The sequence below is a fragment of the Rosettibacter firmus genome, from assembly GCF_036860695.1.
GTDB classification, from domain to species: Bacteria; Bacteroidota; Ignavibacteria; order Ignavibacteriales; family Melioribacteraceae; genus Rosettibacter; species Rosettibacter firmus.
In genome coordinates this window covers 360687-476029 of sequence record NZ_JAYKGJ010000002.1, presented here as the reverse complement: position 1 = coordinate 476029, position 115343 = coordinate 360687, and the positions used below count along the sequence as shown (strand labels likewise).

91 protein-coding genes and 3 tRNA genes (2 of these 94 cut by a window edge) are annotated in these 115343 nt (G+C 29.3%); 24 read left to right on the top strand and 70 right to left on the bottom strand.

Annotated elements, in window-relative coordinates; genetic code table 11:
• The 12 genes from VJY38_RS08920 to VJY38_RS08865 form a co-directional block, all read right to left on the bottom strand.
• Positions 1-2037: the 5' portion of an OPT family oligopeptide transporter gene (locus tag VJY38_RS08920; protein WP_353680345.1), read on the bottom strand. The gene continues 9 nt to the left of window position 1, outside the view; 2037 of the gene's 2046 nt are visible here — the first part of the coding sequence; it begins with the start codon at positions 2035-2037; the stop codon falls past the left edge of the window.
• A gap of 77 nt (positions 2038-2114) precedes the next feature.
• Positions 2115-2888, bottom strand: a complete 774-nt coding sequence (locus tag VJY38_RS08915) for a TIGR02757 family protein (RefSeq protein WP_353680344.1) — start codon at positions 2886-2888, stop codon at positions 2115-2117.
• 17 nt (positions 2889-2905) lie between these two features.
• The gene (locus tag VJY38_RS08910; protein ID WP_353680343.1) at positions 2906-3625 is read right to left on the bottom strand and encodes a pyridoxine 5'-phosphate synthase; all 720 of its coding nucleotides are present in this window, start codon (positions 3623-3625) and stop codon (positions 2906-2908) included.
• A gap of 102 nt (positions 3626-3727) precedes the next feature.
• Complete coding sequence (locus tag VJY38_RS08905) at positions 3728-4612, bottom strand: DMT family transporter (protein ID WP_353680342.1); 885 nt, start codon at positions 4610-4612, stop codon at positions 3728-3730.
• Positions 4612-5652, bottom strand: coding sequence for a glycosyltransferase family 9 protein (locus tag VJY38_RS08900; RefSeq protein ID WP_353680341.1), 1041 nt, complete (start codon positions 5650-5652; stop codon positions 4612-4614). The genes VJY38_RS08905 and VJY38_RS08900 overlap by 1 nt, the downstream gene beginning before the upstream one ends.
• Positions 5646-6647, bottom strand: a complete 1002-nt coding sequence (locus VJY38_RS08895; protein WP_353680340.1) for a glycosyltransferase family 9 protein — start codon at positions 6645-6647, stop codon at positions 5646-5648. The genes VJY38_RS08900 and VJY38_RS08895 overlap by 7 nt, the downstream gene beginning before the upstream one ends.
• A gap of 120 nt (positions 6648-6767) precedes the next feature.
• Positions 6768-7985: an acetate/propionate family kinase gene (locus tag VJY38_RS08890; RefSeq protein ID WP_353680339.1), complete on the bottom strand. Its 1218-nt coding sequence runs from the start codon at positions 7983-7985 to the stop codon at positions 6768-6770.
• 14 nt (positions 7986-7999) lie between these two features.
• Entirely contained in the window at positions 8000-8935 is a 936-nt protein-coding gene (locus VJY38_RS08885; RefSeq protein WP_353680338.1) for a 3-hydroxyacyl-CoA dehydrogenase family protein, read from the bottom strand.
• Positions 8936-9203: 268 nt separating this feature from the next.
• Complete coding sequence (gene icd / locus VJY38_RS08880) at positions 9204-10457, bottom strand: isocitrate dehydrogenase (NADP(+)) (protein ID WP_353680337.1); 1254 nt, start codon at positions 10455-10457, stop codon at positions 9204-9206.
• Between the two features lie 96 nt (positions 10458-10553).
• Positions 10554-11132 carry a Maf family protein gene (locus VJY38_RS08875; RefSeq protein ID WP_353680336.1) on the bottom strand — a complete coding sequence of 193 codons (579 nt, stop codon included), beginning with the start codon at positions 11130-11132 and terminating at the stop codon, positions 10554-10556.
• A gap of 42 nt (positions 11133-11174) precedes the next feature.
• On the bottom strand, positions 11175-11576 hold the full coding sequence (locus tag VJY38_RS08870; RefSeq protein WP_353680335.1) for a hypothetical protein: 402 nt from the start codon (positions 11574-11576) through the stop codon (positions 11175-11177).
• Positions 11577-11626: 50 nt separating this feature from the next.
• Positions 11627-12979: an MATE family efflux transporter gene (locus VJY38_RS08865; protein WP_353680334.1), complete on the bottom strand. Its 1353-nt coding sequence runs from the start codon at positions 12977-12979 to the stop codon at positions 11627-11629.
• Positions 12980-13124: 145 nt separating this feature from the next.
• On the opposite strand from VJY38_RS08865, the gene VJY38_RS08860 reads away from it, so the two are divergent.
• Complete coding sequence (locus VJY38_RS08860; protein ID WP_353680333.1) at positions 13125-13658, top strand: helix-turn-helix domain-containing protein; 534 nt, start codon at positions 13125-13127, stop codon at positions 13656-13658.
• On the opposite strand, the gene VJY38_RS08855 is transcribed toward VJY38_RS08860, so the two are convergent.
• Both VJY38_RS08855 and VJY38_RS08850 read right to left on the bottom strand, forming a co-directional pair.
• Complete coding sequence (locus tag VJY38_RS08855; RefSeq protein WP_353680332.1) at positions 13655-16036, bottom strand: PAS domain S-box protein; 2382 nt, start codon at positions 16034-16036, stop codon at positions 13655-13657. The two genes, VJY38_RS08860 and VJY38_RS08855, sit on opposite strands and share 4 nt — an antisense overlap.
• Positions 16037-16182: 146 nt before the next feature.
• Positions 16183-16255, bottom strand: a tRNA-Ala gene (locus VJY38_RS08850).
• Between the two features lie 146 nt (positions 16256-16401).
• Here VJY38_RS08850 and VJY38_RS08845 point away from each other — a divergent pair.
• Positions 16402-16809 carry a c-type cytochrome domain-containing protein gene (locus VJY38_RS08845; protein WP_353680331.1) on the top strand — a complete coding sequence of 136 codons (408 nt, stop codon included), beginning with the start codon at positions 16402-16404 and terminating at the stop codon, positions 16807-16809.
• 38 nt (positions 16810-16847) lie between these two features.
• On the opposite strand, the gene VJY38_RS08840 is transcribed toward VJY38_RS08845, so the two are convergent.
• Positions 16848-17840, bottom strand: coding sequence for an NAD-dependent epimerase/dehydratase family protein (locus VJY38_RS08840; protein ID WP_353680330.1), 993 nt, complete (start codon positions 17838-17840; stop codon positions 16848-16850).
• 171 nt (positions 17841-18011) lie between these two features.
• Between VJY38_RS08840 and VJY38_RS08835 the strand changes: the two genes are divergently transcribed.
• Entirely contained in the window at positions 18012-19148 is a 1137-nt protein-coding gene (locus VJY38_RS08835; RefSeq protein WP_353680624.1) for an aminotransferase class I/II-fold pyridoxal phosphate-dependent enzyme, read from the top strand.
• 73 nt (positions 19149-19221) lie between these two features.
• Entirely contained in the window at positions 19222-20343 is a 1122-nt protein-coding gene (locus VJY38_RS08830) for a hypothetical protein (protein ID WP_353680329.1), read from the top strand.
• Between the two features lie 32 nt (positions 20344-20375).
• Here the strand turns inward: VJY38_RS08830 and porD are convergent, their stop codons facing one another.
• Positions 20376-21260, bottom strand: a complete 885-nt coding sequence (gene porD, locus VJY38_RS08825; RefSeq protein ID WP_353680328.1) for a type IX secretion system protein PorD — start codon at positions 21258-21260, stop codon at positions 20376-20378.
• Between porD and VJY38_RS08820 the strand changes: the two genes are divergently transcribed.
• Together VJY38_RS08820 and VJY38_RS08815 are read left to right on the top strand one after the other, a co-directional pair.
• Positions 21259-22140, top strand: coding sequence for a PorV/PorQ family protein (locus tag VJY38_RS08820; RefSeq protein ID WP_353680327.1), 882 nt, complete (start codon positions 21259-21261; stop codon positions 22138-22140). The genes porD and VJY38_RS08820 overlap by 2 nt on opposite strands.
• Before the next feature lie 8 nt (positions 22141-22148).
• On the top strand, positions 22149-24119 hold the full coding sequence (locus VJY38_RS08815; protein ID WP_353680326.1) for a ComEA family DNA-binding protein: 1971 nt from the start codon (positions 22149-22151) through the stop codon (positions 24117-24119).
• A gap of 18 nt (positions 24120-24137) precedes the next feature.
• On the opposite strand, the gene VJY38_RS08810 is transcribed toward VJY38_RS08815, so the two are convergent.
• The 4 genes from VJY38_RS08810 to VJY38_RS08795 form a co-directional block, all read right to left on the bottom strand.
• Positions 24138-26306 (bottom strand): ligand-binding sensor domain-containing protein, encoded by a 2169-nt coding sequence (locus VJY38_RS08810; protein ID WP_353680325.1) that lies wholly within the window; start codon positions 26304-26306, stop codon positions 24138-24140.
• Between the two features lie 91 nt (positions 26307-26397).
• The gene (locus tag VJY38_RS08805; protein ID WP_353680324.1) at positions 26398-28254 is read right to left on the bottom strand and encodes a T9SS type A sorting domain-containing protein; all 1857 of its coding nucleotides are present in this window, start codon (positions 28252-28254) and stop codon (positions 26398-26400) included.
• Positions 28255-28271: 17 nt separating this feature from the next.
• Positions 28272-29804, bottom strand: a complete 1533-nt coding sequence (gene amaB / locus VJY38_RS08800) for an L-piperidine-6-carboxylate dehydrogenase (RefSeq protein WP_353680323.1) — start codon at positions 29802-29804, stop codon at positions 28272-28274.
• Positions 29805-29818: 14 nt separating this feature from the next.
• Positions 29819-30418 (bottom strand): hypothetical protein, encoded by a 600-nt coding sequence (locus tag VJY38_RS08795; protein ID WP_353680322.1) that lies wholly within the window; start codon positions 30416-30418, stop codon positions 29819-29821.
• A 288-nt stretch (positions 30419-30706) separates the two neighbouring features.
• Here VJY38_RS08795 and lat point away from each other — a divergent pair, with 288 nt between their 5' ends.
• A complete protein-coding gene (gene lat / locus VJY38_RS08790) occupies positions 30707-32047 on the top strand; it encodes an L-lysine 6-transaminase (protein WP_353680321.1) in 1341 nt (446 codons plus the stop codon).
• A gap of 27 nt (positions 32048-32074) precedes the next feature.
• On the opposite strand, the gene VJY38_RS08785 is transcribed toward lat, so the two are convergent.
• On the bottom strand, positions 32075-32515 hold the full coding sequence (locus VJY38_RS08785; protein ID WP_353680320.1) for a hypothetical protein: 441 nt from the start codon (positions 32513-32515) through the stop codon (positions 32075-32077).
• A gap of 248 nt (positions 32516-32763) precedes the next feature.
• Here VJY38_RS08785 and rsmI point away from each other — a divergent pair, with 248 nt between their 5' ends.
• A complete protein-coding gene (gene rsmI, locus VJY38_RS08780) occupies positions 32764-33459 on the top strand; it encodes a 16S rRNA (cytidine(1402)-2'-O)-methyltransferase (protein ID WP_353680319.1) in 696 nt (231 codons plus the stop codon).
• 25 nt (positions 33460-33484) lie between these two features.
• On the opposite strand, the gene VJY38_RS08775 is transcribed toward rsmI, so the two are convergent.
• The 8 genes from VJY38_RS08775 to VJY38_RS08740 are packed head-to-tail and all read right to left on the bottom strand — an operon-like array spanning position 33485 to position 41038.
• Complete coding sequence (locus tag VJY38_RS08775; protein ID WP_353680318.1) at positions 33485-34003, bottom strand: adenine phosphoribosyltransferase; 519 nt, start codon at positions 34001-34003, stop codon at positions 33485-33487.
• An 11-nt stretch (positions 34004-34014) separates the two neighbouring features.
• Positions 34015-35010, bottom strand: coding sequence for a tRNA dihydrouridine synthase DusB (gene dusB / locus VJY38_RS08770; protein WP_353680317.1), 996 nt, complete (start codon positions 35008-35010; stop codon positions 34015-34017).
• A gap of 2 nt (positions 35011-35012) precedes the next feature.
• Positions 35013-36185: an MFS transporter gene (locus tag VJY38_RS08765; protein ID WP_353680316.1), complete on the bottom strand. Its 1173-nt coding sequence runs from the start codon at positions 36183-36185 to the stop codon at positions 35013-35015.
• Positions 36186-36229: 44 nt separating this feature from the next.
• Positions 36230-37357 (bottom strand): CapA family protein, encoded by a 1128-nt coding sequence (locus tag VJY38_RS08760; RefSeq protein ID WP_353680315.1) that lies wholly within the window; start codon positions 37355-37357, stop codon positions 36230-36232.
• A gap of 39 nt (positions 37358-37396) precedes the next feature.
• The gene (locus tag VJY38_RS08755) at positions 37397-37591 is read right to left on the bottom strand and encodes an Hc1-related histone H1-like protein (RefSeq protein WP_353680314.1); all 195 of its coding nucleotides are present in this window, start codon (positions 37589-37591) and stop codon (positions 37397-37399) included.
• 19 nt (positions 37592-37610) lie between these two features.
• Positions 37611-39611: a (Fe-S)-binding protein gene (locus VJY38_RS08750; protein WP_353680313.1), complete on the bottom strand. Its 2001-nt coding sequence runs from the start codon at positions 39609-39611 to the stop codon at positions 37611-37613.
• A 27-nt stretch (positions 39612-39638) separates the two neighbouring features.
• Positions 39639-40196, bottom strand: a complete 558-nt coding sequence (locus VJY38_RS08745) for a biotin transporter BioY (protein ID WP_353680312.1) — start codon at positions 40194-40196, stop codon at positions 39639-39641.
• Between the two features lie 11 nt (positions 40197-40207).
• Positions 40208-41038, bottom strand: a complete 831-nt coding sequence (locus VJY38_RS08740) for an alpha/beta hydrolase family protein (RefSeq protein WP_353680311.1) — start codon at positions 41036-41038, stop codon at positions 40208-40210.
• Between the two features lie 164 nt (positions 41039-41202).
• On the opposite strand from VJY38_RS08740, the gene VJY38_RS08735 reads away from it, so the two are divergent.
• The 6 genes from VJY38_RS08735 to VJY38_RS08710 all read left to right on the top strand — a co-directional run bounded on the left by VJY38_RS08735 (position 41203) and on the right by VJY38_RS08710 (position 45322).
• Positions 41203-41490 (top strand): hypothetical protein, encoded by a 288-nt coding sequence (locus VJY38_RS08735; RefSeq protein ID WP_353680310.1) that lies wholly within the window; start codon positions 41203-41205, stop codon positions 41488-41490.
• A 104-nt stretch (positions 41491-41594) separates the two neighbouring features.
• Positions 41595-42746, top strand: a complete 1152-nt coding sequence (locus tag VJY38_RS08730) for an acyl-CoA dehydrogenase family protein (RefSeq protein WP_353680309.1) — start codon at positions 41595-41597, stop codon at positions 42744-42746.
• Entirely contained in the window at positions 42739-43491 is a 753-nt protein-coding gene (locus VJY38_RS08725; RefSeq protein ID WP_353680308.1) for a 1-(5-phosphoribosyl)-5-[(5-phosphoribosylamino)methylideneamino]imidazole-4-carboxamide isomerase, read from the top strand. The genes VJY38_RS08730 and VJY38_RS08725 overlap by 8 nt, the downstream gene beginning before the upstream one ends.
• 9 nt (positions 43492-43500) lie before the next feature.
• A complete protein-coding gene (locus VJY38_RS08720; RefSeq protein ID WP_353680307.1) occupies positions 43501-44028 on the top strand; it encodes a cyclic nucleotide-binding domain-containing protein in 528 nt (175 codons plus the stop codon).
• A gap of 8 nt (positions 44029-44036) precedes the next feature.
• The gene (locus VJY38_RS08715) at positions 44037-44513 is read left to right on the top strand and encodes a universal stress protein (RefSeq protein WP_353680306.1); all 477 of its coding nucleotides are present in this window, start codon (positions 44037-44039) and stop codon (positions 44511-44513) included.
• Between the two features lie 23 nt (positions 44514-44536).
• On the top strand, positions 44537-45322 hold the full coding sequence (locus VJY38_RS08710) for an eIF2B alpha/beta/delta subunit family protein (RefSeq protein WP_353680305.1): 786 nt from the start codon (positions 44537-44539) through the stop codon (positions 45320-45322).
• On the opposite strand, the gene VJY38_RS08705 is transcribed toward VJY38_RS08710, so the two are convergent.
• Positions 45312-45929, bottom strand: a complete 618-nt coding sequence (locus VJY38_RS08705; protein WP_353680304.1) for a tetratricopeptide repeat protein — start codon at positions 45927-45929, stop codon at positions 45312-45314. The two genes, VJY38_RS08710 and VJY38_RS08705, sit on opposite strands and share 11 nt — an antisense overlap.
• Before the next feature lie 463 nt (positions 45930-46392).
• Between VJY38_RS08705 and VJY38_RS08700 the strand changes: the two genes are divergently transcribed.
• From VJY38_RS08700 to trpA, 9 genes are all read left to right on the top strand, one after another.
• Positions 46393-47253 (top strand): sigma-70 family RNA polymerase sigma factor, encoded by an 861-nt coding sequence (locus VJY38_RS08700; protein ID WP_353680303.1) that lies wholly within the window; start codon positions 46393-46395, stop codon positions 47251-47253.
• Between the two features lie 130 nt (positions 47254-47383).
• Complete coding sequence (locus tag VJY38_RS08695) at positions 47384-48853, top strand: aminotransferase class V-fold PLP-dependent enzyme (protein WP_353680302.1); 1470 nt, start codon at positions 47384-47386, stop codon at positions 48851-48853.
• Between the two features lie 239 nt (positions 48854-49092).
• Positions 49093-50571, top strand: a complete 1479-nt coding sequence (trpE, locus tag VJY38_RS08690; RefSeq protein ID WP_353680301.1) for an anthranilate synthase component I — start codon at positions 49093-49095, stop codon at positions 50569-50571.
• Entirely contained in the window at positions 50552-51118 is a 567-nt protein-coding gene (locus VJY38_RS08685) for an anthranilate synthase component II (RefSeq protein WP_353680300.1), read from the top strand. The genes trpE and VJY38_RS08685 overlap by 20 nt, the downstream gene beginning before the upstream one ends.
• On the top strand, positions 51115-52131 hold the full coding sequence (gene trpD / locus VJY38_RS08680) for an anthranilate phosphoribosyltransferase (protein ID WP_353680299.1): 1017 nt from the start codon (positions 51115-51117) through the stop codon (positions 52129-52131). Before VJY38_RS08685 ends, trpD begins: the two co-directional genes overlap by 4 nt.
• The gene (gene trpC, locus VJY38_RS08675) at positions 52128-52916 is read left to right on the top strand and encodes an indole-3-glycerol phosphate synthase TrpC (protein WP_353680298.1); all 789 of its coding nucleotides are present in this window, start codon (positions 52128-52130) and stop codon (positions 52914-52916) included. The genes trpD and trpC overlap by 4 nt, the downstream gene beginning before the upstream one ends.
• 13 nt (positions 52917-52929) lie before the next feature.
• Complete coding sequence (locus VJY38_RS08670; RefSeq protein WP_353680297.1) at positions 52930-53544, top strand: phosphoribosylanthranilate isomerase; 615 nt, start codon at positions 52930-52932, stop codon at positions 53542-53544.
• 184 nt (positions 53545-53728) lie between these two features.
• Positions 53729-54931, top strand: coding sequence for a tryptophan synthase subunit beta (gene trpB / locus VJY38_RS08665; protein ID WP_353680296.1), 1203 nt, complete (start codon positions 53729-53731; stop codon positions 54929-54931).
• Complete coding sequence (gene trpA / locus VJY38_RS08660) at positions 54928-55713, top strand: tryptophan synthase subunit alpha (RefSeq protein ID WP_353680295.1); 786 nt, start codon at positions 54928-54930, stop codon at positions 55711-55713. Before trpB ends, trpA begins: the two co-directional genes overlap by 4 nt.
• Before the next feature lie 110 nt (positions 55714-55823).
• On the opposite strand, the gene VJY38_RS08655 is transcribed toward trpA, so the two are convergent.
• The 31 genes from VJY38_RS08655 to VJY38_RS08505 form a co-directional block, all read right to left on the bottom strand.
• Positions 55824-56858, bottom strand: coding sequence for a PfkB family carbohydrate kinase (locus VJY38_RS08655; protein ID WP_353680294.1), 1035 nt, complete (start codon positions 56856-56858; stop codon positions 55824-55826).
• A 35-nt stretch (positions 56859-56893) separates the two neighbouring features.
• On the bottom strand, positions 56894-57316 hold the full coding sequence (locus tag VJY38_RS08650; RefSeq protein WP_353680293.1) for a cupin domain-containing protein: 423 nt from the start codon (positions 57314-57316) through the stop codon (positions 56894-56896).
• A 16-nt stretch (positions 57317-57332) separates the two neighbouring features.
• Positions 57333-58217: a VOC family protein gene (locus VJY38_RS08645; RefSeq protein WP_353680292.1), complete on the bottom strand. Its 885-nt coding sequence runs from the start codon at positions 58215-58217 to the stop codon at positions 57333-57335.
• 41 nt (positions 58218-58258) lie between these two features.
• Positions 58259-60088 carry a TonB-dependent receptor plug domain-containing protein gene (locus VJY38_RS08640; RefSeq protein ID WP_353680291.1) on the bottom strand — a complete coding sequence of 610 codons (1830 nt, stop codon included), beginning with the start codon at positions 60086-60088 and terminating at the stop codon, positions 58259-58261.
• A gap of 115 nt (positions 60089-60203) precedes the next feature.
• Entirely contained in the window at positions 60204-61595 is a 1392-nt protein-coding gene (locus VJY38_RS08635) for a glycoside hydrolase family 28 protein (protein ID WP_353680290.1), read from the bottom strand.
• A gap of 43 nt (positions 61596-61638) precedes the next feature.
• Positions 61639-62664, bottom strand: a complete 1026-nt coding sequence (locus tag VJY38_RS08630; RefSeq protein ID WP_353680289.1) for a LacI family DNA-binding transcriptional regulator — start codon at positions 62662-62664, stop codon at positions 61639-61641.
• 167 nt (positions 62665-62831) lie between these two features.
• Entirely contained in the window at positions 62832-64535 is a 1704-nt protein-coding gene (locus VJY38_RS08625; protein ID WP_353680288.1) for a T9SS type A sorting domain-containing protein, read from the bottom strand.
• 52 nt (positions 64536-64587) lie between these two features.
• Positions 64588-67602, bottom strand: coding sequence for a TonB-dependent receptor (locus tag VJY38_RS08620; protein WP_353680287.1), 3015 nt, complete (start codon positions 67600-67602; stop codon positions 64588-64590).
• A gap of 186 nt (positions 67603-67788) precedes the next feature.
• Positions 67789-68715 (bottom strand): DUF1848 domain-containing protein, encoded by a 927-nt coding sequence (locus tag VJY38_RS08615; protein WP_353680286.1) that lies wholly within the window; start codon positions 68713-68715, stop codon positions 67789-67791.
• A gap of 229 nt (positions 68716-68944) precedes the next feature.
• On the bottom strand, positions 68945-70333 hold the full coding sequence (locus VJY38_RS08610) for a DUF5723 family protein (protein ID WP_353680285.1): 1389 nt from the start codon (positions 70331-70333) through the stop codon (positions 68945-68947).
• 8 nt (positions 70334-70341) lie between these two features.
• Positions 70342-72414: a hypothetical protein gene (locus VJY38_RS08605; RefSeq protein WP_353680284.1), complete on the bottom strand. Its 2073-nt coding sequence runs from the start codon at positions 72412-72414 to the stop codon at positions 70342-70344.
• Positions 72415-72658: 244 nt separating this feature from the next.
• The gene (locus VJY38_RS08600) at positions 72659-73444 is read right to left on the bottom strand and encodes a hypothetical protein (RefSeq protein ID WP_353680283.1); all 786 of its coding nucleotides are present in this window, start codon (positions 73442-73444) and stop codon (positions 72659-72661) included.
• Between the two features lie 416 nt (positions 73445-73860).
• Positions 73861-74952: an ABC transporter ATP-binding protein gene (locus tag VJY38_RS08595; RefSeq protein WP_353680282.1), complete on the bottom strand. Its 1092-nt coding sequence runs from the start codon at positions 74950-74952 to the stop codon at positions 73861-73863.
• A gap of 15 nt (positions 74953-74967) precedes the next feature.
• Complete coding sequence (locus VJY38_RS08590) at positions 74968-78111, bottom strand: LamG-like jellyroll fold domain-containing protein (protein ID WP_353680281.1); 3144 nt, start codon at positions 78109-78111, stop codon at positions 74968-74970.
• Positions 78112-78114: 3 nt separating this feature from the next.
• The gene (locus tag VJY38_RS08585) at positions 78115-80556 is read right to left on the bottom strand and encodes a glycoside hydrolase family 2 protein (protein WP_353680280.1); all 2442 of its coding nucleotides are present in this window, start codon (positions 80554-80556) and stop codon (positions 78115-78117) included.
• A 21-nt stretch (positions 80557-80577) separates the two neighbouring features.
• Positions 80578-83076 (bottom strand): amylo-alpha-1,6-glucosidase, encoded by a 2499-nt coding sequence (locus VJY38_RS08580; RefSeq protein WP_353680279.1) that lies wholly within the window; start codon positions 83074-83076, stop codon positions 80578-80580.
• Entirely contained in the window at positions 83073-84326 is a 1254-nt protein-coding gene (locus VJY38_RS08575; RefSeq protein WP_353680278.1) for a glycoside hydrolase family 130 protein, read from the bottom strand. The genes VJY38_RS08580 and VJY38_RS08575 overlap by 4 nt, the downstream gene beginning before the upstream one ends.
• A 2-nt stretch (positions 84327-84328) precedes the next feature.
• Positions 84329-85597 carry a hypothetical protein gene (locus VJY38_RS08570; RefSeq protein ID WP_353680277.1) on the bottom strand — a complete coding sequence of 423 codons (1269 nt, stop codon included), beginning with the start codon at positions 85595-85597 and terminating at the stop codon, positions 84329-84331.
• Positions 85598-85610: 13 nt separating this feature from the next.
• Complete coding sequence (locus VJY38_RS08565; protein WP_353680276.1) at positions 85611-86513, bottom strand: glycoside hydrolase family 130 protein; 903 nt, start codon at positions 86511-86513, stop codon at positions 85611-85613.
• 36 nt (positions 86514-86549) lie between these two features.
• Complete coding sequence (locus VJY38_RS08560; RefSeq protein WP_353680275.1) at positions 86550-87359, bottom strand: carbohydrate ABC transporter permease; 810 nt, start codon at positions 87357-87359, stop codon at positions 86550-86552.
• A gap of 2 nt (positions 87360-87361) precedes the next feature.
• Entirely contained in the window at positions 87362-88216 is an 855-nt protein-coding gene (locus VJY38_RS08555) for a carbohydrate ABC transporter permease (protein WP_353680274.1), read from the bottom strand.
• A 2-nt stretch (positions 88217-88218) separates the two neighbouring features.
• Entirely contained in the window at positions 88219-89499 is a 1281-nt protein-coding gene (locus tag VJY38_RS08550) for an extracellular solute-binding protein (RefSeq protein ID WP_353680273.1), read from the bottom strand.
• A complete protein-coding gene (locus VJY38_RS08545; protein ID WP_353680272.1) occupies positions 89496-90965 on the bottom strand; it encodes a peptidylprolyl isomerase in 1470 nt (489 codons plus the stop codon). The genes VJY38_RS08550 and VJY38_RS08545 overlap by 4 nt, the downstream gene beginning before the upstream one ends.
• 81 nt (positions 90966-91046) lie before the next feature.
• Positions 91047-92072 carry a PorV/PorQ family protein gene (locus VJY38_RS08540; protein WP_353680271.1) on the bottom strand — a complete coding sequence of 342 codons (1026 nt, stop codon included), beginning with the start codon at positions 92070-92072 and terminating at the stop codon, positions 91047-91049.
• A gap of 15 nt (positions 92073-92087) precedes the next feature.
• Positions 92088-95327: a hypothetical protein gene (locus VJY38_RS08535; RefSeq protein WP_353680270.1), complete on the bottom strand. Its 3240-nt coding sequence runs from the start codon at positions 95325-95327 to the stop codon at positions 92088-92090.
• 12 nt (positions 95328-95339) lie between these two features.
• Entirely contained in the window at positions 95340-98036 is a 2697-nt protein-coding gene (locus tag VJY38_RS08530) for a TonB-dependent receptor (RefSeq protein WP_353680269.1), read from the bottom strand.
• Positions 98037-98114: 78 nt separating this feature from the next.
• On the bottom strand, positions 98115-101771 hold the full coding sequence (locus VJY38_RS08525; RefSeq protein WP_353680268.1) for a T9SS type A sorting domain-containing protein: 3657 nt from the start codon (positions 101769-101771) through the stop codon (positions 98115-98117).
• Positions 101772-101785: 14 nt separating this feature from the next.
• Positions 101786-102793, bottom strand: coding sequence for a zinc-dependent alcohol dehydrogenase family protein (locus VJY38_RS08520; protein WP_353680267.1), 1008 nt, complete (start codon positions 102791-102793; stop codon positions 101786-101788).
• Positions 102790-103812: a LacI family DNA-binding transcriptional regulator gene (locus VJY38_RS08515; protein ID WP_353680266.1), complete on the bottom strand. Its 1023-nt coding sequence runs from the start codon at positions 103810-103812 to the stop codon at positions 102790-102792. Before VJY38_RS08515 ends, VJY38_RS08520 begins: the two co-directional genes overlap by 4 nt.
• Before the next feature lie 1034 nt (positions 103813-104846).
• A tRNA-Val gene (locus VJY38_RS08510) sits at positions 104847-104921 on the bottom strand.
• Between the two features lie 71 nt (positions 104922-104992).
• A tRNA-Gly gene (locus VJY38_RS08505) sits at positions 104993-105065 on the bottom strand.
• A gap of 77 nt (positions 105066-105142) precedes the next feature.
• Between VJY38_RS08505 and VJY38_RS08500 the strand changes: the two genes are divergently transcribed.
• Positions 105143-105817 (top strand): M50 family metallopeptidase, encoded by a 675-nt coding sequence (locus VJY38_RS08500; protein ID WP_353680265.1) that lies wholly within the window; start codon positions 105143-105145, stop codon positions 105815-105817.
• On the opposite strand, the gene VJY38_RS08495 is transcribed toward VJY38_RS08500, so the two are convergent.
• The 9 genes from VJY38_RS08495 to VJY38_RS08455 all read right to left on the bottom strand — a co-directional run.
• Positions 105810-107123: an MFS transporter gene (locus tag VJY38_RS08495; protein ID WP_353680264.1), complete on the bottom strand. Its 1314-nt coding sequence runs from the start codon at positions 107121-107123 to the stop codon at positions 105810-105812. The two genes, VJY38_RS08500 and VJY38_RS08495, sit on opposite strands and share 8 nt — an antisense overlap.
• A complete protein-coding gene (nusB, locus tag VJY38_RS08490) occupies positions 107086-107568 on the bottom strand; it encodes a transcription antitermination factor NusB (RefSeq protein WP_353680263.1) in 483 nt (160 codons plus the stop codon). The genes VJY38_RS08495 and nusB overlap by 38 nt, the downstream gene beginning before the upstream one ends.
• A 54-nt stretch (positions 107569-107622) precedes the next feature.
• Positions 107623-108501, bottom strand: a complete 879-nt coding sequence (locus VJY38_RS08485) for a YdcF family protein (RefSeq protein WP_353680262.1) — start codon at positions 108499-108501, stop codon at positions 107623-107625.
• 140 nt (positions 108502-108641) lie between these two features.
• Positions 108642-109439 carry an ABC transporter ATP-binding protein gene (locus VJY38_RS08480; RefSeq protein WP_353680261.1) on the bottom strand — a complete coding sequence of 266 codons (798 nt, stop codon included), beginning with the start codon at positions 109437-109439 and terminating at the stop codon, positions 108642-108644.
• Between the two features lie 122 nt (positions 109440-109561).
• The gene (locus VJY38_RS08475) at positions 109562-110221 is read right to left on the bottom strand and encodes an energy transducer TonB (protein WP_353680260.1); all 660 of its coding nucleotides are present in this window, start codon (positions 110219-110221) and stop codon (positions 109562-109564) included.
• A 105-nt stretch (positions 110222-110326) separates the two neighbouring features.
• Complete coding sequence (locus tag VJY38_RS08470; RefSeq protein WP_353680259.1) at positions 110327-110764, bottom strand: VanZ family protein; 438 nt, start codon at positions 110762-110764, stop codon at positions 110327-110329.
• The gene (locus VJY38_RS08465; RefSeq protein WP_353680258.1) at positions 110730-112292 is read right to left on the bottom strand and encodes an NAD(P)H-hydrate dehydratase; all 1563 of its coding nucleotides are present in this window, start codon (positions 112290-112292) and stop codon (positions 110730-110732) included. The genes VJY38_RS08470 and VJY38_RS08465 overlap by 35 nt, the downstream gene beginning before the upstream one ends.
• A gap of 94 nt (positions 112293-112386) precedes the next feature.
• Positions 112387-113817, bottom strand: a complete 1431-nt coding sequence (locus VJY38_RS08460) for an NADH-quinone oxidoreductase subunit N (RefSeq protein WP_353680257.1) — start codon at positions 113815-113817, stop codon at positions 112387-112389.
• A gap of 18 nt (positions 113818-113835) precedes the next feature.
• On the bottom strand, positions 113836-115343 hold the 3' portion of the coding sequence (locus VJY38_RS08455) for an NADH-quinone oxidoreductase subunit M (RefSeq protein WP_353680256.1). 19 nt of this gene lie beyond the right edge of the window; only the last 1508 of its 1527 coding nucleotides appear in the window; the start codon falls outside the window, past its right edge; it ends in the stop codon at positions 113836-113838.

The following is a 115343-nucleotide window of genomic DNA, read 5'->3' as shown; positions in this document are numbered from 1 at the left end:
AACTGGAGGAGGAGCTGGTTCGTCTGCTTTGCCAGCATTTTTAACAGGTACTTGAATTAGATACCATGCAATAAATACAAATACTAACAAGCTAATCAGGAAAGAAGGATAAGTAAAAATGGAGATTAATTGTACTTCAAAAAATGCAAAGGCAGCAAATACCAGTCCTATCAATGCTTCGCCTGCAATTAAACCAACAGCAACAAGGACACCTGTATTTTCAACTCTTGATTTTTGAGCATCATTAAATTTCTTCTTTAAGCTTATTCTTTCTACGATACCTTTAATAATTCCACCAATAAAAATAGCGAAAGTAGTTTCGAGTGGTAGATACATTCCTACTGATACGAGCATAGGGCTACGTACTTGCATTAAAATAAAACCAAATCCCATAACCATACCAACAATAATTAATGGCCAAGCCATATCACCTTTAACAATACCTTGAGAGAGAAGAGCCATAAGACCAGCTTGAGGTGCAGCAAGTTTAGCACTACCAAATCCACCTTCGTAAGGAGGAACAGCCATTTTACCAGCATTAACATCACCCTGGTGTAAAATCATTAAAGGTATAAACATAACTGCAGATGCAAGTGCAACACCGATAATATCGCCAACTTGCATTTTCCATGGAGTACCACCTAATATATGTCCAACTTTTAAATCCTGTAACATTTCACCTGCTACGGCAGCCGAAACACAAACCACTGCAGCTACGCCCAAAACCGCTGCAACGCCCTGTTTACCTGTCATTCCCAATGCAACCATTAGAAGTGCAGCAACTATTAATGTTGAAAGTGTTAATCCGCTAATAGGATTATTACTTGAACCAATAATTCCGACAAGATAACCAGATACTGCTGCAAAGAAAAATCCAGCGATTATCATTACAAGTGTAGCTACAAGAGCCGCAAATAAATCCTGAGCAAAATAGTTATAGATTAAAAATGTCATAACTGCTGCAAAACCAACACCAATCATAATCCATTTGAAACTTAAATCCTGATCAACTCTTTCGGTTGTATGTTCACCAGCAGCAGCTTTCTTAACATCACTTATCGAGCGTTGAAGTCCAGCAGCAAGACTTTTTCTCATTCTAAAGAGTGTGTATCCAGCACTTACAAGCATACCACCAATAGCAATTGGACGCACAATATATCTCCAGATCATTTGAGACCATGTAATCCAGTCATGTTCTGTTGGATTCATGCCCTGATTATTTGTTTGATATTGTTGAATTAATTCAGGTGATAAGAAATAAAGTATTATTGGAACAAATAATCCCCATGCTAATAATCCACCACTAAAATTTAGTGATGCAAGTTTTGGTCCAATAATATATCCTACTCCAATATAAGCTGGACTAACACCTGGTGAGCTCAATAAAACTCCACCCTGTGCAGTAGCTGATCCAGCAGATTTCAAATTTATAATTGATTTTGAAAAGCTAACAAATTTTTCCCATGTAGTAGCAAAAAATTTTAATTGTCCAAGAGTTTGAATTATAGCACCAACTCCCATTGCAGTAAACAAAAACTTTGCACCTGTTCCACCAGCTCTTCCTGCTTTATGAATTTCTGAAGCAGCAACGGATTCAGGAAAAGGCAGTTCTACATCTTCGACCATAACTCTACGTAATAACGCAACGAACATAATACCAAGTACACCACCAACAAACATTATTGCTGTTGAAATCAGATAGTTACTTATGGTATCGAATTTCAACCATATTCCTGCAATATAAAATGCAGGTATTGTAAAAATTGCTCCAGCAGCTATTGATTCACCTATTGAACCAACTGTACGAGCAAAATTTTCTTCGAGTATTGTTCCTTTCATTAATTTTAGGAGAGCCATACCTATAACTGCAGCAGGATAAGTGGCAGCTATTGTCATACCTGCTTTTAATCCCAGATATGCATTTGCTGCACCCAGAATGACAGACATTATTAATCCGATTACTAAAGCTCGGACTGTAAATTCTGCCATATTTGTTTCAGATGAAACAAAGGGAACAAATTTTTTTTGTTCGGACATTTAATACTCCTGACTATATTATGAAAAAAATTTTAATAGCAAGATAATGATGTAGTTTTCTATGAGCAATAATTATTTTAAAAACTCATTTTTCTCATACCAATATGACAGATTGCAAAATCATATTTTACTGGATCACTTGAATCATACTTTTTCAAATTCTCAGTAATTTCTTCTGCCATATTCCATGAAATATTTTTCCTTTTTGTTAATCCTAAGTTCTTACAAATTTTTGCAACATGAGTATCTACAGGTATAACTAATTTAGATGCTGGAATTTCGTACCATAAACCAAAATCGATTTCATCTTTTCTTACCATCCATCTTAAAAATAAATTCATTCTTTTACAGGCACTCCCTTTTTGAGGATCTGGAAACATAAATTTTATGCTTGTGTTTTTTATTCCTGCGGATTCAATTATTGCTAATATATTTCTGGAAAAAAATGAAATGGCATTTTTAAGATTTTTATCTTCATCAAAGTAGTATAATAAGAAAAAGTACTTCAGTGAATTATACGATAAATAAATTTTATTAAGTGCAAAAAATAATTTTGCAATATCATCAGGTTTATAAAATCGATGTACTATTTTGTCAAAAAATATTTTGTCGGTTCTATAATTAAAATTCATTACAAATTCATAAGGTTTATGATTCATTATGGAATGTAAATGAGTGAGTGTTTTATTAATTTGCTTAACATTTCCATAAGCAAAAACAGAGGAGATTAAACCAGAGATTTCAATATCAAAATAATTATTATAATGATGTAGAAATTCGACTGGATCTGGAGTGATTTTATTTCTATCAAAATACTTATAATGATATTCTAACTTTTTTTTCAGGTTCAAATTAAATCCAGAATATATTATTTAGCACTTCGTATTATTTCAATCATTTCTTTTACTGCTCTTTCAACACCTACAAAAACTGAACGCGCTATGATGGCATGTCCAATACTTACTTCATCAATTTCTTTTATAGCAATAAGTTCTTTCATATTAATGTAGTTTAATCCATGACCTGCATTAACACCAAGTCCCAATTTTTTTGCATGCTTTGCTGCTATTCTAATTTTTTCAAGTTCATCAAAAATATCTTCTTCACTTATAGCATTGGCATAGTGCCCTGTGTGTATTTCAATAAAGTCAGCATTAATCTCAGCTGCAGCATCAATTTGATTTATATCTGGTTCTATGAACAATGAAACAGCAATATCGGCATTGTGCAATCTTTCAATTGTTTCTCGAAGATGATCGATATTATCAATTACATTAATACCACCTTCAGTTGTAAGTTCCTGTCTTTTTTCTGGAACAATGGTTGCTAATTCTGGTTGTACATCACAAGCTATTTGAATTATTTCTTCAACAGCAGCCATTTCGAGATCAAGTTTTGTAGTTATTAATTCTCTCAATAGTCTTACATCTCGTTCGTTTATGTGTCTTCTATCTTCACGTAAATGGACTACAATACCATCTACACCATATTGTTCTGCCATTAATGCATAAGTTACTGGATCAGGTTGAACTTCTGCACGAGCATTTCTTAAAGTTGCTATATGATCTATGTTTAAACTGAATCTCATGTTAATCCTCATTAATTGTTATATCAAAATTAAAAATTCTCAATAGTAGAAAAAAATTTATAATTATAAAATCAGTTATAGAATATTCAAAAATATTTTGGATTATTTCATAAACAAAAGCACTATGCCACCAACAGCAAGAAATGCCCCAAGTATAGCTATCCAAGATAAATTTTCTTTATAATAAAATTTAACCATAGGAAGCATTATAATTGGTACGGTTGACATTAATGTAGATGCAATTCCTACTTTTGTATGAGCTACTGCAATCAAACTAAATGTAATTCCAAAAAAAGGTCCAATAATTGAACCAATTAATGTATAAGTAAAAGCTTTTTTATTATTCTTAAAAACAGAAAATGGATTTTTTATTCTGGTAATTAAAATAAATAATGGATATATAAATAGAACAGATGAACTAATTCTAATGAAAGCAGCAACAAATCCATTTATATCAGATTCATTAAAAGCAATTTTTGCAAATATTAATCCTATTGCCTGTCCCAAAGCCCCCATAACAGCATAAAAAATTCCTGAGTAACCAATTTTATAACTCGATGATGGTTTCTCACTACGATTTAAAACAACCATACTAATACCAGAAATTGTAATCAACATACCTACAATACCAATTGCAGAAATTTTTTCTCCTAAAAAAATATAAGCCAGTAAAGCCGACATACCAGGTACAAGTGACATTATAAGCATGCTCAATCGTGCACCAATATACTGAAATGCTTTAAATAAAAATGTATCACCAATTACCAATCCAATAAATCCACTTAAAATTAGATTAAATAATTGTGAAGTTGAAATATTTATTTCAACCTGAAAAATTAATATTGTTAATGCAAGACATATATTAGCAATAATCAATCTTGTTACATTAACATAAAAAGAACCAGCTCTAATTGATGCTTCGGTAAAAACTATTGAAGTACCAGACCAGAGTAATGCAGTAATTAGTGCAGCAATTTCGCCTATCATTAATTCCCTTTATTGATAATTTCGAGATATTTTTTTTCTACAAAGTTCCAGACATAATCTACTGATAAAGATTCCATTGCTTTTCGTTCATCTTCATCTGAGTAATGTTCTAATACTAAAGGTGATTTTATATTTATATGTAAATCACCATAAGCACCCCAATCCACTGGATGTGACGAGCCAAGTAATGCTACAGTTGGAGTTTTAACAGCAACTGCAACATTCATTGGTCCAGTGCAATTTGAAAAAAATAATCCTGAATTTTTTATAATTGCAGCAAGTTGACCAATAGTATTTGTGCGTGGAGATATTATAGCTCCTTCACCAATTTGAGAAGAAACATATTTAACTAAATCTTCTTCTCCACTTCCCCATGTTAACAAAATTTTCGCATTATAATTTTTTATTAATCTTTTTGCTATTTCTGCAAAACGATCTGGTAACCAGGCTCTATTTGGTTTACTCGCACCTGGATGAATACAAATTGTTTTTAATTTTTCCAGATTATTTTTATTAAAAAAATCATCCGCATATTTCTGGTCGTTTTCGGAAATAAAAACTACAGGATTTTCATCATAAACTTTACAACCAAGTGCTTTAACTATATCAAGATTTCTATGAATTTCATGATATCTTCCTCTGGGATGCTCAAGTTTGATTGTATAAAAATTCATCAACTTTTCTGGTCCACTGCTCACTCTTATTTTTGCACCACTAAGGTAGGTAAACAATGCAGCTCTTTCCGATGTCCATCTTAAGTTTATACATAAATCAATTTTTCTTTTTCTTAATTTGAAAATTGTAATAATTTGTTTGAAGAAAGAATCTGTTACTTTATTTCGATTTGTGTTAATTACAATATGTTCATCAACTATAAATCCAGAAGGAATTATTTGACCCATTAATTTATTTGTAAGAAGTATTATATGTGCATCAGGAAAATTATCTCTCACAGCTTTAATTGCAGAAGTGCTTGCTATCAAATCTCCCAGTGCGCCCCATTTTATTATTAAAATATTTTTGATATTCTCCTTTACCACAGCTTAAGTATTTCTCCAATTTTTTTATAAACATCATTAACATTGATGTAATTTAGGTAAGCTTCGTTTTCATTTTTTATTCTTTTTCCGAATAAAGAAAAATGACCATCATCTTCTGAATAAAAATTCCAGCAAAGAGAATTATCTTCTGGCAAAAGAGCAAGTACTGGAATTTTTAATGCTACTGCTAAATGACGAGTGCCTGTATCGTGTGTAACCAAGAGTAATGATTTTTTTATCAATGCTGCAGTTTTTAATATGCTATCCGAATAAAAATACTTTACAGAATTATTAATTAATTTAGCATTGATGCTATCCACAATCTTTTTATCATTTGGACCAGAAAGGACAAGTATTTTTAATTTGCTTTTATTGATTAATAAGTTAATTAGTTCAATGAAATTTTCAGTCTTCCAGATTTTAGAAGGCTCACTTGCTCCTGGATGAATACAAATAAATTTATCATTCAATAAATTATTTTCTGATAGAAAATTATTAGCCCAATTAATTTCATTTTCAGAAATAAAAAATTCTGTTTCGTTTGATTCTATTTCAACATTAAATTCAGAAACAATTTTGTTGTAATATTCTATGTAACTTATTGTATCTTCATAAACATCTACTTTCTTATTAAACAAAAAAGAGAATGTTTGCTTATGTGGTCCTATCCTTATTTTAGCCTTTGATAACCAGGCTAAAAGTGCCACTCTATCACCAGGATGCAATGCAATAAATACATCGAAATTTTCTTTTCTAATTTTTGAAATAAGTTTTATACCTTCTACTAAACTTCTTAAGCTTCTATTCCCTTTTATTTCTGGATCAAAAGTAAGAATGCTATTCACATAAGGATTATTTTTGAAAACATCTTCAAAACCTTTTCTTACTAAAACTACAATTTCTGAGTCAGGATATTTTTTATGAAGTGATCTTATGGCAGGAGTAGAAATAATTAAATCCCCGAAGTATTTAATATTTACTACAAGTATCTTCAATCGATTTCCAGGATTTTTGAATACAAATTTAAGGAAGATTTAATAATAAATAATTTTTAAAACAAAAAAGGTCACCATAATTTTAGTGACCTTAATAAATTACACAAACAAATTTCAAGATTATCCTTTAAAAAAATTGAATTGTTCACTTACTATTTTTTCTGTGTCAAGTGCAATAACCAATTCTTCGTTAGTAGGAATTCTAAATACTTTTACTTTTGAATCATCAGTTGAGATTAAACATTCACCATCAACATTTTCATTTCTTGATTCATCTAATTTAATTCCAAGATATTCCATATTTGAACAAACTTCTTTACGAACCAAAAAAGAGTTTTCACCAATTCCACCAGTAAATACTAAAACATCGAGACCATTCATAGCAGCAGCATATGCACCAATATATTTTTTAATTCTATAAGTAAAAACATCGAAAGCATTTTTAGCTTTTTTATTTCCTTCTTGAATTGCTCTCTCAATTTCTCGCATATCACTGCTTTCACCACTTATTCCGATTAAACCACTATGTTTATTTAGAAGAGTATTAGCTTCTGAAAGAGATAAACCTTCTTTAGCCATGATATAAAGGATAACAGAAGGATCCATATCTCCACTTCTTGTCCCCATAATTAAACCTTCGAGTGGAGTAAAACCCATTGTAGTATCAATTGATTTTCCACCCTCAACAGCAGCCATTGAACAACCATTTCCAAGATGAGCAGTTATAATTTTTAATTCTTCAATTGGTTTACCAACTAATTTTGCAGCACGTTCAGATACATAGCGATGAGATGTACCATGAAATCCATATTTACGAATTTTATATTTTCTATAAAGTTCATATGGGATACCATATAAATAAGCACGTGGAGGCATTTTAATATGGAAAGCAGTATCAAAGACTCCTACCTGTGGTGTATTTGGTAAATGTTCTTTTGCTGCTAAAATTCCTTTAATATTTGGTGGATTATGAAGTGGTGCCAGTTCAATATTTTCTTTAATTGCATTCATAACTTCGTCGGTTATCAGTACAGAACCAGAGAAAGTTTCTCCTCCATGAACAACACGATGTCCTACAGCATCAATTTCCTTTTTATCTTTAATTACGCCATGATTTGGACTCAGTAAAACTGCAATAACATATTCAATAGCAATAGAGTGGTCTAATATTTCACCAACAATTCTAATTTTTTCTTTACCATATGGTGTGTGAGTTAAGACTGCACTCGACATACCAATTCTTTCGACCATTCCTTTTGCAAGTGCAATTTGTGTAGTAGTATCTATGAATTGATATTTTATAGATGAGCTACCACAATTAAGAACTAAAACTTTCATAATATCCTCATAGTTTAAGAAATTATTTTACCTTCTGAATCATATTTAAAAAATCCTTCGCCTGTTTTTTTGCCCAATTTTCTTTCACGAACTAATTTACGAAGAATCGGACACGGTCTATAGCGAGGTTCACCGAGACTATGCCAGAGAGTTTCCATCCATGCAAGTACTTCATCCAGACCCATAGTATCAGCCATTTCAAGTGGTCCCATCGGGAAATTATAACCTAATTTCATTGCTGTATCGATATCTTTAGCAGATGCAATTCCTTCAAGCAAAATATGCATTGCTTCGTTTAAAAGAGGAACTATTGCTCTTGTAGTAACAAATCCAGGATATTCATAAACTTCAACTGGAGTTTTACCAATTCGAGCAGCAAATTTTTTAATAATTTCTACAGTCTTGTCAGAAGTTTCAAGAGCACGAACTAATTCAACAAGTGGAACTTTAGGAACAGGGTTTAAGAAGTGCATTCCAATTATTTTATCTCTTCGGTTTGTAACTTCTGCAATTTTTGTTAAGCTGAGTGTAGAAGTATTCGATATAAAAATTGTTTGAGGCTTGGCTATTTCATCCAGTTCTTTGAAAATCTTTCTTTTCAATTCATAATTTTCATCAACAGCTTCGATTACTAAATCACATTCAGGGATATCGTTTCTATCCAGAGTCCACTTAATTCTTGATAGAATAGATTTCATTTCACTTTGAGTCATAGCCCATCTGGCTATTTCTCTTTCCATAGAAGCTTTCAAATTTTCTTTTGACTTTTCAATTCTATCTTCATCTTTTTCGATTATCACAACATCAATCCCGGCTGCAGAAATTGTTTGTGCAATTCCCTGGCCCATTATTCCGCCACCTACAATGGCTACAAAATCAATTCTATCGTAATCTTCAGTTCTTTGAACGCTTCCAAGAAGGTCTTCTAATTTTAATTTTTCTTCTGCCATATGAAAAAAATCCTTTTTATTGATAACAAAATTAGAAAAAAGCCAGTTTCATAAACAAAATCTATACCATTATTTGAATAGAAAATTAAACTAAATTAATAATGATTTTATATGATTTTATTAAAACTAATAACAAATAATCATTTATGAGAATTAAAGTAACAAGAAATGTAACGAAGAATAGAAAAAAGCAGGAAAAGTATTTTTTATAATTTAGAGCAAGAGCAAAATTTTATTAAACTAAATTATTTGCTCTTGCTCTTAAATTTTATTCCATATTTTTTACAATTTCTCTTGCAAAATCAGAACAACTAAGCTCTTTTGCTCCTTTCATTAAACGAGCAAAATCGTATGTTACAGTTTTTGCTTTAATAGTTTTACTCAAAGCTTTTTCTATTAAACGAGCTGCTTTTTTCCAGCCTAAATAATTTAACATCATTACACCAGAGAGAATAACAGAACCTGGATTAACTTTATCGAGTCCAGCATATTTAGGAGCAGTACCATGTGTTGCTTCGAAAACTGCATGGTAGTAACTCATATTTGCACCTGGAGCAATTCCTAATCCACCAACCTGAGCTGCACATGCATCAGACAAATAATCGCCATTAAGATTTGGAGTAGCAATTACATCATATTCATTCGGTCTCAACAATACTTGTTGAAACATACTATCAGCAATTCTATCTTTTATTAAAACTTTTCCAGCTGGAAGTTGACCATTATATGATTTCATTAATTCTTCTTCTGTTATTATAATATCTCCAAAATATTTTTTTGCTGTTTCATATCCCCATTCTTTGAATGAACCTTCAGTATATTTCATTATATTTCCTTTATGAACAAGCGTTACACTTTTTCTTTTGTTTTCAATTGCATATTCAATAGCTTTTTTCACCAATCTTTCTGTGCCAAATTGACTCATAGGTTTAATTCCAATTCCAGATTCAGGTCGAATATTTTTATCAAATTTTTTATTGATGTAATTAATAAGTGCAACTGCTTCTTTTGATTTTGCTTTAAATTCAATGCCAGCATAAACATCTTCTGTATTTTCACGGAAGATTACAACATCTAAATCTTTTGGTCTTTTAACTGGACTTGGTGTACCAGAATAATATTTCACAGGTCTAACGCAAGCAAATAAATCAAGTTCCTGTCTAAGTGTAACATTAAGACTTCTTATACCACCGCCTACTGGAGTTGTTAATGGACCTTTAATAGCCACAATAAATTCTTTAATTGCTTCGAGTGTTTCTTTTGGTAGCCATTGATTTTTACCATAAGTTTTTACAGCCTTTTCGCCTGCATAAATTTCCATCCAGACAATTTTCTTTTTACCTTCATAAGCTTTTTCAACTGCTGCATCAAAAACCATTTTTGATGCAAACCATATATCTGGGCCTGTTCCATCACCTTCAATAAAAGGTATGATTGGATTATCTGGCACCGAAAGTTTTCCATCTTTAATTGTAATTTTTTCTCCTTCAGAAGGAACAATTATTTTTTTGTATTTAGCCATGAATGCTCCTGATTTTTTGCTAATGTTCTATAATAAATATGTTTATCAAAATTAACCAGAATAAATTCAAATGAAAACTTAATAATTAAATGGGGATTATAAAACATCTTTCAATGCTTTATAAATTTTAGCAACAGGTAATCCAACTACATTATAATAACAGCCATTAATTTTTTTTACGAATACTGCACCATAATCATCCTGTATCCCATAAGCACCAGCTTTATCCATCGGACTTCCACCTGATATGTATTCAAGTATTTCATCATCAGAAATTTTTCTAAACGTTACTTCAGTTTTTTCATAATCGATTATTTTTTTATTATTAGAAATATTTCCTACAACAAAACCTGTATAAACTAAATGTGTTTTGCCGCTTAGCATTTTAAGAATTTTGAATGCATCTTTTTCATCTACTGGTTTACCAATAATTTTTTTATTTAGAACTACAATTGTATCGGCAGTAATAATAATTCCTTTGTTAACTCTTTTTGAAGCTTCTTCAAATTTATGAGATGCAAGTCGTTTTACAGTTGCAACTGGATGTTCGCCATCTAATAATTCTTCTTCCAGGTCAATAGTAATTGTCTGGAAATCTAAACCAAGTTGTTGTAGTAATTTTTTTCTTCGAGGAGATTTCGAAGCTAAATAAATAGGTAATTCAGTTTTAATCATGATTTAGATGCTTGGGATGGTTATGGAATGTATTAAATTTTATTAGCGGAATAAAGCTTTTATACTTCCCCATGTCCTTTTCACACTCGAAACACTATGAGCAACAGAAACTTTAGAAGAGTAAGAAACAGAACCATCTTTATCAACAATCTTCAATTGATAAGTATAAACTGCATCTGCAGATTTAAATGCTGTTTGATCAATAAATTCATATGTTTTATCTGCACGAGGTTCAACTCTTGCCAATGGTATAAAATTACCAGATGAATTTGCTCTTTCAACTAAATAATAATCAAGATTTGTTTCGGATAGAGCTTTCCATTCTAAAATTACATTACCATCTTTGCTTGTTGCTGTAAAGTAGATAAGTTGTGCCCCACCAAAAGCAGCAAAAGAAGAAATTAATAAAATTATTAACAATATTTTTGATTTATACTTCATCATAATTTTTGTAATTGAAATATATCTTACATTAATAATTTTGTCAAGTAATTTTAAACTCTTTTATATCCATCCCAATTTCCAAACTGAAATTTAATAAAAATAATCAGTGCATAAAGGATAACATAAAATGGTAATGCAAGCCAGGCACCAATTAAGCCTAATTTAAAAACTACTCCTAATAAAAATGCAATAGGAACAAATACAAACCAGTTTGAAATTACTTCTGCAACCATAACAAAAAATGTCTTCCCGGCAGCCTGTAAACCATTTGCAAGTACAACTCCAAATGAATAGAATATCTGTCCAAATCCTGCAATTCTTAGTGCAGGAACAGCTGCATTAATAACTTTATAATCATTTGTAGTAAGAATTAATATTGCTTTAGGAGCCAAAATAAAAATTAAACCAATAAACAATGTATAGAAGGTAGCTAATCTACTTGTTTCAAAACCATAATGTTTGGCAAGTTTAATATCTCCAGTTCCAAGACTATTACCCACCAGAGTATGGACTGCAATTCCAAAACCAAAGCATGGTAATAAAGTAATTAATAAAGAAGAAAAAACAATATTACTTGCAGCTTGCTCAAGTGTACCAATGTAACCCGTTATTGCTATAAAACTAAGAAATCCTACCAAGATAAAAATATTTTGAAATGAAACAGGAAGAGAAATTTTTAGTATTGATGAAGCAATATCTTTAAAAAAGCCAATATTTTTGAAATACTTATACCTGAGTCTATAAGAAGGAAGAAGAGATACACTAAAATAAAATAAAGCATCGCAAACCGTAGCTAAAGTAGAACCTAATCCAGCACCTGCCAATCCCATTCCTTTAATTCCAAAAGCACCATATATAAATATGTAATTGAAAATGATATTTAAAAAATTTGCCAATACTCCTGAATACATAAAAACTCTTGTCCTACCAATTCCAAAGTAAAATCCCCTGTAAGAGACTGTTATAAGAAAAAATGGTATACCCATGAATCTATAGTGTAAATATTCACCAGCATAAACTCCAACTTTATTATCTACAGCAAAAAAATCTGCAATATAATCTGAGAACAGAACAACAAGTAAACTTATAAATATCCCGATTAATAAAGAGAGTAATATTGAGGTATTTAATACTTTTCCACAGTCTTCATATTTTTTTGCACCAAATCTTCTTGCAATTAATACATGAGTTCCGGTTGCTAAACTTGAAAAAAAACTAACAATAGCCCAGGTAGCAAGAACTCCAATTCCCATTGCTGCAAGATAATATTTAGCATCTGGCAGGCGTCCAATCATAGCAGTATCAACCAATGATACCATCATTTGAGTTGATAACCCGGCAATAGCTGGTAATGCGAGTTTTAATATGTATTTATGATCGTCGTTTAGATAAAATAATTTCATAAAACTAAAATATTGAAATAAATTCTACTATAAAACTTTTTTATTCTTCAAATATTATTAATTAATTTTCAAAAAAGATTAATTGAAAGATTAACATTTAATCTGAATTTTACTATTTTGCATTAAAAGAGTGTGACATATTAATATGACCAAGCAAGAGGAAATAAAATATTTAATTCACACTTATGGAATAAAGTTAAGTTACATTGCAGAGAAAATTGGTATAAAGACACAAACATTAAATTATTTATTAAACGAGCATTCACCATTTGATGATGAGCTTTATAAAAAAATAAAAGAAATAATTGACGATTATCAATTCGAACTAAACTTATTTGATAATAGCTACGAAGAAGATTTAGATTTATTTAATAAAGAAGATCAATACAACATTGGCGAACGACTGAGAATCTTTGCAAAAAAGAAATTTGGAAAACTTAAAAAACTTGCAGAAGCAATGAATATTTCTCCTCAACAATTACAACAATATGTAAGTGGAAAAAGAGAACCAGGAGCTAAAATATTAATTAAGCTTTTGAAATTAGGTTGCGATATTAACTGGTTACTTGGTGGGAAAGAATCAATTGAATCTTATCGAATTTATAAATTAGAAACTAAATTACGCCAGCTTCAAGAAGCAACAGAACAAATATCTCAGATAATTAAAAAATTAGATTAATTAGTTACTGCTTTACCATAATTAAGAATGAACTGTGTTCCTGCTCCTTTCTTTGTTTCTAAATTAATCTTTGCATTATTTAATTCTACAAATTTTTTAACGAGTGCAAGACCAAGTCCAACTCCATCATAAGCTCTTCCATAACCCATTTCTTCCTGAATATATGGTTCAAAAATATGTTTCTGATACTCTTTGCTTATTCCAATGCCAGTATCTTTTACACTTATTATTACTTCATCATTTTCATTTTTATCGAGAGTAACTTTTACATATCCTTGCTTTGTGTATTTTATTGCATTATCTATAAGATTCGAGATTGTTTGAGTAAAAGAATACTCGTCAACATATAAAAATACTTCGCCTGCTCTATTTTCAAAATATAGTGCAATATTTCTTATCTTAGCTGCTGAATGAAATTCCATAATCAAATTCTTAATAATTGATGTAATATTAATTACTTTTTTATCAATGGGAAATTCACCAATATGAAGTCTTGAATAATTTAATATCATATCAACTGTTCTAATAATTCTTCGGCTTGAGTTATCAATACTTTCAAAGTATTGTTCTTCTTCTTTACCAACATGATTTTCAAATGATTCTCTAATTAAACTTACCATGCCCAGAATACCATTTAGTGGTGTTCTAATTTCGTGTGAAATATTGGCAATAAAAGCATCTTTCAAACGATTAGCAGATTCAGCTTTTTCTTTGGCTTCCACAAGTTCATCATGAATCTTTTTTATTTCAGTTATATCTTCTACTGTACCATCGTAGTATAAAGTTTTACCGGTTGAATCTTTTATTGCACGTGCACTTTCTCTAACATAAATTATAGTTCCATCTTTTCTTAACCATGCAGATTCCAAACCTCTGATGATTCCTTCTTTTTCTATTAAATCAACAAATTTTTTTCTATCACTGTGACTTTCAAATCCTTCTTTTTGCAAATTTCTTTTTGCCAATTCTTCAAATGAATCATAACCGAGCATATTTATCAGAGTTTTGTTTGCTAATAAAATTTGACCATCTGGTGTAGTTCTATAAAGTCCAATAGTTGAATTTTCATATAATGAACGAAATCTTTCTTCACTCTCCTGTAATAATTCATATGTTTTTTTTCTTTCTGTTATATCTTCTGCTATCGATAAAATTGCGGTTCGACCATCAGGTAATTTTACTTTCCTTTCTACAAGATGAACCCAAATTGGTTTTTTATCTTTTCTTAAAGAAACAATTTCGTTATCAATGATTTCACCAGCCAATAATTTCTTAATGTTTTCTTCAACCTGAGCTACATTATTTTTTGGTTGAAATTCTCTTACATTCATCTTCAACAATTCATCTTTTGAGTAACCCATTATCTGGCTAAATGTTTTATTACAATCAATAATATTTCCGTTTGTATCTTCGAGTAAAATTCCCACCGGAGAAGTTTCGAATAAGTTCATATAAAGTTCAGCGTTTAAATGGAATAATTCTTCAGCTTTTTGTTTCTCTAATTCTTTTCTTTGATAATTCAAAGCAAATGAAATATCGAGCGACATTTCTTTTATCAATTTTCTTTCATCAGAATCAAAATAATTAATAATTGTTGAATGAAGAGCTACTATGCCTTCAAGTTTTTCTGAAACAAATATTGGTATAAATGCAATAGATTTTATATTTAATTTATTGTAAATATGTTGTTTGTTTGATTTATAATCTATATCATTAATTACAACTATGTTTTTAGTTCGTAAAAGTTTTTTCAATATTTTTTTATAACAATCTTCCTGAAATAAATCGATGATATTTTTAATCACACTTTTTGTAAAACCACCGTAAGCTACAATTTTAATTTTATCATCCTCTAATAAACCAATCCAGCTTAATAGATTAGCATTCTCAAATGAAATTTTACAAATCTTATTAAATAACTTTTGCCGATCTTTTATTCTAACTATCGCCTGGTTTACATCACTTAAAAAAGAATATAACTTATTTAACTTCTCTAATTTTTCTGTAAGTGAAACTTCGTTAGTTACATCTCTTGCAATCACAAGAGCTGCTTTTTTACCTTTATAACTAATGATATGAGAATTAATCTCAACATAAATAATTCTACCACTTTTTAATCTGTGTCTCCAGATACCTGAATATTGCTTAACCGGTCTTTTTTGTTTTAAATCATTAAGTAACTTAGGAATATCTTCTTCAGGTCTAATATCCTTAATAGTCATCGACAAAAATTGTTTTCTGGAATATCCATATTTTTTAATAGCAGCATTATTCACTTCTAAAAATTCATAAGTATTCAAATCATAAATCCACATGGGTAATGGGTGATGCTTGAATAGAAAATTGAAAGTTTCCTGTATATTTGAATCGAAAGGCATTATACCCTCTACTTTTTTAACTTAATTTTTAGAAAACTAATTAATTAATTATCAATACTCAACAAGTAAATATCATCTAATACAACTGAAATGTCTTTATTAAATAATATTTTAATTAGATGGGACATTCAGAAGAATTTTAGTTGTGGAGCTGGAGAGATTCGAACTCTCGACCCCTACAATGCCATTGTAGTGCTCTCCCAGCTGAGCTACAGCCCCAATTATCAATCACAAAAATAGAAAAATGATATAAACTAAGTCAACTTTTAGAACTGGTCACTTTTGCATAATCATTATTCATTTCAAATAATTGAAATCAATTTCAAATAAAGATATATTTTGTTCAGAATATTTTTAGATTAATTATGAACAAAAAAACAGTTTATAATTTTTTATTAATAATTACATTTAGTTTATTATTAATTTACAGCTGTGACGATACAATCACACAGGAAGATCTTGATAATAAAATTATTCCTTCTTCAAATGTAAGTTATTCGCAACATATACAACCAGTCTTTGATGCTAAATGCAACTATGCAGGATGTCACAATGATAGAGATTTAGCCGGAGGTTTAAGTCTAACAAATTATTATAATACTACTTCAGATTATTTAATTGTAGCACCTGGTTTACCGGATAATAGTAAGTTAGTCTGGGCAATAGAAGGAAGAGGAACCAATCCAATGCCACCTGTAGGAAGATGGCCATTAACAAAAAATCAAATTAATGGTATTAGAACCTGGATTAAAGAAGGAGCAAAGAATAATTAAACTTTTTATACTGCTTTCAAATTTTCTTTATTAAAATTTTATAACCAGTTCATTTTTTTATACCATTCAACAGTTCTACGAATTCCTTCTTCGAGCGAAACATTTTGTTTATAACCCAATTCTTTCTTAGCCTTTGAAACATCACAGGTCCATTCTTTTTGAACAAAGTCTTTTGCTTTTTCCAGATTAAAAGTTGCAGCTTTAGAACTAAACATAGCAAAAAATTCTGCAAAGGCAGCTACTGTATAAACTATCAAATGCGGGATACGTATAATTATTGCTTTTTTCCCAAAAGCTTTCTCAATTGCATCACTAATTTCCAGCCAGCTATAAATTTTTTCTGAAGCTATAAAATATGTTTGTCCTTTCGAATTTTCTGAAATAGCAGCCAGATAAATTCCATTTACTACATCATCAACATGACTGAGGTTAAGTTTTTTTTCATCAAAGCCTACAAGTGTCATTATTCCCATTTTGTAAACTTTAAAGACCTGATAAATTTCTGTATCTCTTTCACCATAAACAGCCGGCAATCTAACAATTGTTATTGGCAGTTTATTCATAAAACTTTTAGCCAGTTGTTCTTCGGCAAGTTTGCTTCTACCATAAGTAGTAATTGGATGTTCAGGTGTTTCTTCAGTGCATGGTTTTCCATCTAAAGATGGACCACAGGCTGTTTGGCTACTAACAATAACTACCTTTTTAATTTTATTTTCAATTTCACTTAATGCTTCTAGCAAGGTTCTTGTTGTTTCAACATTTCCTTTGAAATATTCTTCTGGTTCTTTTGCTTTAACAATTCCAGCAATATGAAATAAATAATCTGCATCTTTCAATATCTCTTTTAGTTTTTCTTTCTCAAATAGTCCAGTATAAAATATTTCAACAGGTTTATCTTTAAGCCATCTTGTGGAACTTGTTTTTCTTAAAATACATTTAACAGTATGACCTTTTGATAATAAATAATCAACCATATGGCTTCCTACAAAACCAGAAGCACCTGTAACGACTGAAATAATTTTCGATTCCATAGTATTAAATAATTATTAATTTTCTTTATATTGTTTAAGTTATTTAAGAATTTTATATAAAAAACATATTCAAAATAAAAAATTAAAAATTTGTTTAACAAATAGGAGGTATTTTTGGGAGATTTATTCGAAAAATGTTACGAATTCAGGCGCGCAGACGAAATTAAAGCAATGGGTGTATATCCTTACTTTAGACCCATTGAAGAAAATGAGGGACCTGTAGTACAAATTGAAGGTAAAAAAATTGTCATGGCAGGTTCCAACAATTATTTAGGATTAACTGCGCATCCCAAAGTAAAAGAAGCTGCTATAAAAGCAGTAGAAAAATATGGAACTGGTTGTTCGGGTTCTCGTTATCTTACAGGTACTTTAGATCTTCATATTGAATTAGAAAATCGCCTTGCTAAATTTTTTGGGGTAGAAGCAGTACTTCTTTACAGTACTGGTTACCAAACAGCACAAGGCATAATAACAGCATTGGTTCAAAAAGGTGAATATGTTGTATCCGACAAAGACAATCATGCTTGTATTGTAGCCGGTCAAATAATGGCACGCGGTGCAACTGCAGAACTTGTAAGATATAAACACAATGATATGAATGATCTTGAGAGGGTACTTCAAAAAATTCCTTATGAAGCAGGAAAATTAATCGTTAGCGATGGTGTATTCAGTACTGGAGGTGAAATTGTAGATTTACCAACTCTTGTAAGTTTAGCAAAAAAATATAATGCTCGAGTATTAATTGATGATGCTCATGCGGTAGGCGTAATTGGAAAAGGTGGTAGAGGAACGGCAAGTGAATTCAATTTAGAAAAAGAAGTTGATTTAACAATGGGAACTTTCAGTAAAACTTTTGCCTCTTTAGGAGGTTTTGTTGCAGGTCCAGAAAGAGTAATTAATTACTTAAAACATCATTCATCTGCATTAATCTTTAGTGCATCCCCTACTCCTGCAGCAGTAGCCGCTGCACTGGCAGCTTTAGATATTCTTGAACAAGAACCCTGGCGTGTTCAAAAATTAATTAATAATGCTAATAAAGTTCGTCAGGGACTTAAAGAAGCTGGTTTTAATATAGTTGATGGAAGAACAGCAATAGTACCTGTTATTGTTGGAGATGATAATTTAGCTTTTCAAATGTGGCGTAAATTGTTTGATGCTGGTGTATTCGTTAATGTGTTTATCTCTCCTGGTGTCCCACCAGGTAGACAAATGATGAGAACAAGTTATATGTCTACTCACGAAGATGAACATCTTGAATTTATTATCGATACATTTAAAAAAGTAGGAAAAGAATTAGGTTTAATTTAATAAGAGTATACAAACAATTTCAGAGCCAGTCAAAATTTTAGTCTGGCTCTTTTTTTTCAACTTTGGAGGAAACATGTCAGAAATTAAAATCAAAAAAGTTGAAAGCAAAAAAGACTTAATGGAATTCATAAAACTTCCATGGAAAATTTATAAGAACGATCCTTACTGGGTCCCTCCATTAATTTATGACAAGAAAAAAATTTTAGATAAAAAAAAGAATCCATTCTTCGAACATGCTGATATGGATATGTTTCTTGCTGAAAAAAATGGAGAGTTAGTTGGAAGAATTGCAGCAATTAAAAATGATCTTCATAATCAATATCATAACGATAAAGTTGGTTTCTTTGGTTTCTTCGAATGTATAAATGATCAGCAAGTTGCAAATAAATTATTTGACACTGCAAAAGAATGGCTTAAATCGAAAGGCTTAAATGCTATGCGTGGACCAGCTAATCCATCTTCTAATGATGAATATGGAATGCTAATCGAAGGTTTTGATGACGAACCAAGACTGCTAATGCCATATAATCCCAGATATTATCTTGACTTATGTGAAAATTATGGTTTTAAAAAAGCAAAAGATCTCTATGCTTACAAAATTGAATACAATAAAATTATTACTTCTGAAAAACTTAAAAGAGTTGCTGAATTAGCTCGTGAACGTTCTAAAATCAAAATAACTCAGTTAGATATGAAAAACTTCAAAAATGAACTGGAAAAAGTTAAATATGTTTATAATAAAGCATGGGCACCAAATTGGGGATTTGTTCCAATGACCGAAAAAGAAATTGATGCACTTGCAAAAGATTTAAAACCTCTTGTTGAACCTTCTCTTGTTCTATTTGGTGAAATTGATAATAAACTGGTTGGTTTTTCATTAGTTATGCTTGATTATAATCAAATATTTAAATCAATGAATGGTAAGCTCTTTCCTTTTGGTTTTATAAAACTGTTTACTCAACGCAAAAAAATTACATGGGCAAGAATACTTACTCTGGGAATTATTCCTGAATATCAGAAACGAGGACTTGATGCTGTATTCTACTGGGAAATTGTAGAACGTGCTTCTAAACTTGGTATTCATTTAGGCGAAGCAAGCTGGATCTTAGAAGATAATGATATGATGAATCGTGGTGCACAGGTAATGAATGCTGAACTATACAAAAAGTATAGAATTTATGAAATCCCTATTTAATATTGTCTTACAAAAATACAATAAAAATAAAATTATTTTAATGCTTCTTCATATTTTGCTATATGAGGTGGGTCAATTTTTTTAAGTGTTTCAAAAATTGATTTATCAGGATAATTTTTTAAATACTCTACAATCTCACCTGCTTTAGCATCAAAAAAAACTTTTAAGAGTACACTACGTGTATCTATTTGATCTCTAACCTTCTCAAGATTTTTTATGAGCTTTACAATATTTTTCATGGCAGTTTCTGGTTCACTTTCAAAAAGATCTAAACCATTATAGTGATAATCAAAAAAATCCATCCTAAACTGCTGATATTTTGCATTAACTAAATTTTCTGCTAATCCTCTTCTATTATATAATGTTCCTTTAGATTGCCATCCTTCACCAAAAGGACTATTTGCACCTCTAATTGTTATCTCCAATGCTTTAGAAAAATATTCCGAACCTCCCAATTTGTAATATGAATCCAGATCAAAGCCAATAATAATATATGCATAAAAATCCAATAAACTTACAAGTGGATCAAAATCAGTTTGATTAAAATACATTGCTTGATTTTTCTCGTACTTAAAATTCCATGCATTATCTAAAATATTAAGCATAAGAGAATTTTTTTCTGTTCCTTCTATTGGTCGTTGACTTGTAACAACAAGTTGAGCCATGTAGGTTGTTTCGTCACTCGCAGTTAAGAAAAAAATGTTAAAGTTACATTTTATCTTATCACCTTCCCAGTTCCCTTTTGTAAATTTTGTATTATTTAAATAGTTACTTACTTGATTGGCAAAGTTTTCGAGTCTTTCTTTAGCAGCCACAGGAAGTTGTTCAAAATTTACTGTTACAGTAGCATCGAGCTCCTGTGCTTTTAAATTATAAACAGCAATTATAAAACTTAATATAAAGAGTACCTTCTTCATGTTTTTCTCTAAATTCTTTTTATCAAAATATGTAATTGAAAATAATTTTACAATCTATTATGTTGTACATAGTATGTCGAAGGGTTTTCAAATTTTATTTTCATTTTTGATTTTCATAAACATTAACTTCGCACAACTTAAACCTGGTGCGCGTCAAGCTGCTTTGTCTTTTTCTGATTATGCTTCATCAAATAATATTTTTGCTATCTTTTATAATCCAGCAGGACTTTCATATTTTTCAAATAATTATGCTGGATTTTCTTACATTCCTTCTCCTTTCGGTTTGAAAGAACTCTCAACAGCTTATTTATCTCTGGTCTATCCTTTTAAATCAGGAACATTTGGTGCAGGTGTTATGATTTATGGATTCGAACTTTACAAAGAAACTCAATTTGCTTTTTGCTATAGTAAATCTTTATCGAATAATTTTTCTATTGGAATTACATCTATATATAAAAATTTATCAATAAAAAATTATGGAACAAAAGGATACTTTATTTTTAATGCTGGTAGCACTGTTAGATTAACTGATAACTTTAATTTAGGTTTTTCAATTGAAAATTTTCTTAGAACTTCCATTAGAAAAGAAGATAATCAATTCCCTGTTATTTTAAGTTCAGGAATTTATTATAAGCCAGTAGAAGCATTAAATATTTTTGCATCTATTATAAAAGAACTCAATTATAATTTTTCTTTCCGCTCTGGAATTGAATATGAACTATTAAATTTTCTAACACTAAGAATTGGAACAATGAACCAACCAGAAGAATTTTCAGGTGGTTTTGGATTTGTGTATAAATTTATTTCACTTGATTATGCTGCGTTATCGCATCCTGATTTAGGAATTACACATACATTTGGTCTTGCAATTCAATTTTAAAGATTCAAATGAGATTTATAAAATTTACTTTAATGTTACTCTTACCATTCTCACCTTTATACTCGCAAAATGATACTATCGAGAATAATATCAATTTACAATCGTTAATAGAAGAATCATCAAATGAAGAAGTAGAATCTCAAATATTTGAATCAATAGAAGATTTAATCAATAATCCAATTGATATTAATACAGCAACTATTGATCAACTAATACAAATTCCCTTTTTAGATTTTAATACAGCCAGAGCAATAATTGATTATAAAAATACAAATGGAAATTTTAATTCTCTTAACGAACTTTATCGCATAAATAAACTAAACGATCAAATAATTGAAAAAATTATTCCTTTCTTAAAAATTGAGAATAAAAACAAGGAAATATTATCTTCGATTAAAAATGTTTTAATAAATGGGAAATTAAATTTTCGCACAAGAATTATTAACAACTTTCAAACTCCAGAAGGATTTCTGGAAAATAAATACTCTGGTAGTAAACAAAAATTATATAGTAGACTCCTATTCATTTCGGATAATTACTTTCGTGCAGGATTTATATCTGAAAAAGATGCAGGAGAAAAATCATATCTGGATTATTATTCTTTCCACTTACAATTTAAAAAAGTATCGTTTATATCTAATTTAACTTTTGGAGATTATAATATTGAATTCGGTCAAGGTTTAGCATTATGGAGTCCATACTCATATTCAAAAGGAATTGATGCTGTAAATTTCGTTAACAAAAATCCACATGATATTAAACTTAATACAGGAACAAATGAAAATAAATTTTTACGTGGTATTGCATTTAATATTAATCTAAAATCTTTGAGACTTACTCCTTTCTTCTCTAAAAATTATTTAGATGCTTCTCTCGATAGCACAACCAATAAAATTAATTCATTAATTACAGATGGATATCATAGAACTAAAACAGAAGAAACAAGAAAAAATAATGTAGAAGAAAATATTGTTGGAATTTCTTCTGAATATTCTATCAATAATAATAAATTTGGGATTTTATATTACAACTCAAAATTAAACCATGAATTTGATGAACATAAATTTTTTATTTCGTCCAGATCAAATGATTACTATTCATTTAGCTATTCTACATTCATAAAGCAATTGAATATAAGTGGTGAATTAACTTATCATAATTCTTTAATTGCAACAATTAATAACATATTAATCAGCATTGGCAAAAATCTATCTCTGATATTTTCATTTAGAAATTATCCAGAAAAATTTTTTAGCATGCATGGATATTCATTTGGAGAAAAATCATATGTACAAAACGAAGCAGGATTTTATTCTGGAATAAACTTTTCGACTGCACTTGGAAACTTTAATATATATTATGATCAATTTAGATATTTCAGATCAAGCAATTCATTTGCCTATCCTCTTAAAGGATATGAGTTTCTTCTATTTTATGATTACAAACCATTCAAACAAATTGAAATAAGATTTAAATATAAAATCAAGAAAAAAGAAGAAGAAGTTATAATTGATAATTTTACTTCTCTTCAACCATTTAAAAATGAAAATATCCGAATAGAAGTTTTATTTAATCAATCAAACAAATTGAAATTAAGAACCAGAATCGAATCAATTATGCTTAAAAGATACAACTTTGCAAATGAAAAAGGTTTATTACTTTTTGAAGATATTCAGTATAAACTAAAAAATAATTTTTATCTTAATGGAAGAATTGTCTTTTTCAAAACAGATTCATATGATTCAAGAATTTATGAATATGAAAATGACTTAACTGGTCTTGTAACAATACCTGCACTTTATGGCGAAGGGATGCGGTGGTATGTATTATTAAAATATAAGACTAATTTTGGATTAAACATTTCAGTAAAATATTCCGAACTGTTTAAACCAAATGAAAAGAATTTAGGCAGTGGATACAATTTAATTAATAAAAATCTAGATAATGGAATATCTCTACAACTCGATTTAATGTTTTAAAATTTTATCTCCCAAAAATTATTTAATCAACATCATCTTTTTTGATTCAATAAATTTATTAGTTGATAAAACATAAAAGTAAATTCCACTTGGTAAATCAGCAGCATCAAATCTAAACTGGTGTCTTCCAGCTTGAAGTTCATTTGAAATAATTGTTCTTAACTTTCTCCCCAATACATCATATAACTCAAGTTTAACATTAGAAATATCTGCGAGTTCAAACTCAATTATTGTACTTGAATTAAATGGATTAGGATAATTTTGATATAGTGAAAATTTCTTTGGTACAGTATTTTCTTCCTTCGCATCAACATTAAGAATTACTCCACCCTCGCGATACACCGTAAGACCTCCATCAAAAGTCCCAATCCATTTGTTCCCCTCTGAATCTATGGATATTGCCTTAACCCAATTACCTAGCAAACTTGAATTTGATGTGTTATAAACAGTCCAGTTTACTCCATCAAACTTTGCTAAGCCTCCACCATCTGTCCCAATCCATTTGTCCCCCTGCGAATCTATGACTATTGCATTAACATCATTATCTGGCAGACCTGAATTTAATGTGTAATAAACAGTCCAGTTTACTCCATCAAACTTTGCTAAGCCTCCACCCCAAGTCCCAATCCATTTGTCCCCCTGCGAATCTATGGCTATTTCATTAACATAATTATCTGGCAGACCTGAATTTAATGTGTTATAAACAGTCCAGTTTACTCCATCAAACTTTGCTAAGCCTTCCCATGTCCCAATCCATTTGTTCCCCTGTGAATCTATGGCTATTGCATTAACCAAATCACTTGGTAGACCTGAATTTGATTTGTTATAAACAGTCCAGCTTACTCCATCAAACTTTGCTATACCTCCAACATCTACCCCAATCCATTTGTTCCCCTCTGAATCTATAGATATTGCCTTAACCCAATTACTTAGCAAACTTGAATTTGATTTGTTATAAACAGTCCAGCTTACTCCATCAAACTTTGCCAAGCCTCCATTTGTCCCTATCCATTTGTTGCCCTGGGTATCTATGGCTATTTCAGTTACATCATCATTTGGGAGACCTGAATTTGATGTGTTATAAACAACCCAGCTAACTCCATCAAATTTTGCTAAGCCTCCTCTATATGTTCCAATCCATTCGTTTCCCTGGGTATCTATGGCTATTTCAATTACATCATCATTTGGGAGACCTGAATTTGATGAATTATAAACAGTCCAGTTTACTCCATCAAACTTTGCTAAGCCTCCACCATCTGTCCCAATCCATTTGTTCCCCTGTGAATCTATGGTTATTGCACTAACTCTATTACCTGGGAGGCCTGAATTTGAAGTGTTATAAACAGTCCAGTTTATTCCATCAAACTTTGCTAAGCCTCCACCCAAAGTCCCAATCCATTTGTTCCCCTGTGAATCTATGGTTATTGCAATAACCCAATTACCTAGCAGACCTGAATTTGATGTTTTATAAACAGTCCAGTTTATTCCATCAAACTTTGCCAAGCCTCCACCATCTGTCCCAATCCATTTATTCCCCTGTGAATCTATGGCTATTGCATTAACATCATCATCTGGCAGACCTGAATTTGATGGGTTATAAACAGTCCAGTTAACTCCATTAAACTTTGCTAAGCCTCCACCATCTGTCCCAATCCATTTGTTCCCCTGTGAATCTATGGCTATTGCCCTAACTCTATTATCTGGCAGACCTGAATTTAATCTGTTATAAACAGTCCAGTTAACTCCATCAAACTTTACTAAGCCACCATCTGTCCCAATCCATTTGTTCCCCTGTGAATCTATGACTATTGCATAAACACTACTAGATGGCAGATATAGATTTGATGTGTTATAAACAGTCCAGCTTACTCCATCAAACTTTACTAAGCCTCCATCTGTCCCAATCCATTTGTTCCCCTGTGAATCTATGGCTATTGCAAAAACATAATAACCTGGCAAAACTGAATTTGACCTGTTATAGTTAATATTTTCTCCCCTAAGTGCTGTAAACATATTTGCTTTAATTAAACCCAAATTTGTCCCAATCCAAATGTTATCTCCCTCAATAGCAATTACGTACACTTCATTTTTCCATGCAGTGAAATAAATCCACTCAGGATTTTGTGAAAATGTAAGATTAATTGCTAAAAGAATAAAAAAAATTGTTGATAATATTTTTCTTATCATTGTTCCCCTCAGGTAGTTCTATTATTAAAATAAAGATAAATTCCCTCTATTTCAATTAATCTTTGTTTTAATACTAAACAAGAGTTATATTTTATTTTAATAATATCATTTTTCTTGTATCAGAAAAATTTCCTGCTTTAATTTTATAGAAATAAATACCACTATAATAATTTTGTGCATTAAATTTAAATTCATGAAAACCTGCTTCTAATTCTTTATTAAAAAGAGTTGATATTTCTCTTCCGAGCACATCATAAATTTTTAATATCACATGTTCATGTTTCGGTATAGAAAATGTTATAATTGTTTCTGAATTAAAAGGATTGGGATAATTTTGATAAAGGATATAATCCTTAGGAATTTTTTCTTTTTCATCTTTTACATCAACTTTTGTAGTATCACCATATAAAACACCATCAATGATAAAGCCTTTTAAAACAGATATTGTATAACCAAAATCAAATGATCTTTCCTCTCTATATAAACCTATTCCATCTACATACTCTTGAAAAATAACATCTAATGAATTTATATAAAACTTTCTATCAAATCGATTTTTACCAAATATATATTTTACTGAATCAGCTATTTCTCTAACCATCCCTCTTGAAAAATCATCCCCTGGTAAAGCATTCAGGTTTCTTTCATTAAAATAATTTATGTTATCTCCATCAAAATAAGCAATATATATTTTCCCATTTGAACTATCAATTGTTTCATAATGAATAAACTCTCTTTCTTTAATTTTATAAAAACGAATATTGTTTATTATAGTATCACTTATTACTTCTATAGTTTTAAAATCATTTATAGGATGCAAGTAAATATCTGCCGCCCATCCAACTTCATGATAAATCCATTTATTCCCAGTTGCTAAAGGATAAAGTTTTAAAACTTCTCCTGGATAGAATACTTTCAGTACTTTTTGTGATAATACGCCATTATCGTCATACTTAATTTCATATATTTTATTTTTTGTAGAACAATACAAAATATTTGTTCCAGGTTTTTTATATAGCCCATTAATTTGTTCTGATAATTTTGTTAATAATTTGAAACTTAGTCCAAAATCTGTGGAAAAATAAATTTCATCATATGTTGAGTAATAAATTTGCCCAGCAATTGAATCATCGATAACCATTGTAGAATTTTCAGTTAAAAACTTTTTTACAGCTTTCCAGCTTCCCGCCTCACCATAATTATCAGAAATTAGCAGGTCTTTATGATCATAATTTGCAGTAATTGCATATATATGTTTTTTATCTTTTTCGTAATACATTTTCACATCATCATACCAGTAATCATCATCGTGAACTAATTCAACTACATTACCTCTATTAGAAGATTTATATAATCTTCCATCCTTACTATAAAATGTAATATTAGTATTAAATGGAGATATTGATAATAAATAATAACCAGAAGAAGCATTATTTATGGTATCCCAGTTTTTACCATAATCACTACTAAAATAAATTTTGTTGTTCAGGTTAATCCAGATTGTATCATTTATTAACTGCATAAAATAAGCTGAACCATTGTCAATGTGATATTCCTGTCCATCATAATTTAATAAAACCACAGATGTATCAGTGGAAGTATATAAATTATACAGAACAATATATTTTTGTAACTCATCATCAAGACAATAAAAATCAACAATAGACTTTTTAAATGAATTTTGTGAAATATTGTAATTAACTTCATAAGAATTAAAAAGCTTTTGTTCCAATTGATTCTTAGTATCATAAACATACAATGTCAAAAAAGTTGTATCAACTTCTTGATAAAAACTTTTCTGATTAATCTGGTAGTAAATATGAGAGTTACCATATTTGTCTTCAAATCCATTTATAAGAGTAATTAGAGTATCTGTTCTATAAATAGATTGAGCATAATATATAGAGCAAAAAGTAAGAAGAATTAAGAAATGATTTTTAAATGTCATAAAATTTCTACCTATAATTAGATTTCAAATTTAATTCCCTGAGCAAGTGGTAATTTAGTTCCAAAATTAATTGTATTTGTTTGGCGACGCATATAAAATTTCCAGGCATCTGAACCAGATTCACGACCACCGCCTGTATGTTTTTCGCCGCCAAAAGCTCCCCCTATTTCCGCCCCTGAAGTTCCAATGTTTACATTTGCAATACCACAATCACTCCCCCACGCAGAAAGAAATTCTTCTGCTTCTCTTAAATTATTTGTAAAAATTGCAGATGATAATCCCTGTACAACATCATTTTGTATATTTATTCCATTTTGAACTTCACCTGAATATTTAATTAAATATAAAATTGGAGCAAAAGTTTCTTCCTGAACAATTTTATAATGATTTTCTGCTTCTACAATTGCTGGAACAACATAACAACCAGATTCATAACCTTTTCCTGAAAGGACTTCGCCACCATATAAAATTTTTCCACCTTCTTTTTGAACAAGATTAAGTGCAGTCTTAAATTCTTCAACAGCAGATTTATCAATTAAAGGTCCAACATGATTTTTTTCATCAAGTGGATTACCTATCTTTAAGCTTTGATAAGCTTTTATTAATGATTCTTTTACCTTTTCATAAATATCTTCGTGAACGATTAAACGACGAGTTGTAGTACATCTTTGACCTGCTGTACCAACTGCACCAAAAACAATTGCTGGAATTGCTAATTGTAGATCTGCATTAGGAGTCACGATAATTGCATTATTACCACCAAGTTCAAGTATTGCTTTACCAAATCGTTTTGCAATAATTTCTGCAGCATGTCTACCAACTTCTATAGAACCAGTTAATGAAATAAGTGGTATTCTTTTATCATTTAATAATTTCTCTCCAATTGTAGAACCTTTTCCGATTATTAAAGAAAATAAACCTTCAGGCAAATTATTTTCTTTTATTACTTCTGATAAAATATTTTGTACAGCAATTGCAGACAAAGGAGTTTTTGATGAAGGTTTCCATAAATTTACATCGCCACATACTGTTGCAATCATTGCATTCCAAGACCATACTGCGACAGGGAAATTAAATGCTGTTATAATACCTACAACTCCCAACGGATGATATTGTTCATACATTCTATGTTTTTCTCTTTCAGATGCTATAGTAAAACCATATAACTGTCGTGATAGACCAACTGCAAAGTCGCAAATATCAATCATCTCCTGAACTTCACCAAGTCCTTCCTGTAAAGATTTTCCCATTTCATAGGATACCAATCGTCCAAGTTGCTCTTTATACTGTCTCAGTTTCAATCCAATTTGTCTAACTATTTCACCTCTTTTAGGAGCAGGAATTGTTCTCCAGTATTTGAAAGCTTCAACAGATTTTGCTACAACATCATTATAATCTTCTTCAGAAGCCTGATAAACTTTTGCAATTAATTTACCATCAACAGGAGAGACAACTTCAATTATTCCACTTGTCTTTGTATCATACCAATTTAATCCAGTTGAAGCACCAAAATTTTCTTCTTTAATTCCCAGAGATTTTAAGAATTCCATATGCCCTCCTGAAATTAATTTTTTAATAATTCAATTGATCCAATTGTTGTTTTAATAAATTTTATTTCACTGTTATAATAATCTTTCAGAACTGTAAAGTCGAATGAAATAATCATCTTATTAGCTATAAATAGAATTTTATTACTTATAAAATTTCCTCTTTCATAAGTGATTTGTGTGAAAGGAATATTTAAGTAATCAAACTCTTTCACTTTCAAATTATATGAATGATATTTATCATTTATTAACTTTTTATAAGAATCCATTTTTTTTGTTATTGATAATGTACTATCAGATGATTCAATATAACCAACACTTAAAAGACTTTTTGTAGAATCATCAAAGAAGAGATAAACTGGATTATAGAAGAATGTTTCGGAAGAATTTTGATTCTTTGAAAAGTTTTCTACCTTTTTAGAGAATTCTACTTCTTTTGCTTTCCATTTGATAGGTGGTTTGAATTTAATTCCTAATTTACTATCAACAATACTTGATGCAAGCTTTGTGTTGTCAACTTCAAGATTTGAAAGATCATCAATATTGTTTTTCTTATCATCTCCACATTGTAGAATTAGAATTAATAATAAAGAAATAACTATTAATTTAATTTTCATCGTCTCAGTAATTTATTTCTTTTTCAAATTTAGTAAAAATAAATCCAGAATAAACTTGTTAATAAATTTTTTATTAAATAAATGATTTGTTAAAATGAATAATGAATGATAAATTTAATACCGAATATTTAATATTATTATGAAATACATTGATTTTCAAAAAATAACTGGTAGAAAGCATCTTAAAAGCTATTTAAGTTCTCGCCTGGAACAGGTCTATTAAATTTCTCCTCTCTCTAAATCTACACATATCAAAATTCTAAATAAAAAAATTTTAGAGAGGTAGCTATGTTTAATACCAAATTAAATGAAAAAGTTAATGTTATTACTCCGCACAATGCTCTTGATGTTTTAAGAAAAGTAATGCTAATTGATGGTTTTGACATTGTACTTGACTTAAAAAACAGTCACGGATTAACAATTATAGATGCCAGAACAGGTGATGAATATTTAGATTTTTATTCATTTTTTGCTTCTGCACCGCTTGGAATGAATCATCCAAAACTAAATACACCAGAGTTTAAAGAAGAATTACTTTTAGCAGCAATGAATAAACCATCTAATTCTGATATTTATACTGTTGAGATGGCAAAATTTGTGGACACATTAAGACGTTTAGCAATGCCAGAATATTTCAAACATCTATTCTTAGTTGAAGGTGGTACATTAGCTGTTGAAAATGGACTTAAAGCAGCATTTGATTGGAAAGTGAAGAAAAATTTTAAGAAAGGATACAAAGAAGAAAAAGGTCAACAGGTAATTCATTTTAGAGAAGCATTTCATGGAAGATCAGGATATACATTATCATTAACAAACACCGATCCAGTTAAAACTGCACATTATACAAAATTCAACTGGCCAAGAATTACCAATCCAAAAATTATTTTCCCGATTGAAAAGAATTTAGATAAAATTATTGAACTCGAGAATCAAGCAATAAACGAAATTTACTCTGCTATAAAAAATAATAAAGATGATATTGCTGCAATCATAATTGAACCAATTCAAGGTGAAGGTGGTGATAATCATTTCAGAAAAGAATTCTTTCTTAAATTAAGAGAAATTGCTGACGAAGAAGAAATAATGCTAATATTCGACGAAGTTCAAACTGGAGTAGGATTAACAGGTAAAATGTGGGCTCATGAATATTTTGTTCAACCAGATATAATGTCGTTCGGGAAAAAAATTCAAGTATGTGGAATTATGGTTAGCAATAGAATTGATGAAATTGAAGATAATGTCTTAAGAGTATCTGGAAGAATAAATTCAACCTGGGGCGGAAATTTAACTGATATGGTAAGGGCAAGAAAATATCTTGAAGTGATTGTTGAAGATAATCTTATTGAAAATGCAAGAATAGTTGGTAAATATCTTCTCGAAAAATTATTAGAAGTTCAAAATGACTTTCCTCAATTTGTCAGTCAAGCCCGGGGACTCGGATTGATGTGTGCTTTTGATATGCCTGATCCCGAAACAAGAAAAAAATTCTTAAATAAGTTATTTGAAAATAAAATGTTAATGCTTGGTTGTGGAGTTTCAACAGTTAGATTCAGACCACCATTAATAATTACACATGAAGAAGTTGATAAAGGTATAGCAATAATCAGAAAAACTTTATCGAGTTTATAAAAAGGCTCTTCAATAAGAGCCTTTTAATTAATACCCCTGCCCCTGATCATGCCTTTTATCTAATTTTTGAACCAACTTTAGTCTAATTGGACCATTAAATAACTGGTATGAATTCCAGAGTTTATAACCACCAGCTATACTATTATCATTACCAACCCATCCATCAATATCACCATTGATATTACCAACATTAGTATCCTTCAATGTAAAAGTTAAAATAACATGCTTATTAATAACAGTACCTTCAAAATTAAATGTTATCGCATTCCAGCTGCCAGTTCCATAAACTTTATTACCTTCATGAGAAAGTAATAAAATTACTATAGGTTCAGCTTCTATAGATGTATATGGTACTGATTGATATTGTCCACTCAACTCATCAGACACAATTGGTTCAACTATTTTTTCTGTAATACATGAAGTAACTGAAAATATCAGGAGCGCACCCAAAAACAAAACTTTTTTCATGATAACCTCTTATAAAAATATTTTCTAATTTTATTTTTGATTCTGGGTTATTATCGAAATGAGTAATTATGAGTTTAGCTTTCTTCATTAAATGAAAAAATATTTTCTTATGAATTGGTTATTTTACAATGACTTATAGTTATACCTTTACTCGAAGAAAATTTTTTTATTAAAAATTTATTATTAACATTCGATTATAAATTTATTACTGATTTTGCTAACAATAGAATTAATCAATCTTTATTAATATGGACGAACCAATTAACAGTAGAAACATTATTTACATTGTTGCTACACCTATAGGTAATTTAGAAGATATTACATTAAGAGCTTTGAATATTTTAAGAAATGTTGATTTTATAATATGTGAGGATACAAGAGTAACAAAAATTCTTTTAGATCATTATAATATTCATAAGAAATTAATTGTAGCTAATGCTTTTAATGAAGCAAATCAAATCAATAAAATTATAACAGAGATAAAATCTGGGAAATCATGTGCACTTGTATCAGATGCAGGTACTCCATTAATATCAGATCCAGGTACAAAACTGATAAACGAAGCAATTAAAAATAACATATCAATAATCCCGGTGCCTGGACCAAGTGCACTAATTGCAGCGTTAAGCATAAGTGGTTTTCCATCAAGTTCTTTTGTATTCGAAGGATTTCTTCCACAAAAAAAAGGAAGACAAAAAAAGTTAATGGAACTTGCTGAAGAAGAAAGAACTATAGTTCTTTATGAGTCAACATACAGAATCGTAAAACTCCTTGAAGAAATAAAGCAGTATATGCCCTTAAGAAAAATTGCAGTTGCAAGAGAATTAACTAAAAAGTTTGAAGAGGTGTGGCGAGGAACAGCAGATGAAATTCTCGATTCAATTAAAACAAAAACAGTTAAAGGTGAATTTGTTGTTGTATTAGCACCAAAAGATTTTAAGTGATTATTACTTCTTTTAATTACTGCAGCTATTCATCATACTGAATTATTGAATGCACATCATAATCTTTTAGTTTTTCTCTTCCGTTCAAAAAACTTAATTCAATTAAAAATGATATTTGAGCTATCTTTGCTCCCATTTTTTCAACAAGTTTGCATGCTGCTTCCATAGTGCCCCCTGTAGCAAGTAAATCATCATGTAATAAAACTATATCTCCTGGTTGAATAGCATCTTTATGAATTTCAATAGAATCGGTACCATACTCCAGTGTGTAAGTTTCAGATAACTTTTCAGCAGGTAACTTTCCAGGTTTTCTTACTGGAACAAATCCAGCACCCAATTTATTGGCAAGTATAGCACCAAAAATAAATCCACGAGATTCTATTGCAACTACTTTTGTTATCCCCTTGTTTTTCGATAAGTTATACAATTCTTCTACGGCATATTGAAATGCATTTTTGTCTTTCAATAATGTTGTTATATCTTTAAACATAATCCCTGTTTTTGGGAAATCAGGTACTGTACGTATATAGTTTTTTAAGTCCATTTTATACCTATTTAGTTTGTAATACTTATATTTTCTATATTTTTTAATTCATTAAGATAATTCATCAAAATTTCTTCAATGGGAGCATATTCTGTAACTTTCATTAATTCCTGTTTGACTTTAGATGAATTTCTCAAACCCTTAAGATATCCTGACCAGAATTTTCTAAAAGGAATAATTGCTGCACGAGAATCTTTTATTTCGAGTGAATATTTAAGATGTCTCAGAGCAGTTTGAATTCTGAATTCTGGTGTATCGAGTAAATTTATTGTACCAGTAGTTAATAATTCTTTTGCTTCCTGAAAAATCCATGGTCGTTCAATTGCTCCACGTGCAATCATAATTCCATCTGCTCCAGTTAATTCAAAAGCCATTTTAACATCATTTGCACTATAAACACCACCATTTAATATAACAGGAATTTTAACCACTTCTTTTATCTTTGGTATCCAGGACCAATCTGCTTTACCATTATGTCCCTGACTTCTTGTTCTACAATGAATTGTTAAAGCTGAAGCACCTGCATCTTCTAATCTCTTTGCAATATCAAGTATCATAATTGAATTTTCATCCCAGCCCAATCTTGTCTTTACAGTTACAGGGACATTAACTACTTTCACAATTACTTCTACCATTTTTTGCATATAATCAGGATCTTTTAATAATCCAGCACCAGCACCACGATTAGCAATCTTTTTAACCCAGCAACCAGCATTTATATCTATTATATCAGGATTTTTTTGCTCAGCTATCTTCGCTGCTTCGATCATTGGTTCAATATTGCCGCCATATATTTGAATTCCTACAGGTCTTTCATATTCTGTTATTTCAAGTTTACGATATGTTTTTTGATTCGAACGAACCAATCCATCCGAATTTACAAATTCTGTGTAAACAATATCTGCTCCAAATTCTTTACAGAGTTTTCTAAATGCAATATCAGTTACATCTTCCATTGGAGCCAGCAATAATGCATTTTCTATTTTCAGTTTACCTATGGTTAACATTTTTATTCAAATTCTTTCATATAAAAAATCACAATTACTAATATAAAAAAAGTAAAGATAGCTCCGGTAAGAAAAGGAGCTTTATAACCCAAATAATTAAAAGAAAATCCACCCCAGAGTGGACCTAAGACTCTTGCCAAAGCAGAAAAAGATTGATTGATTCCAAGAACTATCCCCTGTTCATTTTGATTTGTAAATTTTGATATTAGACTTAATAGCAAAGGTTGTAATATTCCGGTTCCAATCGATAAAATAATTACAATAATAATTACTCCCAGAAAATTTATACCATACGGAATACCAGCCAAACCTGCAATCATAAAAGCCAGTCCAATTAATAAAAGCTTTCGTTCAGAAATTTTATCTTTAATTAATTTCATCAAACCACCTTGAACTGCTGCACCTATAATTCCCATAGTACCAAATAAAATCCCATTCTGTCGATCTGTGAAATGATAAAGTTTATATCCGATCAATGCAAATGTACCATACAAATTTGCTATTGAAAAAATTATTATGAAGAAAATAAAAATCAACAAATTCACTTTTGATGTTCTTATAACTTTTTTAATATTGTTTATATCGAATAACTTAATTTCCAATTTATTTTTTTTACCAGTTCTTATATTTGATTCAGGTAATATTATTAAAGCAAATAAAAATGCAGTAAACGAAAAAGTTGCACTAATTAATCCTGCAACTGAATATCCATATACTGAAATTAAGGCACCAATCAAAGGACCGAATACAAAACCAAGTCCAAATGCAATACCGATAATACTCATTCCTTTTAATCTTTCTTCAGGTTGTGTTATATCTGCAATATATGCCTGTGCTACTCCAATATTACTTCCACCTATTCCAGCTAACATTCTTGATAAAATTAAAACACCAAATGAATTTGCAAAGCTAAAAATAATATATGAAATAGACGTCAATAATAATGTTATTGCAATAATTGGCTTTCTTCCAATAGAATCAGACAGATTTCCAAGAAAAGGATTAAATATAAATTGCATTAACGAAAATGCAGCTACTATAATCCCAATTCCAAAATCTGAAATTCCTAATTCTTTACTTGCAAAAGTTGGTAATAATGGAATTAAAATTCCAAAACCCATTAAATCTATAAAGATTGTAACGAAAATTACTGTGAGTGATGCTTTATTTTTCATATTAAACCTATCCAACCTTTCAAAAATAATAAATCATTAAATAATTACTTTGTGCAGGAATACATTTCCATTACATCATTATATGCTCTTAAAATTTTCATCTTATCAACATTAGATAAAAAAGATAAGTTCTTAATTAGTGTAGAATCAGATGGGACAATCAAAAAATTATCTCGATTATTAAATTTACTTTTGTATACCCAGGTGGGAATGATTGAAATATTTTCAAAATTTATTTCTTTACTTTGATTATTCTTTTTAATAACAACATTAAGGATTACACCCGAATCAGAATAACGCCATCGCTGGTTCGAAAGAAAATTCCCTAATGAATAAGCCACAAAAACTTTTTTTATTTTGCTTTTGTTTGAAGATAAAAGCTTCATCGGTTGGACAACATGTGGATGGCTTCCAATAATTAAATCAGCCCCATACTCAATTGTTTTATTAACTATTTTCTTCTGATAATTTGATACCTTCCTTTTATATTCATCTCCAAAGTGAAAATAAACTATAACAATCTCAGCCCCTTTTTCTTTGAGTTTCCTTATTTCATCTTTAATTAAGAGAGTATCAAGAAATTTTATGCAGTATTTATGTTCTTTTTTCAATTTTAGATTTAAGTCGTAAGTATAAGCAAGTATACCAATCTTAATATTATTTTTAAAAATAATAAGAAGCGAGTCATAATCGTCTTTAGAAACATATGTTCCTGCAGCTTGCATCCCATTTTCTTTTATTGCATTTAATGTTCTTTTTAAACCATTATAGCCCTGGTCAAATGCGTGATTATTAGAAGTAAATAAAAAATCAAAACCAGCATACTTCAATGCTTCTAATAATTCTGGTGGTGAATTAAATAGTGGATAACCTTTATAATTATCTTTCTGTTTTCCAATTACTGTTTCAAGATTACCAAATGTAATATCAGAAGTATCGAGATATTTTTTAACATATTGAAAAACAGGTTTAAAATCGAAACTATCTTTCTCTATTTGTGCAGCTTTAATTTCAGGCAGGTGACACATAATATCACCTACAAAAGTGAGATTGACAGTCGAGATAGAATCAGGAAAGGATGTATTTGTTTTATAATTTGGATGTTCGAATAGATAAGAGTAAAATGCTATTAATATAACAGTTAGTATAAATTTTATGACCGTCAATTTCATAAAAGAAGGCTGGACAAATATCCAGCCTTTAATATATCATTATTCGCTTTTAGGAGCTTTTCGTTGTGCTTTAATTTCCTGTACTTCATTTCTAATTTCTTGAGCCATCCTTTTCAACTCACTTAAACCTTTTCTCAGGCGTGTACCAGCAGCAGCCTGACCTTTTTCATAAAACTTAACAACATCAGCTTCTAAACTTTTTACAAATTCTACTAGATTTTGATACTTTTGCATGTATACCTCCATATTTTAATTAATTATTTAAGTGTTCAAGAATAATTTCAGAAACATCTTTTACTGCAATTTCTTCTGATTTATTAAATGATTTTAATCCATCAGTTAACATAGTCATACAGAATGGACAAGCAGAAGCAATAACATTTGCATTTGTTTCAATTGCTTCTAATGTACGATGTTCATTTATTCGTTTACCTTCTGTTTCTTCGAGAAACATTCTACCACCCCCAGCACCACAACAAAATCCTTTATCTTTACTTCTTTTCATTTCAACTAATTCAATATTGTTAACCATTTTCAAAGATTCTCTTGGTGAATCATAAATATTATTATAACGTCCAAGGTAGCATGAATCGTGATAAGTAATCTTTTGCATTAATGATTCATTCTTCAGTTTTAATCTCCCTGATTTTAATAATTCTTTGATTAAATCAGTATGATGAATTACTTCATAGTTTCCACCAAATTGTGGATATTCATTTTTTAATATATTAAAACAATGTGGACAGCCTGTAACAATTTTTTTGACATTATACTTATTCAATGTTTCTACATTTTCTTGAATTAACATTTGAGCTAAATATTCATTTCCCAATCTTCGTGGTAAATCACCCGTGCATTTTTCTTCAATTCCAAGAATTCTAAAATCAATATTTGCATTTTGCATCAATTTTGCAATTGATTTTGTCACTTTTTGATATCGAGCATCAAACGAGCCAGCACATCCAACCCAGAATAAAATTTCACAATTTGAATCTTCTGCCATCGTTTTAATATTCATTCCTTCTGACCAATTCGCTCTATCCTGAGCATTAAATGCCCATGGATTAAAATTTGTCTCTAAATTTTTGAACAGTGAATTTAATTCAGGTGGAAAGTTTGATTCCATTAAAACAAGATTTCTTCTAAAATCAACTATCGAGTCTACATGTTCAATCATTACTGGACATTCATTAACACAAGCACCACATGTTGTACAAGCCCATATTTCTTCGTCCAATATATAATTATGAATTAAAGTTTTAGAAAAAGTTTCATCATCATTTAATCCTTTAAATAATAGAGGAGCTTTTTCTTCTGTTCGATATCTAATATTTTTAATTATTTCTCGAGGAGATAACTTTTTGCCTGTAATAGATGCAGGACAACTTGCTGTACATCTTCCGCACTCTGTACAGGCAAATCCATCAAGAATTTGTTTCCAGCTCAAGTGTTCAAAGTCTGCTGCTCCATACTGTTCTACATTTTCATCTTCAAGATTTATTTTTTTTAAAACATATTTCTCATTCTTGAGTTTTGAAAAATAAACATTTGGTATTGATGAAATTACATGAAAATGTTTTGAATATGGTAGAAAGTTCAAGAAACTAAAAATCAGTAAAATATGAACCCACCAGCAAACTTCGTAACATAATGGAGAAATTTGATTTGAGTTTGCAAATAAATATTTACTTAGATAAAATGAAATAGGTCTTAATTCGTTAGATGATAGCACAAAATTGTTTTTTGCAATAAAAGCAGAATTTTGTCCATACATCGATAAAACAACACCAAAAATCAATAACAAAATTATTGCAGCATCTAAATTGCCTTCCTTCCCAACATTCAATCGAGGAACTTTCTTGATAAACCTTCGATAAAGTGCTACCAATACAGAAATAATTATAAGTAATCCAAATAAATCCTGAATAAATGATATAATTCGATAAAACGAACCTAAAAATTCCCAGCTGAAAGGTGAATAAAATCCTTGAACTATTGATTCAACAACAGCAAATAGAAAGATTATGAATCCCCAGAAAATAAAAAAATGAATTGTCCCTGCAACAGGTTCTCTTAATAATTTAGATTGTGCGAAAGCAATGGTCAATACATTCTTAATTCGTTCTAAGGGCTTATGAAATCTATTATCTTTATTTCCTAATAAAATGTAAGAAATAATTTTTCTAACATTAAAAACAAATAGTGTTAATGCACTAATAAATACAATTATAAAAACAACATTTTTAGTGCTCATTTTTTAATCCAAAAAATTATTATGAGATTATTTTTTTATTTTAAGAGCTTTATAAATACTAAAGGCTGCAATAATTTTAATTATATCCCATAGAGAAAATATAAAGACCCCATGAAACAATGTTTGTTTAAGATTCCCATTAAAAAATAAATTTAAATATGAAGCACCTCCAAGAAGAATTATTAACTCTCCAAGGATAAAAGACATTAATAATATGAGATTAGAATTTTTCTTTTCAACCAAATAACCAACTAAAAATGCTGCAAATGGAAATGATAACAAATATCCTCCAGTTGGACCAAATAATTTAAAAATACCCGAACTAAATCCTGCAAAAACTGGTAATCCTAAAATTCCCATGAATAAATAAATTATCTGGCTTATAAATCCATTTCTTGAACCTAAAAAAGCACCCGATAAAAGTACAATCATAGTCTGAAGTGTAAAAGGTACAGGTTGAACAGGTATAATAATTTGTGCACTAATAGACATTAATAATGAAAATGAGATTATTCCTAAAATTTCTCTGGATTTAATTTTATCAATTATGTTAACTGAGATTTTAACTGTTTCTTTTGAATTCATAATTCACCTGTTTATTTAAGATTATTGATAAAAAATTTAGAAGTTATTTCTAAGACTTTTTTAAACTTTTCATTAATACCATTAAAAGGATGAACAATATCAAATGTGTGCCCCGTACCATAAATCTTGAAAAATTCTGTGTGAGCTTTGTCTGACCATTCATATAATTGTTGTGCTTCTTTTACAGGAACAACCATATCTTGATTGCCATGAACAATTAATAAAGGTTTTTTGAAATTTTCTATCGCCTTTTTAATATTTAATTCATCTGCATTTTTTTCAATATCGTTCAATAGAGCAATATCAAGTTTCATAATTTGTTTTGTACGAGTATTTAAGACTTCAAGATAACCTTTTTTTCGCCATTCTTCTATTTGATGTTGAGTATATCTATTAAAATGAGAAATCGAAGCCCATAAACTTACACAACTTATATCAGTCCTTTTTGATGCATTTAAAATCGCAATAGCTCCCCCTCTGCTATGTCCAATATAACCAACTTTTCCTTTGAAATTAAGATTAAAGAAATCATCATATAATGCATCTGTAATTTCATTTAATTCTCTAACTTCACGAGAAATTGTATTTTTTGAAAATTTATCTAACTCTGTAAACTCATTTAAATTTTTCCCAATGCCGTTATGAGAAAAATTAAAAGTAATAGTTAAAAAACCTTTATCTGCGAAATAATTTCCCAAGTATGGAACAAAGCCCCAATCTTTAAAACCTTTAAACCCATGTACAAAAATAATTGCATTACCATTAAATAAATTATCATTTATATAAGCAGTAATGGTAATGATTTCATTATCAGAAGCTGTATAAGTAAAATTTTTAATCATATTATGCGAAATATGAAGATAAGTGATTGGAAAGTCAAGAAATATATAAAATCAAATAAAGGAAATTTTCTATGATTGAACTCACTAAATTTAATTTTAATAGACACTAAAACTTTCCTTTTTTTATACGATTATAAATTAGAAAAATTAGCAAATATTAAAAAATGACTATTGAAGAAAAAGCAAAATGGTTTGATGTAGCAATGAGATTTGGATTAGAGGGCAAAATCCATTTGGTAATGAAATCCAACAAGAATGGTGTAGCTAAATGGGCAATTGTAAATACAGAAAATAATACAGTTTTAAATTCCAATTTAGAATGGGAACCAGAACCACCTCTTAAAAAACGAGATGAAAGTTTTCTCATAAGAACACGATTTAGTTTCGAAGATGCAGTTGCATTATATAAACAATACAAAATGTTTGCAGTAGAAACATCTCAAGCAGTTTAATCTCTTCTAATTATCCTTCCATTGAATAACTATTAAAAACATAATTAATTTTATTTTAGAATCCATTTATTTATTTTACAATTAACTAATCATAAAATTTTACTATGTTACTAAAATTTCGAGAAGAACATGAAATGCTGCGTAAACTGGTAAGAGATTTTACAAATGCAGAAATTAAACCTCTTGCCAGATTAATTGATGAACAAGAATATATACCAGATGAATTAATCAAAAAAATTGCAAATTTAGGATTATTAGGTACAGCATTCCCCGAAAAATATGGTGGTGGTGGTTTTGGAATGGTAGGTTATTGCGTTGCTCAAGAAGAGATTTCAAGAGGATGTGGTGCTACTGCTACTTTTATTGGAGCTCATCAATCAATAGGAACCAATGCAATATACGTTGGTGGTTCTGAAGAACTTAAACAAAAATATTTACCACAACTTACTTCTGGAGAAAAAATTGCTGCATTTTGTTTAACAGAAGCTCAGGCAGGTTCTGATTCTTTTAATCTTAAAACTACTGCTACTAAAAAAAATGGGAAATGGATAATAAATGGTGAAAAATTATGGATAACAAACGGAGCAATAGCAGATATATTTTCTGTTTTTGCAAGAACAGAGAAAGGAATTACAGGATTTGTAGTTGAAAAAAATTTTCAGGGAGTGGAAGTTGGTCATAATGAAAAAAAGCTTGGGATTAGAGGTAGTGTTACAAATGCAATAAGATTTAATGATGTAGAAGTTCCCGAAGAAAATATTATTGGTCAGGAAGGAAGAGGTTTTATTATTGCAATGAAAACTTTAGATGCAGGGAGATTAACAATAGGAGCTTGCAGTGTAGGTGCTGCTAAAGAATTACTTGAACTCTCTGTTCAATTTGCAAATCAAAGAGTTCAGTTTGACAAGCCAATTTCTCAATTTGAAGCTATTGAATTTATGATTGCTGAGATGACCACAAAAATTTATTTAATGGAAAGTATCTTATATCGTGCAGCTGAAAAATATGATCAGGGACTCGATATAAGTCAAGATGCTGCAATTGTAAAATTATATTGTTCGGAAGCAGTAAAAGAAATTGCTGATATGGCTGTTCAAATACATGGAGCAATGGGTTATTCAAGTGAATTACCAATAGAAAGATTTTATAGAGATGTAAGAATACTTAAAATATTCGAAGGAACAAGTGAAATACAAAAATTAATAATCAGCAGAAAAACAATTAAAAATCAAGGTAAATGGAAATTCGATGGCTAAATTATTAGTTATTCCTTCAATAGATATTCAAGATGGAAAAACTGTTAGAGTAGTTCAGGGAATACCAGAATTAAATTGTCCTTCTTATGGAAATGATCCTGTTGAAATGGCATTAATCTGGCGATCAGAAAATGCAAAATGCCTGCATGTTGTAGACTTTAATTCTGCATGGGAACATTCTCACGTTAACCACGAGATCATAAGAAAAATATGTGAAGCAGTAATTATTCCAGTAGAACTTGGTGGAGGTATCAGAAACTTAGAAGATGCCCGAATTGCATTTGATTTAGGTGTAGCAAGAATAGTGATAGGAACACTTGCTTTTGAAAATCCAAAAGAATTCACTAAAATTCTTGAAACATTTACACCAAATAGAGTTGTTGCCGCCATTGACGTAATAGAAGGAGAAGTTATTACAAGGGGCAGAAGAGTTTTTACTGGCGTCAATGCTTATGACTATGCTCGAATTTTAAAACAACTTGGTGCTAAAAGGTACATTGTTACTGATGTTAGAAGAAATGGAATGTTGCTTGGACCGAATATAGAACTTTCTAAAAGAATAGCTGAAATTACCGAATGTAAAGTAACACACTCTGGAGGTATAAGTGGTTATCAGGATTTAATTAAATTGCAAAGAGAAACAGAAGGATATGTTGATTCTGTTATTATTGGAAGAGCACTTTATGAAAATAAATTTCCATGTCAAAAAATATGGCGTGTTGCAGAAGCAGGTTTATTCAAATAAGAGGTAATTATGAATCAAGTAAAAATACAAAATAGTTTCTGGACAAATTTATTTAAAACACCTGCAGAAAAAAGCCAGTTAGAAGAAGTTCTTTTATCAATGCCTCCATTTAAAGATCTTACTAATAAAAATTTCAAAAACCTATTAAAACTATTTCATAATAGAGTTTATTCTGTAAACGAATATATATTTTATCAAAACGATCCTGGAATAGGTTTATATATTATAATAAATGGAGAAGTATTAATTACATTTGAAGTAGAAAACAACGAAAGATTTGATTTAGCTCATCTTACACGTGGCGATTTTTTTGGTGAACTTGCACTTCTTGATAATGAAAAAAGATCTGCTTCTGCTATTGCTCTTAAAGAATCACAAATTGCTGTAATCTTTAAACCTGACCTTGACGAATTTATTGAATCATATCCATTAGATGGTATAAAGATACTAAAAGGAATTAGTCAAATTATTTCGAGAAGACTTAGAAATTTAAATCTTGATTACATAGAACTATATAACAAAATAAGAAATAAATGAGGTTAATTATGAGTATGATAAATAAAATATTAATACCAATTGATTTCTCTGATTACTCAAAAAATGCATTAAAATATGCAGTTGAATTTGCTAAACATTTTAATTCACAATTGTATTTAATTTATGTTATTGAACCAGTTATCTATCCAGCTGATTTTAGTATGGGACAGGTTGCTATTCCATCAATAGATACTGATATTAAAACTCGAGCTGAAGAAGAATTAAAAAATCTTGCAAAAACTCTTATTGATCCTTCTTTAACTGTAGAAACAATAATTAAAACAGGTAAACCATTCGTAGAAATTAATGAAACAGCAAAAGAAAAAGATATCGACTTAATAATTATTGCAACTCATGGACATACTGGAGTTGAACATTTATTGTTTGGTAGTACTGCAGAAAAAGTTGTAAGGAAAGCACCTTGTCCAGTACTAACATTACGAGAACCTATTAAAGGATTCAAATTTGATAAAAATAGTTATTGATTTTTTTGTATTGTAATTTCAAAATGGATATAAAATTAAACAAAGCTCTTCAAAAGCTAATTAATGATAAAACTTCTGGTAGCAATGAATTACTGCTATCTCTTCATAAACATATTAAAAAGGAACTAAAAATTTTTCAGCTCTTTCCTGCTCTAATTTTAGAACTGAAACAAAAATTTTCTCCATTTAAAAACATCCAGAAATATCTCGGTGATTTTCAGGTTGCATTAAAAAAGAAAAATAAATTAGAAAAGTTCTTCAATTTATATGATGAAATGTTACTGAATATATATGATAATATTTATTCAAAGTGTAAAAACACTTTAATAAATTATTCGACTTTTATAACAATATCCAATAGCACAACTGTTTTTGAAATTTTTAAAAGACTAAAAAAAGATAAATCACACTTCAAGGTTTATGTATCGGAATCAAGACCAAAATATGAAGGAAGAATTTTAGCTCAAAAGCTTGCTATAGAAAAAATAAATGTTCAACTAATCACAGAAGCAATGCTAAGTGAATATGTTAAAAACTCAGATGCAGCTATAATTGGTGCAGATTCAATATTAAAAAATGGAAATGTTATAAATAAAGTTGGCAGTAATGTGCTTGCAATTTTATGTAAGCATTACAAAATTCCATTTTATGTTCTTGCAGATAAAAATAAACTTTCAAATAACAATTCTTACGATAAAAAGCTAATGCCTTCTGATGAAATCTGGAAACAAAACAACAATATAAAAATCATCAATTATTATTTTGAAGAAATTAATAAAAAATTAATTACAAAAGTTTTTACTGCTTAATCTTCTCTATGTTTTCTATCATTAATTTTGAATTTTTAGCCAATTTACTATCTGGTTCTTTTCGAATAACTTCTTTCCAGTAATACTTTGCTTTTTCAATATCTCCTTTTGCGTGATAAATAACTCCAAGATTATAAAGTGCAAGTGGAAAATTATTTTTTATACTTAAAATTCTTTTTGATATTTCTTCAGCTTTTTCCAATTCTCCCTTATTAAAATACAAATAAGTAAGATGCAATAATATATCTATCCTTTTTGAATCAAAGCTTAAAATTTTATTATATAATTCTATCGCTTTGTCAGGCTGGTGTGCAAGCATTAACATATCTGCATAATTTCTAATTTTAATAGTATCATCTGGATTTTTTTCATATTCTAATTTTAGCTGATTTAATTTTTCAATTGCTTCTTTGGAAACATTTTCTTTCGATGGCATTTTTGATGCATCTGTTTTAATCCCACGATGAATATCATCATCTGGCATTTCACGATTTATGTTAGTCTCATCTTCATTAACTGTTTTTTTTGCACCAGGTGTAAAAAGTAAAACAGATATTAAAAATGATAAGAATAGAACCAAATAAATATATACCGATTTAAATTTCATGAATTCCTCGCTTAATAAATTTTATTCTGTAAAATTAAACATTTTTATTCACAAACATATTGAAATCCAAAATTATAAGATAAATTATCATTTTTTTTGAACTATTAATTAACTATACTCGTTTAAGAAATTACTTTGACTAAAGTGGCTAAAAAATATTTCGATAATAGTTAGGATATTTAAGTTTTACTAAAGTAAAAAATTTTTAGAATATTTAATTTAAAATTACTATATTTGTAAAGTGAAATTAAAATTAACAAATCAAAGAGCTACAAAATATAGCCAAATTTATACATTCTTGTATCACTTCTTAATAAGAAGGAAGTAAAAAATCAATAATAGCTCAAATTGGTTAAAAATTTTACCTTATTACAGGTAAAATTATGGAACAATTTTATGTTACTTAAAGTTGAATCTCAGGAAAAATTAATTAATTATAAATAAATTAAGGAGAGAGTTAGATTTGAAGATTACGAAGCAATTTACAAACAGAGAAAGTAAATCTTTAGATCAATATTTGCAGGAAATCGGAAAAGTTGAACTCCTGACGCCGGAGGAAGAAATTGAATTAGCTAAACGAATTAAAAAAGGCGACAAAGCTGCTCTCGACAAATTAACTAAAGCCAATTTAAGATTCGTAGTAAGTGTTGCAAAACAATATCAAAATCAAGGTCTCCCTTTAGGTGACCTGATCAACGAAGGTAACCTTGGCTTAATAAAAGCTGGACAAAGGTTTGACGAAACCAGAGGATTTAAATTTATTTCCTATGCTGTATGGTGGATTCGCCAATCAATTATGCAGGCGATTGCAGAACAATCAAGAATGGTGCGCCTGCCATTAAACAGAGTTGGCGCTTTAAATAAAATGAGTAAAGCTCTAAGCCAGCTCGAACAAGAATATGAAAGACGTCCTAATCCAGAAGAAATTGCTGAACAGCTTGATATGGATGTACAGGATGTTACATATGCAATGCAAATTGCAGGGCGTCATATCTCGATGGATGCTCCATTTACTCATAGCGAAGATAACAATAATAGTTTACTCGACGTTATGCCTAATGAAGATCAACCACCACCAGATCATTCATTAATGAAAGAATCATTAAAAGCTGAAATAGAACGTTCACTCTCTATCCTTACGGAAAGAGAAGCTGAAGTAATTAGATTATACTTTGGAATAGGCAAAGAACATTCATTAACTCTTGAAGAAATTGGCGAAAAATTAAATCTTACAAGAGAAAGAGTACGTCAAATTAAAGAAAAAGCACTAATAAGATTAAGACATTCTTCAAGAAGTAAAAATTTGAAAGCTTATCTTGGTTAAAAATTATAATGCAGGATGAATTCCATTTCATCCTGCATTTTTTCCTTTCTTTATATCCTCCCTACCATAAAAAAACAATTATCTTCCCGGTAATTTCGTTTATATTTGTATAAAAGTTTATGAGGTTCTTATGGATTCACTTGAAGCATATTTCAATAAGTACCGAGAAAATATTATCGGGATTAATCAATATTTCGAAGGACCATATGGAAAGAAGAAAATTATTTATGCTGATTGGATTGCAAGTGGAAGATTATATGAGCCAATAGAAAAAATCTTAAAAGAAAAATTTGGTCCTTTTGTTGGAAATACTCATTCCGAATCATCAATAACAGGAACAACAATGACTAAATCTTACCAGGAAGCAAAAAAAATTATTAAACGTCACGTTAATGCAAATGATAAAGATGTGCTTATCTTTTCTGGTTACGGTATGACATCAGCAATAAACAAATTTCAGCGTATACTTGGTTTAAGATATCCTGAACAATTACAAAAATATTTTCATATACCAAAAGATGAAAAGCCTGTTGTATTTCTAACTCATATGGAACATCATTCTAATCAAACTTCATGGTTAGAAACAATATGTGATGTTGTTTTAATAGAACCTGATGAAAAAGGATTGGTCAATATAAATCACCTTGAAAATTTATTACAACTTTATGAACATAGAAAATTAAAAATTGGTTCTTTTACAGCAGCTTCAAATGTAACAGGAATACAACCCCCTATATATAAAATGGCAGAACTAATGCATAAGTATGGAGGCGTCTGTTTTATTGACTTTGCTGCTGCAGCTCCATATGTGGAAATTAATATGCATCCTGAAATCCCAGAACAACAATTAGATGCAATATTTTTTTCTCCTCATAAATTTCTTGGTGGTCCAGGGACTTCAGGTGTACTGATTTTTAATTCTGAATTATATAATAAAAAAGTACCTGATCATCCTGGCGGCGGAACGGTAGATTGGACAAATCCATGGGGTGAACATAAATACATTTCTGATATAGAAACACGTGAAGACGGAGGCACACCAGGCTTTTTACAAGCAATAAAATCTGCTCTTGTTATTATACTTAAAGAAGAAATGGGAATTGAAAATATTTTAAGGAGAGAATACGAGTTACTTTCAATTGCTTTTAATAAACTAAAAAAAATTAATAAAATTCATATTCTTGCTTCCGAGCACGAAGAGAGACTTGGTGTAATTTCATTTTATGTTGAAGATATTCATTATAATCTTATGGTTAAGTTATTAAATGATAAATTCGGTATTCAAGTAAGAGGCGGATGTTCGTGTGCTGGAACTTATGGTCATTATTTATTACACGTTGATCCTACACGTTCTAAATATATCACTGATAAAATTAACCAGGGAGATCTCTCCGAAAAACCAGGCTGGGTTAGATTATCCATACATCCCACTATGACAGATAATGAAATTGATTTTATTATAAATGCTATTGAAGAAACTATTAATTATGCTCATATATGGTCTAAAGATTATGTTTATTCTAAAAGAACAAATGAATACACTAATTCATATTACAACAATAATAGATGGCAACATATTGAAGATTGGTTCAAGCTATAGACTTATTTATTAACAAAGATTTTTAATAACTATTGACAAAGTATATTTTAATTTTCTATATTTGCACACGTTATGAAAACAAGAAAAGTTACATATTACTTCAATTCAGTCTGGGCTTGGTGGTGGTGGCAAGTTTATATCCGCACTATCTCAGTGACTTGAAGTAATATGTATATTTTATAATTGAAACCCTTCTTAGTAGTCACTGAGAAGGGTTTTTTGTTTTAAAGGGTTGTTTTATGGATTATAAAAAATTTTTAGAATTATCTAACAAATACAATATTGTTCCTGTATACGAACGTATTGCTGCAGATTTATTAACACCTGTTTCTGCTTATTTAAAAATCAGGAATAATAACTCATCTTCATTTTTACTTGAATCTGTTGAAGGGATTGGTAGATTAGCACGTTACTCTTTTATTGGTGTAAACCCATCAATGTTAGTTTCTAACAATTATAAATTAATCTCAATTAAAAATTCAACTGATACGGAAATCATCAATAAAAATATATTTGATTATCTAAAGGAATTAATTAAGAAATTTGAATATCCTAAAATAGATGAACTTCCCTATTTTACTGGTGGACTTGTCGGTTACATTGGTTTTGATAATATTTCATTAATCGAAGAAAGTATAAATTATAATACAGAATTAGAAAGCATAGCTCCAGATTCAATTCTTGGATTATATAATTCACTTATAATATTTGATCATTTTAAACATCAAATTATATTAATTCATAATGTTGATTGCACTGATAAAAATAATATTCAAAATAAATATGAAGCTGCTAAAGAAGAGATAAACAAATTAAAAGAATTATTAAATAAAAAGATTGATTACAAATCCAATTTTAAATCAAATCCCCTCCCACTCACTCATAATGAAGAAGAAGAATTTTGTGAACTTGTAAAAACATCAAAAAGAAATATTTACAATGGTGATGTATTTCAAATTGTTCTATCAAAAAGATTCGAAGCAAATTACGAAGGAGATCCCTTTAATGTCTACAGAGCATTACGAATGATAAATCCATCTCCTTATATGTACTTTATGGAATTTGATAACAATATTAAAATTATCGGTACTTCACCAGAAGATTTATTAAAAGTAAAAAATAGAAAAGCAGAAATCCTTCCAATTGCTGGCACAAGAAGACGAGGAAAAACAGAAGAAGAAGATTTAGAATTGGAAAATAATTTACTGAATGATCCAAAAGAAATTGCTGAACACGTAATGCTTGTTGATTTAGCAAGAAATGATCTTGGTAGATTTTGCAAACTTGGTACAGTTAAGATAAGTGAAAGAATGAAGATACACAGATTTTCGCATGTTATGCATATTGTCTCGAGAGTTGAAGGAATATTAAAAGATGATGTAGACTGTATTGATGCATTAAAAGCATCTTTCCCTGCTGGTACTGTAACAGGTGCACCAAAAATAAGAGCAATTCAATTGATTAATGATTACGAAAAAATTAAACGTGGAATTTATGCAGGTGCAGTTGGCTATATCGATTTTAGTGGGAATTTAGATATGTGTATTGCAATTAGAACTTTATTTGCTACAAAAAATAAAATTTACTGGCAAGCAGGTGCTGGAATTGTAGCTGATAGTAAACCAGAACTTGAACTAAAAGAAGTAAAAAATAAATCGGCAGTTTTAATTAACGCACTTAATTGTGCAGAGGTAATTGATGAAAATCTTAGTTATTGACAATTACGATTCATTCACATACAACCTTGTTCAATTAATCGGACAATTTACAGACGATATAATCGTAAAACGTAACGATAAAACTACTATTGATGAAATAAAAAAATTAAATCCAGATAAAATTGTTATATCGCCTGGACCAGGTACACCAAAAGATACTGGAATTACAATAGATGTTATAAAAAATTTTGGACCTAATACACCTATCCTTGGAGTTTGTCTGGGTCATCAAACTATTGGTTATTGTTATGGTGGAAATATTATCAATGCACCTTACTTAATGCATGGTAAAACATCTCAAATAATTCATGATGGCAAAACAATTTTCAAAAATATTGAACAAAATTTTAATGGTGGTAGATATCATTCATTAATTATTGAAAAAGATACATTACCAGATGTTCTGGAAATTTCCGCTTACACACAAGACGATATAATTATGGGTATAAGACATAAATATTTTCCAATCGAAGGGATTCAATTTCATCCAGAATCGATATTAACAAAAGTGGGTTATCAATTAATTAAAAATTGGGTTGAGCTATGATAAAAGAATACATTGAAAAAATTACATCTGGAAACAACTTAACTATTGAAGAAGCATACAATGCAATGACTGCCATTATGAATGGTGCATGTAATAATTCACAAATAGCTGGATTTTTACTTGCTCTTAAAACAAAAGGCGAAACTCCAGAAGAAGTAGCAGGTTTCGTAAAAGCAATGCGTAGTAAAAGCATTAAAATTAATTCTGATGAAAATACAATTGATGTTTGTGGAACAGGAGGCGATGGTTCCAATACTTTTAATATTTCTACAGCTACTGCATTTGTTGTTGCCGGGTGTGGAGTTAAAGTCGCTAAACATGGTAATAAATCGATATCAAGTAAATGTGGAAGTGCAGATATTCTAACTTATCTGGGATTAAATATAAATCTTACACCTCCTGTTGCCGAAGAAGCATTAAATAAAATTGGAATTACATTTTTATTTGCTCCTCTATATCATCCTGCAATGAAATATGCTGCAGAAGTACGCCGAGAATTAAATACGAGAACTGTATTTAATATTTTAGGACCTTTAACAAATCCAGCAAATACAAAAAAACAGTTGATTGGTACATTCAACAATAAAGCAGCTGAACTAATGGCTAAAGCTTCTCAACATTTAAATATGGAAAAAGTTTGCTTTGTTTGTACAGATAATAGTTTAGATGAAATTTCACTTACAGACGAAACCAATGTTTTCGAGTTACATAATTCAATCGTAAAAAATTATAAAATTACACACGAATTTTTTGGCTATAATAAAATTGATAAGAAAAATTTAGAGAGCAATTCAATAGATAAAAATGCAGAAATAATTTTATCTGTATTAAAAGATAAAATTAAAAATGATGCTTATTATGTTATTGCTGCAAATTCAGCTATGGCATTGTACGTAGCAAATTACTCAAACAATTTTAATGATTGTAAAACAGCAGCAGAAGAATCAATTTTATCTGGTAAAGCTTATGAAAAACTCCTTGCATTAAAAACTTTCGGAGAAAAATATTCATGAATTTTCTTGACAAAATTCTTCTTGAAAAAAAAGAAGAAGTAAGAAATTTAAAACAAAAATTCACAATCTCCTTATTTAAGAACGAAAAATATTTTGAAAATAAAACAATATCATTATTCAATGCATTAAAAAGGAATAATAAAATTTCATTAATTGCAGAAATTAAAAAAGCAAGTCCATCTAAAGGAATTTTAATCAATAACTTTAATCATATTGATATTGCAAAAAGTTATATGAGTTGTTCAGTAGAAGCTATTTCTATTTTAACAGATAGAAAATTCTTTAATGGTGATATAAATTATTTGAAGGACATTGCACAATTCAAAACAGTTCCATTATTAAGAAAAGATTTCATAATAGATGAAATACAAATTTATGAAGCAAAAGCATTCGGAGCAGATGCAATTTTACTTATTGCCGAAATACTTTCTAAAAATCAAATTCAAGAGCTTACATCTGTAGCACATGAATGTGGACTGGAAGTGTTACTCGAATTTCATTCCCCTTCTCAACTGGATAAAATTGATTTTAATAAAAATAAAATTATCGGAATAAATAATAGAAACCTCGAATCGTTTCACACAGATATAAAGACTACAATACAATTAACTAAATATCTACCTGATGATGTGATCAAAGTTTCAGAAAGCGGAATTAATACAGATGATGACATTACAAAACTAAAACAAGCAAATGTTGATGCAGTTTTAATTGGAGAACATTTCATGAAATCACATAATTTAGAGAAAAGCATAAACGATTTTCAAAAACAACTTTATATATAATAACAGTAAAACCATGAGAGTTAAAATTTGTGGAATAACAAATCTTGAAGATGCTTTACTATGTTGCAATTTAGGTGCTGATGCACTTGGATTTGTTTTTTATGAAAAAAGTAAAAGATATATTGATTTTTCAAGTGCAAAAGATATTATAAAAAAATTACCAGCTTTTGTATTAAAGGTTGGTGTTTTTGTGGATAATTCATTAAATGAAATAAATGAAATATCCAGATCACTTGGTTTAAATGCTGTACAATTACATGGCGAACAAAATTCTGAATTTGTAAACCAAATTAATTTACCTGTCATTAAAAGTTTTAGAATTAATGATGAATTTGATTTTTCAATACTGAATAAATTTCAAAACTGCAGTTTTCTTCTTGATACTTATTCAAATGATTCATTTGGTGGGACAGGCAAAAAATTTAAATGGGATTTAATTCCTGCACAAATAAGAAATAATATAATTTTAGCTGGTGGAATTTCTGTTGAAAATGTCGAATACATTTTTAATAACATTAAACCTCAAGGTGTTGATCTTTCTTCTTCTGTTGAGAAAGAGCCAGGTAAAAAAGACCCAGATAAATTAAAAGAATTTTTTAGAGTTATAAATAATTTAAGATATAGTTAATGAATAACTATACTCAAAAAAGAATATTTACAAACAAAATAAATAATAGCTTTATGCGCGGTGCATACACTCCTCTCGAGCCCTCTGAGCATTCACAAAATGAATGTCTTAAGGGCTCGAGCAATTATTTAAAACATAATGTTAATAAGCAAAAACTTTATTGCAACATAAAAATGAGTATAAGATGAAAAATTATAATCTACCGGATACAACAGGAAAATTTGGAATTTATGGTGGACGTTTCGTTCCAGAAACTTTAATACCTGCTTTATACGAACTTGAAACAACTTATAATGATTTAAAGAATGACCCTGATTTTATTAATGAATATAATCAACTTCAAAGAGAATACAATGGAAGACCTACTCCATTAACTTATGCAGATAGACTAACAAAATATTATGGCAAAGCAAAAATTTATTTAAAACGAGAAGATTTATGTCACACTGGAGCACATAAATTAAACAACGCAATTGGACAAATTTTAATTGCAAAAAGATTGGGAAAGCAAAGAATAATAGCAGAAACAGGAGCTGGACAACATGGAGTTGCTACTGCAACTATGTGTGCTAAATTTGGTATTAAATGTGTTGTTTATATGGGAGAGCTTGATATAGAGCGACAAAAGCCAAATGTATTTCGAATGAAATTACTCGGTGCAGAAGTCATTCCAGTTACATCTGGAAGTAAAACATTAAAGGATGCTACAAACGAAGCAATTAGAGATTGGGTAACTAATGTTCGAGATACACATTACATTATTGGTTCTGTAGTTGGACCACATCCATATCCAATGCTTGTAAGAGATTTTCAATCTATAATTGGAAAAGAAACAAAAGAACAAATTTTATCAATCGAAAAAAGATTACCCGATTATATTGTTGCCTGTGTTGGTGGGGGTTCAAATGCTATTGGTATTTTTTATCCTTTTATAAATGATGAGAATGTTAAACTTATTGGTGTCGAAGCTGCTGGTTATGGATTGAATACCAATAAACACTGCGCAACTTTAAGTCTGGGCTCACCTGGAATTTTTCAGGGTATGTTAACATATCTGTTGCAAGATGAAAATGGTCAGGTTTCAGAAGTTCATTCAATTTCAGCAGGATTAGATTATCCTGGAGTTGGGCCTGAACATTCATTTCTAAAAGATCAAAGTCGTGTTCAATATTTTTCTATTACTGATGAAGAAGCACTAAAAGCTGCCTATCTTACAACGAAGCTTGAAGGAATTTTACCTGCTCTTGAAAGTGCACATGCAATTGCTTATTTAGAAAAATTTATTCAACAAACTTCTAAGGATGAAATAATTGTAATTAACTTAAGTGGAAGAGGCGATAAAGATTTATCTACTTACATGGAAAATTTTAAGGAAGACTATAAATGAGTTTTATTCATAATTACATTGACACAATAAATAAAAAAAACCGAAAAGCATTATCAATATTTTTAACAGCTGGTTTTCCAGATAAAAATAATTTTATAGAATTAGCAAAATCTGTTTTAGATGCTGGTGCCGATATACTTGAATTAGGTATCCCTTTCAGTGATCCATTAGCTGATGGACCAATTATTCAAACTTCGTCTACTATTGCATTAAAAAATAATACAACTACAAAAGATGTATTAAAATATGCTGAACAATTAGCAAACTATTCTGAAAAACCAATTATATTAATGGGATATGCTAACCCAATCAATCACTACAATAAAAATAATTTTTTTAAAGATGCATCTTCTGCTGGTGTAAAAGGAATTATTGTACCTGATGTTCCACTCGAAGAATATGATTATTTCTTTGATTGCGATATTTATAACTTAGATGTTATACTTCTTGTAACTCCTACTTCAACAAATGATAGAATTAAGTTGATTGATCATAAAAGTAAAGGATTTGTTTATTGTGTTAGTGTAACTGGAACAACTGGTATAAAAGATTCATTTGGAGAGGATACATATAATAATTTAAAAAGAACATATTCGGTAATTGAAAAAAATAAAATGCTTATTGGCTTCGGTATATCCAAATCAGAAGATATAAAAAACTTTGCTCCTTATTGTGATGGTGTAATTGTCGGCAGCAAAATAATTAAAACAATTCTTGATAATAATAAGTTAGATAATACAGTCAGGATTATTAATGAATTTAGTGAAGCTTGTAATTTTTAATTAAACATTTAGAAACATTAATTAAATTTAAAACCGCAAAGAACGCAGAGAAATAAATTTTTATCATTCGTATTAAACATTCTTTGCGAACTTTGCGGTTTATTATTTTATTATCTTTCAACTCTTCCAGAACCACCACTTTTAACTAATTTTTCTACTTCATCAACTGATACTAAATTAAAATCTCCAGGTATTGTGTGTTTTAAGCAAGATGCAGCAACTGCAAATTCCAGAGCATCTTTAGTATTATTCTTGGTTAATAAACCATAAATTAATCCACTTGCAAAAGCATCTCCACCACCTACTCTATCAACGATTTCAATTTCATATCTTGTAGAACGATATGGAACTTTACAATCTTTATCATCGAGTAAAATTGCACTCCATCCATTTCTCGAAGCAGAATAACTTTCTCTCAGTGTTATCGATACAGCTTTAAAACCATAAATTTCTTTTAAATGTTTTGCAACATTAAAATATCCTTCTTCGTTAATTTTACCTGCTTCAATATTAGTTCCTTCGGCTTTTAAGCCAAGACTTTTTTCTGCATCTTCTTCGTTTGCAATGCAAACATCAACATATTTCATTAAAGGCTTCATTACTGCCTGAGCTTGTTCTGGTGTCCACATTTTAGCTCTAAAATTCAAATCACAACTTACAGTAACATTTTTCTCTTTAGCAATCTTGCATGCTTCTTCTAATAATTCCTGTGCATTTTTTCCTAAAGCAGGTGTAATACCTGTCCAATGAAACCATGCAGCACCTTCGAATACTTTATTCCAGTCAACTTCCCCTTTTTTCATTAAAGATACTGCTGAATTTGCTCTATCATAAATAACCTTTGATGCTCTTTGACTTGCACCAGTTTCAAGAAAATATATTCCAATTCTATCACCTCCACGAACTATAAAATCATCTTTAACACCAAATCTTCTCAAATGATTTACAGCAGCCTGACCAATTTCATGTTTGGGTAATTTTGTAACATAATAAGATTCTAAACCATAATTTGCTAATGATACAGCAACATTTGCTTCGCCACCTCCAAAAGTAACATCAAAGCTTTGAGCCTGTACAAATCTTGTAAAACCAGGTGTTGATAAACGAAGCATAATTTCTCCAAATGTTACTACTTTAGCTGGCATTTTACTCCTCTTTTTGTTTATGACTTTTTATTCATTCACTTTTTATATTTTTTAATTACCAGATATTTTAATTCTTTATCTCCAATGTTTCTAATTCCATGTGTACTGTTTGGCGGACAGTAAAAGCTTGAATATGCTTTACCTACTTTTGTTTCGCCATCAAGATAAAATTCGGCAGTACCTTCAAGCACAAAAAAGAATTCATCTTCTTCGTGTGAATGAGGTGGATGTGTTGCAGAATGCGGAGCTACTACACTAAGTTTCAATGTCCTTCCATCAAGAAAATCTTTATCAACAAACCAGTACTGATAACCAACTTCTGTTTTAATAATTTTATCAATTGAAAATTCATTAACACAATTATCGATTGTAAATTTTTTTGATTCGCTTTTATCTTTAATTTGAGCAAAAGATAAATTGCTCAAAATTGTTATTAAGATTAATATTTTATAATTCATAAAAATCCTTTCTCTTTTATTTTATCATTGGATTTACTCTATTTACAAATTGAATAGGTAATCCATTTATATCTTTCACATTTAATACAGAATCTCCTGAAGGAGTATTATAAATATCATTAACTACTTCAGCTTTTGCTTTTAATATTCTTTCTTTTGTTAATTTAATATCACTAACACTAAATGCAATGTGCAGACTTCCATGATTTAATTTTTTAAAATCAATTACTAGTGAATCTTTGTGCTGATAAAATTCGAACATCATATTCTTAACATTATCTGCTACAAACATTCCATATGATGGAGCTTTACCTTCACGCATAACAACCATATTCAAATTATCTACATACCACTTCGATATTGCTCTTGAATCTTCTACATTAAATGCTACATGTTCAAAATAAATACCTTTTTTATTCAACATTGGTTTAGCTCTTTGAACAAATTGAATTGACAATCCCCATGGATCTCTTAAAACCAATACCTGATCGCCAGATTCTGTCTTTCTTATATCACTTAAAATAGTTGCTCCAGCGTTTAATAATCTTTCCTTAATTAGATTAATATTGTCCACACAAAATGCAAGATGAAACGAATCATAATTAAAATTCAACTCAGAAATTGCAGGGAAGTCTTTATTGTAATTTAATTCAATCATCATACTAAGAGCAGAATCGGCAATAAATGCAGAATAATATGGAGTCATATTTTCTCTTATTATTTTCATATTTAGATTTTTAGTATACCACTCAGTTGCAGCTTTAGTGTCTTCTATATTAATTCCAATATGTTCAAAAGCAATTGTGGCTTTAGATGATGTATCTACTTCTTGAGCATGAGTTGAAATATGTGCTATGTAAAAAACCAATGCTAAAAAAATAATTTTTAGTTTGTAATTCATTACTTATCTCCTATTATTAAGCATTTTTATTTAATATAAAATTACAGAGCTCCACTAATCTTAATTCCTGCTATAATTGTTCTTCCTGGCATTGGATAACCATCAATAATTTCATATCCTTTATTTAAAAGATTATCTAATTTTATATAAAATTTCATTTCTTTTAATAAATCAAGCCATACAGCACAATTAAATAAAGCATAGCTTTGTTTTTTTTCATCAGATGTATTTGTTTTCAAAGAAGTATAAAGATTTTTGATACCATTAATATTCGCATTAAAAGTAAAAATCTTATAAGTATAATTCATCTCAACAAAAGCTTGCATCTCTGGAGAACCCAGTAATTTTGTAGAACTCTTTAAATAACTATAATTACCTTTCAGCGAAAAATCTTTTGCAATAAAGTACTCAGCTTCTATTTCTACACCACGATTTGTCAAGCTACTTATGTTTTGATTTTTTATGTCAGGATAAATTCCTATCATTCTTATAAAATCTTTTCCTTCCATCAAAAAGAAAGCTCCTTTCAACAATAATCGTTCTGCAAAAAAATAGCTTTTAAAACCAAGCTCATAGTTCCATAATTTTTCTGGCTTTAAATCTATATTAGCACCAAACAAAAAAAGCTCATTTAGAGTTGGACTTCTGAATCCTTCTGCTATTGTAAAATTAAAAGATGTTCGATTATTCAGATTATAATTCAAACTAAATTGTGGAATTAGTAGAGAACCATATACTGAGTGATTATTTAATCTCAATCCCCCATTAACAAAAAGATTCTTAAAAATATTATAGCTGAAAATAGCATAGATACTTTTCTCTGAGACTTTTTTATCAATCAATTGAATATTACTTCTTGCTTTTCCACCATAATTTTTAAATTCTGCACCAAAAGAAATGATATTATTTTCAAAAAATTCGAAGCTCTCTATTAAAGATATTCCTAAAATATTATCATTAGAATGAAATCCATCATAAACATCGTGAACTCCATTATTAAAATAAAATAAAAAAGTTCCTTCTGAATTATTGAATTTATTTTTTACTCTTAAAGAAGAATTAACACGTGTAACATTTGTCCAAACAGAATTATCAGGATATGGATTAAAAACTGGTCCGGGATTGTATACACTGGAAGAATTTACATAAGTATTAAAATTAATAGACCACGATGGATTGAATATATATTCTGCATTATAAACACCAGATATTGAACTGGAATTTGATGATGGACGATTATCGTTCGAAAAATCTCTACTTATAATAAATGTGTTATTAAAACTATTCTTTCTATAATCAACAGTTCCATTAATTTTATATGTATTGTAAGATCCATAATTAATATCCGCAAAGAGTTTTAATCCATCAACTTGACTTTTCTTTGTTGTAATATTAATTACACCACCCATTGCATTAGTGCCATATAAAACTGAAGCAGGACCACGAATAATATCCACAGCAGCTATTTCAGAAGAATGATAAACATCTGCTAAAGGATGACCAAAAATTCCAGCAAATTCTGGTCGTCCATCTACTACAATAAGATTTTGCTGTATGCCATTTATACCTCTTATTGATATTCTACCAGAAGCATTAGAACCAATACCAAAACCACTAAATCCATTTTCGGTTACAAATAATCCTGGTGCTTTTCCACTTATCGACGAAAATAAAGCTGATTTAATATTCTGGTTAATGCTGTTTTCTGAAATAATTGTATAAGATGGTGTAAGTGTTCTAATTAATTTTTCAAATTTAGTACCTGTTACAGTAACTTGTTGTAGTTCAAAAGTTTTTAAAGTGTCATATTGAGCTTTAATTTCAAATGACAGAATAAATAGAAATAATAGCAGTAAATATTTTTTAGGCATAAAGATTTATCCTTTCGAGCTAATTAATAATTGTGCAAAATAAATATTATAAAACTTCAATGAGAGTACAGGTTTGAAGTTTATCGAAAATAAATGTTCTTAATTATAAAAACTATTATTCTATTTTTTCTCCATTAATTATAACATTAATCAATTTTAATTCTTCAACATTTTTCAGATAATTTTCTTTTTTTACACCATCAAAATTGCAATCAATTATTTGAACATTTCTTATTGGAGATTCTTCAAGGCCAATGAACTCGAGAGCATATTCACTTTTTTTACTTGTCACTTTTTCCACTTTAATATTTCTAAAAGTTGGAGGATATTTACCATTATTCCCTTCTGATGGATCATAAAGCATATTTAATCTTATTACTGCATTACTGACTTCGCCAACTTCAACATTTCTCATATAGATATTCTCAACAATTCCACCTCTATAAGAATTTGATTTGATTCTTAAAGCACGATCCAGATTTGGACTATCCATTTTACAATTTTCAATAAATACATTTCTGCATCCACCAGATATTTCACTACCAATCGATACTCCACCATGTCCATCTCTCATAATAGAATTTCGAACAATAATATTTTCACTTGGAATATTAATTCTTCTGCCATCTAAATTTCTACCAGATTTAATAGCAATACAATCATCTCCATTATCAAAGTAGCATCCATCAATTAAAACATTTTTGCATGATTCTGGATCACATCCATCTGTATTTGGTCCATCACTAATTGTTTTAACATTTCTAATAGTTACATTTTCACATAAGACAGGATGAATAATCCACATAGGTGAATTTGTGATAGTTATATTTTCTAAAAGTATATTTTTACAATTAATAAATTGCACAAAATTTGGTCTCAAATAATATCCTTTTCCAAATATTCTTTTTTCAACCGGAACACCATCATTATTCATTTTCATTAATTTTGGACGCGAAGAACTATCTCTTTGACTTGGCATTCCTGGTTTCCATCCATATCTTTTATTCCCATTCCATTTCCACCAGTTTGTAGAATCTGCCTGTCCATCAAATATTCCATTTCCAGTAATAGCAATATTTGTTTGATTAATTGCATAAATTAATGGTGAATAATTATAACATTCTACACCTTCCCATCGAGTAAAGACTACAGGCAAATAGTCATCAGGATTTGTACTGAATTTAATTACAACACTATCATCGAGGTGAAGATTCACATTACTTTTAAGATGAATGGGACCACCGCAATAATATTCACCTTTTGGAATAAAAACTTTTCCACCACCATTTAAAGAACATTCATCAATTGCTTTGTGAAGAGCATTTCGTATATCTTTTTTTAATTCATCAGTACTTGCATAATTTGTAATATTATAAACTTTTTCAGGAAATATTGGTGGCTTAATGTACTGTAAAATTTCATCTGCTTTTTTCCATTCAGATTGAGAAAAACAGGTTGAATATACAAATAAAAACAAATATGAAAAGATTAATTTGAAATTTTTCATTTTAACTCCTGTTGAGAATCTTATGAAATGAAAAAAGAAAATATTAAGTATGCTTTCTAGTACAAGTGCCGCGCAGTACTAAATTTGTTTCTATGGTAATATTTCTTGGTTCAAATTCTTCCTGCTTTTGAATATTTTCAAAAAGGATTTCCATTGCATTTTGACTTAGTAAAGTAGTTGACTGATCTATGCAACTTAATGGAGGACACAAGAATTCCTGTATATTAGAATTTCCAAAGCATATTAAATCAATATCTTCAGGGATTCTTAAGCCTAATTCTTTTACTGCCTTATAGACCCCAAGTGCAACAGGAAAAGTTACAGTAAGAATAAATTCAGGTAAATTATTTTCTCTATATAATTTCATAAATGCATTATAACCATAATCCTCACCAAAGCCTCCTTCAATAACCCAGTCTGGATTAATTTCAAGACCATATTTTTCCATTGCATCTTTAAATCCCTGCAATCTTTCTTTACCAATATTAATATTTGTGTAGCCAGCGAAGTGTGCAATTTTTTTATAGCCCATTTTAATTGCATGTTCTACTGCTTTAAATGCCCCTCCACGATCATCGACAGTAACTGTACTTATATTAGATAAATAAGGAACTCTATCAATAAAAACAATCGGGATACCTCTTTTAATTACTGTTTCAAATATGTCATAATTAGTAGTTTGTTGTGTAATAGAAACAATAATCCCATCAACCTTCATTGCAAGTAAAGTATGAATATGTTTTCTTTCTAATTCAGCATCCTCCTGAGATACTGCAAGAATAATTTCATAATTATTTTCTAAACCAATTTTATAAATATTTTCAATAATTGAGCTAAAAAAGAAATGAGCAATTTTAGGAACAATAACACCAATCGTATTAGATCTTCTTGCAGATAAACTACGGGCAATTAAATTAGGCGTGTATTCAAGTTCCTCTGCTAACTTTTTTATTTTTTTTGTTGTTTCGGGAGAGATATCGGGATGATTTCTTAATGCCTTAGATACTGTTACAGTAGACACATTTAATATCTTGGCAATATCACTTAAAGTAACAGGTTTAGATTTCATTTTTGCAAATTTTTGTTTTTAACCTCTTGTTCAAATAATAAAAACTTATAATCAAATTAAACGATAATTTTTTATTAAATAAAAATAATAAAATTGATTCACTTAATCTTTTTAAAAATTTTATATATGGGAGGAGTTGATAAATAAACTCCCCCCGTAAAAAATTCTTATTTAATTAAAGTCATCTTTCTTGTTAATGTTACATCACCAGCTTTCAATTGATAGAAATAAATACCACTTGATAATGATTGTCCATATTTATTTTTTCCATCCCAATGAAGTGTGTATTTACCAGCTGATTGGATTTGATTATCAACAAGTTTTACAACTTCCTGACCAATTGCATTATAAATAATTAATGAAACATTAGTTGATTTTGGTAAACTATAAGAAATTGTTGTTGATGGATTAAATGGATTTGGATAATTCTGTTCAAGAACAAAATCTCTAGTTAATATAGTTTCATTTTCAACATTTACAACTTCGCCAGCTTCCCATCTAACTTTCATATCAGGAAACCAATTTAAATCTCCAACTGGAAATCCTCTATCAGAACTATAATAAGCTTCAACATTTTTATCATATGAACAATCAAGAGTGTCTTCAAAATATTTGTAATTTCTTCTATCCATATCATGTAATTGTTTTTTCCATTTATCAGATGGTGTATTTTTAGTTTTATTTCCACCTTCTGGACTCTCATACCATTCCATCATATTTATCATTAATCTTGGAATTTCTTTTAATTTCAGATTTATCTTTTTAAATGCTTTAGCTGCATCAGCTCCAAGTCTACTTTTAATATGTAATGAAAGAGGTGAACCTTCGCCAAATCCATATTTTGTCAAAAATCCCTGACCTTCTGGCGAAATTACATAATAATTATTTTTAACAGTCCATTGAGTTGTATCGTTTGGAGCTGTAAAGATCCACGAAATTCTATTGTTTCCATTAGCATAAGTTTCGCCTGTATTAGCCCATTCCGCAGTTCTTGTTGCATCCGTTGAATCTTCACCTAAAGCAAAAGCATCGTAGAATAAATTATTTTTAATTATTACTTCTTTACCAACATTTCCTAAAGAAAGTAGACCATGAAAGCCCAATCCATTTACAAATGAATTATGTTCAATCAAACAATATTGAATTCCACCTGTACCAGCAAGAGGATTACTAAAATTATAATGACGAACTACACGATCCTGATAATTCACAAATGTATTATTTACAAGTATCAACGAATCGCACGAAGCTTCTCTTAAATCAAGTCCTTTACCAGCACCTAAATTGGAACGTCCTAAAAATCCCATGTTTGCAAAAATTGTATTGGTAACTTTAACAACTTTTGTTGCACTACCAGTTCTAATATGTTGACCATTAATGTTATTAAATATACAATTATCAATAATTATTGATGATCCTTCTTGTGTTGTGTTAATAATTCCGCCTTGCAAATTATCAAGGTAATCATAAATTGGTTCGAAATAGCCAGCAACAGCAATATTTTTCATTTCTAAATTACCACCCTGTAATACAAAAAGATTTCCTGGAGGATTCTGTGGATTGCTTCCAGTTCCAGTTGGAAATTGATAAATTATTGGCTTTTTAGGACCATTACAAACAAGTCTAATTGTTACACCTTTAGCAACATTGAATACTTCTGTGTTTAAGTAAACTCCACCACTTTCAAGCTCATAAACACGATCGGGCAATACACCATGATTTGCTGCGGTGTCTGCTTTAATTTGTGCGATAAAATATGATTCTGGTGTACCATCATAAGGTCTTAGTTTTAGTACACTTTGTCCATATGTTAATGAAAAAAGGAATAAAACCATAAAAACAGCTGCTAAAATATTACTCATTTTATTCATGGTGCCTCCATGATTTATTTATGAATGAAATTAAGTTAAGTAAATAGGTAAATTATAAATCAATTTTTACTCCTAAATCTGCTGTCATTCCATATCTTTCACTTGTATTCAAAATTTTATAACCATTTACTCTATTATAAACTAAATTTTCTTCTTTAATATTTGTTAAGTTATTTATATTAAGAAGAATGGATATATTTTTATTAAATTGATATTTAAATGCAAAATCAAGTCTTGTAAATGGATTTATAACAATGTCTCCTCTTCCACTTGGAGTAAATGATAAGTTATATTCTGATTGATGGAATAATGAAATTCGAGCAGAAACAGGTCCAATATCATAACCTAAAGCAATATTCCCGAAAAATTCTGGTTGATTTTCAAGTTGTTGTTTAATTTCAATTGCTCGTTCTGAATACTGAGGAATTTTAACTTTAATACCTGGAGCTATTTCTTTTTCTACAATAGTTGTATCTGTTTTTGAACCAATCAGCCAGGTTTCTGAACGAACTAAAGAAGCATTATAACTCAATACAATATTTCTGAGTAATCCTGGTAAAAATGCAAAGTTAATTTGATGTTCAAATTCAAAACCCCAAACTTTTGTAGGTTTTGGTGAATTATATGGAACTGTTAATGCATATGTACCTGTATGTAAAGTCTTCCATTGTAAGCCTAAATAATGAAATAATGTGTCTCCAGTTGTATTAATTCTATTTAGCATGTGATACATATCTTTAATTTCTTTGTAAAATGCCGAAATAGAAATCAAACCGATCTCATTGCCAAAGAATGAAGTATTTATTTCATAGTTCCATGCTTGAGCTGTTTTAAGAATTGGATTACCTACAATTAGTTGTTTATCTATACCAACTTGAGCTGGACGCCATGCAAAATATTTTGTAAGTCTCATATTAAAATCTGGTCTGGCGAGTGCTTTATAAGCAGCAATTCTTATACTCATAAAATTTGTTGGTTTAATATTAAGATGGAAATTAGGTAGATAAATTGTTTGCGAAAAACTACCACTTGTATCTCTTGTAACACCAAGAGGAATTGGGAAACCTCCTATTTGATTTGGAGAGTACTTTGATTTATAATTATTATATTCTTTTTCTATTCTTAAACCTGCAATGAATGTAATATTCTGCCCAATTTTAAGTATATTCATTAAATAAGCTGCAGAAACACTTTCTGATATATCATAATATTTTGCTTCTTCTGAGGGATCGGAATTATATTCTCTTTTGTTACCAGTTTTGTCAATTCCATTTTTATTTAATTCATACCATTGACGCATTTTATCACGATTGATTAAAGGATACAATTTATAAGAACCATACAAATCTCTTGAAACTGGTGTATCATCCAGAAATTCTATGAAGGAAAGTGTATTGTAAAGTGGATTTTGAAGATATCTCTGATAAAAATCATTGAAAAGAGTACCACTTAAATCTTTTTGTTTGATAGTACCATCTTCTGCTACTTCATATGGTTGCCAATAACCCAGATAATAAGGTGCATATTGAGATGAATTCAAATTTGACCTGTTTATAATTTTATATTTAGCTCCAAATTTGAATTCACCTGTAATCATATTTCCAATTAAATATGTTCTCGAAGCATTTAAGAAAGCTGTTCTTTCTTTTTCAAAGTTTCTTTGAGTGTAATAATATGATTCGTAAAGTGTTGCTGTTCTAAAATTGTTATAAGCGAAAGGAATTAATTTTTCTGGATTTGATTTTAAACTTGGAGTATTTGCCATTCCAGATACACCAGCATTTGATGGTTCATGAAAGTCAACATAATAATCAAAAGGAAAATCAGCTTTTGATTGTGCGTAAGAAAAACCCCAGTTGAGTTTTAATCCAAGTAAATTATTATCTCCAGAAATTGAACTATTGAAAATATCAATTTCCTGTTCTCTATCTCTAAATGCATAAGTTACTGTACCACCAACTCCTCCACCAGAAGGATAATCTCTTGAATGGAGGATATAATCACGCTTTGTGCTATTGTATACATTATTAATTTTTATTGATCCTTCATCTGGTGTATTAATGTCAAAAGTGATGCTTCCACCATTACGAGTTCTTACTTCATCAGTAAACTCAAGTGTAAAATTATTAATTGCATAATCAGTTTGATTGTTAATTGATTGATCGTAATCGAGATCTATTCTTTCATTACTTCTAATTTTACTTTCTGCATTAGCATTAATTCGAACACCAAGAAAATCATTAAAGAATCTTTCACCATATTTTAATGAGAAATCATACTGTTTAATAGAATTCATTACATTATTATAACCACCTTTTAATGTTGCAGAAATTTCTCTTAATGAGGGAGCTTTTTTGGTGACTAAATTAATGCTTCCAGCTATAGCATCTGCATCTTTATCAGAAGTTAGAGCTTTATAAAGTTCGATTCCTGCAAGAGAACTTTGAGAAATTGTACTTAAATCAAGTCCACGACTTTCCGCATCAGTAGAGGCAATACGAATACCATCGATTGTAACTGTTGTATATTTATCACTGAGTCCTCTTAAAATAACTTTATTAGCTTCACCTCCAGAACGAAGTATTGACACACCAGGTAATCTTCCAATCGATTCGGCAGCATTTGCATCTGGTAGTTCTTTTATTTTTTCTTCTGATACAACATTAATAATTGTATTTGATGATAATTGCTGGTTAATTGCAGCAACCTGTCCAATTGCCTGTGCAGTTATAACTATTTCAGAACCTTCAATAACATCTGGAACTAATTTGAAGTTAAATACAAGTGTCTTATTCTTTTGAATAACAACATAATAAATTTTTGGTTTGTAACCTACATAAGAAACTTTTACTTTATACTCACCTTCTGGAATTCGATTGATAACATATTGTCCTTCCAAATCTGTTGCACTACCAAAAGAAGTTCCGAGCAAAAAAACATTTGCTCCAATTAAAGCTTCGTTTGATAGTGAATCAGTAACAATACCTTTTAAATTCCCCTGTGCATTAATTACACCAAAAAATAGTAATGATAATAAAATTACTTTTTTAATTATTTTTTCTGGCATAAACTTTCTCCTTAGTATGCTTGGTTATAACCCGAAAGATTATTTGAATTTAATGGAAAATAGAACAATAAAGTCATTGTTTACTTAAATGATAACTTAACTTGATAAAAAAATTTATGATTGTCAAGTAAAATCTAATTAAAACTCAAACTAACAGGTATTAAGCGGTAAGTTCTCTCATTAATATCATTCATAAATCCTATTAAAATCCTGAATTTTATCCATCGAAAATCCTTTTTTCATATACTCTATTGAATTCTTAAATGCTATTTCTGGATTTGAATTTGCATAACAATAAATGCACCCATAAGCACAGCTATCATAATAACCAATATCTTTACTTTCATAACAGTGACATCCTGGACGAGTTGGTGAAATTTTATATTCATTATTAGTTCCATCTTTACAAATTTTATTAACTAAATCAATATCAACGCAGTGACCAATTTGAAGTTCAGGAATATAATTTACAAGTGTGTCTTCTGTGCATGCATAAAGTTTAATATTTCTTTGATTTGCTATATCTATTAATGTTTTTATTAATTCAATTTGTTCATCAATCGTAGGATTATAAAACTTAATATTATATTTCTTTTCGATAGTCAATAAATTTCTTTTTGTTTTATTATATAAATCCACAAAACTGAAATAACATCTTTTGGTTATACCAGTTAATCTTTCTGAGATATAATTGAATTTATTAATTATAAATTTTTTATCGGCAATATCCGAAATAATTATTGGATCAAATCGCCATTGAACATATTCGTCACCATATCTTTTAGCTAAATTTTCTGCTAATGAGATTGCATAATCAATTGGGGGACTTTTTCTTTCCAGTATTTTAGGATATCCATTAATAGTAAAATGCATGTAATGATTTTTACCATATTTATCATCAATATAATCTAAATGCTTGAATAATGGTTTAGGATTTCGAGTCCAGAACACAAATACTTTTACATTATCTGGTTTCAAATCAACATAAACTGGTTTTTGAGAAAATGGATTTGGATACAAAACAAAACCTGTTTCTAATTTTTTTCTAAACCAATCTGCATAAAATGCGGGAATATCAGTTCTTCTACTTACAGTAATAATTTGTTTTTTCATAATAAATCGATTATTAGCAAGTAATTAAAACAGATTGTCATCTAACAATCTAAATTATAAGTTATAAAATCAACTGATTATTTTTACTATTATGTATATAAAAATAGAAAAAAGAATTTTCGATAAAGTTAAATTTAATTAAAGGAAGAAGCTAACGTTTCTTTCGTTTAATTTAATAACCATTTAGAAACTTAATTATTTATTTAACGAATATAATTATAAGTGAATATTAAATTTTCCAGATAGAATAACAAGCAAATGTTAAGCCTTTTGTTTTATCTGGGAATAATACATTTTGAAAATTATTTGTCGCAAAATTTATTTCCAAAATTTTAAAATTAAATCCTATACCAAAAGCCCAATTGAATTTATAAAATTCCCCGAATGATAATCCAGTTCTGAAATATAAAGTTTTAATCCAAAAATAATCTAAGCTAAAAACAATACTATAATTTGTTATGCCAGGCTGATAATTTAATACTTGATGATATTCAAAAACTGCATCAAATTTACTAGTAGTAATATCAACTGGTTTGTTTGTCCACATAATCCCCAAATGAATAGCAGTGTTCATATTTGTTTTAAGCGAATTAATATATTTCTTATTAGCTCTGCCAGTTAATATAGAAATTAATGTGTCGACTTGTTTTTTATTTGAAATATCATCTAAATAAATAGGTGCATTTGAAGAATATTCTATAATATTATTTTTCCAAGTAATGGTACCAATATCAGTCATTGAAAAAGCAAAAGCCAAATTTTCACTAATATTTGTTATTATCCCTAAATCAACACCTATTCCATTCCCTAAAGGTTTTGGGAAAACATTATCAAAACTATATTTCATATTAAAAAAACTCGAGAAAGCAGAATATGCCAAAAACTCTCCAAAACCTGTAATAATATTTAAACTATCTGTTTTTATAGTAGTATTGTTCTTTTCGATAGCAGTAAGAAAATAACCATTTACAAAATTCAATGAGACCCCGAGCTTAAAATTCTTCACAATATTAAACTCATTTGAATATGTTAAAGAGAATTTTCTTAGCCACCAGGCATTAAATTTTGCGTCACTAAAATTATAAATTTTATCAGGTTGATTACCATCAAATAATAATTCAACTAAGCTTTTAGGAAAAGTCAATGAAAATGATATCCTATCAGACATAGCAAAAGATAAAGCTCCTGACTTATTTGACGGCTGAATTTTAATCCCAAACAATTGTATAGAAATATCGGTATTAACATTATTATTACTTTTAAAAATACTTTTCAATTTATCTTTATCAGATCTTGTTAAGTTTTTCCCATACACTTCTCCATTTGAATCTATAATTTTTGTACCTAGGTAAAAGTTATAGTCTTTGAGAGTAAAAAAATTTGAAACTATACCTATTGATAAATTAGGAACTGGCAATGGGGAAATAAGTTCAATTGTTGAACCCGAATATTTAAATATATTTGCTGGATTTTTTCCCACAGCCATTAAACCAGAAGAGAATAAAAATGAACCAGTCATGCTCATTAATTGAGAATCTGTAAAATTAGTTAATCCAATCCCCTGCCCAAAAATATTTTCAGTTGTAAATAAAATTAATAGTAATATTATTTTTTTCATTGAGGTTATTAATGATTAACTTTATAATTTAACTTACCAAAAGCGTAAATATCTATATTATCTGTACTTTTAATTTTTACAGGAAAGTTATTTTTTGCTGAAGTATTAATGATTAATTTTATTTTCATATAAGATGCTTTAATAATCTTATCTATTTCAGACTTTTTAGCTTGGAATTTTATGAGCTGTTCTCTACTGGCTATAACATCTCCATTTGAATTTGTTGATGCACCAATTATTGTAATTGCAGTATCTTGGTTAGGGTAATATGGAGGGAAGTAAGTTAAAAAATTATTTTGTTCATCATAAAGTTTACCTACAAAAGTTAAATTAAATGGCAATCCATTTGTGAGCCTTAATCCAGTGTCTAATGAATTAACATTTCTCATATAATTCTTATCATCATCTGTTAATTCTACTTTAACGGAATCATAATACTCTGCATTTTGTATACTTATATATAAAGGTAATTCAACATTTATACTACCAGAAATAATATCGTTATTTTTTACAATAACTGTTTTATAGTTTGGATTAATTACTCCTCCTAAATAAATAATGATAGAATCTGGTATGTGAGTAAATTTTTTTAGAAATACATTTAGACTATCTGCATTAATTCGTAGAATAGAATCTCTTGGAGAAATAATTTCTTTGCCTAATGTATTTTTATTTAATCTCAAAATAGCTTTCTCACCAATATTGTTTTTCGCTTCAATATGACCAATTATTTTAAATTCACATTCAGCTGTTGATTTGAATACTAATTGTAAAATAGCATTATTAATAATAATATTTTGAAACTTAATTTTATCTTTTAATTGTTCTAACTTCAGTGCCAAAGAATATCTTTCTGGAGTAATATTATATGGTTTCAGTTGACCTATAAATTCTTTAATTTTTAAATTACTAATTGTAATTTTTCCAGAAATACCATCAGTATTTCTTATAATCCTCATATTATTTGAAGAATCTACCGCAACGATAATCTTATACTTAATCACATTAGAGGGAGCATCATTTAAACTAACAAAGGAATAATCTTTTAAAGAATAATTTTTAATATTTATAGTTTGTTTTCTTTCTAAAAATTTTGTGTCAGAAAAAACTTGTCCAAATGAATTTTTTAAGTTATATATAATCAATGACACCTTTATATTAACATCTAATGTATTTGTTATAGTTAGATTAATATTTCCATCATCTATTTTTAATGAATTGATCTTTGTTGGTTGTAAATTATCGTCTTCAAATAGAAAAGAATCTTCTATAGTTAAGAGTACTTGGAAAGGTATTTTTGCTTTTGCTTCACTTACTTTAAAATCAGCGATATTAACTTTAATAGTAAATGAGTTCTCTGGTAATGTAACTGCTTTACCATTAGTTCCACTTGTGGATACAACACATTCTATTAAAAATTTATTATATAATTTTATTCCTCTAGGCAGTTTTATAGATTTAATTTTTATACTGGAACCAAAAGGAATAAAAATATCATTATTTATATAAAGAATTTCTCCTGTAGCAATATTTTTTAATATAAAATTATTTATTGTTAATGATACAGGCGTTGGTAGGTGACTAATTATCTCTAAATCAATTTTCCCAGATTCTATAATTGCATATTCGAAAGATTCTATAGCATCAGTTGTGATAGATATCTTTTCATTATTTATAGGATAAATTACCACTGGATATTTGGGATGATCATTGTAGCCTAACCAGTCCAAATTTATATCAACTGTTAAAGAGTCGGGTATTAAAAAAAACGATTCGATTGTTTCTGATAATGTTTCAGAAAATTCATCTATATTTAATTTGTTACTTATACTTATACTATCAAAATTTATTACTCGTGAATAATATATAAGGTTTTTATTACTTCCTTCATTATAATATTTAATAAAATTACTCCTATCTAATAAATTTTCTAATGAATAAGTTCTTTTTAAAATTGGGATATTTATTTCTACATCCCAAGTAGGTAAATGTGGTTCATTTATTTGACAAGCATTAAAAAGAATAATGGATGTAAATAAAATTCTCAAGTAAATATTATGCAGAAGTAAATGTTTAACCATAAAGGTATACAATAATTAGAAGAATAAATGTTATGATTTTATTTTAAAATCATATTGGATATTTAAAATATTATTTCATAAGTATTATCGAAATCCCTATCGATATATTTAATATAAAATAAATTTAATATACTACAAAAAACTCTTTAACAACAAATTATAAAATATATATGTTAATATAAACTTGCTAATTTATTATATGTATGTAATGTTATATCTTAGGAAAAGTGTTATTAAAAATTAATCATCTTTCTAACAAGTATCTTTGTATCTCGAGTAAGAAATTTAAAATTTCATTAAAGGAATTATTAAAGAAATCTTTAACACTATCTTTTGTCCAACCAGTTCGATCTATAAGCCATTTAACAAATGGAATAATTAATGTTAATCCAGCTATTACTATTCCAAGAACAAGAGCATTGAATGCTACGAAAGCAATTGCAGCAATAACATATTTTAATACAGTAGCACCAAGCCATACCAGCAAACCAAAAGCAAATATCTTTACTCCAAGCTTTAACCAATCCATAGGTGTATAATCTCTGTCATCAGTTTTTTTCAGTGCGAATTCTAATTTCTCATTTTCTTTCTCGATAATCTTACCATTATCATCAACAAATTTTAATGATGGATAAATTCCTTCCATCCCCCAGAGAATATTAACACTCTCATTATTTTCCTGTTTTGTTAATCTTAAATAAGGATAACTTGCAAGATTTCCTTTAACTATAGAAATAGATAATTTCTTTAATAAACCATTATCATAATAAGCAATAACTTTTTCTTTGCCAGTATTTTTTGCTAAATATTCAATCAAGGAATATTGCATTTTAATATTCGATGCAATTTCTTGTTCAGAGCCAGATAAAACAAGATCTGTACTGGTAACAGAACTATTATTATCAGTATTATTATCATTAAAAAATGGTTCTGTTACACGAGAATTTTCACAAAAAGATAGAAAAGAAAGAGCGGCAAGCGAACCAAAAGATTTTAGAAATATTCTTCGATTAGTTTTTAATGGTTTCATTGTACCCTCTGATAATTCTATAGTAAAAAATATAAAATTTTCTTCTTTTTTGAATAAATACATCTTTTAGATATTAAATAAAAAATTACTCCTATCTTAAGTAAGAATCCAATTTTTTAGAAATAACACAATTAATTCCCTTGTAATGATTAAACTTCAGTAATTCTGTATATATAATAGAGATGGTTTTTAGCTAATAATCAATAATTTTAACCATTAATAAAATTAGTACTTAAGAAATGTATGGATTTGATATAAACAACGATTTTGTAAAATAAATAGAATGGATTAATATTTACAGGAATTGAACCACATATGAATAAAGTCATCATATCTTAAAACTATATCTTAAGATTTAGTCATAAGATAATAATTTTGAAAATTGATTAACTCTTTTTCAGTTTTCAAAAATAACATTAATATATCGCCAGCCCACTTTCATAATCAAAAAAGTATAATTTCTGAGGATCGAAAGATATTTTTATTTTTGTGCCTACCTGAGGTATTTCGGATGCAAATGATTTAGCAACAAAATTTGTGTCTTCAACTTTAAAGTAAATAAATAATTCATTGCCCATTGGTTCTACAAGATCAATACTACATTCATAATCATATCTTGTATTATCATTAATAATAATATGTTCTGGTCTTACTCCTAAAAATACTTTCTTATAAATATATTCACTTAACTTTGAGGCTTCTTTATTTTCTAAATTGATTGATATGGAATTATGTAGACTTCTGAATTTTATATTACTACCATTTACTATTTCACCTTCTAAAAAATTCATAGATGGACTTCCAATAAATCCAGCTACAAATTTATTTACTGGATATTTATATAAATTCAAAGGTGTATCAATTTGTTGAACTTCTCCATCTTTAAGAATTACTATTCTATCTCCCATTGTCATTGCTTCTACTTGATCATGAGTTACATAGATTGTTGTACCTTTAATTTCTCGATGTAATTTTGAGATTTCTGCACGCATCATAACTCTCATTTTTGCATCGAGATTACTTAATGGTTCATCAAATAAAAATACTTTTGGATTTCTTACAATTGCTCTTCCTACGGCTACTCTTTGTTTTTGTCCACCTGAAAGTTCTTTAGGTTTTTTATCGAGAAAATTTTCCAGACCCAAAATTTTTGCAGTAGTTAAAACTTTCTTTTTAATTTCATCTCTGGAATATTTTCTTAATTTTAATCCGAACGCAATGTTATCATAAACTGTCATGTGTGGATATAATGCATAATTTTGAAATACCATTGCTATATCACGTTTCGATGGTGGAACATTATTCATTAATTTACCATCAATATAAAGTTCGCCACTTGTTATTTCTTCCAGGCCTGCTATCATTCTCAATATCGTTGATTTTCCACAACCAGTTGGACCAACAAGTACTAAAAACTCTCCATCATTTACAATAATATTTACATTTTTTACTGCAACACTCCCAGAATTATAAACTTTTGTAACATTTAATAATTTTACTTCTGCCATTAATATCCTCTAACTTTATTTTATCAAAATTAATTTTCTCATTTTCATTTCTTGTTTTGTTTTTATAACACAAAAATAGATTCCTGATGGTACATCTATCCCATAATTATTTTTACCATTCCAAGTAATTTCATATAAGCCAGAAGATTGTTCTTTATCCACTAATGTATTTATTTTTTGACCAAGTACATTATAAACTTCAATAAGAACTTTCGCTGGATTCGATATTTTATAGACAATAGAAGTTGTAGAATTAAAAGGATTTGGAAAATTAGAAATATCTAAGCTCTGCAAATCAGAATAATTAAGTTCATCTTTCAAATAACTATTAATTGAATATAAATTTTTGATATCACCAGGCATTAAGGCATTATTATAAATTCTTATGTCATCAATAACACCTTTAAAATTATAATTAGAATTATCTGGAAGCATTTGAGCTATTGTTAAATCAATATTTGTTGTTTGTAATTTACCAGTCCACTGAGCAAATGAATCTAATTCACCATTAATCCACAGCTCAACATCCTGACCATTATAATTTACAACACAAAAAATAAATTCATTAGGTTTGATTTCAGATTCACTGTCAAGATCAAATATGTTATTACTTAATTTATCTGTTTTAATTGTCCATCTTAGTTTTTTATTTGCTATCGATATTTTATAACGTTTATCCCAGCTACCATGAGAAATTATATACATTTCTTTATTACTAATTCCATCCTGTTTAATCCAAAAACTTATACCAATAGCATCTTGAAAATTCAATAATGTATTATTCTTTATTAATACGTAATCATTAAAACCATCAAAATATAATGCAGATGATTTCACTCCATATTTATCTTCAACAAATGTTGCACCATAGTTTATTACACTATTAGCATTTCCACTTTCATCATTTACATTATTATTAAATGGTAAATACAATACAAGATTAGCTGAAGAATAATCAGAAAAATTTCTAACCATTATTTTCAAACTATCTTCTGTTATATTCCCTCTTATATCACTTACAATACATTTAATATAAAAATCTCCTTCATAATTTGGGGCAGTCCACAAAGCATAATTTAAATCTGGTTCAATACTACCTACATCACTACTCCAATAATAAATTAGACTATCATCATCTTCATCTTCTGCAAAGCAAAATAATCTGGTAGTTGTAGCAGGTTTAATTTTTCTTGGAGTTGCTTTTATAGAATTTATTTTTGGTGAACGATTTAAATAATCAACAACATTTAGAATTAATTTAGATGAATCTTTTTCACCTTTTGAATCTACTACTATTACTTTTATTGTATCTTGAGTAGCTTTGTCAGGAGCAAAATAATCAATTACAGATCCTTCTCCCTTGATACTTCCTTCGTTTACATACCAATAATAATTTAATACACTTTCATTTTTATCTACTGCTGTACAATAAATTTTAGTTGATGTATTCTTTAATATTTCTTCTGAAACTGCAGCAAGACTTTTTATTCGTGGTGGATAATTCTCAACACTTTGATTCACATTGTAATCAACTACAATGTCATTAATTAATAACTTATTGAGTTCATATTTTTTTTCACCATTATAAGGTGCAAGAACAATCACTAAAGCATTATTCGAAGGAATTAATATTTCAGCATAATTTGATACACCATAATTAATAAAAGTATTGCTTGTTGTTTCATATATATCAAAAACACCATCAGGGAGATCGATTTTCACAGTCTTTGCTTCATCATAAGGATTGAACAACAAAAAAGTTGGATATGCTTTCTTCTGAAAAAAATCTGTTTTATTCAAATCTAATTTTAAAATTTTTGGGATATCAGTAGTATCAACAATTGCAGCTAAATAACCAACTGAAGAAGAACTATAAAGCGATAAATTTGTTTTAGCCCATCCACCTTTAATCGCATCTCCTGTAGCCAGTGGCCAGCCTGAATCTAATTTTAATAATGATTCATAAGCAATATAAGAATCAGGATCATAGAGATGAGACCAATTTTCACTATCCTGTCTTATATCATCTAAAAATTTGCTATAAAATAATCTTAATGAATTGGCAGCATTTAATATCCATTTACCAATTGCTCGAGCAAATCTTTCATCATATCTTGCAACTGGAACAAGTGCTGCAATTTGTTGAAATGTATTCATTGAAAATGCGTATTGCCTTTCTGAATCTTCTCCAATTAAACCATTAATATCATATACTCCCCACTTTCCAGTTAATACATTCCATCTTCTTAAATTCGTATAACTAAAACACCATTTAAACATTTTTTCTAAATCATAATCTGTCCCAATTTCAGCATTCATTCTTGCAGCAGTATAAACTCCGTATGGCAATTGTATTTCATAAGCTGGATTAACAATTAATGAATTGAGATACTCTAAAGACAATTCAGCACCAATTAAATATTTTTTTTCTTGTGTAACCAGATATGCATTGTAAAGTATATAAGCAATAGCTCCTGCTGTTTCTGGTTCTGCAACACCAACTTGGTAAGGCTTTTTATTTATAAAATCCCAGCCTCTATAATTAAAATCAGGAATTTTCCATGGTGTAACATTTCCACCACTTAATTTTACAACTTCCAAGAATCGTTCTGCTATGGTTTTAAATTGATAGTCATAGTCTTCGATATCTGGATAGAGAGAATACAATTGATAAAAAAATAAATTAGGTATTGTTTCATACCACCAATCATCATAAGAATTATCATAAGGTGAATTTTTATACACATTCATTTCAGGTCGTTTATTGAAATACTCTCTGCTCATTTTAATCCAATCATAACCAAATTGATTTCTTTTATTAATTCCAACTAAAGTTGATCCAACCAATGAAGGTAAAACATTTATTGCTTCACTATTAGATGGATAATTAGTTCCAACATATGAATGCAAACCAAAACTTACATGGTCTGGATAATTCAGTGTATTATAATTCAAAAATACTAAAGGTAAATATTCTCCTTTTGCATTGATATTATAGATTAATGAATCATAGCCTCTTGCTACCTGTTTCCAGTTTCTCATGTGATATGGTGATGGAATATTTGGCATTTTTTCAATTCGTTCAATACTAATTTGTTGAGAATAGATATTGATTGTAAAAAAAATTAATAAGAGCCCGATATTATTTCTCTTTATCATAAATTACTTACATAAAAATTGATTTAAACAAAAAACAGAAACATTCTTTTTGTTAATTTTTGAATTCTGCAGATTATTCACTTTAATTAATTTTGTTTCACCAGGAACAATTATGAATCCTCTTTCTTCTAATATTGCACCTGAAATAACAATATCAACAAAAAAAGCAGGTTTATCTGTTGTTATGTCTAAATAATTTTCCTGATTTTGATTTTTTAGTTCAAAATTAATTTTAGTTTCAGGAAGTTTAATATACTTCCACTCATTGAATGTATAAAAGTTACGAAAAACCTGTTTGTTATTATCATCATAAAGTGTTGCAATTAAAATATCAGATTGTTTAAAACGATTATTCAATGAAAGTATATTATGAATGGAATTCTCTTTTATCACAATAGATTTATTCTTTTCAAATACTACATCCCCATTATTAGAATTTATTATCAGTAAGTTTAATTTACCTGAAAATTTATTTTTTCTCTGATTTAATCCAATTATAGATATTTCTTTATCATCTGCTATAAATTTCAAAGCTATTTCACTAAATGCTTCTTTTACAAAATAATATGATAATTTTGGTATAAGTTCACTATCGATTAAAGACCAGCTTACAACTGGCCAGGTATCATTAAGTTGCCAAATAATTGTTCCATTTGTTTTAGGTTGATTAAATCTCCAGTGTTCAATGCAGGTTTTAAGTGCCAAGCCCTGATTAAGCTGAGTCAAATAAATAAATTCATCCCACTTATTACTTAATGGTAAATGTGAGATTAAAAATTTTATTAACCTTTCATTCCCTTCTATTTGTTTATTATGAAATTCAAAAATTCTACTATTAATTCTTCGTTCTTCTTCTGGAATAACTTTTTCAAGAGTAGATTGATTTGCAGGTGCTTGAAATCCAAATTCTGTTACAAATAAACTATTATCATATTTCACATAATTATAATCAATCCACCTGCTCCATATCTCCCATTGATGGCGATTTCCACTATTAACAGAATTTGGATCTTCATCAAAGCCAAATGGAGAAGATTCCCAGTAAGGTCTAAAGGGATCAATTTTTTTTAGAATTTTAGGAATGATTTTACTAAATATTTTATAACCAGGCATTTTTTTATAACTACATTTCTGTTCTTGATACCAGATCCACTCGTTTTCATTATTACCACACCATATTGCAATAGAAGGATGATATTGCAGTCTACTAACATTATATAAAATTTCATTTTCAATATTATTCAAAAAATCATGATGTTCTGGATATGCAGCACAAGCAAACATAAAGTCCTGCCATACAAGAATCCCAAGTTCATCGCATAAGTTATAAAAGTAATCGTCTTCATAAATACCACCGCCCCATACTCTAATAAAATTTACATTTGCATCTTTAGCATAAGTGATGAGTTTATGATAGGTATCTTTTTTAACTCTTGTTAGAAATGAATCTGCAGGAATCCAATTTACACCTTTTGCAAAAATTTTTTCTCCATTTACAAGAAATCTAAAAGTATTTTTATCATCATCTTTCAATTGTAGTTCAATTTTTCTTATACCAACTTTTCTTGTAATAGAATTCAGTATTTCATTATGTTTATTGAATAATATAACTTCAATCTCATATAAATTCTGTTCACCATAGCCAGCAGGCATCCATAGTTTGGGATTTTCAACTTTAAATATTACTCTATTTATATTTCTGGCAGTTTGTATAACGTAATTTTTGTCAGCAAATTTTATTGATGCAGATATTTCTTCATCGGAATTTTTATTCACACTAAAAAGAATTTCTACAACAGCATAATTGTTTGTTATTTCCAGAGTATTAAAAAAGATATTTTCTACTTCTGCTTTACTTTCACATTTTAGATAGACATTTTTCCAGATTCCCATAGTAGGAAAAGATGGTCCCCAATCCCAGCCAAATGAATATTGAGCTTTTCGTATATAAACTCTATGTGATTCCAGTGCAACAGGAAGTTTACCATGAATATTCTCCTGCTCAATTGCATAATTTACTGGAGATGTAAAATGTAATGTTAATTCATTGTTCTCAGGTTTAATTAACTTAGTTATATCATATTCATATTTTAAAAACATATTTGAAGTTGAGCCCAGTAAAACATTATTAAAATAAATCCTGGCAATAGTATCGATACCTTCAAATACCAATTTTACTGGCAAAGAATTCTTTTTATTTTCTGATGGAAAATCAAAAGTCGTTTGATAAATCCAATCAGATTCTGATATCCATCGCATTTTTATTTCATTATCAGAATAAAATGGATCTTCAATTAAATTATTTTTCAAAAGTGTAGTGTGTACTGTTCCAGGTACTTCAGCTGGTATATCTTTAATTTTCTTAATGAAGTCTGGTGTTGACTTAGAATGATTATCACCTATTTTTAATTTCCAGTTATCATTGAGATAAATTATTTTGTACATAAATTTATACCTTTTTAGATATTAAAATTTTATGATTAGTTCTTCTTCTTTTTTATTATGCTTAAAATAGATCTCAATTTCCCATCCATCTTTAATTTTTTGAAAATTATATTTAAGTGTGTTATTCAATAAAGATTTTATTTCTACAGGAAGACTTTTACAAACAATAGTTGTTTTGTTTTTATGACCTTCAAAAGCTCCAAACTTTAATTTCATATTTCCATTATCATATTTTATATCTCTAAGAATTGAATTAGTAGATTTCAAGAAAGGTGTTTTTAATTCTCCCAATAAAATATTAACAACATCAGTATTATTTAAATTTTCTGGTAGAACAAACGAGTTTATTGTTTTGCCATCAATATTAACTTCCAGAGATTTATTTCTTTTTATAGAAACTGAAGAGAGATTGTCATTGATATTCAGATTCATTTTACATTCTTTTTGTTCTGGTAATAAATATGGATTTAATTCAATGTTCCATTCATTATCTTTCAATAAGAATAAATGATAAAGTGTGTATAAATACCATCCTGCAGCCCATAAAAAATGTGGTTTATCAACTTTACCATAAGTATTGAAATTATTATTATCGCTACATCTTACTTCGTACATTGCTGGTTGTCCATTAGGACTATTGATTATTCCATCGATAATCATAACATTTCTAATAAAATCAAATGCTTTGTTTTTCAAATCAGCAGAAATAAGAGCCAGAACATACCAAGCATTTGAGTGAAACCAGATTCCACCATTTAAATAATAAAATTTCTTTCCAGCTTCGTCACCTAAGAAATGCCAGATATTTTTTAATGTATCAAAATCCATTGGATATACAGTATGGACACCAATTTCGTTATCTACAATAAAATTTTCTGCTGTTTTAATCATTTGATAAATTTTTGAAGTATCAATTAAATTAAAGTGAGCTGCTAAAAGTGAACCACAGTAATAATGTTCATCAATTGCATTTGATTCTAAATAATTCATCAAATAATTATAATTATCAGACCATAACTTTTCATTCAAACTTTTTTCTATTCTATCAGCCAGGTCTTCATATTCACAAAGTTTATCCTGATTCGTTTCAATAACTACCGAGATATAAATAAAAGAACGAATAGACTTTATTGCTAAAATTGTCATATAACTTCGCTGACCATAATTCTTTCCTATATCCCACCAATCTGGACGATACGACCATATTAAATCATCATTCCCTTTTGTCATTAAAATTGTGGACAACGATTTTTCTAAATAAGGATATATTTTTTCTATAAACTTTTTATCTTTTGAGTACTTTAAGTATTCAGCAGCCACAATAATAAACCAGCAATTATTCCAGTTATCATAATTTGCATATTCAGTAACAAAAGTTGAGTCCTTCCAGTAGTATGCATGAGGAATAACAAATTGGCTATTAGCATGTTTAATAATAAACTCGAGATCATCTTTTACTCTTTGAAGATCAAATTTTACTGCAACATAATCTGTCATTAACACATCATGCGTAAAATAGAAATTATATTCTGCTGGACATGGCATAGGAACAATATTACCATCCAGATAATGTCTATTAACTTCAAGTATAGTTTTTGACCAATCTACTGTTCTATCAATTATATCATCACCACTTTTAATTACATCAATATCAGATATTTTTGAAAGTATATAATTATCATAATCATTTATTTCCTTCTTGTAATTATTGATCAAGTACGTAATATCATTTGATGACTCTACTGGTTTACACGTACCAATAATTTGTTCAACAACAAATTTTTCTTTTGGTTTGATAGTTTTTTTATAAACAAGATTAGTTGACGGTGGTTCTACTAATTTACTTGTAGCAAACTCTTTAAAATTCGGAACATTATTTGTGGAATCACTAAAAGAAATTTCATAAGGTTTTTCTCCTGGATTCAAAATGTATAAAAGTGTATTCTTAGTTTCTGATGATAAATGTTCAGCAAGAATTATTTTATCTGCATTTATTAAAGAAGTTTTTATTTCATTCCTGATTGCATAAGTATGACTTGTTCTAAAAGACAAAGCTAATATTGTAAAAAGTTCTACATTTTTTGAATCATTAGAATTATTAGTTATAGAATATGATATAACAACAGCAGATTTATTTTTTGCAAACTGATATGAAATCTCAATTAATTTTTCTTCATCTTCTTTGAAAAACTTGATTGTATATGGAGTAAGTTCATAACTGAATTGTTGATCGTTAAGCCACTCTAATTTCTCACCAAATTTTAATCCCAAGTTCATTACATACGAAGTATCACGATGCCAGTAATCTGTACTCAAGTCGATACTATTTGCAACTGGATAATAAAAACTGATTCTTTGAGGAACTGGTACACTATTATGGAATTCAACACCAGCATAAAAACTACCAACTTCAATTTCAGATTTTTTATTGAAAACAATTTTTTCAAAACTTTTTGATTTTGAAATCTGGAAAGAACCAATGAAAACAACAATGATAATTATTATTGATTTTCTATTCATTTTTCATTTAATAATTTATCAAGTAATTCATTAACATCAACGTAAGCAAAACTACTTATGTAATCAGACATCGCATAAGGGAAAACAAGATAATTACCATTTATTACTCCACCACATGAATAAACAACATTGGGAACGTATCCATTTCTTGTATGTTCTTTTGCTTCGAGTAAAGGAGTTTTTAATCTGCCTATCAATTTTGTAGGATCATTTTTATCAAGTAAAAATGCACCTATTGAGTATTGCCTTGCAGGTCCTACTCCATGACTTAAACATAACCAGCCTTTTTCTGTTTCTATTGGAGAACCACAATTACCAATCTGAAAAAATTCCCAGTGATATTTTGGCTCCATAATTAACTGTTTTGTATCCCATTGATATAGATTATCAGAAAACATTATGAAATTATTTTCATTATCCTGTCGTGAAAGCATTACATATTTACCATTAATTTTTCTTGGGAAAAGTGCCATTCCTTTATTTTGAATTTCTCTTCCTTTCAATCTTGCAATTGTAAAATTCATAAAATCTTTTGTTTTCAAAAGCTGCATGGAAATATTATGTCCATCATAAGCACAATAAGTAGCATAATAAATTTGTTCTCCGTTCTCTTCTGTGAATTGAACAAAACGTGCATCTTCCATACCATTCATTTCCAGATCTAATTGAGGGAACAATGTTCTTTCTGAAATATCTGAATCATTAAATTTAGCTTCATACATATCATCAGATATGATATTAATATCAGGCATTTCTGCAAAATCAGAAGGTGAGTCGAGTTCAATATTGTTATTCATATCTATCACACCACTTCTAAAAACTATTGATGATACATGTCCTTCTCCAGTAGCTCTTAGACTTATAATAAATCTCTTCTTATCATCTGGTAAACCAGATTGATCAGGATGCCACACCATTGAAGGATTAAATAATGCAGCACTTTCAAGTGAATATTCATTAGTAAAGTAAGAACCAATTAATAGTTTTTTTGTTTCTGAAATTTCATTGTGTTGAGAAATATATTTCTTTATTTCATTGTACCTTTTAAGAAAAAATTTTTCAATATCTTTATGACGATATGAAAATAAATTCTTGATGCGTTCATATTCATTTAATACATCTGATTCTGATAAAGAATAAATTCTATTAACTATATTTTTAATTCTATTTTTATTTAATGGTTCAAAAGGTCTAAGAATAACACGATTAATGTTTGGTTTAAGAAGAACTGAAGAGAAATGAACTTTCATTATTACTCCTTATATTTTTGTGAATTATCTATATGAGCATGAATTTTATATCTATGAATTTCTAATAAAGATAGTAGAGCTTCGATTGTGGATTCTGCACCTGAATTTTTATTAATCTTATCCTTATCAATAATACCATCATAACATAAGCCAGATTCAGGATTATACATTTTAAAATTTGCATCGTTATAACCTGTAAACCATTTTAAAACATTGCATGCTAATTCATAATATTTTTGTTGGTTTGTAATTTCTGCTGCTTTAATTGATGCATAAATCACTGGACGTATCATATAAGCTATTTGAGGAAATTTTTTTATATCATTAACAATTATCTCATCTCCATTCTTACTTATTCTGAATTCGGATATAAATTTTTCTTTTAGTAAAAAATTATAGAAGTAATCTATTTCGTTTAATGCAGCCAGTAATAAATTTTTATCATTAAGAATTGTATAAGCATTTAATAAAGCATAAGATTGCAAATTTCCCCAACCATGCCAGCTATTTTCCCAGCTAAGAAATGCATAATAAGGAAATTGATTTTTATTCCCTTCCTGCATTAGTAAAATACCATCACAGTAATCTTTAATTATGGGAATTACTGAAGTATCACAAAAAGATTTATAATAATTAACAAGAGATAAAATTATTAGAGCAGATTGATCTGCTGCATATTTGTATGGTAACCATGCTGGTCTTTTAAAGCCGTCTAAAAGAATTGTAGATTTATTTTTAATGGAAAAATTTTTAATAGCAAAAACTGTCTTCTTTATAGCTGAACTTATTCTCAAAGATAAATCAGCATCTTCTTTAAAGTAATCATAAGCAATTGTTAAAGACCACAGAGCACGCCATGACCACCAGTTAGGTTCTGCTCTGCTATTTTGATGAGTAGTATTAATAACTCCTTTATCAAATATAAAATTATAAAACCAGCCATTTTCATTTTGCATTGATAGAATAAATTCTATCAACTTTTTTGCTTTTTGTTTACTTTCGATATCATTAAATAATTTAGAATAATTTATATAAACTACTGATGCTCGTGCTACATCATCAACACAGGCTATTCCTTCGTCGTCATCGCCAATCCATTTATAATCTGGATATTCACTGTATATATGAATGATGCCAACATGTTTTCCATTCAGATTTATTTCTTCATACAAATCATTAAGATGAGAAAGATTTATTAAAAGAGAATCTGAATTTGCACGTGCAAAAATATAGGTGACAAAAAATATAATGTAAGTAAGCTTTCTTTTCATACTTGTTCATCAATTATTTGCAAAGAGATAGTAAGTCGTCAATTGTAGTTTCGGCAAGACAGATATTTGAATCTGCCCCTGAATAGTAAATTTTTATTTTACCATCAGGTTCATCAATCCATCCGCAAGAAAATACTACATTTGGTACATCACCAATTCTTTCATAATCTAAATCTGGAGATAAAATTGGTTCTTTAGTTTTACCAATTACAATCCATGGTTTTTCTAAATCTAACAACAATGCACCAAGTTTATAAAGGTTAGAAATACCAAAACCTCTTACACCATGATAGAGCAAAAGCCATCCATCCTTAGTTTTTATTGGAGGTGTTGATAATCCAATTTTATTATGTTCCCATGTTCCTTTCTCAGGTTCGAGTAAAAGTCTATAATCTCCCCAATGGATTAAATCTGGACTTTTACTTATCCACATATCTTTTCTTTCTTCAGCAGAAGGTCTATCAATTTTCCAGTAATAGCCACCAATTTTCTCTGGAAATATTGCACAATCTTTATTTGAAGGTTCACTTATTAATCCATGAATTTCAAATTTTTCAAAATCTTTTGTTTCTGCAAGCATTACCAGAGGCATATACTTAGAATAACCAGTATATGTTATAAAATATGAATCATTTATCTTAGTAATTCTTGGATCTTCAATTCCCCAATTAACATAGTTAATAAATTGATGATGGTCATCAGGTGTTAAGACAGGTTTTTCATCCAGTTTAAAATTATATCCATCATCACTAATTGCTTTTATAAAAGAAGATTTTCCATCGGGCATTTCAATTCTACAAAGTAATAAATATTTATCTTTGAATTTTGTAGCTCCAGGATTAAAAATACTGTTTACTTTAAATGGCACATCATTTTTTGTAATAATAGGATTCTTTATATACCTTGATATTTGCATAACAATACAACCTCGATTTATTTATTAATTGATTATTTATTCTTTCAAACCAGAAGAAGCCATACTTTGAATAAAATATTTTTGAAAGATTACATAGGCTATTACAATTGGTAAGGCAAGGAGAGTTGCAGCTGCAAGTTTTAAACCCAATTGAGATTCTGCTCTCCCCCCTACAGCAAATAAAGTAACCAATTGTGGCATTGTCATTTTTGATTCATCTCGTATAACAATAAGAGGCCAGAGCACTTCATTCCATGTATTCATAAATGTTATAATTCCAACAGTAATAATTGCTGGAATAGAATTTGGCCAGAGAATTCCAAAAATAATTCTTAATTCACTACAACCATCAATTCGAGCTGCATCTATTAGATCCTGTGGAATTGATTTAAAATATTGTCTGAACATAATTATTGCAAAGGCATTAATTAAATAAGGCACAATTAATCCAGCATAGGAATCTACCCATCCAAATTTTACGATGAGTATGTATTGTGGAATTAAAGTAATTTGAAATGGTAATGTCATAGTGAAAATAATTATATAAAAAATTAAATCTCTTCCTTTGAACTCGAGACGGGATAATGCATATCCAATCATCGAACTAAATATTAATACACCGAGAGTTGTTGAAACAGAAACAAATATACTATTGATGAATGCTTTATCAATAGGAATTTTATCGAATATCAATAAATAATTAGAAAAATTTACGTTTGATGGAAGAAATATCAGATTTCCAATTTCATTTTCTGGTGAAATCGAAGCTGATAGCATCCAGATAAATGGATATAAAAAAATGAATGAACCTAAAATTAAAACAGAATAATACAATACTTTTTTCATCGCTAATATTCTCTTTCAACAAATTTTTTTTGTATAAAAACAACAAGTAAAATTATAAATGCAAAGAAAAATCCAAGTGTGGCAGCATAACCCATATGATAATAAAAGAATCCCTGTTTATAAATATAAAGCACAGCAGAAAGTGTACTATTTAAAGGTCCACCACCTGTCATAACATAAGGTTCAATAAATAATGAAAATCCTCCAATCGTAGATAAAATCACAACCATAAATATTGTAGGATTGATCATTGGTAAAGTAATCTTAAAAAATTTTTGAAGATGAGTAGCTCCTTCAAGTTCAGCTGCTTCATAATATTGTTGTGGAATTGTTTGAAGTCCAACTAAAAACAGCACAATATATAATCCAACATTTTTCCATGTAGCCATAATCGCAATAGAAGGCATTGCCCAATTGGGATCTGTTAACCATCCAATTTTTTTTATTCCTATATATGTTAATAGTCTATTTAATAAACCACTTTCAAATCCATACAATTGTTGCCACAAAATTGTTATTACAACACCAGAAACTACAACAGGCATAAAGTAAGATGCTCGAAAGAAGTTTTTTAGTTTAATTTTTTGAGTCAATAATTCTGCTAAAAAAAGTGCTACTATTATCTGAAGTGGTATATGAATCAATAAAAATATTAATGTATTCTTAAGTGATTTCCAGAAAAGTGTATCGTTGAACAATCTCTCATAGTTTGCTAAACCAATAAATTCCATAGGTGAAATTATATTCCAATCGTGAAATGTAAGGTAAATGGAAAATCCTACAGGGAATCCAACAAATAAAAGAAAATGAATTATATAAGGTGCAACAAATAAATACGGTACAAATTTTTTCTTCATAATTATCTCAGAAATAAAAGATTAACAGATTTTTCTGCATCACTTATTGCTTGTTCAGGTGATTTAATTCCATAAATTACACATGCTTCGTATTCAGAAGAAATTATATCAAAAACTTCTTTAAGATAGAGTGACTGATCCGTTCCTTTTACAAACTTTGCTTGTTCTGCAAATATTTTCATTTTAGGATTTTTCAAAAAAAATTCTCTGAATAATGGATTACTATCAATATTCTTTCTGCGTGGAAGTTGATTTGTCATTTCAAGAAATTTTAAGTCATTCTCTTCACTAAGAAAATATTTTAAAAACTTCCAGGCAAAATTTGGATTGGGACAGGTTTTGAAAATTACAATATTTTTTGGATCTCCATACGTATAGACAGGACCATTATGATTATCTGGAACTGGCATTGTACTGAAATTATATTGAAAAGATTTTGGTTTATATTTTTCTGCGTGAGAAATTTCCCACGGTCCAGTAAATCGAGTAGCAATTATTCCATCTAAGAAAACATCCTGACGAGATGATAATCTTTCTTTAGGGAAATAATTATTTTTATAAAGTTTTTGTAAAAATTTAAAAACATTTATTGCAGCCTGGTTATTGAATGCTGCTTTATTGTTTTTTACTAACGAACCACCGTTTGTTGCGGCAAGATAAAGTGGATAAAAATCAAAAAGTCTCTGCCACCATGTAACAATTGTTTCAGTATAACCAAACCAGCGATCGATATAACCATCTCCATCTGTATCTTTCTTAAATTCTTCTGCTGCCTTAAAAAACTCCGAATAAGTTTTTGGTGGACTTTTTTGTGAAAGAGATTTAATAATATTTTCATTATAAATCATCATAATTGGATTTATTTTCCATGGTATCTGATAAATATGCCCATCAGAAGATCTAACTTCTTCTATAACCGAACTATCACATCGTTCATATAGAAATTCCATAAATCCTTTTAGAGTATCTAAAGCAACAAGAATTCCAGCTTTTGCATAATTTTCAACATCACCTTCCCACATGTTCGAATAAATATCTGGTGTAGTTTTTCCAACAATTGCTGCTAAAATAACTTCTTCACTTGATTGTCCTTCTGGTACTGGCTGAAATTTAACTTTAAATTCACTATTCTCTTTATTCCATTTATCTACAATATACCTTGCAAATTCTATTTCTTCAGTATTGTTCGATGACCAGTAAATAATTTCATTTTTGAATTCTCTATTATTTTTACTGCATGAAATAAATAACAGAATAAGAAATAGATAAATAACTTTTCTCATTGCCAGCTTTTCCAATAGTTATCAATAGCAGGATATGGTGTTCGTGGTATCAGGTTACCTCTTTTAACCACATAAAAATCAATTGCTTTAATATTGTTCTCTTCGCTTACGTTAATTGTTTTTAATACTTTTTCATTAATTGTTACTGAATACTTTTTCTTTAGTTCATTTAATTTGTAAAACATTTTTTTTGTTAATTCAGCTTCAATAAGTTCATTATAAGATTGTTTACTTGTATTTGTATTTGACAAATTCAGTTCCTTATCTTCAATATGAATAGAATTTATCAATTCATCTTTTACAGCACTATATAGTATCTTATCTTTCCACCATTTAATTTGCTTCTTGACATTTTCATATTCAAAATAACCTTTTGCTTTTGCCTGTTCAGTTAACAATTTATCACGAACCATAAGCCAGATAATATTTTCAAGCGAACGTGAATAATTTGCAAAACTGCGTTTATCTAATTTTATATATTGACTTCTTGCACGAAACCAATTAAGAAAATCTTCTAATGTTATATTCCCATTATTCATTTCAACAAGAGAAATATTATTAATATTATTCAAATCTGATAAGTTATATGAATGTAATGCATCTTTTAAGATTTGAGAGAATTGCCACTTTTCATAAACTTCTTTACTTAAATCATATTGTGCAAGATATGATCTTAAAATCTGGAATGCTTTCCTTTTAATTACTGGTTTAGCACTTAGCATTAAAGAATGAACATAAGCATCAGAAAGTTTATCCATTTTCTTTTTTATAATAGCAGTTTCAGCTTCTTTCATAATTCTATTTTGTTCGGTCTCACTTACAATCAAAGGATAATTAATGTTAATTAATTTTAATATGTACCAGCCATCGTATGCTTTAATTGGTTGTGAAAAGGTATTTACTTTTAAAGTATCGACAATTTTTGAGAGTTCATAATTTTTCAATCCTAAAACATATCTATTTGATTTCAGGTATCTATCTTCGTAATAGATTGTATCATTAAATTGCCTGTAAAATAAAGTATCAAAATCGATTCCTGCTTTAAGTGAATCATAAATTTTTCTAATCTCATTTTCATTTGGAGAGTAAATCCACTTTAATTCTAATTCAATTAATTTTTGTTTTGCAATGGTATCAATTTCTTCTTTTGTATAAGAAATGTTTTTCTGAATTTCCTGTTTGAACATTTCTTCGGTAGCTAAATCACTTTCAAATTCATGAATTATATTTTTTATCTCTGGTAATGTATCGAGCTTTCTATTATAACCATCTATAGCAAGTAGCTTTTCGTTTATAAGATAATCAAGAAAAACTTTTTTCGAATCTTTATTTCGTTTATAAAATGATGGTCCAAATTCATAACAATTTACGAACTCATCAATTGTGATATTAATATTACCTACTTTAGCTACAATAGAATCCTGTAAATATTCACTCTGAGAATAAGAATTTGAAGTGAATAGCATCGTGTAACAAAAAATAATCAGAAACATTTTAAACTGATTGACCAAAATGATATTTATTCTTGTTAATATTTTATTGAACATTTAAAACACTAAACTAATTGAAAAAGAATGGATATTCTCTAACCTGCCGAAATCTCTATATGCGTAATCAAATCTAAATAATGCATTTGATAATATTAATTTTGAATTTATCCCGAATCCCAAAGATAATCCACCTTCTGAATATTTATTAAAAGCTGATTGATAACCACCTCTTAAAAAAAGAAATTCTTTAAATGCCGTTTCAAAACCAAAGTTCATGCTTTCATAGTCGTTATTAGGATGAATAGCATCGGCAGCAACTGTCAATCTGTAATCTTCATTATGAATTAAATTAGTTGAAACACCAATTTGAATAGATAAAGGTAAATCCCATGAATTCATTTCGATATTAGTAGGTATTTGGTCGTTAGAGCCCTGTTTATTTGGATCAACTCTTATAAAGTAACGTGCATCTCTTCCTGCCATTTGCATTGAAGTACCAAAATTATAGATTGATGCACCAATAATCATTCCACCAAAAAGATCTGTTTTGAATTTTGTACCAACATCGACTGCAAAAGCATAAGCTGACATATGCCAAATTTTTTGTTGAATATATTTTGCAGTAAATCCAATTGAAAAACGATCAGTTAAATTTCGTGCATAAGATAATCCAACTGAAATATCACCTGCACTAAAATATTCACCTGTTCCTTCAGGTTGTTCAACGGTTCGTACTTTCATATCATCCATCGAGAGTGAAGTAAAACTAAAGCCTACATTTCCAATGACACCAAGTGGAATTACAATTCCAGCAAAATCAAAACTGGTATTAGCAATCCAGTTAGTATGATTCAATATTGCTTCATAATTTTCATGTGAGCTTATACCTGCAGGATTCCAGAATAAAGCTGAGGCATCTTTTGCTATACTTACATACGCTCCTCCCATTCCAATTGCATATGCTCCTACAGGGATTTCAAGAAATGAAGCTGAAGTTGTTCCACTTTTTGAAACTTTTTGTGAATAGATATAATTATTAATTGTAAGTAAAAAAATTATTGTTAATAATTTATTTAGATTCATATCAATCTCCATTCACTATTTAATCACTGCGAATTTGTCTATTTTTTCTCCAATCCCTGGTGCATCTACATGATAAACATAAACTCCATATGATATTTCCATTCCATCTTTAGAAATCAAATTCCATGCTTCTTGACCATTATCAATACTGCTATTATGTTCAATAGTTTTAACATGTTTTCCACTTATAGTATAAATTCTTATAGTGCATTGTCTTGGAAGATTTATAAAATAAATAAGTCGTTCTCCTCTTCCTACTTCAACAGTAGCTGGTTCCCAAGATGCAGCACCAACGTAAGGATTAGGAACAACAGCAATTTTATCTAAATCATTTTTAGCTTTAGCTTGATCAAATTGAGGAGCTTTTGTTGTGAACTCAAAATATTCTCCTTTTCTAAATGGTTTTTTAGTAACTAATTTATAAACATCACCAAACTCAGGTGGTCTCTGATTTTCTTGAGCAATTGTTGTATCTTTCATTAATGTTACTGACCAGGTTACTCTCAAATTAGAAAATGATGTAGCAGGTTTTCCTGCTGAATCACCAAGTACAATAAATATAGCATCTCCGTCATCAAATATTTCATTCTGATTTACATCTCTAAAAATGAATTGATATTTTTTATTTTCAGTAACATTTCGCACAATAATATTTGATTGAATAGGTTTACTAAATGTTGATTGTGGGAAAGAGAGATCCCCTTTACCAGGTTCAGTAAGTTCAATTTCAAAATCTGCTGGATAATCTACTCGTTTTGTATTATAAGCTGGTGCAAAACGAGGATCGAAACCAAGTTGAACAATGTAATTACTTTTTCCTTTTTTCCATCCGCTTTTTTCAAAATCAATTTGAACATTGTCATCATTATTAATAGTCAAAGAAAATCCATGAATAACTTTTGATGTAAAAACATTTTTATCCATTAACGTTGGTTTAATTAATGTATCCCCGGAAGTATAATCAACGATTTGAAATTTTGGTTTTGATTCATTATTAAAAATAGAATTTTCAATAAATTCAATTCGATAAGTATGATTGTCTTTAATTGAATCTGGATCCAGAATCTCAACCGATACTGTTCCTGTTCCAGGTCCACTTGCATAAAAGTTTTTTATGTCAGGAGGAATATAACCTGCTGCTGGTGCTCTTGGAGTTACGACAGCAGTGTTAACATCTGTAATTATATTTCCATTAATATCTTTCTTTAGAATTGTTGTTGTTTCCGATGGAGGAATACCTTCAAACTTACCTTCTACAGTTGTAGTAGTGAATCCCTGATCATAAGCAGCAACTGCATAATAATAAGTCTGACCATTTTGAACTGTTGTATCTATAAATGAATGACGTAAACCAGAATCATTTCCTAAATAAAACAAAGCTCCATTTACATCAATTGGATGTAATCCTTTAACACCATCAACTAAATCAAATTGTGCAATTGGTTTTCTAAAAGTTGGTTTTCCGTAAGCATCAGTTATAATTTTATTTTCCAGGAAATTTGGTTCAGTGGAACGATAGATACGATAACCTTCAAAGTTATATTTCTGATAAAAAGCATCAAAAGTTTTTTCGGCACGGTCGTCCCAGTATAAAGTTACTTTATTATTACCAGGAATTGCTTTTACAATTGGTTTTTCTGGTGGTTTAGCAAAGCGATAGTTTGCATTATAAATTTGTTGAACTGTTTTTTTCCTTCTAAACAAATCATCTTTATCAATACCAAAAATTAAAGACATAGAAAATCTTTCTGTCTCACCAGTTTCTTTTATTGTTCCTGATATTTGAGAATATTTATTTCTACCCCAGAGGTGGAAGAGATAACTCGAGAAATAATTTGCAAGATTAACACCAACCAAAGATTGACCATGTGGAGCAGGTAATGCAGAAAGAACCTGCCAGTTTTCTTCATCTCTATTTAATTCATAACGATGAACCGGGAAAATAGCAAATCCAGTTAAACCAAGTTGATCTGATTCATCTTTATCAAGAATTCCAAAATTAGGTTCACCCTGATCTGGTTTTCCATTTCCTTCTGTTCCATCTGGATCTGGACCTGTATAACCTTCGTCAAATGGACCGATACCATCGGTTCCTACATCATCATTCAAAGGTTCATCTTTATCCCATTTGCCATTAGAATTTATATCTGTAAAGGAACGCCAGTTTCCATTTTCATCAGCATCCCAGTGAGGTTTCCATGAGTGACCATAAAAGGTTTTGAAATTAACTGTATCTCTTGCAGGATTTAATAAATATGGATCTTCAAAGGGAGTATTAATAAATCTATGAGCTAAATTATTTCTATTTTCGTCAGTAAGTCCATCCTGGTCATTATCTTTTCGATCATCTGAAATTCCTGGACTTTCAAGAAATGCATAACCTGCTAAACCAACTGGACTCCAATTGCCAGGACTTCCAGTTGGAACAGTCGACCATGCATATGAGATATCAAGTAAATCATCATAATCTCCTGCATTGTTTGAAGAGTTATCGTGACCACCAATTCCCCAATCAATATATTGTGCAAATAATGTTTTTTCATAATCAGTTGTACTCATATTTGTAATTTCATAATACCAGAAAATAACATCTTCGGCTAAGACTTGAGACCATTGAAAGCCACGAGCTTTAACCTGCATACCAAGTCCACCACGTGTAGGATCGTCAGCATCAGGTTTGAAATTATTTTTAATCAAATATTCTCTATCTTCATTATCATCAAATACAAAATATGTTTCCACATCCGCATTTTTTACTCCCTTACCAAAGAAACCATTCCATAGACCATTCCAATCAGAAGTTCTATCTGGCCACTTAGTTGGCCAACTTGAAGGATCATCACTTCTTGCAGGAATTCTTGAATAAGGAGCTGCATAACCAGGTAAGGGCCACCATCCATATGTTATACCAGTAGCAGGATCATATCTTGTAAATTCATAATAATTAGTTTCAAGTGGATGAATAATATTACCTAATGGATCCTGTGTTTCTGCCTGAACAATTACAGCAACTCCATCTACATATGTATGATTTGTACCTTTGGGCCAAACTCCGCTTCTACTTGGTTCGTTAAGCCAATCTGCTATTTCACCAAAATTATAATAAACTGTAGCAGCTAAGTTACCATCCATATAACCTTTTCTTGTTTGATTATGATCCCCTTTGTTTTTATCAACAATAATCTGAGCATTGGCAATAACACTGAATAAATAAATTAATGAAATAATAGTTAACAATTTTTTATTTGAGAACATTATCTTACCTCACTAAAAACTTATTGATGCACCAATAATAATTTGTCTTGGTGGTGAATAAAAATCTGGTCTTGTAAAATATTCTTCTAAAGTATTAACACCTCTCGGAGCTTCCTGTGCTCTTGTTAATTCAAGAGTATATCCAGCTCTACCAGTATCTGTAAAAACTTCAACTTCGTTTGCAGTATCAAAAAGATTATAAATTTTTGCATAAACAGAAAATATTTTACCAAACATTTTTAGATATTTAGTTAAATATAAATCTACATTATAAAATGCTGGTTTGTTTTCGCTGTTTTCTAATCCAGTTCTTTGATTTTGAAAAGATGGTGTATATGGTAAACCAGAACCTAATCTTCCAATTAAACTTGCAATAAAATCATTTGGTTTACCAGCGGTTAAAGTTATATTAACTGAATGTCTTCTATCCCAGTTAAGAGGTACCATTTGTTTATTTGCTTCGATTGGTGGATTTGCTTGAGCTTTATTAAATGCATCATTTGGATCAGATGCATTTCCTTTAGCAATTTGATATGTATAATCCAGAGTTGCTCCAATTCCTTCACTAAATCTTTTTTCAAAAGAAATTGTAAAACCTTTTACAGAGCCATAATCACGATTAATTAATTTACTGAATTTTCTGAACTCATTTTTAATATGAATTTCTGTTCCAAGTAGATTTCTTATATCCTTATAATAACCTGTAAGAGTAATTCCAAAATTTGTAGCTAATTGTTGTTGAAGTCCTATTTCGTACATAACAGTTTGTTGAGCATCAAGATCTGCATTCCCAATTGTATTGCCAACATTCTCTGGAAAATCTCCTGTTAAAGGAATTCTGAAATTTGGATTACGATATAAATATTCAAATGGTGGAATCTGGAAAAAGTGTCCATAAGAAATATGAATAGCACCTTTATCTGTGATTGGATACGAAATACCAATTCTTGGACTAATTTGATATTTATATTTTGCTTTTTGTAAAAGTGAGTCTGGATATGGTGGACTTAGTTGATCAAGAATAGAAATTTTATTTGCATCTTTTAGATAATAACCATCAGGTTCAAAAAAGTCGAATCTTACACCAATATTTACAACTAAATATTCTAATTCAATTTTATCCTGCATGTAAGCAGCTAATTGATATGGATTAGTTTTATAAATATTATAATTAAATGAACCTGGTTGAGGAAGTGAAGGTTTATAATTCGTTGTTGCATCAATAACAATTTGAAAATCTTTATATTCAATGTTATGATATTTATATTCAAATCCGCTTTTAATTTGATGCAAGTTATTAATTTGCCAGGTAAAATCTATTTTGCCTGTGTAAGTAGAAGTTGTATGATAGAAATGCCAGTTTTCTGTTCCACCAGTTAAAAATGCATTGCCACTTACATCTTTCATTCTATCTGGTTTAACATAACGATTATCAAGAGGATCTTCATAAACGTATTGTTTGAATTTGGTTGTAAAACTGGAAGCTAAAAAATCAATAAAAGCTGAATTACTTAGTACATAAGTATAATTTAAGCTTGTCAAAAAACTTTCCTGAAACTTTTTATAATCACCATCGGGATTTAATTTAAATCGATGATTATAATCTCTCCATTGTTGATTTTGATATAATGTATTAACGATTAAACCTTTCCCACTATTACTAAAATTAATGGAAAGTTTTCCCTGCAAAGTATATCTTTTATTGTAATTCATTGGAACAAATTTATTATCACCAGTAGCACCTATATACCAATCTTTCGGATCGTTTGCAGAAAAATTTGATGAATCTGATGGATTGAACATTCTTCTTCCATATAGATATCCATCATCATAATAATATCTTCCACTTATAAAGAACTTTAGAAATTTTTTTAATCCTGGGACAGGTCCACTCAAATTACCTTGAATATTATAAACATCACTGGGAGAAATATGATTTATATTTTGATATAAATTTTTTCTTGCAGTAAAATAATCGCCTGAATAAAATGAAAAATCGGCTTCTAATTTATCGCCAGCAATTTTTGTTACCTGATTTACAACACCAGATAAAGCTTCTCCATATTCAGCATTAAAAGTACCTGTAAGAACCTGTAATTCCTGAATGCTATTAACTTCTGCCTCGAGTGCAGACATACCAGAATAAGCATCGTTTACAGAAATACCATCAATTAAATATTTTACTTCATTACTTCTTCCACCTCTAAAATGACCATCAACAACTCCAGCCTGAAGATTGATTACAGATTGAATATCTTCCAGAGGCAACATTGATATTTGTTCACCACTTATCTTTGCTTCTGTAGAAGTCAAATCTTTCTGAACAATTGGTTTTTGTGCAGTAACAACAATATCACTAATAGAAACTGCTTCTTCTCTCATTTGAATATCAACTCTGGTTGTTTGATCTATTGACACCCTAATATTTTTTATAACTACTGTTGAGTATCCAACCAGTGAAGCTTTAATTTCATAAATTCCAGGTGGAATATTTATAATAAAATAATTGCCATCCACATCTGTAGCAGCCCCCATGGATGTCCCTGTGATAACAACATTTACACCAATGAGAGGTTCTCCAGTATTTATATCAGTTACTCTTCCAGCAATTTTTCCTGTCGTACCAGCATTCAATTCAATCGAAATTATTCCAAATAATATCAAAAAGAATATAATATTATTTTTAAAACCATTACCGATTATAAACATATCTAACACCCAATTAATTATTTATAATCAAAGGGTCTGATTACTCAGACCCTTTTAGTTTATCAACATTAATTAATATTACCTGAGCAATATCATTTTCTTTGCTTGAATAAATTCTCCTGCTTCAATTCTATAAATATAAGTACCAGATGCTACTGGCATATTAAATTTATTTGTACCATCCCATTCAATTTTATAAACACCAGCTGGCTGTATTTGATTAATCAATGTTTTTACTTCTCTACCAAGTATGTCATAAATTCTGATTGTTACATTAGTTTGTTTAAGTACAGTATAACTAATTATGGTCGATGGATTAAATGGATTTGGATAATTCTGGAATAATTTAAATTGATTTGGAACAGCTTCTGCTGATTCTACTCCTACAAGATCTAATTTTCGTACTTCTAAAAGATCACAGTATACAGTTCCTTTAAATTTTCCAAGTGGATGTAATCTTACTGATAACGACTTTGCACCCTGCTGAACTGGAATGTCTACATAGAATTGCATCCAATCAAATTCTGTTGCGACAGGGAATTTTAATGGAATATCTCTTGACCAGAATTCTCCCCATCCTTCATTATTTCCATATGTGTTATGGAATATTGGTGTAATTGCAAATGAAGCTTGATCTCCTATCTGTGCCATTTCATCTGGATTTAAACCTTTTGCTTTTAGCCATACAGAGATTCTTATCATATCTCCAGGATTAACATCTTTAAGAGAAGTAATATCAAAAATTCTTGATGTAACTTTTCCATTCGGAACATTACTTCCTATTAAATATCTTCTTGTTCCTACAAATCCATCATGTGTTCCTGGTAGATTTTCAAACTTCAAACTATATCTTCCATGATATGCTTCTTCACTTGTTATCTTTGTATTCTCATATCCATCACTCAATCTTCCGTCATTTCCTCCTACTGGTGGTAACCAATAAAACCATCCTTCTGGTACTCCTACCTGTGTATTCCAATCCTGTCCTGCCCAGGCTCCATTCCTTCCATAAAACATAAAATCATCTGCCCATACTTTCCCTGTTGCATTCTTCCCTGCTACAAATTTTATTATCGTCGTGTATGAATCTTCTGGCAATATTACACTCCCTACTTCATTCGTATCGGCTATCCATCCACTACTGCTTGCTTTACTTTGATCGATTGGTAATTTTACTTCCCCTATTAAATTCCCACTCTTTCCATAAAAACTATAACTTATATACCATCTCTCATCTTCATTTGCTGGATTTACATTTACTCCTTCTGTCCTTACATATGCCCCAAGGAATATATCTACATCTTTATTATGTACTGGTGACCATAAATCGCACATGTTCTCACTTTCCCAGTATGCTTCTTCGCCTGTTGTTGTCTTCTCTATCTTTAAACTCCTTCCCATTGATCTATACTGGTCGGTTGCCCATTCTAATTTACTCCCTGCTGGCTCTTTTCCCTTCTTCCAGTATGATGGTAATTCTTGTTCAAAGCTCCCTATCTCACTTATTGTTGGTATATCTAATTTCTCTACTGTAAGATAATCACAATAGATTGTCCCCTTAAATCTCCCAAGTGGATGTAATCTTACTGACAATGATTTCGCTCCTGCCTGTACTGGTATATCTACATAAAATGGCATCCAGTCAAATGATGTTACTGCTGGAAACTTTATCGGTATATCTCTTGACCAGAACTCTCCCCATCCTTCATTATTCCCATATGTGTTATGGAATATTGGTGTAATTGCAAAACATGCTTGATCTCCTACCTGTGCTACATTCTGTGGATCTAAATCTTTTCCTTTTATCCAGACTGTTATTCTAAGTACATCTCCTGCTTTTATTTCATCTCCTATTAAATATCTTCTTGTTCCTACAAAGCCATCATGTGTTCCTGGTAGATTTTCAAACTTCAAACTATATCTTCCATGATATGCTTCTTCACTTGTTATCTTTGTATTCTCATATCCATCACTCAATCTTCCGTCATTTCCTCCTACTGGTGGTAACCAATAAAACCATCCTTCTGGTACTCCTACCTGTGTATTCCAATCCTGTCCTGCCCAGGCTCCATTCCTTCCATAAAACATAAAATCATCTGCCCATACTTTCCCTGTTGCATTCTTCCCTGCTACAAATTTTATTATCGTCGTGTATGAATCTTCTGGCAATATTACACTCCCTACTTCATTCGTATCGGCTATCCATCCACTACTGCTTGCTTTACTTTGATCGATTGGTAATTTTACTTCCCCTATTAAATTCCCACTCTTTCCATAAAAACTATAACTTATATACCATCTCTCATCTTCATTTGCTGGATTTACATTTACTCCTTCTGTCCTTACATATGCCCCAAGGAATATATCTACATCTTTATTATGTACTGGTGACCATAAATCGCACATGTTCTCACTTTCCCAGTATGCTTCTTCGCCTGTTGTTGTCTTCTCTATCTTTAAACTCCTTCCCATTGATCTATACTGGTCGGTTGCCCATTCTAATTTACTCCCTGCTGGCTCTTTTCCCTTCTTCCAGTATGATGGTAATTCTTGTTCAAAGCTCCCTATCTCACTTATTGTTGGTATATCTAATTTCTCTACTGTAAGATAATCACAATAGATTGTCCCCTTAAATCTCCCAAGTGGATGTAATCTTACTGACAATGATTTCGCTCCTGCCTGTACTGGTATATCTACATAAAATGGCATCCAGTCAAATGATGTTACTGCTGGAAACTTTATCGGTATATCTCTTGACCAGAACTCTCCCCATCCTTCATTATTCCCATATGTGTTATGGAATATTGGTGTAATTGCAAAACATGCTTGATCTCCTACCTGTGCTACATTCTGTGGATCTAAATCTTTTCCTTTTATCCAGACTGTTATTCTAAGTACATCTCCTGCTTTTATTTCATCTCCTATTAAATATCTTCTTGTTCCTACAAAGCCATCATGTGTTCCTGGTAGATTTTCAAACTTCAAACTATATCTTCCATGATATGCTTCTTCACTTGTTATCTTTGTATTCTCATATCCATCACTCAATCTTCCGTCATTTCCTCCTACTGGTGGTAACCAATAAAACCATCCTTCTGGTACTCCTACCTGTGTATTCCAATCCTGTCCTGCCCAGGCTCCATTCCTTCCATAAAACATAAAATCATCTGCCCATACTTTCCCTGTTGCATTCTTCCCTGCTACAAATTTTATTATCGTCGTGTATGAATCTTCTGGCAATATTACACTCCCTACTTCATTCGTATCGGCTATCCATCCACTACTGCTTGCTTTACTTTGATCGATTGGTAATTTTACTTCCCCTATTAAATTCCCACTCTTTCCATAAAAACTATAACTTATATACCATCTCTCATCTTCATTTGCTGGATTTACATTTACTCCTTCTGTCCTTACATATGCCCCAAGGAATATATCTACATCTTTATTATGTACTGGTGACCATAAATCGCACATGTTCTCACTTTCCCAGTATGCTTCTTCGCCTGTTGTTGTCTTCTCTATCTTTAAACTCCTTCCCATTGATCTATACTGGTCGGTTGCCCATTCTAATTTACTCCCTGCTGGCTCTTTTCCCTTCTTCCAGTATGATGGTAATTCTTGTTCAAAGCTCCCTATGAGATTGATCCCTGATTGAGCATTTATATTATTAAGCCCAATCAGAAAAGAAAAACCAATCAATAGAAGAGACAACTTTTTAAAATAACTTTTCATTGATGCCTCCATTTTTAATTATGAAATTGATATTTTATTATACTTTCATCAGCTCCAGATTCTAAAATGTTTTTCACCGATTCAATATCGACTTTTTTAACTGGTAATTGCTCTACATCGATTTTATGATTAACCAAGAGCTCGATTGCATAATTGAATGTATAAGGATTAAGGTATGAAGAAGTAATAGTTAGTTCATTAAGAAAAATTTTATGCAGTTCCAATGAAACATTTGAATGAATAGGAGGTACACCAAACAAGATAATTTTTCCACCACGATTTATTAATTCTATACTTAATGAGAGAATCTCAGGTTTACCAACACAATCTATAATAGTATCTGCTCCTCCATGAGTTATATCATAAATAATAGTTTTGAGGTTATTCTCATTTGGAGCAAAAACATAATCAGCCCCCAGTTTTTGTGCTAATTGTTGTCTTAGTTTAATTGGTTCAATAAGGATAACTTTCGATGCCCCTCTTAGTTTTACTAATTGTAACATTAATAAACCAATTGAACCTCCGCCAAAAATGATAACTGATTCGCCAGAATTTATAATAGTTTTGTTAATAGCTCTTAAACAGCATGATAGCGGTTCAGCGAATGCAATTGTAGAAAGTGATATATAAGACGGTATTTTATAAGCTTGTTTAGCAGGGACTATAGCGTACTCAGCAAATCCTCCATCTTCGGTAACTCCAAGTGCTTTATGATTAATACAAAAATTTATTTTACCCTGTCTGCAGTAATAACAAGTACCACAATAAATATTTGGATCAACTACAACTTTATCACCTAAGTTAAAATCTGCAATATTATTATTGTCATATACAATTCCACTAAATTCATGACCTAAAATTGTATTTTTATTAGCTAAAGATTCCCCTCTAAAAATATGAAAATCTGTACCGCATACACCACAGGTATCTATTTTAATAATTAGTTCATTACTTTCAGGTTTTCTTAATTCTTTATCAATAATTTCAATATTATTTGGTTTTATAAATAATAAAGATTTCATTTAATTTTTCTTGTAGATGTTCTTATAATTAATTCAACTGGTACTAAAATTTTTCTTGTTTGGAATTTTTCTTTTTCTTTCAAGAGATTGACCATTAAATTCATTGCTTCAATTCCAAGTTCGGTTTTAGGGACTCTAATTGTAGTTAATTGTGGAGTAGATGAAATATCTGATTCAACATCATCAAAGCCAACGATTGATATATCATCTGGAACTTTAATCCCATTATCATAACAATATTGTAAAATCCCGAGAGCCATTGCATCATTACATGCAAATATTGCTGTGATATTTTTAGATTGATTCAACAATCTATTTGCAGCATCATAACCATTAGCACGAGAAGGATAATCCTCATCAGTAATAATGATATCAGGATTTATAGATAACCCCGATGATTCGAGAGCCTGTTTATAACCTATAAAACGATCAGTTATACTTGGATGAGTTATATCGCCACCAACAAATGCAATATCTTTATGTCCAAGTTCTATCAGATACTTAGTAGCTAAAAATCCCCCTTTAATATTATCAATTAAGACAACATTATAATCTCCTTGTGGAGGATAATAATCAACAAACACAAGAGGGATTTTATATTTTGAAAGTTTTGAGATGAATAGATTAGGTACTTTGCCAGCTATGATAATTCCATCAACATTTTTTTCAAGTATAAATCTTGGTAAAGGATCATCCTCATGAAATTCTCGTTTTATTGTAGATAACAGAACGTAGTAATCATTATCACGAGTTACAAATTCAGTACCTAAAAATATTTTAGTATAAAAAGGTTCAGTTCTTAAGAAGTGATCTTCAGTTAAAACAAAACCGATATTACCAGTAGTTCTTGTAACAAGACCTTTAGCAGAACGAGAAGGATGGTAGTTTAATTCTTTTATAGCTTTAAGGACCTTATTGCGTGTAACAGTTGATATTCTATTACTTTTATGGAGTACTAAAGAAACAGTAGCAATAGAGACCCCGGCTTTTTTAGCTACATCTTTAATAGTTACATTCATATTTAGTTAAACGTTTTAACAAAAATTAATACTTATTGAGTTCTTTGTCAAGCACTATTTTTGAAATTAATATTGAAAAATAGCCTATTTTCTCAAATATTTTATTTTTGCTTTAATAATTGATAAAATTTACAATCAGAAATTAAATATATTGTTGCATTATTTAAGTTAAACGTTTTAGCAATTAATAAAAATATATTTTATGTTTAATAAAAATCTACATTCTAAAAATCCTTTAGAATCAGACATTTTCAATTGATAACCTCATTTAAAAGTAAGATTAAAAATAAAATCCTTGAGTTACATCTCTTTTCGATATTTGCGAATGATAGGTTTGATAAATTTAGATATTCATATGTTCAGGAATTGGTAAATAAATTACCAAATAAATTCTATATTAATGATGAATTAAAAATTTAATAAAAATAATTTTCAAATAGCCCTGACTTCTCTTTTTACTTAATATTTTATTACTTAAAATATCTCAAGAAATAATTTGATTCTTAACATTATATCAATACAATAGCATATTTAAGTAAAAATACAATCGATAATTTCATTGCACTTACAATCACTTTACATCTTTTAAATCCTACATGAAAAAGTATTTTATTTCATTTCTTTTCCAGAGCATCTGAAATTAATTCGGCTATATTGGACTCTTAAAATATATTACATTTGCTATGACAAAAATTACCAATGATATTTATCGTACATTTTATTTTAGATAGAATTATAAGTAGTGCAAAATTATTCAGGGCAAAAAAAGAAGTAAAGAATTTTGATTTGATTAGATTTTATCACAATTAACAAAAATGTACTTATTATTTACTGAAGCTTATGAATGTATTCGCTGAAGGATTCTACCATTGGCATTCCTTTGGAAGAACCAACCCCCTGCTTGTATTAATGTGAATTCCTTCCTTTTACTTATTTCCAGGTATTCTAATAAATCAATTTTTTTATTTAAAACTGTGACAAAACTGTAATAAAAATAAAAAGCCCTGTAATTTTTATTACAGGGCTTTTAATTGTGGGCGCTGAAGGATTCGAACCTACGACCCCCTGCTTGTAAGGCAGGTGCTCTGAACCAGCTGAGCTAAGCGCCCAATATTTCTTAGAACATTAAAATTTGCGAACCAAACTTAGAATTTTTATTCCAAAGTTTCAAATTTTTTTGAGCGGGCGACGGGACTCGAACCCGCGACATTTAGCTTGGGAAGCTACTACTCTACCAACTGAGTTACGCCCGCTTCTAATGACAAAAATATCAATGCTCTATATCTAATTCAAGTGTTTGTATTATCTTGCAAATAAAATTTCTATTTTTATGAAACTTAATAGTAATCAAAAAATTTTTATTGAACATTTTATACTTTTCTTATTAATAATCGTTTCTCTTTTTTTCTGGGACTCTATCTTTTTATTTCCTATTAAATTATTCGTTGTTCTACTACATGAACTCAGTCATGGAATTGCAACTATCATAACAGGAGGCAAAATTCTTGAATTAAATATTGATTCAAGTCTTAGTGGTAAATGTATAACTCAAGATGGTAACCAGTTACTTATAGCTTCTTTTGGTTATCCAGGAAGTTTTATTTTTGGTTCTCTCATTTTTTATTCAACATATAATAAAAATATTAAAACATTTTTGATTCTTTTTATTAGTATAATAATTTTTTTATTTGCAGTTAACACAATCAAAGATCAATATTATAGTTTAATTTCAATACTATTTGGATTTATTCTATTAGTAATTACAAAATACTTACCAGATTTTATTTCTAATTTAATATTAAGATTAATTGGATTGATTAGCTGTCTATATGTTATTTATGATATTAAAGAAGATGTTTTTAACAACAAAAATTTCTTAAGCGATGCCGCTTTGATTTCAGAACTAAGTGGATTACCTTCAACACTTTGGGGATTTATATGGATTTTTATTTCATTAATAGGGATGTTCTTTTTAATAAAATCGATAATAAAAAAAATCAGGTAGTTTCATTTTCTCTTACAAAGATCAACAATACCATACCAATAATAAAAAAGAAACATACTGAGAGTATAGCAAATTTCTGAGTACCTGTTAAATAACTGATTAATCCAAAAACAAAAGGACCTATTATGGCAGAGCTTTTTCCAAAGAATGAATAAAATCCAAAAAATTCTGTCTTCTTTTCGAATGGCGTTAACTTCGACATTAAACCACGACTTGTTGATTGCGTAGCTCCCATAACACTACCCGCAAGCAATCCAACAATATAAAAGCATAAATGCAAAACTTTACTTGATTCAAACAATAATAATTTTGATAACCATTTTATTAAACCACTTTCAACATCACTTGTAAGAAATGCAAAAAGTATTGTAAATAACCACACAAATAGAGAGATTATTAATGATTTTTTTGTACCAAAAGAATCTGCCATTAAACCAAAAATAATTGATCCTAATATAGCTGTGGTTTGAACAATTATGAAAAAAACAATTAACTCCTGAAAAGTAAATTTTAATGTTGTACTGGCATAATTTCCAGAAAAATAAATTACAGTGTTTACACCTTCTATATAAAAAAAGAATGATAACAAAAATAAAGCTAAGTTTTTATAGTTCTTAAGATTTGTAATCGTATTAACAACTCTATTAAAACCAATTTTTAAATATGAATTTTCTTTTAATATATTTTTTCTTGAATCTTTTATATAAATAAAAAGTGGAATAGAAAATACTAAAAAGACTAATGCAGAAAGTGGGAATGTTTCTCTAATCATTTGTTTTTGAATAAATGGATATATCAAACCAAGAGTTGCAAGTGAACCAAGATATCCCATTGCAAAACCATATCCACTTACTCTACCATAATTTTTCGGCTTAGTAATCTCGGGAAGAAAAGCATCGTAAAAAACCAATCCTGCTTCAAAACCAATATTAGCTATAATAAATAATATCAATCCATATAAGATGTTTCCTTTATGAACAAAATAAAGCAATGATGTAGAAAGAATACAAATCAATGTAAAAAAAAGTAGGAATCTTTTTTTGCCAGCTGAGAAATCTGCAATAGCACCAAGTACAGGAGAAATTAAAGCAGTAATTAACATTGAAATGCTTGTTCCTAAACTCCAGTAAAAATCACCAATTGGTTTTCCATCAGCAACTGTCTGTTTGAAATAAACTGCATAAATAAATGTAACAACAATTATTGAATAAGAAGTATTTGCAAAATCAAATAATGACCAGACAACAATCCTGAATCTCTCATTTTCTTTAAGACTTTTTCTGCTTTCTTGGTATAGATTCTTCAATAAGTCCCCTACCAGATTTGTTTAATTGACCTGAATTTTTTAAGTCATTATAAATTGCATCAAGAATACCATTAATAAATTTATTACTATTAGAAGTAGAAAATTCTTTTGCTATTTCAATTATCTCATTTATTGTAACTTTTGGTGGTATATCTGGAAAGTATAGTAATTCAGCAATTCCAATTCTTAATAAAATTCTATCTATTAAAGCAATTCTATCCATTTCCCAATTAGCTACTTTTTCTTGAATTTTTTCATCAAGCAAATTTTTATTAGCAATTGTTTTATTAATTATTTGATTTGCAAAATCGATATCGGTTTGAGAAGATAATTCAGATAAAATTAACTCGCATAATTCTGTTAATCTTTCTCCATTAAGTTCATAAGCATATAAAACCTGTAATGCTTTTTCTCTTAATAATCTTCTGTTTGATTTTTTTGCCATATTTTTTTCAACAATTATATAATTTGCTTTTCAAAGATATATAACATTTTATAATTAAATAGCAAATAACCAGAATAAAAGCAATGCAATACTTTCACGCAATCTATAATAAACTGTTTTTGAAAAAGATAATCTATAATTTGATGCTATTGCTGAAGCTTCAAGATCAAAAAATTTACACATTTCCATTAATCGAGGTAAATGAAAACTATCTGATATAATTAATATTTTTTTATTATCCAGTTGATTGCTAATACTCTTTAAATATCTTACCTGTTCAGTAGTTGTAGATGTTTTATTTTCTATTATCATATCATCAACTTTAACTCCAAGTCTTACCAGATATTTGAAGGCAGTTTCTGCTTCTGATAATTCGCCAGGAGCATTACTTCCAGTTAAAATAATTTTACTTATCTTCTTTTCCTGATACAATTCAAAAGCTTTACGAATACGTGCTTCGAAGATTGGACTGGGTTTTTCTTTCTTCCATACCGCCGCACCTGGAATTAGTGCATAATCATAACGTTCAGTTATAAATTTTTTCTCTCTATATTCTTTTAGATTCCATACATAAAAAATTGAAAAAGTTATTATGATTAATACAAAAAATACTGTTCTATACAAAGTTCTTAATTCATGTAACTTGTCAAACAAAAAAATCAAACCCCAGATATAAACTATCAGATATAGCACCAGTAATTCACTTAATATAAAGAATAATCCTGTGTAAACTTTTTTAATTTCAAAACCAAATAGATAAGCATTATTATCATACTTAAAATACTTTACAGAAAGAAAAACCAGAACTAAAAGAATGATAGCAACAATCAATAAAAAAATGATAAAATTTTTTCTGGCTACACTTATATTTTCATTTTTTATTTTAAGTGTAACCAAACCCAGCAAAAGTAAACTTGCAAAAATAATATTCAATACATTCCCTATATAATTAAGTTTATATAAATATATTGGTAGATTATTGAAATAATACTTTATTAAAGATAAGCTCATAAAATGGATGCAGTTTAAAAATAAACTTAGAGCAAAGAAGTTTGATGTATTATTTTTCTTTTTCAATTTATAAACTCTTTTGCAGTTGGATCAATAAGGACATTAAGAACATTATTATCGGAGCTAAATATTTTTGCATCAACATGAAAAATACTTTTTATGTTTTCTTCTGTAAAAACTAAATTTTTATCACCACTCAATATAATTTCACCATTAACCATAAACGAAATATCATCAGCATAAACTCCTGCAAGATTTAAATCGTGAGATACTGCTAAAATTGTTAAATTTTTTTCTTTCTTAAGTTTATTCAACAGGTTAAAAATTGTAATTTGATGTTCAATATCAAGGTGTGCATTAGGTTCATCAAGCAAAATTATTTCAGGGTTTTGTGCTAAAGCTTTAGCTATAATTACTCTTTGTAGTTCACCACCAGAAATTTCATTAATCCCCTTTTTTCTCAAATGAGTAATTTCTAATAATTCGAGAGTTTCATTAACAATTTTTTTATCCAGACTATTTTCAAAGCCGAGGATATTTAGATACGGGGTTCTTCCCATCATAACAATTTCATAAACAGAATAAGGGAAAATTGTAATTAATGATTGAGGGACATAAGCTACAAGTTTTGCATATTCTTTCTTTTTATATGCAGTAATCTCTTTATTTTTGAATTTAATATTACCGGAATTATAATCAAGGATTCTGGTTAGGATTTTCAATAACGTAGATTTTCCACTTCCATTTGGGCCAAGGAGAATTGTAAAATTTCCTTGCTGGACTTTCCAATAATCAATCTTTAGAGCAAAACCATTATTAGTGTTATAAGAAAATTTCAGATTATTAATTTCAATTAGCAAGTTAAAAACCGAACATTTATAAAAAATCAATCAAAAGATATAAAGTTTACTGGAATTATGTGGTATATAAGTTGGTAGAAAATACCAGATAAAATAAAGGCGCAAAATAGCGCCCTTATTTACTATTGAAGTTTAAATACTATAGGTATAGAGACCTGAACTTTGACAGGTTTACCTCTTTGTCGTCCCGGCTTAAACTTTGTTTGCATAACAGCCTGAACTGCAGCCTCGTCGCATCCTGCGCCAATACCTTTAATTACTTCTGCTTTAACAACATCTCCATTTTCATTTACAAATGCTTTTATAAAAACTCTACCTTGAACCCCTGCTCGTTTTGCAATTTCGGGATAAACAATTTTTTGCTGAATAGCTTCAATTCCACCAATTGGTTCGGGTTGTTCTTCAACAGCAACAAAGAATACGGCTTCTTCTTCCTCTTCTTTAGTTTCTTGTTTTGGTGGTGGAGGTGGAGCTGCTACCTGCTCATTTACATCAAGTTCTGTTGTTCCAATTTCTACATCTTCCAAAACATCTTCAGATGGAGCTTCGATAGGTATTGGTGGTTTTGGTGGCGGAGGAGGTGCACTTTCCTGTTTAGTATTTACAACATCTTCAACATTTACTAATTCTTGTGCTGCCTCAACTTTCACTTTTTCCTTCTGAAATTGTGGAAAATATTTAAAGGCAACTATCATCAATGCCAGAGAAATAATCAAACTGGTTTCAAATACTCTCTGGTATTTTCTTCTCAAATCAACTTTAGGATTTTTCTTTAAAGCCACTTAATCCTCCTTATTCCCCATTTTTGCGTTGCTAACTTAAGAAATAGGGAAAGAATTGTCAATGAATTCGTAAAATTTTGCACTTATTGAGTTAATTATGTTTCATTAATTTTCGATTTTATTTTCATTAATGTTCATTTTAATTATCATATTGGAAAATAGAATACCTATTACTCCACCAAGTACATCAGAAATCCAATCGTATACATCACAAAATCGTCCAGGTACAAAAATTTGATGCATCTCATCTATTGTTGCATATGCAATTAATAAAAGAATGGAGAACCAAAAATAATTCTTAGAAACAATAATTGACCTTTTTTGAAAATGCAAACTAAATGCTAACAAAAAAGCTAAAAATAAATAAGCAAAAAAATGTTCAATTTTATCTTGTGAATTAAAAATTTTAGGCACAGCATCAAGAGGCAGTGTTGTTAGGAAAAATAAAAAAATCCAATAAATTACTAACGGTAAATAAACATAAACTAATGGATTAGTTTGAAAAATTTTATATAAACGAGTTGATAATGAATTTAATTGCATAAGGAATTTTTTCCATTAAATCATTAGATGTAAAACCAAATTCACTTTTTTCATTAAGTAAAAGATCTGCAGCAAGACTATGAATGTAGATAGCACTTATTAAACTTTCTTCATTATTACTTTGAGCCTGAAATGCTGCAATAATACCTGTTAAAACATCTCCCGAACCAAATTTTGCCAAGCCAGGATTGCCTGCTGAATTTATAAATGCTTCTCCTTCTGGATTAAATACAATAGTAGGAGCTCCTTTTAATACTAAATAACAATTATTTTCTTGAGAGAAATTTCTTCCTATCGATAAAAGATTGCTTTCCAATTCACTAATTTCTATTCCAATTAAATCTGCAAATTCTTTATGATGTGGTGTTAATATTTTCCCTTTTAGATTAATTTTTTTATACTCTTCATTTCTTAATGCATAAATCGCATCGGCATCAATTACAAATTTTTTTGATTTATAAGTCCTTAGTATATCTTTAACTGCATTTTGTGTTTCAATTTCTCTTCCCAGTCCAGGACCAATTGCAATAACATCTGCCCATTCAATTCTATCACTTATTTCTTTAATATTTTCTGAATTAATAAATCCTGATTCTTTATCATCATAAGCTTCAACAATAGCAGATTCAATTCTTTGTTGAGCAAGTATTTTAATTGAATGGGGAAATGCTAAAAAGCAAGAACCTGCACCAGCTTTCATTACAGTATTTGTTGTAAAAAAAGATGCCCCCGGCAACTTTGATGAACCAGCAATAACTAAAACTTTTCCAGCTGAATATTTGTGTATATCTAAATCTTTTACTGGTAATCCATTATAAGCATCTTCAGGTTCAATGAGGTAATCATTCACTTTTAATTTTTGATAATATTCTTCTCCAATTCCTATTGAACCTTTTACAATTTTCCCACAATGAGTATATCCTTTTCCATAGAACAAACCAGTTTTAAATTCAGATAGTGTTACAGTTAAGTCAGCATTAAAAATAATTTCACCGGTTGAAGTTTCTAAATCCAAACCTGTTGGTAAATCTACAGCAACACGAAAAGCATTCAACTCATTCAAATATTCTACAATTTCTTTATATGGTTCTGATAAACTACCACGACTTCCAGTTCCAAGCATTGCATCTATAATAATTTCACAATTATCAAGTATCAATAAATCTTTAATGTTCTGATATATTATTAACTTTAATTGAGGATATTCATTCAATAAATTTTTTGTGATTCTGAAATTAATTAATGCATCTCCTTTTAATTCTTCTTCTGAGCCAAGTGAAATAACATAAACATTAAATCCATTAATTATAAAATGTCTTGCAACTGCAAATCCATCTCCACCATTATTCCCTTTTCCACAAACAATCCCGATTGTTTTATTATTAATAAATTCATTTCCGTTTTCAATTATAGCACTAAATATACTTCGTGCAGCATTTTCCATTAATACAATACTCGGAATTCCCAGAACATTTATAGCATAATTATCTGCTTCGCGAACTTGTTTTGATGTATATAATGGTATCATTTTTTGTTTATAAACTTTTAATTAAAGCTTTTTTAAAAAGCAGAACTAAATACTAAAAGTAAGTTAAGAAAAAATTTTATTAAACATGAATAAATTAATAAACAACCGAAGTTATTAAATTCATTAATAAATCTGGAACTAAACCGAATATTATTACAAGCACACTACAAATAATTACTGAAGCTAAACTGTATGGTGATAAGGTTATATTAAAATTATGGGCAGGTTCTTTAAAATACATGAGAACAACTACACGCAAATAAAAATAAACACTTATTACACTTGCAAGGACTCCAATAATTGCTAACCAGGTTAATCCACTTTCTATAGCACCAACAAAAACATAATACTTCCCAAAAAATCCAGCTAATGGAGGAATTCCTGCTAAAGCAAACATAAATAAAGACATTAATGCAGCAAGTAATGGATTTTTAGAATTCAATCCAGTAAATGAATCCAGATCTGTTCTTGAATCATCTTCTCCTTCAACAATCGAAATAATTCCAAAAGCACCAAGATTAATAAAAGTATAAGCAGCAAGGTAGAAAATAATTCCAGCAATACTGGTAATATTTCCAGCTGCCAGACCTATTGACATATAACCAGCATGTGCAATCGAAGAATATGCTAACATTCTTTTGAGATTGTTTTGAGATATTGCAATAATACTTCCAGCAAGCATCGAAAGAGTTGATATTACAGCAAAATAATTACGGAAATTATTTGGTGTCTTAAAAGCAATAATTGCTGTAAGAGATAGAATTAAAACACTAAATGCAGCACTTTTTCCAATAGTTGACATCAATCCTGTTACTGTTGTAGCAGAACCCTGATAAACATCTGGAACCCACATATGAAAAGGTACAGCTGCAATCTTAAAACTAAATCCAACTAAAAATAGAACGAAGCCTGTAATAAAAATTATATTGGAAATAAGTGAAGAAAAATTTGTCATTATACTCGATAAATTTGTTGTACCACTAATACCATAAATTAAAGCAATTCCATAAACAATAAATCCAGTTGCAAATGCACCAAGCAAGAAATATTTCATAGATGCTTCGTTAGCAAATAATTTTTTTCTATTAATTCCAGCAAGAACATAGAAGCATATCGACATTAATTCCAGACCCAAAAAAATCATAATTAAATCGCCAGCACCAGCCATTATCATCATACCTAAAACAGAAGATTGAATCAATATATAATATTCACCATAATATGAACCATATTTTTTTATATAATCAATAGAATTAATTGTAACCAGTAAAGCCCCTAAGTTGAAAATAAAATTAAAAATAGCAGCTTTGCCACCTACTTCGAGCATTCCATTAAATAGTATTTCATTTTGATTTATATTTAATAAAGAATAAAGAGCAATTATGAAAAAAGTTAATATCGATAACCAGGGAATGATTATTTCACTTTTCTTTGAACTAATTTCTATAACTATTGATAGTAAAATTAAAATGCCTATAATTATAAAAGGCATTATCATTGAATATTCAGAAATACTTGCTGGCATATTAACTCATTTCAAAATTTATTTCAAAAAATAAAAAGTATTATTGCTTACATTCTGCAAAATTGATTGTGCAGAAACTTCAGTTAATTTCAAAAAAGTTGTTGGATAAATTCCAATCCACACAATAAATATTAAAATAGGAATTAGAATCAGTAATTCTCGATTATTCATATCAGTAAGTTCATTTTTAAGATTAAGATTTTTTATTTCACCAAAAACAACTCTCTGATACATCCATAATAAATAAACAGCAGCAAAAATAACTCCTGATGCTGCAAAAACAGTATACCACCAGCTGTTAAGAACATTTGATTTAAATGAGCCAAGCAGAATTAAAAACTCACCAACAAATCCATTCAATCCAGGTAATCCAATTGATGATAATAAAACAATCATAAGTATTGTTGAATACAGTGGAACTATTTTAGCAATACCACCATAGTATTCAATTTCACGATGATGAGTTCTTTCGTACAAAACACCAACTAAAAGGAATAAAGCTCCAGTGGATAAGCCATGATTTATCATTTGAATTATTGCACCCTGCATCGATTCAATAGTCATAGCAAAAATTCCAAGCACTACAAAACCAAGATGTGAAACCGACGAATAAGCAACAAGTTTTTTCATATCAGGTTGAACCATCGAAACCAATGCTCCATAGATAATTCCAATGATTGCAAGAATAGAAATAATCGATGCATAATGGACAGATGATTGAGGAAAAAGAGGAAGACAAAAACGAATTAATCCATAAGTCCCCATTTTTAATAACACACCTGCTAATATAACAGAACCAGCTGTAGGTGCTTCAACATGTGCATCAGGTAACCAGGTATGAAAAGGAAATACTGGAACTTTTATTGCAAAACTTAGAAAGAAAGCAAGAAACATCCATTTTTGAATTTCAAAAGGTATTGTAGGACCAATTTTATATAAATCCAATAAATTAGTTGTAAACGATCCTGATTGATTTGATGCATATACAGCTAACCAAATAATTGCTACAAGCATCAATAAACTTCCAAACATTGTGTATAAGAAAAATTTTATTGATGCATATATTCTTCTTTCGCCACCCCATATTCCTATTATAAAATACATTGGTATTAACATTGCTTCCCAGAAAATATAAAATAGAAAAACATCCAAAGACATAAATACGCCGAGCATTCCAGCTTCGAGTAATAACATTGAGAAAGTAAACATCTTAACATTTTTATCAATAGCTTTCCATGTAGAGAGAAGTGTTAATGGTGTAATAAAAGTTGTAAGTAAAATTAAGATTAAAGAAATACCATCTACACCAACATGATAGCTAATATTTAAACTCTTTATCCACAAAATCTTATGGACTAACTGAAATTGGGAGTCTGAAGAATTATATTGAAAATAAGCATATAAAGAAATCAAGAAGGCAATAGTTGAAATTATTAATCCAAACCACCTTATAATTTTTTTTTGTTCTTCTGATAAAAAAAGAACAATTAAACTTCCAATGATTGGAATAAGAAGTAAATATGTAA

Bases quoted from the DNA above. Each gene is read 5' to 3' on its own strand.
- VJY38_RS08910 (WP_353680343.1), bottom strand. From the start codon at position 3,625: ATGAGATTCAGTTTAAACATAGATCATATAGCAACTTTAAGAAATGCT.
- VJY38_RS08905 (WP_353680342.1), bottom strand. From the start codon at position 4,612: ATGATAGGCGAAATTGCTGCACTAATTACTGCATTACTCTGGTCTGGT.
- VJY38_RS08890 (WP_353680339.1), bottom strand. From the start codon at position 7,985: ATGAAAGTTTTAGTTCTTAATTGTGGTAGCTCATCTATAAAATATCAA.
- VJY38_RS08885 (WP_353680338.1), bottom strand. From the start codon at position 8,935: ATGGCAGAAGAAAAATTAAAATTAGAAGACCTTCTTGGAAGCGTTCAA.
- icd (WP_353680337.1), bottom strand. From the start codon at position 10,457: ATGGCTAAATACAAAAAAATAATTGTTCCTTCTGAAGGAGAAAAAATT.
- VJY38_RS08875 (WP_353680336.1), bottom strand. From the start codon at position 11,132: ATGATTAAAACTGAATTACCTATTTATTTAGCTTCGAAATCTCCTCGA.
- VJY38_RS08870 (WP_353680335.1), bottom strand. From the start codon at position 11,576: ATGATGAAGTATAAATCAAAAATATTGTTAATAATTTTATTAATTTCT.
- VJY38_RS08865 (WP_353680334.1), bottom strand. From the start codon at position 12,979: ATGAAATTATTTTATCTAAACGACGATCATAAATACATATTAAAACTC.
- VJY38_RS08860 (WP_353680333.1), top strand. From the start codon at position 13,125: ATGACCAAGCAAGAGGAAATAAAATATTTAATTCACACTTATGGAATA.
- VJY38_RS08855 (WP_353680332.1), bottom strand. From the start codon at position 16,036: ATGCCTTTCGATTCAAATATACAGGAAACTTTCAATTTTCTATTCAAG.
- VJY38_RS08845 (WP_353680331.1), top strand. From the start codon at position 16,402: ATGAACAAAAAAACAGTTTATAATTTTTTATTAATAATTACATTTAGT.
- VJY38_RS08840 (WP_353680330.1), bottom strand. From the start codon at position 17,840: ATGGAATCGAAAATTATTTCAGTCGTTACAGGTGCTTCTGGTTTTGTA.
- VJY38_RS08835 (WP_353680624.1), top strand. From the start codon at position 18,012: ATGGGTGTATATCCTTACTTTAGACCCATTGAAGAAAATGAGGGACCT.
- VJY38_RS08830 (WP_353680329.1), top strand. From the start codon at position 19,222: ATGTCAGAAATTAAAATCAAAAAAGTTGAAAGCAAAAAAGACTTAATG.
- VJY38_RS08820 (WP_353680327.1), top strand. From the start codon at position 21,259: ATGTTTTTCTCTAAATTCTTTTTATCAAAATATGTAATTGAAAATAAT.
- porD (WP_353680328.1), bottom strand. From the start codon at position 21,260: ATGAAGAAGGTACTCTTTATATTAAGTTTTATAATTGCTGTTTATAAT.
- VJY38_RS08815 (WP_353680326.1), top strand. From the start codon at position 22,149: ATGAGATTTATAAAATTTACTTTAATGTTACTCTTACCATTCTCACCT.
- VJY38_RS08810 (WP_353680325.1), bottom strand. From the start codon at position 26,306: ATGATAAGAAAAATATTATCAACAATTTTTTTTATTCTTTTAGCAATT.
- VJY38_RS08805 (WP_353680324.1), bottom strand. From the start codon at position 28,254: ATGACATTTAAAAATCATTTCTTAATTCTTCTTACTTTTTGCTCTATA.
- amaB (WP_353680323.1), bottom strand. From the start codon at position 29,804: ATGGAATTCTTAAAATCTCTGGGAATTAAAGAAGAAAATTTTGGTGCT.
- VJY38_RS08795 (WP_353680322.1), bottom strand. From the start codon at position 30,418: ATGAAAATTAAATTAATAGTTATTTCTTTATTATTAATTCTAATTCTA.
- lat (WP_353680321.1), top strand. From the start codon at position 30,707: ATGTTTAATACCAAATTAAATGAAAAAGTTAATGTTATTACTCCGCAC.
- VJY38_RS08785 (WP_353680320.1), bottom strand. From the start codon at position 32,515: ATGAAAAAAGTTTTGTTTTTGGGTGCGCTCCTGATATTTTCAGTTACT.
- rsmI (WP_353680319.1), top strand. From the start codon at position 32,764: ATGGACGAACCAATTAACAGTAGAAACATTATTTACATTGTTGCTACA.
- VJY38_RS08775 (WP_353680318.1), bottom strand. From the start codon at position 34,003: ATGGACTTAAAAAACTATATACGTACAGTACCTGATTTCCCAAAAACA.
- dusB (WP_353680317.1), bottom strand. From the start codon at position 35,010: ATGTTAACCATAGGTAAACTGAAAATAGAAAATGCATTATTGCTGGCT.
- VJY38_RS08765 (WP_353680316.1), bottom strand. From the start codon at position 36,185: ATGAAAAATAAAGCATCACTCACAGTAATTTTCGTTACAATCTTTATA.
- VJY38_RS08760 (WP_353680315.1), bottom strand. From the start codon at position 37,357: ATGAAATTGACGGTCATAAAATTTATACTAACTGTTATATTAATAGCA.
- VJY38_RS08755 (WP_353680314.1), bottom strand. From the start codon at position 37,591: ATGCAAAAGTATCAAAATCTAGTAGAATTTGTAAAAAGTTTAGAAGCT.
- VJY38_RS08750 (WP_353680313.1), bottom strand. From the start codon at position 39,611: ATGAGCACTAAAAATGTTGTTTTTATAATTGTATTTATTAGTGCATTA.
- VJY38_RS08745 (WP_353680312.1), bottom strand. From the start codon at position 40,196: ATGAATTCAAAAGAAACAGTTAAAATCTCAGTTAACATAATTGATAAA.
- VJY38_RS08740 (WP_353680311.1), bottom strand. From the start codon at position 41,038: ATGATTAAAAATTTTACTTATACAGCTTCTGATAATGAAATCATTACC.
- VJY38_RS08735 (WP_353680310.1), top strand. From the start codon at position 41,203: ATGACTATTGAAGAAAAAGCAAAATGGTTTGATGTAGCAATGAGATTT.
- VJY38_RS08730 (WP_353680309.1), top strand. From the start codon at position 41,595: ATGTTACTAAAATTTCGAGAAGAACATGAAATGCTGCGTAAACTGGTA.
- VJY38_RS08725 (WP_353680308.1), top strand. From the start codon at position 42,739: ATGGCTAAATTATTAGTTATTCCTTCAATAGATATTCAAGATGGAAAA.
- VJY38_RS08720 (WP_353680307.1), top strand. From the start codon at position 43,501: ATGAATCAAGTAAAAATACAAAATAGTTTCTGGACAAATTTATTTAAA.
- VJY38_RS08715 (WP_353680306.1), top strand. From the start codon at position 44,037: ATGAGTATGATAAATAAAATATTAATACCAATTGATTTCTCTGATTAC.
- VJY38_RS08710 (WP_353680305.1), top strand. From the start codon at position 44,537: ATGGATATAAAATTAAACAAAGCTCTTCAAAAGCTAATTAATGATAAA.
- VJY38_RS08705 (WP_353680304.1), bottom strand. From the start codon at position 45,929: ATGAAATTTAAATCGGTATATATTTATTTGGTTCTATTCTTATCATTT.
- VJY38_RS08695 (WP_353680302.1), top strand. From the start codon at position 47,384: ATGGATTCACTTGAAGCATATTTCAATAAGTACCGAGAAAATATTATC.
- trpE (WP_353680301.1), top strand. From the start codon at position 49,093: ATGGATTATAAAAAATTTTTAGAATTATCTAACAAATACAATATTGTT.
- VJY38_RS08685 (WP_353680300.1), top strand. From the start codon at position 50,552: ATGAAAATCTTAGTTATTGACAATTACGATTCATTCACATACAACCTT.
- trpD (WP_353680299.1), top strand. From the start codon at position 51,115: ATGATAAAAGAATACATTGAAAAAATTACATCTGGAAACAACTTAACT.
- trpC (WP_353680298.1), top strand. From the start codon at position 52,128: ATGAATTTTCTTGACAAAATTCTTCTTGAAAAAAAAGAAGAAGTAAGA.
- VJY38_RS08670 (WP_353680297.1), top strand. From the start codon at position 52,930: ATGAGAGTTAAAATTTGTGGAATAACAAATCTTGAAGATGCTTTACTA.
- trpB (WP_353680296.1), top strand. From the start codon at position 53,729: ATGAAAAATTATAATCTACCGGATACAACAGGAAAATTTGGAATTTAT.
- trpA (WP_353680295.1), top strand. From the start codon at position 54,928: ATGAGTTTTATTCATAATTACATTGACACAATAAATAAAAAAAACCGA.
- VJY38_RS08655 (WP_353680294.1), bottom strand. From the start codon at position 56,858: ATGCCAGCTAAAGTAGTAACATTTGGAGAAATTATGCTTCGTTTATCA.
- VJY38_RS08650 (WP_353680293.1), bottom strand. From the start codon at position 57,316: ATGAATTATAAAATATTAATCTTAATAACAATTTTGAGCAATTTATCT.
- VJY38_RS08645 (WP_353680292.1), bottom strand. From the start codon at position 58,217: ATGAATTACAAACTAAAAATTATTTTTTTAGCATTGGTTTTTTACATA.
- VJY38_RS08640 (WP_353680291.1), bottom strand. From the start codon at position 60,088: ATGCCTAAAAAATATTTACTGCTATTATTTCTATTTATTCTGTCATTT.
- VJY38_RS08635 (WP_353680290.1), bottom strand. From the start codon at position 61,595: ATGAAAAATTTCAAATTAATCTTTTCATATTTGTTTTTATTTGTATAT.
- VJY38_RS08630 (WP_353680289.1), bottom strand. From the start codon at position 62,664: ATGAAATCTAAACCTGTTACTTTAAGTGATATTGCCAAGATATTAAAT.
- VJY38_RS08625 (WP_353680288.1), bottom strand. From the start codon at position 64,535: ATGAATAAAATGAGTAATATTTTAGCAGCTGTTTTTATGGTTTTATTC.
- VJY38_RS08620 (WP_353680287.1), bottom strand. From the start codon at position 67,602: ATGCCAGAAAAAATAATTAAAAAAGTAATTTTATTATCATTACTATTT.
- VJY38_RS08615 (WP_353680286.1), bottom strand. From the start codon at position 68,715: ATGAAAAAACAAATTATTACTGTAAGTAGAAGAACTGATATTCCCGCA.
- VJY38_RS08610 (WP_353680285.1), bottom strand. From the start codon at position 70,333: ATGAAAAAAATAATATTACTATTAATTTTATTTACAACTGAAAATATT.
- VJY38_RS08605 (WP_353680284.1), bottom strand. From the start codon at position 72,414: ATGGTTAAACATTTACTTCTGCATAATATTTACTTGAGAATTTTATTT.
- VJY38_RS08600 (WP_353680283.1), bottom strand. From the start codon at position 73,444: ATGAAACCATTAAAAACTAATCGAAGAATATTTCTAAAATCTTTTGGT.
- VJY38_RS08595 (WP_353680282.1), bottom strand. From the start codon at position 74,952: ATGGCAGAAGTAAAATTATTAAATGTTACAAAAGTTTATAATTCTGGG.
- VJY38_RS08590 (WP_353680281.1), bottom strand. From the start codon at position 78,111: ATGATAAAGAGAAATAATATCGGGCTCTTATTAATTTTTTTTACAATC.
- VJY38_RS08585 (WP_353680280.1), bottom strand. From the start codon at position 80,556: ATGTACAAAATAATTTATCTCAATGATAACTGGAAATTAAAAATAGGT.
- VJY38_RS08580 (WP_353680279.1), bottom strand. From the start codon at position 83,076: ATGAATAGAAAATCAATAATAATTATCATTGTTGTTTTCATTGGTTCT.
- VJY38_RS08575 (WP_353680278.1), bottom strand. From the start codon at position 84,326: ATGAAAGTTCATTTCTCTTCAGTTCTTCTTAAACCAAACATTAATCGT.
- VJY38_RS08570 (WP_353680277.1), bottom strand. From the start codon at position 85,597: ATGAAAAGAAAGCTTACTTACATTATATTTTTTGTCACCTATATTTTT.
- VJY38_RS08565 (WP_353680276.1), bottom strand. From the start codon at position 86,513: ATGCAAATATCAAGGTATATAAAGAATCCTATTATTACAAAAAATGAT.
- VJY38_RS08560 (WP_353680275.1), bottom strand. From the start codon at position 87,359: ATGAAAAAAGTATTGTATTATTCTGTTTTAATTTTAGGTTCATTCATT.
- VJY38_RS08555 (WP_353680274.1), bottom strand. From the start codon at position 88,216: ATGAAGAAAAAATTTGTACCGTATTTATTTGTTGCACCTTATATAATT.
- VJY38_RS08550 (WP_353680273.1), bottom strand. From the start codon at position 89,499: ATGAGAAAAGTTATTTATCTATTTCTTATTCTGTTATTTATTTCATGC.
- VJY38_RS08545 (WP_353680272.1), bottom strand. From the start codon at position 90,965: ATGCTATTCACTTCAAATTCTTATTCTCAGAGTGAATATTTACAGGAT.
- VJY38_RS08540 (WP_353680271.1), bottom strand. From the start codon at position 92,072: ATGAATCTAAATAAATTATTAACAATAATTTTTTTACTTACAATTAAT.
- VJY38_RS08535 (WP_353680270.1), bottom strand. From the start codon at position 95,327: ATGTTCTCAAATAAAAAATTGTTAACTATTATTTCATTAATTTATTTA.
- VJY38_RS08530 (WP_353680269.1), bottom strand. From the start codon at position 98,036: ATGTTTATAATCGGTAATGGTTTTAAAAATAATATTATATTCTTTTTG.
- VJY38_RS08525 (WP_353680268.1), bottom strand. From the start codon at position 101,771: ATGAAAAGTTATTTTAAAAAGTTGTCTCTTCTATTGATTGGTTTTTCT.
- VJY38_RS08520 (WP_353680267.1), bottom strand. From the start codon at position 102,793: ATGAAATCTTTATTATTTATAAAACCAAATAATATTGAAATTATTGAT.
- VJY38_RS08515 (WP_353680266.1), bottom strand. From the start codon at position 103,812: ATGAATGTAACTATTAAAGATGTAGCTAAAAAAGCCGGGGTCTCTATT.
- VJY38_RS08500 (WP_353680265.1), top strand. From the start codon at position 105,143: ATGAAACTTAATAGTAATCAAAAAATTTTTATTGAACATTTTATACTT.
- nusB (WP_353680263.1), bottom strand. From the start codon at position 107,568: ATGGCAAAAAAATCAAACAGAAGATTATTAAGAGAAAAAGCATTACAG.
- VJY38_RS08470 (WP_353680259.1), bottom strand. From the start codon at position 110,764: ATGCAATTAAATTCATTATCAACTCGTTTATATAAAATTTTTCAAACT.
- VJY38_RS08465 (WP_353680258.1), bottom strand. From the start codon at position 112,292: ATGATACCATTATATACATCAAAACAAGTTCGCGAAGCAGATAATTAT.
- VJY38_RS08460 (WP_353680257.1), bottom strand. From the start codon at position 113,817: ATGCCAGCAAGTATTTCTGAATATTCAATGATAATGCCTTTTATAATT.